This window comes from Pararhizobium sp. LjRoot235 (assembly GCF_964254145.1).
Lineage (GTDB): Bacteria > Pseudomonadota > Alphaproteobacteria > Rhizobiales > Rhizobiaceae > Pararhizobium.
On sequence record NZ_CAXUSP020000001.1, the window covers coordinates 2,612,024 to 2,725,865 of the forward strand.

Sequence of the window (113,842 nt, forward strand, 5' to 3'; positions counted from 1 at the left end):
CGTCTGGACGACGAAAGAGAGGTCGGCTGCCGTGCGGAACGCCCAGTGATCGGCCACCTGTACGAGATTGACACCGCGCTCGGCATAGATGGACTTCAACCGCATCATGATGCGCGGAACATTTGCGCCCCGCGGCAGACGCTGCGCTATGTAGCTCTCCGACACCGGCTGGGCTGACGCAAAGACAAGCGCTTCGGCGATGCGTTCCGCTTCCAGTTCGATCCGCGGATCAAGCAGGATTTCCGTCCTGGTCGCTTCGTCCTGTTCTTCGATCACGCCCGGTAGCTTCTTTTGCGGGTCAATCACGCCCCGCCTCCATTTCGGCCAGTGCCTCGGCCGTCAGCTTGTTCGGCCCCTGGCGCAGATAGATCGGCGAGAACGCGCCGTCTTGGCGAATTTCAAGCCGGCCTTCCCGCACCATTTCGAGCGATGCGGCAAAGGAACTGGCAATGGCCGTCGCCCTTTCCTTCGGGCTCGTCATGTAGCGCAACAGAAAGTGGTCGAGTGCCGTCCAGTCGACCATGTCGCCGATCAGCCGGGCAAGGACCAGGCGGGCAGCGGCGAGCGACCAGACCTGCCGCTTCTCGATCGTCACCTGCATCACCGCCTCGCGCTGGCGCAGTGACGCGTAGGCACTCAGCAGATCGTAGAGCGATGCCTCGAAAGCGGATTTCTTTTCGACCGGAATATGCTCCGGCGCGCCACGTGCGAACACGTCACGGCCAAGCCGGTTGCGGTTGATCAGGCGGGTCGCCGCCTCGCGCATCGCCTCCAGCCGCTTCAGGCGGAACGCCAGAGCGGTGGCCATCTCCTCGCCCGATGGCCCCTCGTCCTTGGCCTGCTGCGGAATGAGCAGGCGCGACTTGAGGAAGGCAAGCCAGGCCGCCATGACGAGATAGTCGGCGGCGAGCTCAAGCCGGATGCTGCGGGCGCGCTCGATGAAAGCGATATATTGCTCGGCAAGCGCCAGCACCGAAATGCGGGAAAGATCGACACGCTGGTTGCGCGCCAGATGCAAGAGAAGATCGAGCGGGCCTTCGAAGCCGGCGATATCGACGACGAGCTCTTCCTCGTGCAAGCCACGATCCGACGCATCGTCCTGCCACAGCGGGTCCATCGGGGCCTTGGCCGCCGGTTTCCTCTGCATGTCGCCGGCGTTGCTCACGATTGTCCTGCCTCTTGTTGCCGTTGTTTCCCTTACGCGATGGCTAGCATGCCGTTGAACTCGTCCCGCAATGCGGTTTCGTCCGATGCGTCCGGCTTTACGAACCCGGCTTCCACCGCCTTCGCGCGCCTGAGCGTCTCACCGGATATCACCGGCACGACACGCGCCACCTGAACCATTTCATCCATAATGCCGTGGCAATGCAACACCAGATCAAGCCCGGCGGCCACAATGCCACGCGCCCGCGTCTCTATATCGCCTGCCAGCGCATTCATCGAAACGTCATCCGACATCAGCAGGCCATCGAAACCGATATGGCCGCGGATGACATCGCGCACCACTTTGGCGGAAGTCGTCGCAGGGTTTTCCGGATCGATCGCCGTGAAAACGATATGCGCCGACATCGCCATCAGTTCGTTCTTCATGGCGGCGAAGGGCAGGAAATCGCTCCTGGCGAGCTCCTCAAAGGCCACATCGACGACTGGCAGTTTGTGATGGGAATCGACGAAGGCTCGGCCATGGCCCGGCATATGCTTCATGACCGGCAACATGCCGCCCGCCTTGAGGCCGGCGGCGGCCGCAGCACCGATCTCGGCCACGGCCTGCGCATCGTAGCCATAGGCGCGGTTGCCGATCACATCGCTGCTGCCTTCGATCGGCACGTCCAGCACCGGCAGGCAATCGACCGTGATACCGAAGCGCATCAGGTCGAAGGCATGCAGCCGCGACATCAGCCACGCGGCACGAAGGCCCTTCTCACGGTCGCGGCGATAGATTGCGCCGATCGCCGCACCGTTCGGATATTGCGGAACGATCGGTGGACGAATGCGCTGGACGCGACCGCCTTCCTGGTCGATCAGCACCGGCGCGTCGGGATTGTCGATGCTGTCGCGCAACGAAGCGGTGAGATCGGAAATCTGCTCGGGCTCACCGATATTGCGTCCGAAAAGGATGAAGCCCCACGGGCGCTCCCCTGCAAAGAAGGCTTTTTCCTCAGGCGTGATCGTCAGGCCCTTGCAGCCTGAAATGAATGCTTTTGATTCGGTCATAGGGCGATAATAGTGGCTGCGGCAGGCAAAGGCGAATGTCGATTTTTCCTTTGAATCCCGTCATTCACAGCAAACAAATCCGCTTGAATATGAGAAAGGCGCGGCCGTTTTGCCGCGCCCTTTTAATGATCTCGCTGTTGGGTCGGAATTATTTCGTCACAAGGCAACTGCCGCCAGCGCTCTTGTAGCGCGCGCACAGGGCATTCGCCTCTTGCTTGGACCCGGCGGGAATGCGCACGCGGAAATAGGTCCCCTTGCCGGCGATCTCGGCCTTCTTGATATCGACGCCCTTGCCGCCGATGACGCTGCCGAACTTGCCGGAAAGCGTCTTGTAGGACCTCTGCGCTTCGGCTTCCGATGGCAGCGACGCGATCTGGATCACATAGGTGCCGGGCGCGACGGAGGCCGTTTCAACCGGTTTGGCTTCGGCTGCCGGCTGCGCTTGCTGGGTTGGCTCTGTCTTGAAGGTGTCGACGACCTTCGTCTTCTCCTCGACCTTCGCCTGCTCTTCGACCGGACGCGTCTGCGGAATAGGATTGGTATCGGCAACCGCTGTCGTCTTGACGGAGCGGACCGGCGCCGTTTCCTCAACGGTGGTGTCGGCGGCTTCAGCAAGCGCGCTCTTCTGCTCCGGTGCGGCCGCTTGGTCGGCGGCAGCCTGGTCGGCAGCTGGCAGGGACTTAGGCGTCGAACCCGTCTCCACCTGTGGGGTTACTGCGGTCGTCTTGACCGTCTTGATCTGAGGGTCGCCCTGGTTTGCAGGCGTCTCGTTTGCAGCAACCTTCGTTTCAGGCTGAACAACCGGATCTTCGCGCGCAACCAGCGTGCCATCCGGCTTGACGATCATCGTGCGAACCTTGCGCGGCGATACGGCCGGCGAGCTGTCCTCTTCGGCGGCTGTGTTCTCGGCCGTTTGGCCGTCCGGCAGCAAGCGTTCGCTGCCGTCGTCGTCGGCCGGCGCTGCGCCCGGGAGTTCTTCGTCGGCCCCCTCGAGCGGCAAGTTCTCCGGCGTCAGCGTCCGCTGAACCACGTCGACCGGCTCTTCAGTCGAGGAAACCAGCGTGCCCTGCTCCGGCGCACCGTCCTGCGCACCGGCAACACGGTCATAGACGGCCTTGTCCTGGTTGGGAACGGTCTTGCCGCCCTTTTCGACCGGCACGATCTTCACCGGCGACTTGTCCGCCAGGATAATTTTTGGCTCTCCGCCGGACAGCACTGAACCGTTGCCGCCCATGAACGCGTAGACACCGACGGCACCGAAGATCGCCAGGCCGGTAACAGCCGCGGCAAGCAGGATCAAACGACGCTTGCCGGCGCCACTGCCCTCTTCGTCAAAATCGCTATTGGCCGCGTAGCCGGAGCCGACCGCCAGGCGATCCGACGATGGATCGGCCTCCTGCCGCTTGCTCAGCGACAGCCGGAAATCCTCTTCCATGGCTTTTTCGAATTCGTCGAAATCATCCTCGGCGGGCGCTCCGGCGGTGACGGACTGCGTCTGCGCAATCGAATGCGGCACGGAACCGAAACCGAGTTCGTCGTCAGCGCCCCTACTCGCACCCGCTCCACTACGGCTCGGCGTCCCGAACAGCTGCGCCATTTCAGCGTCTATATCGAGGTCGTAATCCGGTTGATGAACCACCGGACGCTCCTGCTCGACAGCCGGCAATTGTGGCACGTTCAGATCAGCGATCGCCGTCAGGCTTTCTTCCGTCTCGGCAATCATCGCGGGATCGAAGGGCAGAACGTTTTCGGGCTCCTCGTCTTGTGGGATTTCATCGACGGGTGCGGCTGGGGCTGCAGCAATGCTGACTGGTTCCTCTGCAATCGCAGCAGCCGGCGCGAAAGCAGTCTCCGGAGCCGCAGTCTCGAATTCCGAGGGGTCGATATCGAGGTCGATGCCGGAAAGATCAAGTTCGAACGTGTCGAGATCGAAATCCGGTTCCTGATCGACAGGCGCCTTCAGAGCAGGTGCTGCTTCGGTCACCACCGGCTCGACGGGCGTTTCGGCCGGGTGATACGCCGTTTCGGTGACAGTTGCTGCCGCCGCCACAGTGGCCGCCGGAAGCGGGGTCGCGAAGGCCTTCTGCGACAGAACTCCGCCATTCGAGGCGACCGGAGTAGCCCGGCTGAATGTCGGCGTGAAGGGATAATTGATTTTTCGCGCAGCATCCGCCGACGTCGCCAGTTTTACGGCAGCCTTCGCGGGAACAGGAAATCGTTCGATATCGGTCAGCAAGACGTCAATGTCATGCGCATCAGCCGCGGAAGTCGCTTCGCCCGGTTTCAGTGCCGATGCCGGCTTTGGCTGCCATTCGGGCAGATCGCCCTGCGTCTGAGCCGCGGATTCCACAGCCGCCTCTGCGGACTGGTCGGCACCAAACGGGAAGTCCTCAACCGGCGCAGCAGCAACAGGCTCTTCAAACGCAGGCGAAGGCGCGATGTCCTGCTCGGCTGGCTCCTCTGCCCTGGCATCAACGAGCGTATCCTCTTCGGACGCGACACGCTGCGTCTGCGCGAAAACCATTTCAACCTGCGGCGCTTCAACGGGATACGCGTCGTAGCCGATGGACAATTCGAGTTCGCGCTCAAGATCAGCGCCGTCGAATACCGGCTCGCTATATTGATCGAGGGACCAGACGTTTTCGGCTTCCGGCGAGACGGGCTCGGGGGACCAGTCGACAACCGGTTCTTCGCCCACGCTGGCAACTGCAGCTTCCGGCTCGGCAAGAGCAGGCTCCTCAGCAGCGAGCGGCGCAATTTCTACCGTGGGCGCAGCAACCTCGACCGAAGCTTCCGGAAGAAGCTCTTCCACCTCGTAAGCGACAAACTCGGGCTCAACGACAGCGGCCGGAACGACATCGCTTTCTTCGGGAAGCGGCGCGAAAGCGATATGGTCCTCGGCACTGACCGGCTCTGGCGCATCAATCGCTGCAGCTTGCGGCGCGTCGTAGGCGTCGAACTCGCGTAGCAGTTCGTCCTCCAGATCGAGCACAGGTTCGACGCGGACCGACTCTCGATGTCTTTCGAGTTCCTGCAACTGCTGAACCGCGGGCCGATTGTCATAGCCGACAATACGGGCCAGTTCTGCCAAAGGATCGTCTTCCGACAACACGTCGAATTCCACAGTCCCGCTTCGTGCCAATTGTTTGTCTGCCATGCGCTCCACTCACAACTTACTAGCCAGTTCTTGCCAGTGCTTTGTGGGGAAATGGTGACATTACTATCGCATCTCGTCCGGGGCAGCGGTACCTGTAATGGACAGGCCCGACTTCAAAACGGAGGCAACGGCACGCACCAGTCCTAGTCTGGCAATGGTCAATTCTCTGTTCTTATCGTTAACAAAACGTAATTCTGGAGATTCTTTACCTTTATTCCAGTGTCCGTGGAAGACGCTGGCAAGATCGTAGAGGTAAAACGCGATCCTGTGAGGCTCGTGAGACAGTGCCGCTGCCTCGATGACACGCGGATATTCTGCGAGCTTGGCAACGAGCTGGAGCTCATTCGAATCAGTGATATTGCCTGCAACGGCTCCCGCCAGGTCGAGGGCTTCGAAATCGGTGCCCGGGAACGCTTCGCCCGCCTGCCGGAAGACCGACATGCAGCGCGCATGCGCGTACTGCACGTAAAAGACCGGATTATCCTTCGATTGTTCCGTTACCTTGGCAAAATCGAAGTCGAGCGGTTCGGAACTCTTGCGGTAGATCATCATGAACCGAACGGAATCCCGCCCAACCTCTTCCACGACATCCCGAAGCGTGACGAAGTCGCCCGAACGCTTGGACATCTTGACCGGCTCGCCGTCGCGATAAAGCTTGACGAGTTGGCAGAGAAGCACCGTCAGCTTGGACGTGCCGCCCGAGACTGCGCGTGCCAACGCCTCGAGCCGCTTGATGTATCCGCCGTGATCGGCGCCGAGCACATAGATCATCTCGTTAAAGCCGCGATCGAACTTGTCCTTGAAATAAGCAACGTCGGCGGCAAAGTATGTATAGGAGCCGTCAGACTTGATCAGCGGCCGGTCGATGTCGTCACCGACCTCAGTCGAGCGGAACAAGGTCTGCTCGCGATCTTCCCAGTCTTCCGGCACCTGCCCCTTCGGCGGCGGCAGCGCACCCTTGTAGACATGGCCCTTGAAGGTCAGGTCGTTGATGGCGTTGCGAATCCGTCCGGCGCCGTCGGCGTGCAACGTCCGCTCTGAGAAGAAGACATCGTGATGAACGTTGAGGGCGGCAAGATCCTCGCGGATCATCACCATCATCGCATCGATCGTCCGGTCCTTGACGAGTGGCATCCACTTGTCTTCCGGCATGATCCGGAGACTGGAGCCGAATTCATCCGCCAGCGCCTGGCCGACCGGAACGAGATAATCGCCCGGATAGAGACCCGCCGGGATATCGCCGAGCTTTTCACCCAGCGCCTCGCGGTAACGCAGGAAGGCGGACCGGGCGAGCGTGTCGATCTGAGAGCCGGCGTCGTTGATGTAATATTCCTTGGTCACCTCGTAGCCGGCGAACTCCAAGAGGTTGGCGAGCGTGTCGCCGACGACGGCGCCGCGGCAGTGGCCGACATGCATTGGGCCGGTCGGATTGGCCGAGACGTATTCGACATTGACCTTGCGTCCGGCGCCGACGGCGCTTTTACCGAAACCGGTACCATCGGCGATCATGATCGCCAGAAGTTTTTGCCAATAGGCGACCGAAAGCTTGACGTTGATGAAGCCCGGCCCTGCGACGGAGACATCGGCAACTTCCGGATCCTCTTTCAGCTTGGCAACGATCAGTTCGGCGAGTGCACGCGGATTGGTGCCGAGCGGCTTGGCCAGCACCATCGCGGCGTTGGTCGCCACATCGCCGTGACTGGCATCGCGCGGCGATTCTACACTGACACGGCCGAAATCAACTTCAGATCGCTTTTCACGCACGATATCAATCGTTTCCAGAACGTTTTTAACGCGTGATTCGAAGTCTGTGAAAAGGTTCATGTCATCCATCCGCTCTGCTCGCCTTTGGCTGCGAGACCGCGTTGTTATCGTTCAGTGGCATTGCGGCAGCCCGATCGCCGCCATCAACCGGCGCGGTGACTACCGCAATTCAGGGGTATGGTCAAACAAGCGCTTGTGCACGGCAATCGCATAGGTGTCGGTCATGCCGGCGATATAATCGCCGACGTGCCGGGCCTTGGCCGGCTCGGCCATGCCAGCGATCTGATCGATCCAATAGTGCTTCTGCATCTGTTGCGGATCGGCCATGAAGGCATGGTAGAGATCGGTGACGATCGCAGCGGCATTGGCGCGTACGCGCATGACTTCGGGATGACGATAAATCCTCGTCATCAGCATCTTCTTGATCTGCTGGTCCGTGTCGAACATCGCTTCGGAAAAGGTGGCGATCACCCTGCCCGCATTGCGAATATCAGAAGCGCTTTGCGGCCGCACGTCCTTAAGACCTTGCTGCGCGACGGTGATCACATCCTCCACCATGGCCGTGATCTGCCGGCGCATGATCTCATGAGTGAACCGGCTCGCCTCCAGGCCAGGATAGCGACCGCCGACCTCCTGCATCAGGCCGGCAAGAAAAGGAATTTCCTCCAGCATCTCGAAGGTCAGATAGCCGGACCGCAATCCGTCATCGATGTCGTGGGTATTGTAGGCAATGTCGTCAGCGATCGCCGCCACCTGCGCTTCCAGACTGGCGAAACTCGCCAGTTCCAGATCATGCAGGACGCAATAATCGAGGATCGGCTGGGGAACGGGAGTGCGGGTGCCCTCGCCGTCCTTGCCGATCAGCGGTCCGTTATGCTTGACGAGCCCTTCCAGGCTCTCCCAGGTCAGGTTGAGCCCGTCGAACTCCGCGTAGCGGCGTTCAAGCTTGGTGACGATCCGCAGGGACTGCGCATTGTGGTCGAAGCCGCCATAGGGCTTGAGCATTTCGTGCAGCGCGTCTTCGCCGGTATGGCCAAACGGCGTGTGACCGAAATCGTGGACAAGGGCGACGCCTTCTGCCAGGTCCTCATCCAGTTTCAGCGCGCGCGCCAAGGCACGGGCGATCTGCGCCACCTCGATTGTGTGGGTGAGCCGCGTGCGATAATGGTCGCCATCGGCAGCGATGAAGACCTGGGTCTTGTGCTTCAGCCGGCGAAAGGCCGTCGTGTGGACGATACGGTCGCGGTCACGCTGAAAATCGGAGCGGGTCGGACTGCTTGTCTCGGGGTAAAGCCGCCCCCTGCTCGCCCATGGATCGGAGGCAAAAATCGCGCGTTCACCGGAGCCGAAACCAAGCGCATGTCTGTCCAATGTCATTTCCCACTCTGCATCCCATTGACGCGGTACTAAAGCCTTCATACCTATAGTGCGCGTTACAGGAAAGCACCGAGTGACGGTCGCTCTTGAGCTTGAACGAAAACAAGGCTTTGCTGCACACGTGGACCAGAGTGCCGCCCGGCGATATAATGCCGCAAACGGCGCAAACAGCGAATCTCTCCGGTTCTTGACCCCGGCAGGAGGTAGATATGACAGCAGAAACTGTGACCCTTTCGGACTCGGCGGCAAAGCGCATCGGCGTGATCCTCAAATCCGATGCGGAGAAGAAAGCCATGCGTGTGTCCGTCGAGGGCGGCGGCTGCTCCGGGTTTTCCTACAAGTTCGATCTGGTCAGCGACGCCGATGCCGACGACCTCGTGCTTGAGAAGGGCGACGCGAAGGTGCTCATCGACAGCCTGTCGCTCGTCTATATGAACGGGTCCGAAATCGACTTCGTCGACAACCTGCTCGGCCAATCCTTTCAGGTCAAGAATCCGAATGCGGTCGCAAGCTGCGGATGCGGCACCAGTTTCTCGATCTGAGACGGCGGCCGTCTCAATTCACAGATAGGGTGAGCCCAGCCAGAAGATCTTGTTGATCAGGCGGGTCAAAAAGGGCTTTGCGCTGAGGTCGGCCAGTGTCACCGGCCGGGCACTCTTCAACGCCGCCTGTATCCGCTGCCCGACGGCACCGGCAAAACCCGCGTCGAGTACCTCCAGGTCGATCTCGAAATTCAGCCGCAGCGAACGCGGGTCGAGGTTCGACGAGCCGACATAGGTCCAGCGGCCATCGACCGTCATCAGCTTGGAATGGTTGAAGACGCCCGTGGACCGCCAGATGCGGCATCCGCCCTTCAGGGCCTGGTCGAATTGCGCGGTCATCGCCCGGTCGACCAGTACCAGGTTGTTGACCGCCGGCACGATAATATCTACCTCGACGCCGCGCATCGCTGCCGTGACGAGGGCGCTGATCAATTCCCTGTCCGGCAGGAAATAGGGCGACATGATGCAGATATTGCGTCTGGCAACGGAAAACGCACCCATCATCATCTTGTGGTTGGATTCGTTGGCCCTGTCTGGCCCGGACGGCACGGCGCGCATCAGCACTGAAGGCTGGCTATGATCCTCCGCCGGCAGCAGGATGCCCCACGCCTCGCCCTCCAGGGCTTCGCTGCTGGCAAACTGCCAGTCCTCGGCAGCCACCTGAAAGAGATCGGCAACGACGGGCCCGGTAACGCGGAAATGCGTGTCGCGCGCCTGCGCGTCGCCTGCAAATTCCGACGTGAACCCGGCCCTGATATTCATGCCTCCCGTAAAAGCAACGGTGCCATCCACGATCAGGATTTTCCGATGGGTGCGCAGATTGGCGTAAGGCAGCCGCAGTCCCATGATGATGTTGCCGTTGAAGACCCTGACCGTCACGCCGCCTTCCGCAAGAAGCCCGACGATGCTCGGTACTGAATAGCGTGCGCCGACCGCGTCGATCAGAACCCTGACCTCGACGCCCCGCTTGGCGGCGGCGATCAGGGCATCGGCAAAACGAAGACCGATGCTGTCGCGGTCAAAAATATAGGTCTCGAGCAAAATGGCACGGCCGGCTTTTTCGATCTGCTGCAGCATCGCCGCATAGGACGTGTCCCCGCCCTCAAGGATCGTGATGCCGTTTCCCGTGCAAAGGCGATGGCGGCTGACCCGGTCGCCCAGCATCTTCATAGCGGCGAATCGCTGGCCGAACTGTTCGGAGACTGCCGCACTGGAAACATCGAACGCACCCATGACATCCGATCCGCGTTCGCGTAGCTGCGACCTCTGCTGTTCAATCGACGAACGGCGCATCCGGTTGATGCCGGCGACCGCATAGACCAGGGCACCAAGTATCGGAGACAAAAGGATAATGCCAACCCAGCCAAGCGCAGAGCGCACCTCCTCCTTGGTCATCGTTGCATGGATTGCCGCCGGCACGCCAAGAACGACGGACAGCACCGCCAGAACATGCGGCCAATACGTGGTGAGCATATCGATCATCCGCCGGACTATAGCGGGCAAACGTCAGGAAGCAATTCGTGCTCCGCACCGGATTTGTCAAAAGAATCCAGCGACGCTAAAAGGATGGCGGGCCCATACGCAGTCAACAAAAAGGACGCCAACCATATGAAAATCGTGACGTGGAACATCAACGGCGTCAGGGCCCGCATCGACGTCCTTATGGCCTGGCTGAAGGAATCGCAGCCTGATATCGTCTGCCTCCAGGAAATCAAAACAGTCGATGAGGGTTTTCCGCGCCTCGAGATCGAAGCCATTGGCTATCATGTCGAGACGCACGGCCAGAAGGGCTTCAACGGCGTCGCCATCCTGTCGAAGATACGGCCTGAGGAGATCAATCGCGGGCTGCCCGGCGGCGATTCGGACGAGCAGTCGCGCTTCATCGAGGCGGTGTTTTCCGTCAAAGGCGGCGCCATCCGCGTCTGCTCGATCTACCTGCCGAACGGCAATCCGGTCGGAACCGAAAAATTCGCCTATAAATTGTCCTGGATGGATCGCCTCAGCGCCTTTGCGGAAAATCGTCTCGCGCTGGAGGAGCCACTCATTCTCGCAGGCGATTATAATGTCATCGCCGAGCCGCACGACTGCTGGGACGTCAAGGTCTGGCAGAACGACGCGCTGTTTCAGCCGCAGACCCGACAGGCATTTCGCCGCCTTGAAAATCTCGGCTTTACCGACGCACTACGGGCGACGACGGACGCGGCGCCGCTCTATACGTTCTGGGATTACCAGGCCGGATGCTGGCAAAAGAATTTCGGTATCCGCATCGACCACCTGATGCTTTCGCCGGAAGCGGCCGACAGGCTCATTTCGACGGGAGTCGAAAAGCACGTGCGCGCCTGGGAAAAGCCGTCTGACCATGTGCCGGTCGCGGCGAAATTCAACTTCGCGGCGTAACGTCTACTGCATAATTCCTGAGATCACATTCGATCCAGACTAAAATTGTGCAGCGATTCAAAGGGCAACAGCGACCTTTGCGCGTCTGACAAGACGCGCGGCGCTGTCGTTGCGACGCCGCTTAATCGCTGTCGAGGTGAATATTTTGCGACATGGCGATCGCGGCGCGGCGATCATCTTCACTGGCAAGCGAGAAGGCCAGTTCCTGAAGGGATTGCAGCCAGGGCCGGTCTTTCGGCGAACACTGGTCGAGCGCGGCGGTCATATAGGCCAGTCCACGCGCCGCCTGGCCTTCCTGGAAAATCACATTGCCGAACACGCCCATGGCACCGGCATGGCCGTTCTTGCGGGCACGATTGAGCCATTTCTTGGCCTGCTGGACATTAACGCTGCCGCCATCGCCGGCGAGAAGCATCTTTGCCAGCTGGAACTGCGCCTCGGCGACACCAAAGGTCGAGGCAGCCTGGAAATAGAGCTGGCGGGCCTGACTGAGATCGGTCTTGATCGGACTGTCCGGAATGCCGCGACGATAATAACCGGCAAGCGAAATCAGGGCGTTGACGAAATAACCGGTATTCTCAGACCCCGGTTCGACACCCTCCTGGGCAATTTCGCTGTAAATCTTGAAGGCCTCGAGGTCGTTTTCCGCCACACCGTCGCCGTAGGCATACATGTTGGCCAAGGCCCATCGAGAACCGGTATGGCCCTTTTCGGCGGCATAACGATAGGCTTCGACCGCCTCGTCCTTGCGGCCGTTCTTGTAAGCAGAGAAACCGAATTTGAAGAGTGCGAAGGGACCGGATTCCTTGGTGACGCCGGCATTCGGATCAAAAGCATACGCAACGCGCGCCTGTGCGGTCAGCGAAAGCGCAACAGTCAAAACAAGAAACGTCAACGACCGGTAACCGCGTATCAGCATGATAGTCTATATCTTCCGTTCAATCCCAAGAGCCGGTCACAGCCAGTCCAAACGAGATCCCTGTCGTCAACGCTGCGACAGACGGCGGAAAAGGCATCTCGCCCATTGCCAATCTGTCCATTCATCCCGGCAGTTTCCCAATTGTAGTCAGCGTTTCCGGCAAGAGTACGGCTTGCCCTGGCAGCTTCAATAAGCTCACGCCGCCACGCTCCGTCGAACAGCCTTGAAAGGCTATTTCGAAGCCACGAAACGTCACGGGAAGCCTGGAATTTTTCGAAAACGCGATGACTCATCCTACCTCAAACGCCGCATGCTCAAAACTTCTGTGCAGGTTTGTCAAGCTCATCGGTGCTCCCAGTTTGTGGCGGGAAATAGACACAATCCCCCCTCTCCCGACCGCCACAGACTATAGAAAGAATGTGTTGCTGAATCGTCACAATTCGTGACCCGGGAAATGGGAACAATCCAAGCAGTAACGCTGCAATTCTTGGAAACGGAGTCACAGAGGCGGTAGAACTATCGGCGGGTCGTAGCGCGACAATGCTCGAAGCAGAGCAACGGCCGGCTGCCGCTAGCGGTAGCTGGAGAAGCAGCAAAAAGGCCCGATGCGAACACCGGGCCCTTTCTGTTGCTGGCGCGTCTGTTTGTGGATCAGAATTTGATCTTGAGCGATGTGGAGACGGCACTGACGATATCGGTGCCGAAATCATAGGTGACGTCGTCGCCGACAACTTCGCCTTGGTATGTTTGCGGGCCGGAGCTGCCGCTCGTCAGGATGCCGATGGCCCCGGCCAGCCGAAGCTCGACATTCTCGGTCGGCATGTAGGAAACGCCCGTGCCGACCGTCCAGGTATCCGTCTGGGTTCCGTAGCCGTGGCTGGTGCCGCGATCCCATGTCAGGCTGACAGCCCCGCTCCACTGATCGTTGAACTTGTGGCCGATACCGCCGCTAACCGTCCAGCCATCGCGATAAAGAAGGTCGAGGCTGGTCGGAAGATTGCGCGGATCCGACGTGTCGTTCGCAGTAACCTCAATGACCTGCAGCTGGCTCCAGTCGGTCCACTTAACGGAGCCGAAAGCGAGCCAGCCAGGCGCGATGCCTGTCTGAAGTTTAAGTTCCAGCGAGTCCGGCATAGACGCAAAACTGGACACATCGTATTTCGTTCCGGGAACGGTGGTTATGAGAACGCCGCCGGGGCCAAAAACCGGCAGTCTAACTTTGCTGAGATCGATCGTTCCTTCCAGATTGTCAAGATCAACTGCACTGTTGTAAACGAGGCTTGCGCGAAACGCATATTCTGGAATTTCATACGCCACGCCGGTGCGCCAACCCCAACCGCTGCCGTCCAGATCAAGCCGCCCAATGCCGTCAAATCCCGGGACAATGATAGGGCTCACGAGGCGTTCCTTGAAACCGCCCACCTCTTGGTAAAAGCCACCGCCGATAACACGGAACTGTCCCTGCCCCACATCCCACTTGTAGGAGCAAGTCGCAGCGTAGTTGTCGCTTTCGATTTTGGTTTCGATGTTATCGTTGACACCCGCCCAGTTGGTACCGGGATTAGTATGCGCGCCCCATGGCTGCGAATAATCGGCCATGCAGTCGACGCTGTCGCCGAAGCCAGCCTTCACACCGATACGCGGGACCCAATAGCCTTCGGTTTCCTCGACGCCGCTCGTCGGGCGTGTCAGGTCAAACGCGCCGTTTGCCGGATTGATATCGTCAACGTTATCCAGTTCGCGTTGCGGATTGACATAGGTCGTTGCAGCCTCGGCGGCATAGGTCGACGGATCGAACAGCAGATCGATGTTGTAGCCGCCCCGTTCGAGACCGCCCGCGCTGGCCGCCGCTGAGCTAAGCAAGACGGCCGCAGTCGCCATCATCGCCGCCTTGATTTTGTTGTGAACCATCCGTTCCTCCCCTGAACACATAGTGGTCGTCGTGCACGCCAACCGCTTGAAGACAAGTATCGACTGCGAAGGGCTAATGGCAAATACCTGCATTTCGCGATTCACGGCAGAAGATCACGAAAAATTTACGTAAGAAAATCTGCAATGGCATGAAATTCGTCAAAATCAGGATAACATTTCTCTACATTTCCACTGAAAGATTATTTTTGGAATAATTTTTCATAAATGTAGCCAAGTGTCACCTCGACACAACAATGCCGCTTTTTGACGCCTTGGCGCCTCGGTCACGAAATAGCTGACATCAAAGGCCGATTGCCGCACTCACAAGGCTCCGGGGGCTCTTTACGTCGTGGGAGAAGAATCAGGCGGCATATGAAAAGGCGGCCGAAGCCGCCTTTTCATATGCCAACAAGCCCGGGCTCGCTCAGCCTGTGTGTTTCCGATTTTCGTCAACCGGCGTCCGAGACCCGTCCCAGCGCCACCCCAAGCGACGTCTTTTGACCGTCAAGTTCGGCCAAGCGTTCCCGCTCGGCGTCAACCACGTCAGGCCGGGCATTGGCGACGAACTTTTCGTTCGACAGCTTGCCGAGGATACGCTCGCGCTCCTGATCGACTTTGCCGATTGCCTTTTCAAGCCGCGACCTCTCGGCAACAAGGTCGATGAGGCTGCCGAGCGGCAGGCAAACCGTCGCCTCGCCAATCACGATCTGGGCGCTACCCTTCGGCGCTGTTGCGGCAAGATCGATCGCATCGACGCGCGCGAGCCGGCGGATCGCAGCTGCATGGCTCTGCAGGCGTTCCTTGGTCAGGGTGCTCGCTTCAACGACGACGAGGGGCGCGATCGCAGCCGGCGGGACGTTCATTTCCGAGCGCACCGAACGGATGCCGGAGACCAGGTCGATCAGCCAGTTGATCTCGCCAGCTGCGGCATCATCGCCGTACGGGGCCGCAGGCCATTCGGCGTGGCAAAGTAGCCCGTCACGCGTCTTGCCCTCGCCCGCGGTCTGTGCCCAGAGTTCTTCCGTCATGAACGGCATGAAGGGATGCAGCAGCTTGTAGGTCTCGTCGAGCACATAGGCGACGCAGGCCTGCGATTCCGCCTTTGCAGCCTCGTCCTCGCCGCCGAAGACCGGCTTCAGCAATTCGAGGTACCAGTCGCAGAACTGATTCCAGACGAAGCGGTAAAGGCTGCCTGCGGCCTCGTTGAAGCGGTAGCTTTCGATTGCCTCGGTGACATCGCGGATGGCGCGCGACAGTTCCGTCAGGATCCAGCGGTTGATCGTCAGGGAGCAGGTTTCCGGCACGAATTTCGGATCGTTGGCAACGCCATTCATGCCGGCAAAGCGCGTCGCGTTCCAGAGCTTCGTGCCGAAATTACGGTAACCGGCGATGCGGGCCGGATCGAGCTTCACGTCGCGCCCCTGAGCCGCCATGATCGCCAGCGTGAAGCGCAGCGAGTCGGCGCCGTATTCGTCGATGAGTTCCAGCGGGTCGATGACGTTGCCCTTGGACTTCGACATCTTCTGGCCATTCTTGTCGCGGACCAGCGCGTGCACATAGACCGTGTGGAACGGCTCGATGGGGGTTCCGTCCGCGTCCTTCATGAAGTGCAGGCCCATCATCATCATGCGGGCGACCCAGAAGAAGATAATGTCAAAGCCGGTGACCAGAACGTCCGTCTGATAATACTTGTCGAGTTCTGGCGTCTTGTCGGGCCAGCCGAGCGTCGAGAAAGGCCAGAGCGCCGAGGAGAACCAGGTGTCGAGCACATCCTCGTCCCGGGTGAGAATTTCCCCCGGGCGGAAGTTTTCGAGCAGGTCCTCGACATAGGCCTTCATCGGGCCTTCATGCGACAGGTAGTGCTGGATCGCGGCGTGCAGCGCATCTTCCTCGGTCTTTTCGACGAAGACCTGACCGTCCGGACCGTACCAGGCCGGAATCTGGTGGCCCCACCAGAGCTGGCGCGAAATGCACCAGGGCTGGATATTTTCCATCCACTCGAAATAAGTCTTTTCCCAGTTTTTCGGGACGAAGTTCGTGCGACCTTCGCGCACGGACGCGATCGCTGGCTTGGCGAGCGTCTTGGCATCGACATACCACTGCTCGGTCAAACGTGGCTCGATCGGAACACCGCCGCGGTCGCCATGCGGGATCGTATGCTTGTGCGGTTCGATCTTGTCGAGCAGCCCGTGCTCCTCGAACATCGAAACGATCATCTTGCGGGCGGCAAAACGCTCGACACCGTCGAGCTTGGAAATCAAAGCCTCGAGATCATGGCCCGGCGGCAATTCGTGGAGAAAGTCCTCATTGCCGGCAAGCGTCAAATGACCATCGATAGTCAGGATGTTGACCTGGCGCAGGTGATGCCGCTTGCCGACCTCGAAGTCATTGAAGTCATGCGCCGGCGTCATCTTGACGGCACCGGTGCCGGCTGTCGGATCAGGATACTCGTCAGCAACGATCGGGATACGCCGTCCGATGAGCGGCAGCACGACATGCTTGCCGATGATCGACTTGTAGCGTTCGTCGCTCGGATGGACCGCAACGCCGGTATCGCCGAGCATGGTTTCCGGCCGTGTCGTCGCAACGACCAGATAGTCGCGCGCTTCCCAATCGGTCGGTTTGCCGTCCTCGTCAAAGGCGATCGGATGCTGGTAGCTGACGCCTTCTTCCAGCGGGTAGCGCAAGTGCCAGAGGCTGCCGGTGACTTCGACCTGCTCGACCTCGAGGTCGGAGATAGCCGTCAGGAGCTTCGGGTCCCAGTTGACCAGCCGCTTGTCCTTGTAGATCAGGCCGTCCTTGTAGAGAGAGACGAAGACTTCGAGGACAGCCTTGGACAGGCCTTCATCCATGGTGAAGCGTTCACGCGACCAGTCACACGAGGCGCCAAGCCGCTTCAGCTGATTGAAGATCAGGCCGCCGGATTCGGCCTTCCACTCCCAGACCTTGTCGATGAAGGCTTCACGGCCCATTTCGCGGCGGTGCAGCTGCCGTTCCATCAGTTGACGCTCGACGACCATCTGGGTTGCGATGCCGGCATGATCCATGCCCGGCTGCCAGAGCACGTCCTTGCCGCGCATGCGCTCGAAGCGCACCATGATGTCCTGCAGCGTGTTGTTCAGCGCATGGCCCATGTGGAGCGAGCCGGTGACATTCGGCGGCGGAATGACGATGCAGAACGCCTCCGCACCCGGTTTTGCACCCGCGCCGGCGCGGAACGCATCCTCCTCATCCCATAGCTGGGCGATGCGGGGTTCGACAGCGGCGGAATCATAGGTTTTTTCAAGCATTCTGAAGCCAAACTTGCTGATTGATATGGGTGGTTGTAAATCGGAACGAGGCATTGGTGTCAATAATAACAGCAAAAAAGCCGCCAGTGCGATTGCTGGCGGCTCTGTCTCGGGATTCTCGGTGGTTACCGTCGCGGACCGCGGGCGACGCGCTCGATTTCCTCCCGCACAAGGCGCTCGACAAGCGTCGGCAGGTTGTCGTCCAGCCATTCCTGCAGCATCGGGCGCAGCATATCCTCGGCGATTTCGTCGAAGGACCGGCGGGCACTGCTGTCGATGGCCAGAGCCAAATCCCCGAAGGACCGGGCGACCTGTTCACCAACGGCCGGTGAAACAATCGCCGCGATCTCCTTTTCTGTCACAACGGCAATCGGCTGACTTTGCGCCAACGGTTCGGAGACGACCGGTGACGGCGCATTGGCCTCCTGCACCGCGCGCATTTCATCGCTAACAGACGCGTGGTGCGGGGACGCGACAGTCGACACAGGCGTCACTGAGGGGGCAGCCTCGGCGCGGCGGACAGCATCTACAGGTTGCGGCGCAACGACCGCCGCCATGCGCGACGTGACCAGTGGGCTATCCGGTTTTGCTGCAGGATTGGCGGTAGTTTCCGGCTCCCGAAGCGGCGCAGAATGGCGCTCGGAGGCTGCGCGCACACGCGCCGCGACATCGGCAAGAGACTGCGGCGGTGTCGGGATGGAAACGGCGGGCTTTGCAATGTCCTGCTGCGGCTCCCGCAATTGGTGCTCGGCGGCCGCTACAGACTGCTGGACGTTGGCCTCGAATTCCGCCACCAGCATGTCGTCGTCGATGGTCAGGTGAATGTCGTCGGCGCTGTCGTCGTCATAGGCGAGGTCGGAACGATAGCCGTCGTCAGGCGCGGGGCCAATGTCATTGGCGGGGAAACCGGGTATGCCCGGTTCATTGCTTTCGATGATCTTTCGGATGGAGGCGAGAATCTCATCCATCGAAGGTTCACGCGCTACATTGGCCTGTGCCATAATTATCCCCGTTTTCTGCGGTCGCGTTTGATCGAAACGTTGCCGCGCAGTCGTTGACGCAGACTGTATGCGAGTTCGGCGCCGAACAAAACGACGCGAATCATCAACTTGGATTCTTGCACAGATTTGTTGGCAACGGCACCCGCTGCCATGGACAGAAAAGCCGCACGTCCATTTCGGCGCGCGGCTTTCGAAAATTAGGACAGCAGATTGAGATGCGGATCAGCGGCCATCAACGGTTCGCAATCCGAACCACTTGTCCTTGACGGCCTCGTAGTGCTCCTCAGCACGATATTCGGCAACCTGCAGCCCCTGGCTCTTGATCGTCAGACGCCCCATCGATGCAAGCAACGAATAGCTGGCGACAACGGCATTGCGCTGCGATGTCACGAGGTTTTCTTCGGCGACGAGCACGCTTTGCTGGGCATCGAGCACGTCGAGCGTCGTACGTTGGCCGACCTTGCGCTCCTCGATGACACCGGCCAGAGCCATGTTTGCGGCGTTCACCTGAGACTTGTTTGCGCTGATGTTTGCCAGTGCCGCCTCAAGTTGCGCATGCGCGGTGACGATCGTCTGCTGAACTTCCGCACGGGCGGAATCAACGAGGATACGTTGTTGGCCCAGCCGCTCCTTGGCCTGGCGGATCTGGCCATACTCAGCGCCACCCTGGTAGAGCGGGATTTCGAGCCGGGCGGTGATTGAAGCGGTGTTACCATCCAGACCGCCGCTACCGGGTGAATTGCCGGTATTGCGCGTCAGCGCTCCCTGCACGACGACACCCGGAAGCATGCTTCCCTCGGCAGATTTTACCCCGTATCCCGCCGCATCGACGTTGTACTGGGCAGCAGCGATCGTCGGATGCTCGCGCAGGCCCTTGGCAACCGCCTGATCCAGGCTCTTCGGCAGGGCTTTCGACGCGGGCGATGGCTGTTTGATCCCCTTCGGCGCAAAGCCGACGATCTGCACGTAGACCGCTTCGCTCTGTTTCACCTGCGCCACCGCGGTGACGAGGAGCGCCTGCGCGCTGGCGAGTTCGGCCTGCGCTTGACTGACGTCCGTTCGGGTGCCCTCGCCCACATCCAGCCGCGCATTTGCAGCATTCAGTTGCTCCTTGAGGAAGGCCAGGTTCTTTTTGCGGATGGTGACGATCCGCTGGTCGCGCGCAATATTCGCATAGGACTGTGCAGCCGCCAGCAGAATGGAAATCTCGTTGGCCTTGAGTGATTCACGGCTTGAAAAGACATTCGCTTCGGCAGCCCTGACATTGTTCAATGTCTGGAAACCATCGAAAATCTGCTGCGTGATCGTTATACCGGCAGACCCCGTATGGAAATCCTCGGTCGCAGTCCCGCCACCGGCAAGAGGCCCCTGTTCGCTTTCCAGTCTCGTCAACGTGCCCGTCGCCGTCGCCGATATCCGCGGCCGGTATCCGGCCTTGGCAATCGGCACGCCCTCATCAGTTGCGCGAAGCCCGGCACGAACGGCATTGAGGTCGGGATTGTTCTGATAGGCCTTTTCCATCGCGCCATAGATCGTTTCGGCGGAAACGGCATATGGCAGGAGCGACAAGGCGGTGGAAAGCGCTGCTGCCACAGCTGTTTTACGGAAAATCGACACAATCTCTACTCCGGTACGGAAGCTGGCGCGGCCAGAGCTTCCCGTTTCCGCAACGTACGGCGTCCCAGGCGACCCGGAAAGCCTTTTGTCCGTCACATTCGACCGGCGGAGGCTTCACAAAGCGACCGACCGATCCCGCTCTTATCATTCGCGACCAACTTTTAGAAACCCCTAATTTTCCCAATCGACAACTGCAATTTGAAGAAAATCGGGGATCACGTTGCCAAATCGCAACATTGCATGCGCGGGCTAACAATCAGATGTTGAGCACCCTCAGTATCAAAACACGAACTCGCGAGCAAGCCGGAAGCCCGGCAGCGGCTTTACCGCCGTATTGAAGGCCAACCGCTCCGAGGTGACGCCATTCTCGCGGAGGAAGAGCTTGGCCCGAGAGGCATTGCCGGAACCAACCACTGCAACCAGGCGGCCACCGTCACTCAACTGCGCAAGCAGGGAATGAGGGACTGTCTCGACAGCGCCGTGGACGAAGATCACATTGTAAGGCGCGGCTGCCGCGTGCCCCTTTTCAAGGTCGCCTGTGATGACCGAGACATTTGAGTAACCGAGACGGGCCAGCGTTTCGGAGGCCGCGGAGGCAAGCGCGACATCACTTTCGAGCGCCACGATCGAACCGGCAAGCACCGAGAGAATTGCCGAGGCGTAACCCGTGCCGCAGCCGATCTCGAGCACCTTGTCGCTCTTGGAAATGGTTGCAAGCTGCAAGAGTTTTGCCAGCGGCGACGGCTCCATCAGATAGCGCCGTGCGGATGCCCCGCTGGCCGGCAGCTCGATATCGGTGTCGATATAGGCAAGCGGCTTCATCGCAGCAGGTACGAACTCTTCTCGCGGGACCGATAGAAATGCCGCGAGAACGGCATGCGACGTCACATCCGTGGTGCGGATCTGGTTGTCGACCATCTTGATGCGTGCTGCTTCGAAATTCATCCTGCCTGCCCTCATGATCCGGATCGTTTTCCGGCGTTTGCGGACTCTTCGCCCGCGCAGATAAAACCACCGGCAGCGCTTCGCCGACCGGGCTTGCTCACGCTCATAAATCCGCGCCCCCGCCGTTTCAAGCTATGGAACGCAGTTCTCGCAAAAAAGCAAGCTTCCCGAAAGCGCGCAGTCAGAATCTGACTTCCCGTCGAGAGGGAAAATGGGCAGATTTCTCATATGCGCGCGAATCAGGGGGATGGGGTATGGAAGTGCAGACGAATTTTAGAAAAAGACGCCTGCCCAATGCAAAATTCGGACCCAATGCAAAATTCGGGTTTCTTGCAGCCGTTTTGTTGTCGTCGTTCGCAACGCATCACGATGTATTCGCCGCCGACACAGTTTTCGACGAGCTGCGTTTTGGAACCAGCGCCTCGATCAATGGCAGCGGCACGCACGAATCCGGTATCTTTCCCTCCGCCACAATCTTCTTTGATCCCCTGTCGAGCGGTGCCGCAGTGACGTGGCAGCAATCTGTCCTGGAGCCGAGGATCTATCTCGGTGCTTCGGTCGGAACCGGTGACGGCGTCGATCAGGTCTATGGCGGCCTCGCCTGGACTGCTAATGTTACCGACAAGCTCTTTGTCGAAATCGGCCTCGGCGGCACGGTGCATAACGGCGACTTGGATGACGACGGCACGAAGGGACCGAAACTCGGCTGCCGCTTTCTGTTTCGGGAACAAGTCGCCGTCGGTTACCGGATAACGGGCAACTGGCAGATTTTGGCCACCGCGGACCATTCGTCGAATGCCAATCTCTGCGACGGATCGAATGATGGCTTCAGCCATGCGGGCCTTGCGATCGGTTACAAATTCTAGGGACTTCACTCAGCCGGCAGGTGCAGCTTCCAGCCCGACCAGTCCGATTTTCGTGTAACCCGCCCGTTGAATGAGGTTCATGACCGCCATCAGTTCGCCGTAGTCGACAGCCTTGTCGGCACGCAGCAGGATGCGGGCATGCGTATTGCCCTCGGTGATGCGGTTGAGTTCCGCAACGAAGTTTTCGCGTCGCGTTTCCTCATTGCCGAGCGCCAGGGACAGATCGGCCTTCAGCGTCACGAAAACGGGCTTGTCGTCGCGCTTGGCCGACTGAGCTGCCGATTGCGGCAGGTCGACCTTCATATCGACAGTGGCGAGCGGCGCCGCCACCATGAAAATGATCAGCAGGACAAGCATCACGTCGATAAAGGGCGTGACGTTGATTTCGCTGTTTTCCTCCAGGTCACCGCCACCTTCGCTGATTTTGCTGGCCATGGGCCTTATCCGATCCGCGCGATGCCGGCGTCCGAATGCACATGACTTTCGGCCTTGCGCGGCGTGAGACGGCGTGCCTGGCGGAAGTCGAGATCACGACTGACGAGCCGCTCGACCGCGGCGGACGCATCGGCCAGGATCAGGCGATAGCCGCTGATCGAACGGGCGAAATAGTTGTAGATGACCACGGCGGGGATGGCGGCGACGAGCCCGATGGCCGTCGCAAGCAGCGCTTCGGCAATACCCGGCGCAACGATCGCCAGATTGGTCGTCTGCGCCTGACTAATCCCAATAAACGAGTTCATGATCCCCCACACCGTGCCGAACAGCCCGACAAATGGCGAGATCGATCCGATCGTTGCGAGAATGCCGGTGCCGCCGGCAATGCGTTTTCCGGCTCCAGCCTCGATGCGGGAGAGGTGGGAAGCCACGCGTTCTTTGACGCCCTGCGCCGACACCAGGTCGAGAACGGCCTCCGATTTCGACAGTTCGTCATTCGCGGCAGCAACCATACGGCCCGCGGTGCCTGACCTGCCGGACAGGCTTTCGCCGATATCGCGCAAAACGACCGCATCCGTCAGGACACGAACCGCCCGCTTGACGCTTCGCCTGGCGGCGGCCAGTTCGAACGTCTTGACGAGCAGGATCGCCCATGTGGCGACGGATGCCAGCGCAAGCGCGCTCATCACGCCTTTGACAACGAGGTCTGCTGCTAGAAACATGCCGAGCGGAGAAAGATCGTGCGGCAGCATCAGGTTGGCTGCTGGCGCCGCAGTCTCTTCGCTCTGTCGAATGGCCTGCGCCGAACCTGCCTGATCTGCCGGTACGTCCTGCGCTGCGTCGCCTGCGGGCGCCTGTTCGGCAGGTTTCTGCATTTCGGCTGCAACCGGAACCGGGTCTTCCTGCGCCTGAAGCGCTCCGGCATTCGAGAACGCCAGCAATACGGCCGCCAGCATCATCCATTTCGGCATTACCCGGTTCGGCATGACCTATCCTTACCTTTTCAATCACCCTGCCCCAAAAGAAAGAGGTGAAGGGAATGCGATCCTTCAAACGAAAAGCTGACGGAGACGATGCGCCTGCGTCGATTGCGGCTTCATACGACACACTATGGCGGAAACACAAGTATTTGTGGAGTGTTTTAATCAAGAATTAAGCAGTTGCTTTTCTTCGAAAGGCTTTCAACAGCATCAGGCGCCTTGAGCAGGCGTCATTCGTCGGGACCGGCGACGTCGAATTGACCGGTTCGCCAATCATAGGTCCTATGGCGCGCCCAAGGACGCTGTAACTGATCCAGGGCAGTCACGACGCGCATTGCGGTCTTGCCTTGCTGTCCGGCAGGCCTGTCTGCCGCGAAAATCTCGACGGCACCGGTCCGCCGCAGGCTTAGGCCGCTTAACAACATCGCGCCGGACCGGCAGTTGCGAAACGGTAGCATGACCGGTGTGACGACGATGTCGGCCACATCGCAGGCAATGCCGACAAAGCGCGCGTCTTCCACCGTGACGATCCGCCATCCTGGCCGGACTGTTGCTGCACACCACTGCTTCGGCACGCAGGCAAAACGTCCCGGCGCGGTCTCCGCCAGCAGCTTGCGGATGGCTGATCTGGCCGCATCCTTATCGATCGGCGGCTTGTTTTTCCGTCCATCGCCGGTTCCCCTCTTTTCAGACAGCGGCGCGTCAGCATCCTTGAGGGTAAGGTCGGCTCGCTGCTGCGGCTTTTGATGGCCGTCCAGCCGCAAGGCCCGCTGCCATTGCGAAAACACGAAATCAGGCGGCTTGGTGCGGTTACTCGCCGCCTCGCCTTGTTCGATCATGGCGACGAGACGCCCGTCCTCGGCGATCACAAGATCCGGCTGGGCGGCGAGGCCGGCCCACCCGGCCAGCAGCCCGGCAGCAACAACCACTATTCCCGACAAAGCGAGCCACGTCCGCAACAGGCAAGCGAGAATCCCCCCGGCGGCGATCAGCATGAAGGCACTGTCGGGCACCCGGCCGGTCGTCACTTCACCACCCCAGGACGATACTATATTGGCGATGGAAATCATCCAGTCCAACCCCTGCCCCATGACGAGCAGCGGATAGCGATCCAGGCCGAAAGGCATCAGCAGCATGGCAAGCAGCGCGAACGGCATGACCAGGATGCTGATCACGGGCATGGCGAGGATGTTGCCGACCAGCCCATACGCAGCCAGGCGATGGAAGTGACCCGCTGAATAGATCATTGTCGACACGCCGCCGATGAAGGAACTGAGCAGCAACCCCGCGAAAAATCCGCCGGCAGCTTTGAGAGGTCCGGCCCTGCGGCTGCCGGACACCGTTTCGCGGCCGGGCCGCTCGCGCCAATGACCATATCCGGCCACGAGAGCTAACGTTGCCGCAAAGGACATCTGGAATCCCGGTCCTGTCACCGCCGACGGCGTGATCATCAGAATGATCAGCGCCGACAGCGCCACATTACGCAGGCTGATCGACGGCCGGTCGAAGAAGACGGCGACCAGCATGATCGAAATCATGATCCACGACCGCACCGCCGAAACCGCGCCGCCCGAAATGAGGATATAGAGAAACACCATGATCAGGGCGCCAGCGGCCGCCAGCTTCTTGACCGGAAAGCGGTGTGCAAGCCCTGGGATGAGGCTCAGAAATGTTCGCGCACCGATCAGAAATGTGCCGGCGGCCAGCACCATGTTCAACCCAGAAATGGCGAGCACATGCGCCAGCCCCGCCTCCCGCAACGCCTCGATCGTCGGACGGCTGATCGCACGCTCTTCGGCTGTGACCAAGGCCGCGGCGATCGCCCCCGCATCGCCTCCGATCGTGCCGCGAATGCGAGCGCCGACTGTTTCGCGCATCCTTGCGATCGTCTCCTGCGCGCGAACATTCCAGGTCGCGCTCAGGCCCGCGGTGGTTTCCGGCGCAGCAGCGACCGCTGCCGGTTTGCCGTAGAAATAGCCAACGGCACCAATGCCCTTGAAATAGCTGTTGAAGGCGAAATCGTTCAGACCGGGAAGAGCCGGACCGGATGGTGGAGAAAGCCGCACCTTGCCCTCGATCCCGCCACCGATTTCGATTGGCTCTGCTCGGCTGCGGGACAGGAGCGTGACCGTTGCAGGGGCCCGCTTCAAAGCGGGATCCGAGGTTTGGGCGACATTTACGGTATAGCGCCAGTATCTCCGGTCGGTGGCCTCCCGGGCGATGACCGTACCGCGAAGAACAGTCGTAACCGGCGTATCCAGAAGCACGGTGTCCTTGCGGGCCGTTTCGCCTGCGGCCAGCACCATACCCGCGAGAAACAAGGTGGCGATAAGGGCAAAAATCTGCCAGACGCGCGGCGAATACCGGAGCAGGAACGCGGCCATGCCGAAAATGCACGTCAGCGGTGCAGTTTTGAGAAAGCCCGGTGACTGGGCGAAGGAAAACCACGCAAGCGAGCCCAAGCCGAGAAACACCGGCGCAAACAGCAAGGCGTGACCAAAAGCCTGCTCTTCCTCTACAGCCCGCCGAAAAGCGACACGCCATTTCGTTCGCGGAAACCGTGCGCGTATAGCCAAGGGAAAGGAGGTGTAGCGCTCCGGACCAGCGCTTTTTCGCGATTCCTCAATCGTTGCAGGAACTTGCGGCTTGTGTTCGAGCGCGTCGAACTGAGCGTCGCGAAATCGCATACGCCGTGCCACCGTCGGCCCCTGTTCCTCATCCATGGATGCAATTTCCATCCGCGCCAGCCCACGCGCATGTTGCAACCGCAATCGCAAGAATGCAACCACTGAGTTCTACGCCTAAAAAACAGGCGTCACTTTCCTCGACCTCCGCGACCGTTATCGTCAGGGCCATTATCTCATTGGACATCGCGGCGGAACATGCAATTATTGCGACGCCATATGCCTATTTTTGCATCGCACAATTTGCCTTTGGTTCAACTTGGCAGCCGTGACTAAATCGGATAGCACATGATCGGCGTTAATATCTGCGGCATAATTGTGTGCCAATTTGCTGCAAACGGAGGATCCCCATGACAGGAAAAAGCGCAGTCGTAACAGTCGACAACAAAACGGTGGAGCTACCGGTGCGATCGGGGTCAATTGGTCCGGATGTGGTCGACATCGGCACGCTCTACAAACAGACCGGTCAGTTCACCTACGATCCGGGTTTCACCTCGACGGCTTCGTGTGAATCCAAGATCACCTATATCGACGGAGATCAGGGCGTCCTCCTGCATCGCGGCTATCCGATCGAGCAACTCGCCGAGCACGGCGACTTCCTCGAAGTCTGCTACCTGCTGCTCTACGGCGAACTGCCGACGGCGGCCCAGAAGAAGGACTTCGACTACCGCGTCACGCACCACACCATGGTGCATGAGCAGATGTCGCGCTTCTTCACCGGCTTCCGTCGCGACGCCCATCCGATGGCCGTCATGTGCGGCTGCGTCGGCGCTCTTTCGGCGTTCTATCACGACTCGACCGACATCACCGACCCGCATCAGCGCATGGTCGCGAGCCTGCGCATGATCGCCAAGATGCCGACGCTCGCGGCGATGGCCTACAAGTACCATATCGGCCAGCCCTTCGTTTATCCGAAGAACGACCTCGATTATGCGTCGAACTTCCTGCGCATGTGCTTTGCCGTGCCGTGCGAAGACTATGTCGTCAATCCAGTGCTGTCGCGCGCGATGGACCGCATCTTCATCCTGCATGCCGACCACGAGCAGAACGCCTCGACCTCGACGGTTCGCCTCGCCGGATCGTCAGGCGCCAATCCGTTCGCCTGCATTGCGGCCGGCATTGCCTGCCTCTGGGGTCCGGCTCACGGCGGCGCCAACGAAGCAGCGCTCAACATGCTGTCGGAAATCGGCTCGGTTGACCGCATTCCGGAATATGTTGCGCGCGCCAAGGACAAGAACGATCCGTTCCGCCTGATGGGCTTCGGTCACCGCGTCTACAAGAACTACGACCCGCGCGCCAAGATCATGCAGAAGACGACGCATGAAGTCCTGGCCGAGCTTGGTCACAAGGATGACCCGCTGCTCGAAGTGGCAATGGAACTGGAGCGCATCGCTCTGACGGACAGCTACTTCATCGAGAAGAAGCTCTATCCGAACATCGACTTCTACTCCGGCATTACGCTCAAGGCACTGGGCTTCCCCACGACCATGTTCACCGTGCTGTTCGCGCTTGCCCGCACGGTCGGCTGGATCGCCCAGTGGAACGAGATGATCGAGGATCCGGAACAGCGTATCGGCCGGCCGCGCCAGCTCTATATCGGCGAACCGGAACGCGATTACGTTCCGGTTTCCAAGCGCTAGACACCGGAATAACAAAATGGAAAAGCCCGGTCAGAGATGGCCGGGCTTTTTTTCGTTGAGTATGTCAACAAGGATATGGGCGGCAGCCTCCCCAGGCGGCCTCTCCGTCGCCATGCGCTGCCAAACCGTCCGAAAGCCGGCCAGCATGGCCTCGCGTTCCGGCGTGGCGGCGGTCAGGCGCTCCATCCACCGCGCCAGCGCACCAGGCCGAATGGCTTCGTTGAGATATTCCGGAACGACCGGGTAATCCGCCACGAGATTGGGAATGGCGGCGGTCCATATCTTGATGCGCTTGTGCATCAGGCGAATGATCCAGTCGGCCTTATAGGCTGAAATCACCGGTATGCCGGCCAGCGCCAGTTCAAGAATGACAGTGCCGGACGCCGCGATTGCAGCGTCAGCCTCGCCGAAAGCCTGCCATTTCGCGGCCGGGCCGACGGTGATTTCCGGCTTGATGACCCAGGGCGCCGTGATCTGCCGCACCAAACCTTCCTGTCTCGGAACGGTCGGCAGCAGGAACCGCATGTCCGGGTGACGGCTGCGAAGCTCCTTGACCGTCTCGCCAAAATCGGGCAGCAGGCGGGTGATCTCACTGGCGCGGGATCCCGGCAGCAGGAGACAGGTCGCAGGCGCCATACCCGCCTTTGCATCGTGTTTCTCCACCTGCCGCGCCCGAACTTGCAGCACATTCACGTCGCTTGCCAGTCTGTGCCCCACATAGGTCGTCGGCGGACCTCCGAGGTGCCGCATGACGTTAGGCTCGAAGGGAAGCACGGCCAGCACATGATCGACGTAGGGCCGCATGTTGACGGCGCGCTCGGGTTTCCACGCCCAGACGCTCGGACAGACATAATTGACGATCGGCAGGTCCGGCAATGACTTGCGGACAATCCTTGCCACGCGATGAGTGAAATCCGGACTGTCGATAATCACGAGGACATCGGGTCTGGTCGCGATGATCGCCTGTGCCGTCTGGCGGATGCGCAAAATGAGTTTCGGCAATTTCGCCAGCACCTGCGAAATACCCATGATGGACAGTTCGGAATAGTCGAACAGCGATTTCAGGCCTTCCGCTTCCAACCCCTCGCCGCCAACGCCGACGACGGATAGATCGCCGCCAACGAGGGGGCGCAACGCCTTGACCAGATCGGCCCCAAGCAGGTCGCCGGAAACCTCACCGGCAATGACAGCAAGCTTGAGATCGCCTTTGCTCATCGCAGGTCTCGCAGAAATGCGCGATCGATTCCGATGACGAAGATATCGGCCTCATCCGCCTGCGGAATCATCTGCGACCGCTCCAGCACCAGCGCGCGCCCGGCCTCGACGGCAATGCCGGCAAGTCCCGCAGCCCTGGCTCCCTCGATCGTTGATGCGCCGATCGAGGGCAGATCGGCGCGCAAATCCTGTTGCGGCTTGCAGAGCTTGACCAGAACACCGCGCCGGCGGGTTGAAATCCGGCCCTCGGTCCTCAGCGCAGCGACGCGGTCGAGCATCGCATCCGTTCCCTCCGGCCCCTCCAGAGCGACCACGCGCCCGCCGACAGCGACAGCACCCTGGCCGACATCCAGCTTGCCGAGGGCGACGGCGGCCGCGGCGGCGACTTCGATATCCTTCCAGTCGTCGCGGTCCGGTTCGATTGCGCCGAGCAGCCCGGTTTCCGCCAGCAGCTCGGGAATGATGTCCTGCACGCCGATAACACGTGCACCGCTTGCCTCGATGAGTTCGATGGCCATTTTCAACACCGCATCGTCACCACCTGACAGCAGCGTTTTCAGCACACCCGGCACCTTGGCGAGCGTCTTCAATGTGGGCTTGATATCACGCCATTCCGGACGGCGGCGAACGGCGCCGGACAGCACGACACGGTCGATCCCCTCAGCGCGGAAGACCGCGCTGATCGCCTTGAAGTTGCCAATACCCAGAAACTGATGTTCGAAATCAGACCAGTCCAGTCCGGTTTCGTTGCTGAGTGCAATGATGTAGGGTTTCTCGCCTCTCGCCTGGGCGGCTTCGGCCACGTGATGGGGCAGCATGCCACCACCGGCGATGATGGCCAGCCTTCCGCGGTTTTCCGGCCGGCTGTCGATAGCCATCACGCTCAGCCTTTTTTACCTCGGCTTGGCGATGACAAAGCGCGATCGCTCTCGGCGGCGATAAAATCGAGAATTTCCATGGCCGGTGCGCAATCGGCGTAGTCCGCACGAATGGCGGCAGCATTGGCACGAATGGATTCAGGGCCTTCGAAAATCTGCTTATAGGCGCGGCGGACCTCGTGGATCTTCGCCTTTTCGATGCCGGCCCGCGCCATGCCGACGACATTGAGGCCGCTCAGGATACCCGGGTTCCCGTTCAGCATGCCGTAGGGGATGACATCGTAGCTGACGGCCGAGAGACCGCCGATAAAGGCTTGCCGTCCGATGCGGGTGAACTGGTGGACTGCCGAACCGCCGCCGAGAATGGCGCGGTCTTCGACCGTCACATGTCCCGCCAGCATGACGTTATTGGACAGGATGATGTTGTTGCCCAAGTGGCAGTCATGCGCAACATGCGCATAGGCAAGGAAGAGGTTGTTGTCGCCGATGATCGTCGCACCGCCATGCTCGACGGTGCCGGTATTCATCGTTACGCCTTCACGGATAGTGCAGTTTTCACCGATTGTCAGCGTCGTATCGACGGCACTGTGATGCACGCTCTGCGAATCGCCGCCAATCACAGCGGACGGAAAAATCTTCGATCCCTTGCCGACCGTGGTGCGCCCAAGCACGACCACGTGGCTGATCAGTTCGACATCGTCTGCGAGTACGACCTTCGGGCCGACGTGGCAGAACGGTCCGACAACGACGTTGTCGCCGATCACCGCTCCGTCTTCGATAACCGAGAGCGGGTGGATCTTCGCGGTGGCTGCAATCATGTTCAGGCGTCTTCCTTGCTGATAATCATCGCGCCGATATCAGCTTCCGCGACAAGTTGCCCGTCAACTTTTGCATCACAATGAAATTTCCAGATATTGCCGCGCTGCTTCTGCTTGACGACATGGAACTCGACGCGATCGCCCGGCACCACCGGCTTGCGGAAGCGGGCATTGTCGATCGTCATGAAGTAAACCAGATTGCTGCCGTCACCGGTCTTGCGGGCACAGATCGCACCCGCCGTCTGGGCCATGCCTTCGATAAGCAGGACGCCCGGCATGATCGGCTGTTCGGGAAAATGACCGGTGAAGTGCGGCTCATTGGCCGTGACGTTCTTGATGCCGATCGCCGAGTTGTCGCCGTCAATCTCGATGATGCGATCAACCAGCAGGAACGGATAGCGATGGGGAAGCAGCGTCAAGATTTCCCGGATATCGGCCGTACCGAGAACGGTGGTTCCTGCTTCACTCATCATTGCCTCCCGATTTCTTTTGTCTGCTATGTGCCCGTGCCGTCATTTCGGCGATGTCGCGAAGGAAGTCGCGCATCGGACGCGCTGGTATCCCGCCATAGCGCTCGTTTGGGGGGACATCCGAAGCGACGCCGCTCATGGCAGCAATCTGCGCCCGGTCACCTATCTTGATATGACCATTCACTGCTGCCGCGCCACCGATCATCACACCGTCGCCAACAATCGTACTACCGGCGATGCCGACCTGGCTGACAATGCCGCAATGCCGGCCGATGCGAACATTGTGTCCGATCTGAACCTGATTATCGATCTTTGTGCCTTCGCCGATGACGGTATCGTCCATCGTGCCGCGATCGATCGTCGTGTTGGCGCCGATCTCTACATTGTCCTGGATAATGACGCGCCCGATCTGGACGATCTTGATCATTCCCCCCTTCGGGCCCGGCGCATAACCGAACCCATCCTGGCCGATGCGGGCGCCGGGATGGATGATGACGTTGTTGCCGACGAGCGCGCACAGGATGCTCGCACCGGCGGAAATGGTACAGTCGCGGCCGATGCGAACACCGGGTCCGATCATCGCGCCAGCGCCGATCCGCGTCCCCTCGCCGATTTCGGCGCCTGCGCCGATCACGGCCATCGGCTCGACTTCGACGCCAGCCTCCAGCCGCGCCTGCGGATCGATAATAGCCGCGGAAGAAATTCCAGCCTGCGAAAGGTTCCGCGACGGACGCATTGCCATTTCATGCAAATAGGTCCCCGCCAGGGCGAAAGCCGTGTGCGGATGCGCGGTCAGCAGAACAGGGATATGAGGTGGCACGAGCGACGCAATGGTCTTGTCGCAGACGATCGCGGTCGCCTGGCAGGTTTCCAGTTCATCGCGGCTCCTGCGGGACAACATATAGCATATGTCGCCCTCCTTCGCGCGGTAGACTGGCGCCACCGACCGGGCGAGCCGGTCGGCTGAACTCTTATCTTCAAGCGTCGCGCCGATTTGGTCCGCCAGATCGCTCAGGCGAACCCCCTCATGCGGCGGGAAGAACCAGTTATATTCCATGGCCAACACTCCAGAACAGTTTTGGCAGGCAGTTCTGGACTGCAAGGATTAGAAGGACGACGAGATACCGAACTTGAGGTTCTGAACCCTGTCGAAATCTTCCTTGGCGATCGGGAACGCATAGTCGATGCGCAGCGGTCCGAAGGGTGACGCCCAGAGCAACCCGAGACCGACAGACGCACGCAGCGAGCTTCCGGTACCCCGAACCCCATCAGCCGCGGTCACATCCACATCGTTGCCGTAGAGCGTTCCCGCATCGGCGAACACAGCACCACGGAAGCCCGCGTCTCGCGACACGAACGGCAGCGGGAATGTCGCCTCAGCAGAAGCCGTAAAATAGGTTGTTCCGCCGATTGCATCGCCATTTGCCGCGCGCGGACCGACCCCATTGCGCTCGAAGCCGCGGATATCGTTGCTGCCCAACTGGAACTGGTCGAACACTTCCATCTTGCCGCCGGTATTGAACATATGGCCGGCACCACCAGCCAGCGACGCAATGATATCGGCGTCGTCATTGACCGTGTAGTACCACTTGAACTTACCGGTCAGCTTGTAGAAATCAGACGTTCCGCCGAGGCCTGCATATTCCTGCGTCGCCGAAGCCAGTATACCTTCGTGGGCCTGCTGCGCGTCGTCTAGCGAGTTGTAGGACAGCGTCTGCGAGATCGAAGAACGATCCCACGGCGAGCCATTGACGGCCCGATCGTACGGGCTTGAAAGATCATCCGTATCACCGTGATAATCCATCTGCGTATAGTTGTAGCGAAGCGTCGTCGACAGCCGCTCAGTGATCGGCGCCGTTACGCGCAGACTGAAGCCCTGGTCCTCGTAGCTGTAGTTGTCTTCATCATAGTCGTTTTCATTCTTGAAGACATCGAAGCCGGCGGCCAGACGATAACCGAGGAAATAAGGTTCCGTGAACGAAACTTTGTAGGTCCGGCTGTCTTGGCCGCGACCAGCGGCCAAGCGGATATACTGGCCGCGGCCAAGGAAGTTTTTCTCCTCGATCGAGGCTTCGACAAGGAACCCGCCGCCGCTGCCGGCCGCATAGCCCGCGCCGATGCCGAACGAACCGGTGGACTGGTCCTGCACATCAACGACAATTACGACGCGGTCGCCCGCGCTGCCCGGCTGTGTGCTGATGTTGACGGTGGAGAAATAACCGAGAGCCTCAAGCCGGCGCTTGGCAGTCGCAATCATCTCCTGATTGAACGCATCGCCCTCGCTCATGTCGAATTCGCGACGGATGACATAGTCGCGCGTGCGGGTATTGCCGCGGATTTCGATGCGCTCGACATAGGCGCGCTCACCCTGATCGACGAGATAATCGACCGCAATCGTCCGGTTGCCGAAATCACGGTTCCCGCGCGGTGTTACGCGAGCAAAGGGATAACCCTGGGCCGCTACACGCTTGGAAATTGCGGAAATGCTTTCCTGAACGTCCTTGGCCTTATAGACCGAGCCCTCGGAGGTCTGCACGAGACCCTTCAACTCTTCGGCATCCACGCCTTCGACGGTCGATTCAACATTGACCGGGCCGAAATCGTAGCGCTCACCCTCTTCGACGGTGATCGTCACGGTGTATTCGTTGCTGGATTCATCCAGCACCGCATCCGAGGAAATGATACGGAAATCCGCATAGCCGCGATTATAGTAGAATTGACGAAGCAACTCTTCATCGGCGCGCAGCTTGTCGGCGTTGTAGACATCCTTGCGATTCAGGAATGAGAAGATGCCCGATTCCTTCGTCGAGATGACAGCTTGAAGACGACCGTCGCTGTAAGCATTGTTGCCGACGAAATTGATCTGGGTGATCTTCGTGCGATCACCTTCATTGATGACGAAAGCGAGATTGACGCGACCTTCCGCGATCGGAACAACCTGCGTCGTAACCGTGACGTCGCTACGGCCGATGGCCGCATAGGCATCCTTGATGGCCTGAATATCGGATTCCGCCGTCGCCTCGCTGTAGGGGCCGAGCGAACGCGTGCGAACGACCGCCTGCAGCTTGTCGTCCTTGATCTTGCGGTTGCCGTTGAAAACGACCTGGTTGACGAGCTGGTTTTCGCTCACGGTGACGACAAGCGTGCCACCTGAGATATTGATGCTGACATCGGAGAAATAGCCGGTCGAATAGAGACGCTTTACGGAAGAATCGATATCGGCATTGCTGAAGCTCTTGCCGGGAACGATCGTGATATTGGCGCGGACAGTTTCCGGGCTGACACGGGTAGCGCCACGAACTTCCACGCGGCTGATCGTTGCGGCTTCTGCGACAGATGCACTTGCAAGCGTTACAATGCCAGTCCCCGATGCGACAATCCCAGTAGACAGCGCAACCGCCGACACCGCGTTCAAAAATCTTGAACCAGCTTTCATAAACCTTACCTTCTTCCCAATGCCCCGCAGCGAACCCGTACCGACTCCGGTCACGGTTGCCGTTTTAACCGCTTTTCTCATACAAGCAAGGGAGCTCGTTAATTTCTATTTACTTCAATTGAAACCGTGTCCTAACGGCCACTACGAAGTTGCTTTATCGTAAACAATTCCTTTCGATCAACCCTTTGAATTCACAAAAAGGTCGACCGCCTCTCCCATAACCGTACCGCCGGGCAAGCCCAAAAATCCCTAACCCAGAAGCGAGCTGATGTCGTTCCACGTGGCGAAAACCATCAGCATCAGAACCATCGCAAAACCGATGCGGAAAGCGATGTCCTGCGCCCCTGGTCCCACAGGTTTTCCGCGGACCGCTTCCACCGCATAAAACATCAGATGGCCGCCATCAAGTACGGGAACGGGCATAAGATTGAGAAGTCCAATGGAAACTGAAAGCACAGCAGCCAGCTGCAGAACAGCAGCGACGCCGATTGTCGCCATCTGGCCAGACGCCTGGGCAACCCGGATCGGCCCACCAAGCTGGTCGGCCTTCATCCGGCCCGTAACGAGGTTGCCCAGGTAATTGAATGTACCGGTGACGATGTGCCAGCTTTCGATCACCCCCTGCCCAACGGCCTCTATCGGGCCAAAGTGTTGCAAGCGGAAATTGCCGGTTTCCTGGTTCGTCAGGATACCAATAATGCCGAGTTCCATCTTGTTGCCGAACTGGTCGGTGATCTCGGTGCGCTGTGGCACCATCGGCAGATCCAGCAATTCACCGCTGCGCTTGATCTGAATGGTGATCGGCGTTTCCGGGCGAATACTGACATAGCGGCGCACGTCGTCAAAGGTCGTGACAGGCGTGCCGTCGATGGAAACGAGCAGGTCGCCCGGCAGCACACCAGCCTGGGCAGCGGCGCTGTTTTCCTTGACTTCCGCAACGACCGGATCCGCCACCGGCTTGCCGTAGATGGAAAAAAGCACAGCGAAGATCGCGATGGCCAGAATGAAGTTAGCGACGGGGCCGGCGGCAACTGTGGCAGCGCGCTTCCATAGCTTGGCCCCCAGGAAGGTGCGACCGCGATCCTCGGTGGAATATTGATCAAGGCGGCTGTAGTCGGGAACGCTCGCAGCATCCTCATCGCCGAAGAACTTGACGTAGCCGCCGAGCGGAATGGCACAGACCTTCCAGCGCGTCCCGCGTTTGTCGGTATAGCCGAGCAATTCGGGGCCGAAACCGATGGCGAAGGCGAGGATGCGGATACCGGACCAGCGCCCGACAAGGTAGTGGCCCATCTCGTGCACGAAGACGATCAGCGTCAGAACCAGCAAAAACGGCACGATATAGCCGAGAACAAAGTGAAACATATCGGCCAGGTAAGCCATGTGATCCCTCGATCAGGTATGCGGCGCCAGTTACGGCCCCAGCAGGATTGCCCCCATGGGAGCGTTTTGTCCACCGGCAGCCACGACTTGCACCAAAACAAATAGAAGCGCGGCAAAACAGGCAAAAACAAGTCCGTCGGCGCGATCCATGACGCCGCCATGACCCGGAATGAGCCTGCTCGAATCCTTCACACCGAACCGGCGTTTTATATAGGATTCAAAGAGATCGCCGATCTGGCTGGCGACCGATAGTGCAAGCGCCAGCAAAGGAATGCGCAGGTCGTCCATCGAAAAATGGCTGAGGAACACCGCGACGCCCGCGATCACGCCGCAAACCGTTCCTCCGATCGCACCCGACCAAGTCTTTCCGGGCGAAATGCGCGGCGCCAGTTTCGGGCCGCCAATCGCCCGGCCGGTGAAATAGGCGAAAATATCCGTCGCCCAGACGACGGCGAAAATGAAGATCATCGCGATCAGGCCGATATCGCTGTCCCCCCGGATCGCCGAGAGCGAGATGCCGGTAAGCCCGGAATAGACGATGCCGCCGGGCAGCCACCAGCTGCCGCCGCGCAGATAAACCCAAATGGCGGCAGCAAAGGCAAATGCCGCCAAAGCCAGCAACGTCAATTGAGCATTATCAAACAGAATGAGAGCGGCCACAACTGCCTGCGAAAGCCAGCCGAAAGCATTGCCCTGAAAATCACGCTCGGCAAGGCGGGTGATCGTCGACCATTCGTAATAGACAAGGAGCGCAATGGCGACGGAGAGCAACTGGAAGACGGTTCCACCGACCCAGGTGGCACCAAGGGCAGCGGCAGCCAGAACAATGCCGGAAACAATACGCAGTTGCAGCTCTCTCTGCATCAGGAGCCAACTGCCAGCGTGGGCTGCGACAGCCCGCCAAAGCGGCGTTCCCGTCCGGCATAGGTCTTCAGCGCATCGAGGAAAACCTCGCGGTTGAAATCTGGCCAGAGGTCAGGAACGAATAGAAGTTCGGAATAAGCCGCCTGCCAGAGCAGGAAATTCGACAGCCTCTCTTCGCCGCTGGTGCGCAGGATAAGGTCCGGATCCGGTATGCCGGCCGTATCGAGTTTGCTCGCAATGCGTTCCGGCGTGATCTGGTCGGGCGTCAGCCGCCCTTGCGCGACATCAACCGCCAGCGCCTGCATCGCCCGGGTCATTTCATCGCGAGAACCGTAATTGAACGCAATGACGAGCGTAATGCCAGTATTGTTGCGTGTCGTCTCCTCGGCCTCGATCAGCAAAGGCAGAATATCACCACGCAGATTGGTCTTGTCGCCGATCACACGGATGCGAACGTTCTGACGGTGCAAATCCGCTAGGTCGCGCCGGATGAAGACCTTCAGCAGTCCCATCAGATCGGAGACCTCCGCCTCCGGCCGGCTCCAGTTTTCGGACGAGAAGGCAAACAGCGTCAGGTAACGGATGCCCACCTCGCCGGCGGTCCGCACCGCCTCGCGGACGGCTTCGACGCCCTTGCGATGCCCCATCGTGCGCGGAAGCCCACGCGAATTGGCCCAACGCCCGTTGCCGTCCATGATGATGGCAACGTGCGTGGGAACATTTCTAATCAATGGGTTTGACATCAGCAGCCCGAAAAACAGAGACTCGAAAAAAGGGCAGTCTAGACCTGCATGATTTCCTTTTCCTTGTCGGCGAGCAAGCGGTCGATGTCGGAAATCATCTCGTCGGTCATTTTCTGGACCCTTTCCGACTGACTGCGGCTCACGTCCTGGCTAATGTCGCCATCTTTTTCGGCTTTTTTCAAGCTGTCCATTCCATCGCGACGAACGTTGCGCACTGCGATCTTCGCCTTCTCGCTATAATCATGAGCAACTTTCACCAGCGACTTGCGGCGCTCTTCATTGAGCTCCGGCAGGGGAATACGCAAATTCTGCCCGTCGACGATCGGATTGAGGCCGAGGTTTGATTCCCGGATCGCACGATCAACAGCGCCGACCATGGACTTGTCCCAGATCGAAACGCCGAGCATACGCGCTTCCGGAACTGTAATGTTGGCGACCTGGTTCAGCGGAACGCGCGAACCATAGGCTTCAACCATGACCGGATCGAGAACATTGGCGGATGCACGACCGGTGCGTAGCGATGCGATGTCGTGCTTGAAAGCGGCGATCGCACCTTCCATGCGGCGCTTCAGATCACTCAGGTCAATACCTTCACTCATGGATCAAACTCCCGTTTTATCGCGGCGGCATGTTCACCGCCCTGTATTGCTCAATTGTCTGTTACGATGGTGGCACGACCGCCGCCGGTCAAGATTTCTGCGAAGCCGCCCTTCTCGTGGATCGAGAATACGATGATCGGAATGCTGTTTTCGCGCGCCAGCGCAACGGCTGCAACATCCATGACGGCCAAGCCTCTTTCCAGAACTTCGCTGTGGGTCAAGCGGTCGAAACGCGTCGCGGTCAGGTCCTTCTTCGGGTCTGCGGTATAGATACCGTCAACCTGCGTTCCCTTGAAGATCGCCTCGGCGCCCATTTCAGCAGCGCGCAGGGCAGCCGCAGAATCGGTGGTAAAGAACGGATTTCCGGTGCCGCCGGCGAAGATCACGACGCGGCCGAGGGAAAGGTGATAGAGCGTCGCGCGCTGCGAGAAGCTTTCGCAGATTTCCGGCATCGCGATTGCCGAAAGTACGACGGTATCGATATCGAGCTTGCGCAACGACGTCGCCAGGGCCAACGCGTTGATGACCGTTGCCAGCATGCCCATATGGTCGCCGGTTACCCGGTCGCCGCCCTTGGAAGCCACGGCGACGCCGCGAAAAATGTTGCCGCCGCCGACGACCACGCCTACTTCCACTCCCATGGCACGCGCTTCGGCAATGTCCGAGGCAATCCGGTCGGCAACAGCGACATCGATGCCGAAGCCCTGATTGCCCATGAGCGCCTCGCCCGAAGCCTTTAGCAGCACGCGTTTGAAGAGAGGTTTGGCCGACATCGTCACTCCTGTCCAAGAAGGCGCACACATGCGAGATGGTGCGTAAAACTGATCTTTCATCCCCGCGCGGCCGATATCACCCCGGATGATGATCTCCGAAGGAGCCTGCGCCAATGTGATGATGATGCCGGATACACGAAGGGCACCGCGTTGTCACGCGATGCCCCCCGGTTTTCCCAATCACGATGAAGAAATCAACCCTTGGCGACGGCTGCCACTTCAGCGGCGAAGTCGCTTTCTTCCTTCTCGACGCCCTCGCCGAGGAGGAGGCGGGCCATGCCGGTGACTTCGATCGGCGCGCCGACGGTCTTCTCAGCTTCCTTGACGGCAGCTTCGACGGTGAGGTCGGGGTTCATCACGAAAGCCTGGGACAGCAGCGCAACTTCCTCGAAGAACTTGCGCATACGGCCATCGACCATCTTTTCGATGATGTTGTCCGGCTTGCCGGAAGCGCGCGACTGCTCGATGAAAATCGAGCGCTCGCGCTCGGCAACGGCCGGATCGACCTCGGTCGAACGGATAGCCAGCGGGTTGGTCGCGGCGATGTGCATGGCAACCTGACGGCCGATGGCGTTCAGGGCGTCCTTGTCGCCGGTCGACTTCAGCGCGACGAGAACGCCAAGCTTGCCGAGGCCGTCCGCAACGGAGTTGTGAACGTAGGTGGCGACAACGCCGTCTTCAACCGACAGCATGGCAGAACGACGCAGCGCCATGTTTTCGCCGATCGTGGCGATTGCATCGGTGATGCTTTCAGCAACGGACTTGCCAGTCGCCGGGTAGTTGGCAGCGGAAATCGCCTCGACCGAACCGTCGGTGCCAAGGGCAACGCCGGCGACGCCGCGAACCAGGTCCTGGAAGGCATCGTTGCGGGCAACGAAGTCGGTTTCGGAGTTGAGTTCGATGACGACGGCCTTGGTGCCGCTGCTGGCGATGCCGATCAGGCCTTCGGCGGCTGCACGGCCGGACTTCTTGTCGGCCTTGGCAATGCCCTTGGCGCGCAGCCAGTCGATCGCGGCTTCCATGTCACCATTGGTTTCGCCGAGTGCCTTCTTGCAATCCATCATGCCTGCGCCGGTCTTTTCGCGCAGTTCCTTCACCATTGCTGCTGTAATAGTGCTCATCTTTTTTGCCTCTTCGTTTTGTTCGGCTGGTCCGCAAGCCAGAGAGCCGGCGCGATACCAGGAGGATGTGGCAGGGGATGACCCCTGAATATGACACCGTGATGAAAGGCTTCGTCGCGGTGATGTGCATCGCAAAGACCATCCCTGCTTGAGTTTGATCCGGTGCAAAAGAACAAGGCCGTTCACTTCTTCAGTCGTAAACGGCCTTGTCCTGGTTTTATCTAGAGGAGCGGCGGGGAAACCCCGCCGTCCAGCCCGATCAGGCTTCGGCGGATTCTTCGAGAGCCGGCTCGATCGGCAGCTCGGCAGAGGCGCCGAGGTCGCGACCGGACGAGCTCTGCTGACGGGCGATGCCGTCAAGAGCAGCGCGGGAGATCAGATCGCAATAGAGCGAGATCGCGCGCGAAGCATCGTCGTTGCCGGGGATCGGGAAATCGATCTGGTCCGGGTCGCAGTTCGAATCGATGATCGCGACGACCGGTATGCCAAGACGCTTGGCTTCGTCGATTGCGATCGATTCCTTGTTGGTGTCGATGATGAACATCAGGTCCGGTACGCCGCCCATATCGCGAATACCGCCGAGAGCGCGGTTCAGCTTTTCGCGTTCGCGCTCGAGGTTCAGACGCTCCTTCTTGGTGAAGCCGGAGGCTTCCGAGTTCAAGATCTCGTCGAGCTTGCGCAGGCGCTGGATCGAGTTCGAAATCGTCTTCCAGTTGGTCATCATGCCGCCGAGCCAGCGGGCGTTGACGTAGTACTGGGCCGAACGCTTGGCAGCGTCAGCGATGATTTCGGACGCCTGGCGCTTGGTGCCGACGAACAGAACGCGGCCGCCCTTGGCAACCGTGTCGCTGACGACCTGCAGGGCGCGCGACAGCATCGGCACGGTCTGTGCGAGGTCAATGATGTGGACGTTCGAACGATCGCCGAAGATGTACGGCTTCATTTTCGGGTTCCAGCGATGAGTCTGGTGACCGAAGTGAACGCCAGCTTCCAGAAGCTGGCGCATGCTGAAATCAGGCAATGCCATGCCTTTTTCTCCTTTTCCGGTTGAACCTCCGCAAGGCAAACAGCACCTTCTTCGAAGGCGCCACCGGGTGGAACTGCCGGATTTCTCCCGGACGGTCCCAAACCTTACGTGTGGAATGCGGTGGCCATACCCCCTGTTGCCCTATAAATCAAGGGAGGAGCATAAAATATTGGAAGGCAGCGCGTCGGGCTCTACTTGCAGTCGCCCTGCTTGAAGACTTCGAGGTCAGCAAGCTTGCCGGTCAGCACGAAGTCGCCGTAGTCCATCGTCAGATCGCGGGTGATGCCGTTTCCGTAGAGCTTGAACTCCATGCGGTAGATCGGCAGCGCGTCACCGGTCATGTCGTCGTTGAAGTAAGAGATGGTCACAGGCCAATAGGGCTTGGAAGCCATTGCTCCGGCTTTTCCGGCATCGCCGTCATCGGCGACCGGAGTCCGCTGCTTGCCGACCATCGTCGTGGTGATCAGCGTCTTGTCGCCCGAATCGGAGCCGTCGAAAATGCGGGATTCGAATAGCGTCTCCCCCTTCTGCGCCCGATCGATGACCTCCAGCATGTGCTCGGTCGGAAACAGGCTCCGGGCCAGATCGACCTGGCGTTTGTCCGGCGAGGTCAGATCCACCTTCACGCCTTGCTCGGCCCCATGGGCGGAACCGCGCACCTCCTTGTCCAGCTTCTCGTCAGTGAAGGAACGCGTCAGGAAGCGGAAATTGCCGTTCTTCAGGTCCTCATAGGTCGTTGTCTGCTGGTCTGTTAGCCTGACCTCCTCGCCAGTATCGACCTTGGTGACGAAACGAAAACTGACTGTGTAGCCTTCGCAGGCGGAGCCGTTGAATTCATAGACCATGCGGCCATACATTCCGGAAATGCCGGAGCGCTCGGATGCGTCTTTCAGTTCGAGATCATACACGGCACGGTGAGGCACCAGGATATTGGCGGACGCTGCAGAAGCGCCGCCGACCGTCACGCCGGAGAAACACGCCCATGCCAGAATGGCAGAGGCAAAGTCTGAACGAAACATCCGTTTCCTCCTGTTGGACTCGCCGCCGATGCTATAAGAACACATCCGGCGAAAGCGAGGCATACATGATCGCGAAGCGGTATTTTATCACTTCATGAATCACGCTTTGCATGCAGCATTTGGTGACAAAACACAACGGAGTTATCCATGTCCGCAGAAATCGAAGCACGCATCCAGGAACTGGGAATCACCTTGCCGCAGGCCGCAGCTCCTGCCGCAAATTACGTCCCCTTCGTCATCAGCGGATCGCATCTTTATATCTCCGGCCAACTGCCGATGGAAAACGGCAAGATCGCGATTACCGGGCATCTCGGTGACGGCCTCGATGTCGCGACAGGCCAGCGTGCAGCCGAACTCTGCGCCATCAACATTCTCGCCCAGGCCAAGGCAGCACTTGGCGGCGATCTCTCGCGCATCCGCCGCATCGTCAAGCTCAACGGCTTCATTGCCTCCAAGCCGACGTTTATCGAACAGCATCTGGTCATGAATGGGGCATCCAACCTGATCGCCAGGGTTCTCGGCGACGCTGGAATTCATGCTCGCGCAGCCGTCGGCATGGCCGCGCTGCCCTTCAATGCCGCCGTCGAGATCGACGCAGTCATCGAAATCGCATAACGGAAACAGCCGCCATGAAAGACCTCTCCTGGCTGACGGCGCAACCGATCGCGCATCGTGGCTATCACGACATGAATCATGCCATCTGGGAAAACACGCTGTCTGCCTTTTCCCGGGCGGTGGAAAACGGCTTCGCGATCGAATGTGACCTGCAATATACCGCAGACAGCGTGCCCGTCGTTTTTCACGATGACGACATGCAGCGCCTGTGCGGCATCAAGGGCGATATCCGCGAAAAGACGGCCGGCGAACTCGGCCTCGTCGCGATCGGCGGCACCGCCGACAAGGTGCCGACACTCGGCCAACTTCTCAGGCTGGTGAAAGGCCGCGTACCGCTGATCCTTGAACTCAAGGGCCGCAAGGGCGACGACGAGGGCTTTGCTGACGCTGTGCTGGAAACGCTGGAGGGGTATGAAGGCCATGTTGCACTGATGAGCTTCGACCACTGGCTGCTGAAGGATCTTAAGGCGCTCGACCCGCCCTACCCTTTGGGGCTGACGGCCGAGGGAGCGCGACCGGAGACCTTCTTCATTCACGAGGAAGCCATGCAACTTGGCCTCGATTTCATTTCCTATCACTATGGACATCTGCCAAATTCGTTCATCGACAAGGAACGCACCCTCGGACGGCCGATCATCACCTGGACAGTTCGGGACCAGGCCGCCGTCGATCACACTTACAGCCACGCGGATCAGATGACGTTCGAGGGATTTGATCCAAGGGAAAGGCTTTCCGCTTAGAGAATGACCGGCGAAGTGAAAATCCGCATCGAAACCTCCTTTCAGGATATTTCGAAGGAAAGCTGGGACGGATTGTCCGGAGCCGCCAAAGGACAACCCGGCGGTCTCTACAATCCGTTCATTTCCCACGCCTATCTTTCTTCGCTGGAGGACTCCGGCTCGGCGACGGCGGATACCGGATGGCTTGGCCAGCATCTGTTGATGGAGGGGAGCGACGGCACTCTGGCAGGCGGCCTCATCTGCTATCTGAAAAACCACAGCCAGGGCGAATATGTCTTCGATCATGGCTGGGCCGATGCGCTGGAGCGGGCCGGCGGGCGTTACTATCCGAAATTGCAGTGCTCGGTCCCCTTCACGCCGGCGACCGGTCCGCGGCTTCTGAGCGCGCCCGATGCCAATGAGAGCGCGGTTCGCGAGGCACTTGTGGCCGGGTTGCAGGAACTGGCGCGCCGTCACAAGGTGTCATCGGCGCATGTAACCTTCGTGCCGGAAGAGGAAATGCCGGCATTCGAGCGCGCCGGCTTCCTGCACCGGACCGACCAGCAGTTTCATTTCGTCAATGACGGCTACGCATCCCACAACGACTTCCTCGAAACGCTCGCTTCCAGGAAACGCAAGGCACTGAAGAAGGAGCGCCGGACAGCGCTTGAACATGGCATCAGCATCGACTGGCTGACCGGCAAGGACCTGACCGAAAGCGTCTGGGACCAATTCTTCGCTTTCTACATGGATACCGGCAGCCGCAAATGGGGCCGTCCCTATCTTACCCGCAAATTCTATTCGCTGATCGGCGAGCGGATGGCGGACGACGTCCTGCTGGTCATGGCCAGGCGCAACGGCCGCTATATAGCCGGCGCGATCAATTTCATCGGCAGCGACGCGCTTTACGGCCGCCACTGGGGCGCCATCGAAGACCATCCCTTCCTGCATTTCGAAGTCTGCTACCATCAGGCGATTGATTTCGCGATTGCCAGGAGGCTGAAGCGCGTGGAGGCGGGCGCCCAAGGCGAACACAAGCTGGCACGCGGCTACCTGCCGGTGACGACCCATTCGGCGCATTTCATTGCCCATCCGGGATTGAAGCGGGCTGTGGCCGACTATCTCGAACGCGAGCGGCGGGACGTCGAGCAGATCGGCGATATGCTTGCAGATCACAGCCCTTTCCGCAAAGGCGCCCGTCAAGAGATAGACGACTGACAAGACAAGCACTTGAAAAAACAAAACCCCAGAAGGAAAGACGCAGATGAGCAGCGCCGCCTATGACAGCAACAACATCTTCGCCAAGATCCTGCGCGGCGAAATCCCCGCGCAAAAGGTTTATGAAGACGATGCCACCGTCGTCTTCATGGATGTCATGCCACAGGCGGAAGGCCATGTTCTGGTCCTCCCAAAGGCGGTCTCACGCAACATTCTTGATGCCGATCCGGCAACGCTTGGGCCGTTGATTGTGGTCGTTCAAAAAATCGCCATCGCGGTGCAGGAGGCCTTCGATGCCGACGGCGTGACGGTCATGCAATTCAATGAAGCACCGGCGGGTCAATCGGTGTTTCACTTGCATTTCCACGTCATTCCCCGTCGCGAGGGCGTGCCGTTGCGGCCGCATTCCGGCAAGATGGAAGATAGTGCGGTTCTTGCCGCGAATGCTGAGAAAATCAAGCAAGCCCTCGCAGGTTGAGGCTTTTTAGAATCCCAACATGTACAATCCCACGGCCAGAACCGCGATGGCCGTGGCGATACCGACCCCTGGTCTCTGGCGCCCGATAAAAAAGGCGGCGGCGCCAGCGACAACGGATCCGAGGCGGAGCCAGAGCGGCGATTGTTCAAGCACGCCGGTCGGATAAAGAATGAGCTTGGCGATAACCGCTGCCACCAGCGCCGTCGCAACCGCCCTCACCCAGCTCAAAGCTTCTGAATCCTCCCGCAGCCGGTTACCCGCCAGCACGCCCAGCCAGCGCCAGATATCCGTCGCAAGCCAGCCTGCGATCGCAATGAACACGTAAGCCCACCATCCGTCGAGCACGGTCATGCACGCGCGCCCTTGCGCTGACGCCAACTGCGCTCAGCAAGCCAGGCGGCCGTCCCGCCGCCGACGCCTGCCAGCAGGATGTCGAATTCCGGTGCGAGCCAGTAGAACACCGGGCCGGCGATAAGGCCGACGATCAGGGCGACATAGATCACCGGGTGGCGCGCAGAACTCCAGATCGAAGCGAGGAAATAGACCGGTGTCAGGAAGAACAGGCAGCCGGCGACAAGCGGCGGAAACTCCGCCACGAACCGGTAGACGACGGCCACCAGCACCATATTGGCAAGGACGAGCGTGATGCCGAAACCAGCAAAAAAGGCGATCCGCCGCTCGCGCGGCACCGATTGCACCCGCTCCATCGTGAAAACCCAGGCGGTGATCGCGATGAAATGGGAGAGGAAAAGCAAAAGCCAGGTCGGTGTCTTCTCCGTGCGGATCTCCGGCACGAGGGCCGCCACCATCGGCATCAGCCGGATGGAGGACAGTGTCACCGCGATAAAGGCTGTCAGGACATTGGCGCCGCCGAGGATCGCGGTGACAAGGATGACCTTGGCCGGCAGCGCCCAAACGGCGCCGGTCATGAACACCACCTGCTCGACCGGAATGCCGGCCTGCGCGGTAAAGGCGCAGAAGCCGACAAAGGACAGCATCAGGATGATCGCCGGCAGGCTGAAAATGCCCGTCATCCCGCTCAGGAACCAATGCCGCGCAGAGCCGGCCATTTCACCACGATTCATTAAAACATCCGCTGGTTCATGCCACAGAAAAACAGTGCCGGACCATTCCGCCCGGCACTGTGTCTCTATGTTGGCGCCGCTTACTTCTTGCGCGGCACCTTCGGCACCGTACGTCCCTTGCGGGGCGCTTCAGGAGTGATGGCGCTCGCCGGTTGCTCGGTCTTGACGGCTGCTTTCGCAGCTTTCTTCGGCTTCGCACCGCCTTCCGGTTCAGCTCCGACGGTTTCCATTTCCTTCGGCTTTACCGCCTTGGAGGACTTGCGCACCGGTGCGACGACTTCAGCCTTCGGCTTGATTCGCGCCGTTTCCGGCACGGCGTCGAGGATCAGACCCTTGGTACCATCGGCCTTGACGCCGACAGTCACCTTGACGACACCACCCTTCTTCAGCTTGCCGAAGAGGATTTCGTCGGCCAGCGGCTTCTTGACGCTTTCCTGAATGACGCGTGCCAGCGGCCGCGCGCCCATCTTCTCATCATAGCCCTTGTCGGCCAGCCATGCGATTGCGTCCTGATGCAGGTCGAAGGTGACGTTGCGTTCGGCAAGCTGCGTTTCGAGCTGCATGACGAACTTCTGCACCACCTGATGGATGACCGGCGTCGGCAGCGAGCCGAACGGGATCACCGCATCGAGACGATTGCGGAATTCGGGCGTGAACAGCCGGTTCAGCGCCTCGATGTCCTCGCCTTCGCGCTTCGAGGAACCAAAGCCGATCGCGGCCTTGGCCATGTCGGACGCCCCGGCATTCGTCGTCATGATCAGGATGACGTTACGGAAGTCGATCTTCTTGCCGTTGTGATCCGTGAGCGAGCCATGATCCATGACCTGCAGCAGGATGTTGAACAGATCCGGATGGGCTTTCTCGATTTCGTCGAGCAGCAACACCGAATGCGGGTGCTGGTCGATGCTGTCGGTCAAAAGGCCACCCTGGTCGAAGCCGACATAGCCGGGAGGCGCGCCAAGCAGACGCGAGACCGTATGGCGCTCCATATATTCAGACATGTCGAAGCGGATCAGTTCCACGCCGAGCGAGACTGCGAGTTGCTTTGCGACTTCCGTCTTGCCGACGCCGGTCGGACCGGAGAAGACATAGGAGCCGATCGGCTTGTTCGGTTCGCGAAGACCGGCGCGGGCGAGCTTGATCGCCGACGCCAGAGCTTCGATCGCCAGATCCTGACCATAGACGACAGAACGCAGTTCCTTTTCCAGATTGGCGAGAACGGTCTCGTCGTCCTTCGAAACGGTCTTCGGTGGAATACGGGCCATCGTCGCGATCGTCGCTTCGATCTCCTTCTCGGTGATCAGCTTGCGCCGCTTGTTTTGCGGCAGAAGCATTTGCGCGGCACCGGTCTCGTCGATCACGTCGATCGCCTTGTCCGGCAGCTTGCGGTCGTTGATATAGCGGGCCGAAAGCTCGACGGCAGACTTGATCGCCTCGTTCGAGTATTTCAGCTTGTGGTAGTCCTCGAAATAGGGCTTCAGGCCCTTCATGATTTCGATGGTATCGGGGATCGTCGGTTCGTTGACGTCGATCTTCTGGAAACGGCGGACAAGTGCCCGGTCCTTTTCGAAGAATTGACGATATTCCTTGTAGGTGGTCGAACCGATGCAGCGGATTGACCCGGAGGACAGAGCCGGCTTCAACAGGTTGGACGCATCCATGGCGCCGCCCGAGGTTGCCCCGGCACCGATCACCGTGTGGATCTCGTCGATGAACAGGACAGCGCCCGGATAGTCTTCCAGTTCCTTGACGACCTGCTTCAGACGCTCTTCGAAGTCGCCGCGGTAGCGTGTCCCGGCCAAGAGCGTGCCCATGTCGAGCGAGAAAATCGTCGCGTCCTGCAACGCTTCCGGCACCTTCTTCTCGACGATGCGCTTGGCGAGCCCTTCGGCGATCGCCGTCTTGCCGACACCGGGGTCGCCGACGTAGAGCGGGTTGTTCTTCGAACGGCGGCACAGAATCTGGATAGTGCGATTGACCTCCGAATGGCGGCCGATGAGCGGATCGATCTTGCCGCCCTTGGCCTTCTCATTGAGGTTGATACAGTAGGCGGTCAGCGCATCCTGCTGTTTCTTCGGTCCGGCTTCGTCCTGCTCACGCGAAGGCTTCTGTTCGGATTCCGGCTCATCGGACCCGCGCGGGGTGCGCGTCTCGGAGGAACCCGGCCGCTTGCCGATGCCGTGCGAAATGAAATTGACCGCGTCATAGCGGGTCATCTCCTGCTCCTGCAGGAAATAGGCGGCATGGCTCTCGCGTTCGGCGAAGATGGCAACGAGAACATTGGCGCCCGTCACTTCCTCGCGGCCCGACGATTGAACGTGAATGACCGCCCGCTGGATGACGCGCTGAAAACCCGCCGTCGGCTTGGAATCCTCATCATAACCCGTGACCAGGTTGCCGAGCTCATTGTCGACATAGTCGGACACCGTCTTGCGGAGGCTGTCGAGATTGACGTTGCACGCGCCCATGACCGCCGACGCATCGGCATCGTCGATCAGTGCCAGCAGCAGGTGTTCCAGCGTGGCGTATTCGTGATGGCGCTCATTGGCTAGCGTCAGAGCCTGGTGCAGCGCCTTTTCAAGGCTGGTTGAAAATGTTGGCACGTCAGTTCCTCATTTCTTTTCCATGACGCATTGCAGCGGGTGCTGATGCTGGCGGGCGAAATCCATCACTTGCGTCACTTTGGTTTCGGCAACTTCGTACGTGAAGACACCGCACTCACCCACGCCGTGATTGTGGACGTGCAGCATGATCAGGGTAGCCGCCTCGCGGTCCTTCTGAAAAAAACGCTCCAGGATGTGGATCACGAATTCCATCGGCGTGTAGTCGTCATTCAAAAGCAGTACGCGGTACAGGCTTGGCTTCTTGGTCTTCGGCTTTGTCCGAGTGATGACAGACGTGCCGCGATTGGCATTGCCCCCATCCCCGTCGCTGTCTTTTTGCATCCGGACCGGCATGGCGATCATTCTACTTCATTCCCTTGTCCGGCCGCAAATGCTTGGGAGGATTCACGGCCTGTTCGTGACAGATAATCTAGTGGTTCTTTTCCGGATTTTAAGGCTGTTCTCCTGCACTGCAATCATATTTGCGTCATGGGGCACAAGATTGACCAACTTTCTTGGGCTGCCAATCGTTCGGATCCACGCAGACAACAAAAAACCGGCCGCGGGATGCGCGGCCGGTTTTTCACAACTAGGTTTGCGATCCGAAAGCTTTACGCCGCTGCGGCGGTCGCGGACTTGACGGCTGCCGCTGCCTTGGCGATCGGTGCTTCGTAGGGCTTGTATGCGTCCTTGGCGAGATCGGCGTACATTTCGCCGATCTTCGTGGCTTCAGCGATATAGCCTTCGTAAGCCGACTTCATATATTTGGTCTGCAGCTCAAAGGCAGCTTCGACGCTCTTGACGGTGGTGATCTTTTCGACGTGAGCAATGCTGTCTTCGAACGCCTTCTTCGAATAATCCGCGGCCTCAGTGGCGATCGCCTGAAAAGCCTTCGTCAACGTTCCATAGCTCTTCAACATCGTATCCATCGTTTCTTTGCTTTTCTTGTTTGCATCTTCCAAATTGAACATCGGGCTGCTCCTCTTTTTTTGACGCCTCACGACGACACCAACTTATGTGCACCGCACAATAAAGTCAATGTATACGTGCAACGCAATAAAACACTGTTATTGCAACAGCTTGATGAAATAGAGCGGAATTGGAGCATATTCCGCGAAAAAATAAATAAAAGTATGACTTTACGAAAAAACCCGGTCTGAATATCAGAACCGGGTTAAAAAGGAAAAGATCAACTATAACGAGCGATCAGAGGTCGATATCGAGAATGGCCATCGAGAAATTGTAGGACAGTTCGCCGTCTTCCTCATCGCGGAAGACTACGCCCAGAAACTCGTCGCCGAGGTAGACTTCGGCGGACTCGTCCTTCTTCGGACGCGCCTTGATGACCATCGACTGGTTGAAAGTGCGCTTGAAATAGGCTTCGAGCTTTCTGATTTCTTCGGGCTTCAAGTCTTTTCTCCATGACGGGTTTGATTTGCGCCGCTTCTTGCACGGAGCCTCAAGCGGTGTAAACCCCTTGGCGCCACCACCAGCCGACAAATCGCAGCAAATCAGATCTCGAAGGAAACGAGCAACTGGTCCATCGAACGCGACGGCTCGGAGCAGCCGGCTTCACCCACGACGCGCGCCGGAACGCCGGCCACCGTAGTTTTCGCCGGAACCTCCTTGAGCACGACGGAGCCTGCAGCAACACGCGAGCAATTGCCGATGTGGATGTTGCCGAGAATCTTCGCCCCCGCGCCGATCAGCACGCCGTTGCCGATCTTCGGATGACGATCGCTGCCTTCCTTGCCGGTGCCGCCGAGCGTCACGCCATGCAGGATGGATACATTATCGCCGATCACCGCCGTCTCGCCGACGACAAGTCCCGTTGCGTGATCAAGGAATATGCCCTTGCCGACGCGCGCCGCCGGATTGATGTCTGTCTGGAAGACGGAGGACGAACGACTTTGCAGGTAGAGGGCGAAATCGCGGCGGCCGCGATTGAGCAGCCAATGCGCCAGCCGATGGGTCTGGATCGCATGGAAGCCCTTGAAATAGAGGATCGCCTCCAGGAACCGCGTGCAGGCCGGATCACGGTCGTAGACGGCCTGGATATCGACGCGCAGGATGGCGCCCCATTCCGGCCAGTCTTCCAGCATTTCGGTAAAGGTCTGGCGCAGAAGGTTTGCCTGCAGGTCGGGGTGATCGAGCCGTTCGCAGATGCGGTAGATGACGCTGTCTTCCAGCGAACGCTGGTTGATGATGGTCGAATAGAGAAACGCCGCAAGCAAGGGATCCTGCTGGGCAGCGGCGCGCGCTTCCTCCTGCAGGCTATCCCAGATCGGGTCCATGATCTTCACGGTCTCGGTCGCGCGTAAGTCAGTTCTGGCGACCATCGCCGCTCTCCTTCGTAGTCCGTCGTCCGATCAGATATAGGCCAAATCGAACCGGATATAAATGGCTGGCCATAAAAAGGAGCGCTAAAACGCTCCGGATGCTTCACGCCTGCCCCACCCTCGCCAAAAACTCCAGCGCCGCCTTCTTGAAGACCCGGTCGCCGACGGCAAGCATATGATCCCGGCCGGGAATATCCAGAGCCAGCGCGTGGGGTATGAGCGTGGCAAGCTCCTGGGGCGAGCCGGCGATATCGTCCTTCGTTCCCACCGCAATGAGCACCGGCACGTCGATCCGGCCCACTTCCTCGACGGAAAGAAGGTCGCGTGAGGTGGAGATGCAGGCCGCGAGCGCCTTGCGGTCGCTCTTGGTCTGGTCGGCAAAAGCGCGGAACATACGGCCGCGGGCGTGGGTCACCACATCAAGAGAAGGTGCGGTGAGCGCGTCGGCGATCGGGTCCCATTCGCCGACGCCGGTCACCATGCCGATGCCGAGCCCGCCGAGAATGAGAGAGCGGACACGATGAGGATTGGCGAGTGTCAGAAAGGTGGATATGCGGGCGCCCATGGAGTAGCCCATCACATGCGCCTCGGCGATGCCGAGATGGTCGAGAAGCGCTATCGCATCGCCTGCCATTGCCGATGGATGGTAAAGGGTCGGATCATGAGGCTTGTCGCTGGCGCCATGGCCGCGATTGTCGAGAGCAATCACCCGATATCCGGCATCGCCGAGCGTCTTCAGCCATCCCGGAAAGACCCAGTTCACATTGGCGGTGGAGGCAAATCCATGAATAAGAAGTATCGGATCGCCCGACGGGTTGCCCTCGTCGAAATAAGCAATCTTCAGCCCATCATGGGAAAATGTCGAAAAAGGCGGTGGATTCAAATCCATGGGAATGTCCTGTTTTTCGTCGAACCTATGATACCGGCCCGATGGGGAAAACCCCGGCGCGGCAAAAAACGCGTGGCCGCGGCATCTTTGCCGCTACACTTTTTCCGCAAAGCTTTCTATGGTGCCGCCGAATTCGACTATTCTTCCAGACGACGCAAGTGGAGCACGACATGGCCGGGCACGGTATCCCTCACTTTCAGAACGACGGCGGCCACGCTGTGATCGAGATCGGCGTGAAGGAATTCATGTGCACAGGTGCCTCGGCGCCCTTTGACCATCCTCACATCTATATTGACATGGGCGATGACAACGAGAAGGTCTGCTCTTACTGCTCGACGCTCTATCGCTACAATGCAGGGCTTCATGCGGACCAGACGGTACCGGACGGCTGCACTTTCAATGCGAAAGCGGCCTGAGCCCCGCCCCGCGAAAGTTTCTTCGATGACGCAGCGCGGGCCTGTCGCGATCGTGGGAGCCGGCATCGCAGGTCTCACAACAGCCCTGTGTTTTGCTCGCAAGGGCATCGCCAGCGATATCCTCGAGCAGGCTTCGGTCCTGAGCGAGACCGGCGCCGGATTGCAACTCTCCCCCAACGCCACCCGTATCTTGGCGAAACTCGGCCTCGCGCGGCCGTTGGAACAAGTCTGGAGCGAACCAGCGGCAATCTGCCTTGTCGACGGAACCTCGCTTCGAACGATTGCTTCTGTCCCGTCGGGACGCTTCGCGCGGGATCGCTGGACATCGCCCTACGGCGTCCTGCATCGCGCCGACCTTCAGAAGGTTCTGCTTGGTGCTGTTGAAGCCGAGCCATCGTGCCGCCTGCATCTCGGCGTGCGGATCGTTGATGCATCGCGCGATTCCCTGACCCGGACCACGGGGAAAGAACCAGGTCTCGTTATCGGCGCCGACGGCGTATGGTCCACGATCAGGAATCATGTCCAAGGTTCCGGAAAAGCGCAGTTTTCCGGAAATATCGCGTGGCGGTTGACGCTGGATGCGGCAAATGCCCCAGCCATTTTCGATGCAAGGAACGTATCGGCGTTCCTCGGCGGCGGTTCGCACCTCGTGGTGTATCCGCTACCGCAAGTGCGCAGCTTCAATGTGGTTGCGATCGCCGGCGGCGACGATCCGGACGAAATGCCGGATCGCGCCCTGCCCCAGGGTGAGTGGCGAAAACAGCTGCTGGCCGCTTTTGCCGACTGGCATCCCGAAATTGTCGATATGCTGCGGAATGCACCGGAGCCGACGATCTGGCCCCTTTACGGCGTGAGCGAGGGCAATTGGCACCAAGGCGAACAAACCGTGCTGATCGGTGACGCGGCTCATGCGATGATGCCGTTTGCCGCCCAAGGCGCTGCGATGGCTATCGAAGATGCCTTTGAACTTGCGTCCTTCGCCGTCGCCGGGCAGTCCCTCGCCGCTTTTGCCGAGCACAGGAAACGCCGAATCGCCCGAGTGCGTTCGCGTGGAGCGTTCAACCGTTTCGTCTATCATGCCCGCGGTCCGGTCAAGCTGGCGCGTGATCTGGTTCTGTCGATACGGCGGCCGGAAAGCCTGGCCGCCGATTTCGACTGGCTCTATGGATACGAGCCGCTTGACTAGAACGCCGCGCGTCATATTTGACACGGGGCGCTTTAGAACTTTGAAAGTGCTGCATAATTTTATCCTTAAGTCGATTCCGCCTTAAGGAATTATGCGGGAGGATCAGACGGCTGTCGCCGCCGCGAGACCAGCCTCGATATCCTTGCGGATATCCGCCACGTCCTCCAGTCCGATCTGCAGGCGAAGAACCGGGCCTTCGCTCGGCGCCGTGCAGATCTTGCGGTCGGAAAGGCCGACGTGGAGAGCAAGGCTTTCGAAGCCGCCCCAGGAATAGCCAAGCCCAAACAGTGACAGCGCGTCGAGGAAAGCATGCGCCTTCGGCTTGAACCGAGGCTGGCTCTTGGCCTTCAGGACGAAGGAGAAGATACCGCTGGAGCCCGCAAAATCCCTCTTCCAGAGCTCATGGCCCGGAAAACTCGGCAACGCAGGATGCAGAACGCGCGCAACGTCCTCGCGCTCTTCCAACCACCGGGCGATATACAGCGCGCTTTCCTGGTGCCTCTCGAGACGCACGCCCATGGTGCGCAGACCGCGCAGGATCTGATAGCTGTCATCCGGCGATCCGCAGATGCCGAGCGTGATATTGGCTTCCTTGAGCTGCTCCCAATGCGCGGCATTGGCCGAGACGGTACCGAGCAGGACATCGGAATGACCGGAGGGATATTTGGTCGACGCATGGATCGAGATATCGACGCCGTGGTCGAGCGGCTTGAAATAAAGCGGCGTCGCCCAGGTATTATCCATGGTCACCACGCAGCCATGCCTGTGCGCGACCGTCGAAATCGCCCTGATATCCTGCATTTCGAATGTGTTGGAGCCCGGCGCTTCCGTATGCACGAGTTTCGTGTTCGGCCTGATCAGGCTTTCGATGCCGGCCCCGATCATCGGATCGTAGTATTCGACACTTACCCCAAGCCTTTTCAGCATCGTGTCACAGAAATGCCTCGTCGGGAAATAGACGGAATCAACGATCAGCGCATGATCGCCAGCCGACAGGAAGGCCAGGAACGGTACTGTTACAGCGGCAAGGCCTGACGGAACGACGATGGTACCGGCCGAGCCCTCCAATGCGTCGATCGCCTCACACAGCGCATCGGTGGTCGGCGTTCCGCGCGTGCCATAGGTATATTTCTGCGAACGGCTTTCCATGGTCGCAGCATTGGGAAACAGCACTGTCGATGCGTGCACGACGGGCGGATTGACAAAGCCGTGGTAGTCCATGGGATCGTTGCCGATGTGAGCCAGCAGGGTGTTTGGCCCCGCGCTTGCGAGAAAACTCTTCTTTTCATTCATGGGAGAATCCGTCTGAGGTCAATCGTGTTGCCGCACTTGTCGGCCCGCTCCCCGGATGGGTCAAGAGACTCCGATACCAACGGCTATGCAATTGACGAAAATTTCGATTTTGACGGTTTTTTATACAAAAAACTGCTTTCCATAGCTAAAAATTGCCCAAACATGCGGCTTCGGCAACGATTCTACCCGCGCGGCCCAGAAAAACGGCAACATGTCTTGACCCTGCGAGGTTTTGGGAATGAGATAGACAGCACTCGCGCCAGGAGGGTGGCGGGCGCCGCACCCTGCGCTCGACAGCGAGCAGCAGGTATCGGACGGGAACAAAGACAACAGAAAAAGGTTCTAAAAATGGCAAAAAGAATTTTGACAGCGCTCATCGGCGCTGCCGTCATGGGGATTGGCAGCCAGGCCGCGTCGGCAACGACGCTTGGCGACGTCAAGGCAAAGGGCTTCCTGCAGTGCGGCGTCAACTCGGGCCTGACCGGCTTTGCGTCCCCTGACGCATCCGGCAACTGGAGCGGTTTCGACATCGATTACTGCAAGGCCATTGCCGCCGCCATTTTCGGCGATGCGACCAAGGTGAAATACACCCCGACCTCCGCCAAGGATCGTTTCCCGGCGCTTCAGTCGGGCGAAGTGGACGTGCTTGCGCGTAACACGACCTGGACAATCAACCGCGATACCGCGCTCGGCTTCAACTTCCGCCCGGTCAACTACTACGACGGCCAGGGCTTCATGGTCCGCAAGTCTCTGAACGTGAAGTCGGCGCTCGAACTCTCCGGCGCCGCCGTTTGCGTCCAGACCGGCACCACCACTGAGTTGAACCTTGCCGACTACTTCAAGGCCAACAACCTTCAGTACAACCCGGTCGTCTTCGAAAAGCTCGATGAAGTAAACGCCGCCTATGATGCCGGCCGTTGCGACGTCTACACGACCGACCAGTCGGGCCTCTATTCGCTGCGCCTGACGCTTGCTGCCCCCGACGATCACATTATCCTGCCGGAAATCATCTCCAAGGAGCCGCTCGGCCCCGTCGTTCGCCAGGGCGACGACCAGTGGTTCGACATCGTCAGCTGGGTGCACTATGCCCTGATCAACGCTGAAGATTTCGGCATCACCCAGGCCAACGTTGAAGAGATGAAGAAGTCCCCGAACCCGGACATCCAGCGCTTCCTGGGCGTTGAAGCCGACACCAAGATCGGTACCGATCTCGGCCTCGAAAACGACTGGGCCGTAAATATCATCAAGGGCGTTGGCAACTACGGCGAAATCTTCGACCGCAACATCGGCACTGGCAGCCCGCTCAAGATCGAGCGTGGCCTGAACGCCCTGTGGAGCAAGGGCGGCATCCAGTACGCACCGCCGGTCCGCTAAGACCGTTTGACCACTTGAGAAAGCGGCTCCGGTCGCTTTCTCTTCCCAAAAATAAGAATCGCTCGAACCAGGGCGAATAGGGGATAAAGAGGCTCTGAATGACAATTGACGCCACAAATCCGCCTGGCAAAGGCCGGCCGCCAAGCTCATTTCTGAACGACCCGAAAGTCCGCGGTTACTTCTACCAGATCATAACGGTGCTGGTGCTGGTCATCGCGGTTGTCTGGATCACGCAGAATACGATCGAGAATCTGAAACGTGCCAACATTGCCTCAGGCTACGGTTTTCTCGTAGGACGCGCCGGCTTCGACCTTGGCCAATCCCTGATCGCCTATACGAGCGATTCGACCTATGGCCGCGCGCTTGTCGTGGGCTTCGCCAACACCCTGTTGGTTGCCGTAACCGGCATCATCACGGCAACGATCATCGGTTTTCTGGTCGGCATCGGCCGCCTGTCGCACAACTGGCTGATCGCCAAGCTGTCGACGGTCTATGTCGAGGTTTTCCGCAACATTCCGCCGCTGCTCGTCATCTTCTTCTGGTATTCGGGCGTTCTGGCCGTCCTGCCCCAACCCAGAGACTCGCTGCAACTGCCGCTCAACATGTATGTCAACAATCGCGGCCTTGCCTTTCCCCGGCCAGTCTTTGAAAGCGGCGCACAGTTCACGTTCTACTCCCTTGTCCTTGCAGTGATCGCCAGCATCTTCTTTGCGCGATATGCGCGCAAACAGCAGATGGAGACAGGCAAGCGCCTGCCGGTCCTTTGGGTTGTGCTCGGCATGGTGATCGGCGTGCCGCTTCTGACCTTCCTCGTCACCGGCATGCCGATCTCGTTCGACGTTCCGATCGCCGGAAAATTCAACCTGACGGGCGGATCGGTCGTCGGGCCGGAATTTCTGTCGCTGTATCTGGCCCTCTCGTTCTATACCGCTGCCTTCATCGCGGAAATCGTTCGGGCCGGTATCCGCGGCGTCAGTCATGGCCAGTCTGAGGCGGCGCATGCGCTCGGCATTCGGCCGGGCCTGACCACCCGTCTGGTCGTCGTGCCGCAGGCGATGCGGATCATCATTCCACCGCTGACCAGCCAATATCTCAACCTGACGAAAAACTCGTCGCTGGCAATTGCGGTCGGTTACGCCGATCTCGTCGCCGTCGGCGGCACGATCCTCAACCAGACGGGCCAGTCAGTCGAGGTGGTCAGCATCTGGCTCGTCGTCTATCTCACGCTCAGCCTTTTGACATCGCTGTTCATGAATTGGTTTAACGCCAAGATGGCACTGGTGGAGAGATAAGCCGATGAGCGTACAACAAGCCAACTTCGTCCGGAGCGAGATGATCGCACCCACGACTCCACCGTTGCTTGAAAAAGGCTGGATTGCCTGGTTCCGCAAAAACCTGTTCGCCACGCCGAAGGACACGGTGCTGACGATTATTGCCATCCTGCTTCTGGCCTGGTTCCTGCCGCCGGTAATCCGCTGGCTGTTCATCGACGCCGCCTGGACGGGCGGGGGGCGCGGCGTCTGCGCCACGGTCGCCCAGGGCGGTGCACAGCCGGAAGGCTGGAGCGGCGCCTGCTGGGCGTTCGTCGGCGCCAAGTTCGACCAGTTCGTTTTCGGCCGATACCCGATCGAGGAGCGCTGGCGGCCCGTGCTGGTCGGCATTTTCTTCATTCTGCTGCTCGTGCCGATGCTGATCCCGAAGATCCCCTTCAAGGGGATCAATGCGATCCTGCTTTTTGCAGTCTTGCCGGTCGTGTCCTTCTTCCTGCTGCTTGGCGGATGGTTCGGACTGGAACCCGTCGAGACGGCGCTCTGGGGTGGCCTGTTGGTCACACTGACCCTGTCCTTCGTCGGCATCGTCGTATCCTTGCCGCTAGGCATTCTCCTTGCGCTCGGACGGCGATCGAAAATGCCCGTCATCAGCATGATCTGCACAGTTTTCATCGAAATTGTCCGCGGCATTCCCTTGATTACGGTGCTGTTCATGGCGAGCGTCATGCTGCCGCTGTTCATGCCACCGGGGATGACCGTCGACAAGTTCCTGCGCGCTTTGATCGGGGTCTCGCTCTTTGCATCCGCCTACATGGCCGAGGTAGTGCGCGGCGGCCTCCAGGCCATTCCTAAGGGACAGTCCGAAGGCGCCGATTCGCTAGGTCTCGGCTATTGGCAGAAAATGCGCCTGATCGTTCTGCCGCAAGCGTTGAAGCTGGTGATCCCCGGCATCGTTAACACCTTCATCGGCATGTTCAAGGATACGTCGCTGGTTTCGATCATCTCGATGTTCGACCTGCTCGGCATCGTTCGCCAGAACTTCTCGGACGGCAACTGGGCCTCGCCGGTAACACCGTTGACCGGGCTGGTCTTTGCCGGCTTCACTTTCTGGCTCTTCTGCTTCGGCATGTCGCGCTATTCAGGTTTCATGGAACGGCTGCTCGACAAGGGCCACAAACGATAACAATTAAGGGGAAAACGTCATGGCAAATGAAGCTCTGGCATCGAAACTTACCGTCTCGTCCACGGACGTCGCCATCGAAATCATCGGCATGAACAAGTGGTACGGCGATTTCCACGTTCTGCGCGACATCAATCTGAAGGTCATGCGCGGCGAACGCATCGTTGTCGCCGGTCCGTCAGGCTCCGGCAAATCGACGATGATCCGCTGCATCAACCGACTGGAAGAGCACCAGAAGGGCAAGATCATAGTCGACGGTATCGAACTCACCAACGATCTGAAGAAGATCGATGAAGTGCGCCGCGAAGTCGGCATGGTGTTCCAGCACTTCAACCTCTTTCCGCATCTGACGATCTTGGAGAACTGCACGCTGGCGCCGATCTGGGTGCGCAAGATGCCGAAGAAGCAGGCGGAAGAGGTCGCGATGCACTTCCTCAAGCGCGTCAAGATTCCGGAACAGGCCAACAAATATCCGGGCCAGCTCTCCGGTGGTCAGCAGCAGCGCGTCGCGATCGCCCGCTCGCTCTGCATGAACCCGCGCGTCATGCTGTTCGACGAGCCGACCTCGGCGCTCGATCCGGAAATGATCAAGGAAGTGCTCGACACCATGGTCGGTCTTGCCGAAGAAGGCATGACGATGATCTGCGTGACCCACGAAATGGGCTTTGCCCGCCAAGTCGCCAACCGCGTCATCTTCATGGACCAGGGCCAGATCGTCGAGCAGAATTCGCCGGCCGAATTCTTCGACCATCCGCAGCATGAGCGTACCAAGCTGTTCCTCAGCCAGATCCTCCACTAGATCTGTCGCGGCCCACAACACCCACAGCAGAAAGCCCGCGGCGACGGTCGCGGGCTTTCTGGCTCGAAGGCTCGCAATCCTTATTCTATCGTGTATTTCAGCGTTCCAAGCGACCATCGCAGGCCGCGGTTTTCGGTATCGCCCGTCCATGCCTTTTGGAGTTTGGCGACGATCTCGCTTAGTTTCCTTCGCGCGTCGAGTTCAGCGTTCAGCCCTTGCGCTGCCGGCGCTACGTCCCTCAGATCAAGGTCGTCGCTGACGACGATGGCCACCAGCATGTTTTCGCCGCTGCCATCCGCCTCGAAATCGAAGCCGTAATAGTCGTCCGGGATGGTCAGCGTCGAGCCGGCCGAAAGCGGCGTTATCTTCTGCGCCATCTCGTTCGGGAAAATCTGCGTCGCGACACCCTCGCGGTTCACATCGAGCAGCACCAGGTGGCCGTCATATTTGCTGGTGACGGAAATCTTGAAGGGTTGACCTTTTTTCAGCGTGGGACCGGTATCGAGCGAGACCGTCACATCGCCCGTATCGGCCTTGCCAATAATGTCGCCGATGGCTGCCACCGGATTTGCGTCGACATAGACCGGCGCTGCCCCAGCATCAATCTTCGCCTCCTGGTAAACCGATTCCGGCTTGCTTTGTTGCTGGCCCGCGACCGTTGCGGTCTGGTCCGGTTTGTATGGTTCCGGCTTGGCAACACTCGCACCGAGCGCATTGGGGACACTCTCCAGTTGTGGGTCGAGATTGTCGCAATTTTCCTGATTCCTGCAGTATTCCTTGGACTTTGTCGTCACATACTGGAAGAGCTCTGCATTACTCACCAGGCCGTTGGAATTTCCATCCGATTCCGAAGGCTTGTAGCCGGCTACATAGGCCGATGTAAAAACGCCGTGACGGTCTTCGATCGGCAACCGGACATCGTCCCAGGCGACCTGATAGGGGGCGGCTGCGCTCCACGCCGTGATGCCACCGGCTGTCAGTTGTGCCGGCTTGTCGACAACACCCAGATCAATCCGCAGGCCGCGCGTCATCTTGTCCTTCGATGCTTTGGCGAAGGGACGCGGCAGATAGCGCGCGCCGCTCATGCCCGAAAGCTTTTCGGCCGAAAGAGCGCGGGAGATCGTGCCGGAATGGCAGGCGTCGATGACCAGTGTCACCGCCCTGCCCTTCATCTTCTCCAGCAACACTTCCAGATCGTCATCGAGAACGACGTTCGTCCAATCCGCTTCGCCCGCCTTGATGTCGTAGGTGGACAATGCCTCGTCCATCCCGTCCTCTTCATCCTTGCTGACGTCCTTCACCTGAAGGCCATGTCCGGAAAAGTAAAAGTAAATCCGGTCGCCGGGCGCGGTTCCAGTGATCAGCCAATCGTTGATCGAGGACAGGATCGCCTCGCGACTGGCCTTATCGTCGGTCAAAATGCGAATAGCTTCCGGCTTGAAGGACAGCGTGGTGATCAGCAGCGCCTCGATCGCCTTGACGTCGTTCTTCGGCCCATGGAGATACATGTCCTCCGGCAGGTTTTCATAAGTGCCGATGCCGACCAGCAGCGCCCGGTCTTCCGCCTTTGCCGCCGGCGACTGCGCCAACAGCAAGGCCAACGCACCAAGCAGCAATCCCAAGACAGTTCGCAACAGGGCCATCAGAGTCTTTCCCGGGTATAGAGCGGCTGGATCGCGACGCTTGTATCGGTACCGTCTATCCGCGTCATCAGCAGTTGCAGCAGCGTCGAGGCATCGACGTTCTTGCTCGCCAGCGCAGCGCCAATGGCGTCGATCGGCTCATTGGTTGAAATGGCGATAAGGTGATCGGCACCGAAAGGTTCGACCACCTGCAAGTCGGTCAGCTTGAACTCGTGACTTTCAGTCCCTTCCGCCTGCACGTCCAGCAATTGCACTTCACCGGTATTGGCGAGGTTAAAGACGATCATGTTCTTGTATCCAGAGGCTGGTGCGTCGAAGGCCAATCGGTCACCGGCCGCATAGATATCCTTTTGCGGCGTCAACGATACGGTGCCGGGATTCTGGCTCGCCATTGCCTTCAGAAAATCGAGCAGAATGAATTTGTTGACGACGGCCTGGACATTGCCTTCGCTGATGTTCTCGCCGGCCACGTCCCCGTTCGGCGTATAGAAGACGCCGCCCGCCGCATCCCAGCGGTAGGGCACACCGCTGCCGCCAGTATTTTCCGGGACCATCTGCGAGCCGCTGACCGTCAGCGCCAGCTTACCGTCCCAGCCAGTTTCGCTCACCGGCTTGTGTGTTTTCTGCACGCTTTGATCGGCGGCCGTCACTACGCTGCGGGTCAGCGGCATGACCACCTCATCCTGGGAGCGCGGCACTTGTGGCGTGAAATTCGGGACCTGCAGGGCCTCGGACTGATGCTTCACATTGGCAAAGACATAGTCTTCCAGCTCGACCCGGGAGATCCGGCCATCCTGATTCCGATCCGCTGCCCCCTCGACCGCGCGGGCAAAACTCCAGCTCAGAGCTCCGCGCGCTTCGCCGCCGATGATCACTTCCGGCGAAGGCTGGCTTTCCAGCGAGGCGGCAAGCACCGTCACCTGGCGGAATTGCACCTCCTTGACCTGAGCTCCCGAGACCGCCTCCTCAGAGGGCGGCGGCAGCTTGACGGTGACCGCAGGGGCAAGCCGTGTCTTGCCGGAAAAGGCGCGGCTCATACCCCCTGAATGGCAGCTATCAGACACAAACAGCACATGCACACCCTTGGTTTCGGCTTCTGAAAACCAGGCGTTCAGCTCATTGTCGACGATGATCTCGCGATCGGTCTCCTCAGCCCGGCTGCGGTCAAAGCCGGGCAACTGCAGGAATTCATCCAGCCCATCCGCCTCATCGCCGGCAACGAGCTCCGGCATCTGCGCCCCGTGGCCGGCATAGGTGAGAATGATCGTGTCGCCCTCGCCAGCTGCATCGATAAAGCCCGTCCAGGCGGCGCGGATATCATCCTTGCGCGCGGCCGCATCGAAGAAGGTTGATATCTGGTCAACGCCCGCGCGGCGCAACGCGCCTTCGACGTCGGTCGCATCCTTCACCGCGCCATCAAGGCTCACTTCATAGGGATAAGCATCAACGCCGACCACCAGGGCATAGGTTTTCGCCGACGTGGCACTGAGCGGTGCGGCGAAGACCAGAAGGGAAAGGAGCAGGCCGCGCAGCATCATTCAGTTCTCCACATCGACTTCCACGCGCCGGTGCATCTGGTTGAGTGTTTCTGCGTCATAGGCGCTGGCATCGTCCGCCTCGAAGGGTTCGTCCTCGCCCCTGCCGACGGTTTTCCACTCTCCGGCATATCCTTCGGCGGCAAGGTATTGCCCCAACGCCTCGGCGCGCTCCAGCGACAGCGCGCGGTTGGCCTCAGCACCTCCAATCGGGTCCGTGTGACCGATCAGCGTGATGGCCTTCGGCTTCACCGACTTAAGACACTCGGAAAGGTCCTTGGCCGATTCCAGCCCCTCCGGCGTGAATTCGGCGGTGCCGAAAACGTATCGCACCGGCGTCGATTTCTTCTTCAGGGAAACGCCGCGATAGCTGACCTTGCAGGCGCCGCGCATGGCGAGTTTCACGGGCCGCGGTGCCGCCAGCCGCATTTCGGTCGCCATGCGATCGAGCCGGACAATGTATTTTGCATCCGGGGCCATCCAGCCCGGCGTCATCACTTCGTTCGACGCATCCTCCAACGCCAACTGGTAGTAGCGCGCTGCCGCCTCATAGTCCCGACGGTCGCGGTTGATATCGCCCAGCGCGTCGAAGACCTGCCAAGGTGCCGCATTGCTTGTGCGGATCGTTTCGAGTTCCGGCTCGAAATCCGTAAGGTCAGCGCCCTGCCCAACGGCGCCGACGATCCGGTTGAACGACGCGAGCGCCGCGACACGATTGATCATCGCCTTGTCATCCGCCGTACAGCCCGGCGCCCGGCCGCCGGCAATCTGCTTGGCCAGGGCCTCATTTCCGGCGTTGGTTGCCTCGGCAACCTGCGTAAGCGCGTCGCAAGCCGCAAAGGCCGGGCCAGCGGCGAACAATGCCAGTAGCGATGTCACAACCACGATCTTCATGGCGCCGTCTTCTCCATGCCGTTCCACAGTGTTTCGAACATCGCCCGGCCGCCGATAGCGACCGGGCGCTCCGTCATTGCTTGATTTCGAACGTTACGACCTGGAGGCCGCTTGCGCCCTTGTCGTCTTCGGCCTTCTTCGCCAGGTTGATGGCGAGCCCGCGCGTCGGGGGCAGATGCGATTCTGCCACCAGCTGGCGTGCCCGTTCCACTGTGAGCTTTCGATCGCCAAGACCGCCTTCACGGCAATAAGCGATCATCGTCTCGGCTGGCGCCGGCGTATCGAAGGTGAGGTTGCCGGTGCCTGGTTGCGGAATCTGGCGCTTCTCGCCGGCCTGCAATGTCGTATTGCCGATCATTGCATCCGGTATGACCTCGACATTGCCGGTCTCCTCGACATAGAGCACCTGCAGTTCGCAGGCCTTATTGGAGCTCAGCTCGAAAGAGAGCTGATCGCCAACCTTGGCCGTCGTCGAAGCGACCTGGAGCGCGAGCTCCAGTTTGCCTTCGACCGGCTTTTCCTGCCGGTAGGCCGGTGTTGCCGCCGCGATCGTCTCGGCCTTGACCGGCGTTTGCTGGGCCGTCTGGCCGGCCACCTCCTGGGTTTGCGCGGCAGCCGCAACACGAACTGTCGTCGTATCGAGCGCTTTCAATTGCATCAGCGGTGACAGAAGCAGCGGGAATTGCTGCTCGACCTCGGCGCGCGGGATGGTGCCGCCCGCTTCCAGCGTCGTCACCCAATCGAGCCCCAGCCGCAGGACATCGACATCCTCGACCCGCTTGATCGTCGCGGAAAACGCGTCCGGCTTCATGTCGAATTCCGCCGCCAACGCTTCGAAATCGAGTTCGTCCTCATATTTGTCGCCGAAATAGGTGACGAGTTCCGCGTTGCCGGGCGCCAGCATGCTTTGCGCGCTGCCATCCGGCGTCGGCTCGGTCACGCCCAGCTTCACAAGAGCCTCCACGAAGCGCTGGCGATCCTTGTCATAGGCGGCGTCGAGTTCTTCCTGCGGCACGTACATATCGAGCAGGATCGCCTGCTGATCCTTGCTGAACAGTGTCGAAGTCTGGATGTGCTCGCGCAACTGGTCGCGTTTCGACAGGATGCCATTGGCGTGGCAATCGAAGCAGGACCGGGCGTTGGTGATTTCGACCCCCTTGCCGATCGGCCGCTCGCGGAACGAGACGATGCTGGTCGGGCCAACATCGAGCTGCTTTCCTTCCGCGTTGGACAGGTAGTATCCCTGCAACCCGTTCGGCAACGAGAAAATCATTTCGCCGCCGTCATGCTGGAAGGCGGTCAGGCCGGCGTCGAGCGGTTCGATCTCCTTCGGGCCGTGCGGGAAGCGCTTTAACACCTGTTTGCCGACATCGCCGCCGAAATCATAGGATTTCCAGTAGTAGCCGCCGAACGGCATGTCATGGCGTTCGAGCATGCGGTTATGATCCGATACCCCGGATGAGCCGTCGGCAAAGCCGGCCCTGAGCACCTGACGGCGGCGGATGTTCTCATCCACATTGATCTGAAAGCGCTTCTCGAGCTCGCGGATCTGGGTCGGCAGTTTCATCAGTTGATTGTAGATCTTCGGTTTGGCGGCATTGGCCATGAACCAGTCGATGCGCATGATCGGCAGGACGGTGTCCGTCTCCTTGGTCAAGGCCAGAAGCGAGGCGTCGCTCGCCGGATCGACGCCATAGAAATATTGCGAGATCAAGAAGTTATAGTCCTCGGCCGACCATTGCAGGTCGCGAAGGTCGACGCGCACCATCAGACCATTCGTCCCTTCGACCTCCTGCGGCAGCACCAGCTTCGGGCCATAGGACAGCGAGTTCAAGAGCTTCTTGAAGCCACCGGCCAGCACGTCCATGCGCTTCATGAAGGTCTTGTCCGCCTCGCAGCCCATCATGCCGTTATACTGATTGCGATAGGAGAAATAGCGCATGAATTGCCGGTCGAGCTCGCCGACCTTGGAAATGTCCTTCAGCCCGGCCTCGATGAAATCGCGATAGGAGAGCATCGGCCGGGTGCGGTCCGGCTTGGTCGCCGCCGTCTGCGGCAGGTTCGACTGATTGAGCGAATTGATCCAGTCCTCGAGGCTCTTGACCTCCTCTGTGGTCGGGCGCTTGCCAAGCGGCATGCGGCCACTCGTGACCGACGTGAACAGCCGGGATTTCGAAGCATCGCCGGGAACGACGAAGGCCGCGTCGGCAGCGATCGATTTCAGGTCGCCGGCTGGATAGCTGCCCTGCGAGCTTTCGCCTGGCCCATGGCAATTGCGGCAATATTTGCCGATGAAGGCATCAGCCTGCGTCGCAAGGGTCGCGTTATCCCCTGACAGGGCGGATTCCGGCGTGCTTTCCTTGCAGACGGCGGTCGCCGATTGTGCGACGGGCTCCGGCGGCTTGACCTCGCGGTCGGACAGGAAGGCATAGATGGCCGTCCTGTCCTTCTCAGTCAGCTTCGAAAGCCCGCGCGCGATCTCGCGCATCACCGGATCGGTCAGCGGCGCGCCGGACAGTTTCTTGCCTTCGTCGATCAGCCCGACGGTGAAGACTTCGGGAGAGGCAAGGCTTGCCATGCGCGCCTTGGTGATATCGGGCGCAACCGCACCGGTCAGGCCCTTTTCGCCCGCATAGGCGTTTTCGGTATCAAGGCCGTAGGTGGTGGTTCGGGGCGTATGGCAATCACCACAGCCACCGACGTTTTCGACGAGATAACGACCGCGCTCCATCTGCGTCTCTTCGCGCGACTGATACACCGGTACATTGAAATGACTGCGCTTCCACAACGTGATCGTCGTCTGGCGGCTATAGGGGAAGGCGATCTCGTGTTCCTGCGATACTGCGTCGGATTGCACCAGCTTATCGATATAGGCCTTGATGTCGAGAACGTCCTCCGGCTTCATGCCACCATAGGACGTATAGGGCATGACCGGATAGAGATGGTTGCCGTCACGGTCGATTCCCTGCATCACCGCGTTGAGAAACTGCGCATTGCTCCAGCCGCCGATACCATTGGTATGGGGCGAAATGTTCGGCGCGTAGAACTTGCCGATCGCCGTATCCATCTCCATGCCGCCGGAAAGCAGTTCCGTATTGCTGCCGGACCCATGGCAGGCGCCGCAGCCCGCAGCGTTAAACAGATATTTGCCATTGTCGACATTTGCCTTGTAGGTCGCATAGGCATCATCGGCAAACGCGTCGCGCGCGGAGGCTGTCCCCGGACAGTGGGCAATCGCCAGGACGGCCGCGGCCATCGCAAACACATGTCGCGGCATGCTGCGGATCATTTTCCCAGGCAGTTGATCGAACATGCGCATGGCTTGTCCCCCTTGCTTTCTCAAACGATAAAATATGCAATGCGGTATTACCGGAACTCGAACAATTCGAACTCGACCCGTCTGGGCTTTTTCCCGAGCTCTTCCAGTCCTTTTTCAATGGCTTTTCGTAGAGGCGGCGGCCCGCAGAACCAGAGGTCTGCCCCCGCCGGATCGACGGCGCTCGCTGCTGCGAGTTTCGCCGCATCGAGCCGTCCGTCGGTTTTGGAATCATGCAGCGTAAAACTGAAATTCGGAAGTTTTTCTGCCTGTGCCTCGAGCGTCTCGAGACCGATCGCCTCGCTTCGATCACGCACGCAATATACCATATGAATGTCCTGGCCCTCATCACCCTTGAGGCGCCCGGCCATCGCAAGGAAAGGCGTTACGCCGATACCGCCGGCAAGCCAGATCTGCTTCTTGCCGCCGCGGCGATGGTTGAAACGGCCGTAGCCACCCTCGAGCTTCAGTCGATCGCCGACGGCAATGTTTTCACGCAGCGCCCTGGTGTAGTCCCCCAACGGCTTGATCGCGAAACGGACGATACCGCCCTCTTCCATACCGGCGATCGTGAATGGATGCGGCTCGCGCAGACCCGGCTTGTTGACCCTGAAAAAGCCGAACTGACCCGGTTTCGCCCTGAGCGGCCGGCCGGCCGGACGCGCCGAAATGATCGTCGCACCATCATGGCGCGTTACGTCGAAGACCTCGTAGGTCCGCGTGCGCAGCCACGGGAAAAGCTGGGTATAGATATAGCTCGCGGTGCCGATCAACGCGACGATGTTGAGATAGGTCGCCAGCATCGCGGTACCGTCATAGGGCCTCTTGATGAAAGTCTGGTGGAAGGCCACCATGATGAACAGCAGACCGATGAACCGATGCGTCAGCCGCCAGTAGTGATAGGGGATCTCGATTTTCGTCTTCGGGATGAACTTGAAGATGCTCAAGAGCAGCAGCACCACCAGGCCATAGAACGCATACTCCCCCATGGATGCAGCCAGCTTGTTCAACCCGCTCGTCAGCGACAGGCCCTTGAAATCCGGCGTGATGAAATAGTGGACGAGGATCAGGATGAAAACCGTGATGCCCACCCGCCGATGGGTCCGGTAGATTCGGTCAAGGCCGCCGAAAAGGCGCTCTACCAGCGGTGGGCGCGTCGCCATGAACTGAGCGATCGCCATGCCGGTAAAAGCCATCGACGAGGCCATCAGCGAGAAGGTTGTGCCTGCATTGGTGTGACTGACCGCGGGAACGGCCAGAAGCCCCGCAATGCCCATCAACGACCAGACAAGACCAGCACCGACACTCACAGAATATCCCTCACATTCCCGCAGTTGCCGGAATCCCCGAGGCAAGACTGGCAAGCCCCTCAAGCTTCGTCAACAGCTATTGTAGACCATACGATTTTCGGTCTGGCTTTATTCGGCATGCTCAAGTTTTTGTCTTTGCGGGCAAATTCCGCTTTGAGCAAAAGCATGGAGACGAGACATTCGCAGGTTACTTCAGGCCGCCCTTTGCAAGCGCCTCGCGCGCCTTTTCGACCAGCGGATGATCCGGATGACGGCGAATGAAGCGCTCATAGGCTTCGCGCGTCCCCTTCTTGACGGCACCGTTATATTCGGACTGGACGGCGGCCTCTATGTCTGGCGGGGGGAGCATGTCTTGTCCTTGTGTCGATATCTGCGCATGGGCATGAGGCACCGCTGCCAGGATCGCGACGGCAATGGCTGCGGCCGTAAAAAGAAATTGTTTCGGCGATGTCCTGAATTTTATCACGGGTCACTTCGTCTTTTAACAATACGCTTACAATTTTTGATATCCATGGCCCTTAGATTCGCCTCGCATGTTTGGCATAAGGCCAAGCGGCATAATACACGCAAGAGGCAAAAAGCGTTAGCAGGAGATACGTTTGACTGGCACGAGCAAGACGACAAGAACCATTTCCGCTACCGGCAATGCGCTGATCGACGGCGTTCTGACCGAGACGGCCTGGGGCGATTCCACCATAACCTATGCTTTTCCAACCAGCGCCAGCAGCTATAGCTATGGCCCGGAAAAAAATAATGGGTTCGCCGCCATCTCGACCGCGCAGACAAACGCCGCGCTTTTCGTTCTGGAGCAATCCTACGGCTCTGCCGCCAATGACGGCTTTTCCGTCGAGGGGTTCACCAATGTGAACTTTGCCAGCGGCGACGGCAGCAGCGCCACCATCCGCGTCGCCCAGTCCGATTACTCCGGCATCGGCACAGCCTATGCCAATATGCCATGGGAAGAATATGCACCGGCCGGCGATGTCTGGTTCGGAACAGAATATGACGAATACAGGAGCCCCGTCGCCGGCAACTACGCCTGGCACACGATGATCCACGAGCTCGGACATACGTTGGGGCTGAAACACGGCAACGAAACCGACGTTTACGGCTCTTTGCCAACGGCCTATGATTCGCTCGAATATTCGGTGATGACCTATAGGGGCTACGTCGGTGATACCGGCGAAGCTTACTCCTACGAAAAATATGGTGCGCCCCAGACGTTCATGATGGCTGATATTGCAGCGCTTCAGGAAATGTATGGCGCCGATTATTCCACAAACAGCGGCAATACGGTCTACAAATGGACGCCGGCCAGCGGCCAGACGATGGTCGACGGCGAGGTGGCGATCGCGCCGGGTGACAGTCGCATCTTCGCCACCCTCTGGGATGGCGATGGCAACGACACGTTCGACCTCACCGCCTATAGCGACAACCTCAAGATCGATCTTCGTCCCGGCAAGGCGTCGCTTTTCAGCGAGGACCAACTGGCCTATCTGGGCGGCGGTCCCAATGATGGTTATGCCAGAGGCAATATCTTCAATGCGCTGCTCCACGATGGCGACACCCGATCCCTGATCGAAAATGCCAAGGGCGGTTCGGGCAACGACCAGATCACCGGCAATCAGGCGGCGAACTCTTTGCTAGGCAATAGCGGCAACGATACGCTGAAAGGCGAAGATGGAAGCGACGTGCTCATCGGCGCATCCGGTGCCGATGAGCTCTACGGCGGGGCCGCCGCCGACCGGCTCTACGGTGGTGCGGGCGCCGACGATCTCACCGGCGGTAGCGGCGCCGACTTTTTCCTGTTCAAGGTGCGCACAGAATCGACGGTGGCTACATCCGGCCGCGACACAATTTTCGATTTTGCCGCTTCAGAGGGCGACAGAATCGACCTCTCCGGCATCGACGCCAATGTTAAAGCCACAGGCAACCAGGCGTTCAGTTTCCGCGGCACGGCCGCCTTCACCGGTGCGGCTGGCGAACTCAGATACGTGAAAGGGTCGTCGGACACCTATATCTATGGTGACGTGAACGGCGACAAGAAGGCGGATTTTGCCATCCACCTTGATGACGCGATCTCGATGCAGAAAGGCTATTTCGTTCTCTAGAAAGCGCCCGCCATTTGATAAAAAGAGGCTGGATCATCACGATCCGGCCCCCCTTTTTTCTTGATCCGACCCGGAAGTCAGAGCGTGGGAAGTTCCGGGCGCACGGCAAGCGCCTTTTCGATGATCGCAGCCACGCGCTGGCGCTCGGCACCGGACAGCGGCAGGCGCGGCGCGCGGACGCGGTCGTTGCTGTCGATGGCAAAGACTTCGGCAAGCTTGATGTTCTGGACGAGATTGGTCGAGACATCGAGATCGAGCAGCGGCCGGAACCAGCGATAGATGGCGCGGGCCTCGTCCAGACGGCCGGCCTGGACCAGCTTCCAGATTGCCACGGTCTCCTTCGGAAAGGCCACGACAAGGCCGGCGACCCAGCCGTCAGCACCCATCAGCAGGCTTTCGAGTGCCAGATTGTCGACGCCGGTGAAACAATCGAAACGGTTGCCGAAGCGCGTCAGGACGTCGGTGACGCGACGGATGTCGTCGGTCGATTCCTTCATGGCAACGACGAGATCGTTCTTTGCCAATTCATCGAACATCGAGAGAGTGACATCGACGCCATAGGCGACGGGATTGTTATAGACCATGATCGGCAGGCCGCCGGCAGCGGCAATCGCCTGGAGATGACCGAGGGTTTCGGCCGGCGCCGACTTGTAGGGAACGCCCGGCAGAACCATGAAGCCATCGGCACCGGCCTTGGCAGCCGCCTTTGCCGCAGCCTCGCCGCGGCGTGTGGAACTTTCGCAGACGGTCATCAGCACCGGCTTCTTGCCGGCGACCGATTTGGCGATTTTCAGAATTTCCAGTTTCTCTTCCGGATCAAGCGTCATCGCCTCGCCGAGCGAGCCGCAGACGATCATGCCGTCGACGCCGGCGTCGAACTGAAGCGCAAAGCAACGCTCCATCTCCGCCTTGTCGAGATCGCCTTCACCTGTGAATTTCGTTGTTACTGCCGGGAATACGCCGCGCCACATGGGAACCTCCATTGCTGTGATATATCAGCATTCTTGCCATCCATTTTCCGTTGTGTCAATGTCTGATATATCAGAGTTCAGGGAAAAACATGCCAGGATCATCACCGTCATCATCATCGCAGGCGCATCTTGCCTATCTGACGCTTGAAAGCCTCATCGTCACCCTGAAGCTCCGGCCCGGCTCGCTGGTGACGGAAAAGCAGATGATCGATCTGGCCGGCCATGGCCGCACACCGGTGCGGGAAGCAATCCAGAAGCTGTCATGGCAGGGTCTGATCGAGGTTCGCGCCCGCGTCGGGCTGCAGATCGCCGTGATCAAACCCGACGATCACCGCCATGTCATGCAGGTGCGCCGCACGCTGGAGCCGCTCGCCGCGGCCCTCGTCGCCGAACATGCAAGTGCGCAAGCGCGCGCGGCCATGATCGAATGTGCCCAAACGATGACGGCCTGCTCGATCAATGCCGACATGGAGGGCTTTCTTGCTGCCGACAAGGCTTTCGATGAAATCATGGAAGCCACCTGCCCCAACACCTACCTGACATCGGCCCTGGCGCCCCTGCAGACGCACGCGCGAAGGCTGTGGTTCAGTGCCGCTTCAACGCAACGCATGGACCGCTCGGTGGATCTGCATGTCAAAGTCATTCGCGCCATCAACCAGGCGGACCCGAAGGCGGCATCAGCGGCGATGGAAAAGCTGATGGATTATCTCGGCGAACGGTAGCGCGTTGCCACCTTGCATCGCAAAAACAGAAAAGGCGGCCCGCAAGCCGCCCTCAACGTCCAAACAGCAGTGGCGTCAGCCGACAAAGGCCCGTTCGATGACGAATTCACCCGGTTTGTTGTTGGCGCCTTCGGTCAGGCCGGCGGCTACGAGTATTTCCTTGGTTTCCTTCAGCATCTCGGTCGAGCCGCAGATCATGCCGCGATCGACAGCCGGATCGAAGGCCGGAAGGTTCAGGTCGGAAAACATCTTGCCGTCGCGCATCAGGTTGGTGATGCGGCCCTTGAAAGGATAATCCTCACGCGTCACCGTCGCGTAGTGCCGCAGCTTGTCGCCGACCAGTTCCGCCAGGAATTCGTGGTTACGGATTTCCTCGATCAGGTCGAAGCCGTATTTCAGTTCGGCGACGTCGCGGGTCGTATGCGTCAGGATGACCTCTTCGAACTTCTCGAAGGTTTCCGGATCGCGGATCAGGCTCGCGAACGGCGCAATGCCTGTGCCGGTCGAGAACATATAGAGGCGCTTGCCGGGCGTCAGGGCATCGAGAACGAGCGTGCCGGTCGGCTTCTTGCGCATGAGAACCTGATCGCCGGGCGTGATGCCCTGCAGACGCGACGTGAGCGGACCATCCGGCACCTTGATCGAGAAGAATTCGAGTTCGTCGTCCCATGCCGGGCTTGCTATCGAATAGGCGCGATAGATCGGCTTGCCGTCGACCATCAGGCCGATCATCGCAAATTCGCCCGAACGGAAGCGGAATTCAGCCGGACGCGTCATCCGGAAGCTGAACAGCCGGTCCGTATAGTGCTTCACGGCAGTCACCGTTTCGGCGAACACGCCAGCGGGCACGGTTGGTGCAAATTCTTCGATCTTGGCAGGAGCATTCATCTCGGCGTCAGGTCCTGTAATGATGACTGTTTATTTCAGGTATCAGCGGATATTCCAAACGGCACGGCTTTGGAAGCAAATCCGTTCCAATTATAGCGCTTTTTGCGAATTGATGCGCGCTTTAGACTGTCGCAGCTCTCAGGAGACCCGGCGCCAGCTGTAGGATTTCGCATCCGCCGACGGGCGGGCCGTCGGCTGATAGTGGTTGTCTATGCCCGGCAGCCGGCCTTCGGAGAGGCGCTTGAGAGCCGTTGCGTTGGTGACGGCAAAGCTGTCGATGCCACAGCGCAGCATCAGCGGCACCTGGTCGATCAGAACATCGCCGACGGCGCGGATTTCCTTGTCATAACCGAGGCGTGCCCTGAGCAGCGAGGCATGGCTGAAAGCCCGGCCATCGTTGAAAGCCGGGAAAGCCACCGCGATCAACGAGATCTGCTCGATAAACGGAAGAAGTCGCGTCACATCTTCGGCTGGACTGATCAGCACACCGAGCCCGCTGTCCCCGGACGATGCCTTTTCGATGAAGGCATCAAGGCCAAGGATGGCCTTCTCGTTCGAGCCAGCCTTGGTTTCCTCGGTCTCGACGACCCAGGGATCGTCCGTCACGAAGCCGGTTTCTTTCCAGATTTTCGTCATGTCTCTGTCCTTGCGCCTCATTTCCCCGGGCATTAGGCGGCTTCCTGGGCGCTGCCGCCGTACAATGCATCCTTGAAGGGCTGCGGGCCAACACGGCGATAGGCATCAAGGAAAATCTCAGATGAATCCTGGCGCAGGCCAAGATAGGTGTTGACGATCGTCTCGATCGCATCCGTCACCTTTTCCGGCTCGAATCCGCGCCCGATGATTTCGCCGATCGAGGTGTTCTCGTCGCCCGAACCGCCGAGCGTGATCTGGTAGAGCTCGGCCCCCTTCTTCTCGACACCCAGAAGGCCGATATGGCCGACATGGTGGTGGCCGCAGGCGTTGATGCAGCCGGAAATCTTGATCTTCAGCTCGCCAATCTCCGCCTGCCGATCCGGGTTGCCGAAGCGGGTCGAGATTTCCTGCGCCAACGGGATCGAGCGCGCATTGGCAAGCGCGCAGTAGTCCAAACCGGGACAGGCAATGATATCCGTGATCAGTCCGGCATTGGCCGTCGCAAGGCCTTGGGCAACCAGTCCGCGGTAAAGCGACTCGAGATCGGCCAGCGCCACATGCGGGAAGATCACGTTCTGCTCATGGCTGATGCGGATTTCATCGAAGGCGTATTCTTCAGCGAGATCGGCGATGGCATCCATCTGGCTGTCACTGGCGTCGCCCGGAATGCCGCCGATCGGCTTCAGCGAGATCGTCACCATGCCGTAGTCGGGATGCTTGTGCGGCTGAACGTTCTGCTGCACCCAGCGGGCGAAATCCGGATCGGCCTTCTTCCAGCCGGCCAGATTGGCCCAGCCTTCCGGCCGCTGGTTAAGCGGCGGCAGGGCGAAATAGGTAGTGATCGCCTGGATGTCGGCTTCCGGCAGCTTCAGTTCGGTGTTCTTCAGTTCAGCAAACTCCGCGTCGACCTGCCGCGCCAATTCCTCGGCACCGGTTTCGTGAACGAGGATCTTGATGCGGGCCTTGTACTTGTTGTCGCGGCGGCCATGGAGATTGTACACGCGCATGATCGCGGTCGTGTAGGACAAGAGGTCCTCTTCCGGCAGGAAGTCGCGGATTTTCTTGGCGATCATCGGGGTACGCCCCTGCCCGCCGCCGACATAGACGGCAAAGCCGATCTCGCCTTTTTCGTTCTTCTTCAGGTGCAGGCCGATGTCGTGCACCTGGATCGCTGCGCGGTCGCGCTCGGCGCCCGTGACGGCGATCTTGAACTTGCGCGGCAGGAAGGAGAATTCCGGGTGAACCGACGACCATTGACGCAGGATTTCGGCGTAGGGGCGCGGATCGGCGACCTCATCGGCGGCGGCACCGGCGAAATGGTCGGCGGTGACATTGCGGATGCAGTTGCCCGACGTCTGCAGCGCGTGCATCTCGACCGATGCGAGTTCGGCCAGGATATCCGGCGTATCCGAAAGCTTCGGCCAGTTGTACTGGATGTTCTGGCGCGTGGTGAAATGCCCGTAGCCGCGGTCATACTTGCGGGCGATATGGGCGAGCATGCGCATCTGCCGGCTGTTCAGCGTGCCATAGGGAATGGCGACGCGCAGCATGTAGGCATGAAGCTGCAGGTAGACGCCGTTCATCAGCCGCAGCGGCTTGAACGCATCTTCGGCAAGCTCGCCGGAAAGACGGCGCGCCACCTGATCGCGGAACTGCTCAACACGGCCGGAGACAAAGGAATGGTCGAATTCGTCGTAACGGTACATCGTCTTCTTTTCCTCAAGCCGCCTGCACGGGGCCGGTCAGGCCCTTGTATCCCGGCGCATAATCGATCGTCGGCCCTTCGGCGCGAACACGCTCGCGCAGGCGCAACGGCCGCAGGACGCCCGCTACTTCTTCAATATCAATGACATTGACGTCAACCACCTTGTTGTCGGCAAAGGCCGATTTTCCGGCTGCCTCGAGAGCGGCGACGGCTTCGGCATGCCGGGCGACGAAGGCGTCCTGCAGCGATTCCACCCAATGGCCGGAGGCGTCGAGCCAGACGGAGATTCCGTCGGACAGGCGGTTCGCGGTCAGCACTTTGTCGGCCATGTCAGTTCCTCACTTCGTCTTCATGTTTGCGCGACAAGTCCGCGCTACGCGCAGGAGCGGTCTCGCCACCGGCCTTCGCCCTCACAAGCGGCTTCGAGCGTTCGAAATTCGCTCCGGCGACGGCATCGCCGATAATCACCATGACCGGCCCGTCGAGTTCATCGCGGTATTGCAGATCCGGCAGATCCTTCAGCGTACCGTGCAGCAGCTTGCGTTCCGCGCGGCTGGCGTTTTCGACGACGGCCACCGTGGTTTCGGAGGGAAGCCCCGCCTGCATCAGCCGGGCAGCGACAGATGCCGCGACCGTGCGGCCCATATAGACGGCAATTGTCGCGCCGGAAATGGCAAGACGCGCCCAATCAGGCAGAACATCGCCGGTCAGGTCGTGGCCCGTCGTGAAGATCAGCGAGGAAGCCACACCGCGCAGCGTCAGGGGCAGCTCAAAATCGGCGGCGGCGGCGAAGGCGGAGGTGATGCCGGGCACGATCTCATAGGTAATCCCGGCGTCGCGCAGCGCAGCCATTTCTTCACCGGCACGGCCGTAGACCAGCGGATCGCCGGACTTGAGCCGCACGACACGCTTGCCGTCCTGACCGAGGCGAACCAGCAATTGGTTGATTTCTTCCTGCGACTTCGAGTGGCAGCCCTTGCGCTTGCCGACCGGCAGGCGTTCGGCATCGCGGCGGCCCATGTCGACGATCGCCTGCGGCACCAGAGCATCGTAAACAATGACGTCGGCTTCCATCATCACGCGCTGCGCCCGCAGAGTCAGAAGGTCCTCAGCGCCCGGACCGGCACCGACCAGCCAGACATGGCCGGGAACGCGATCCACCGACCGCAGCAGCCTGGATGCCTCGCGGCGGGCTTCCGCCACATTGCCGAGCGCGACCTGATCTGCAACGGCACCGGAGAAAAAGCGGCGCCAGAAGACGCGCCGCGACACGCCGCGCGGCAAGAGGCGGTCGGCAGCGTCCCGATAGGCCTGCGCCAGCGAAGCAAGCGCGCCGAGCGAGGGCGACAGCAGTTGATCGATCTGGGCGCGGATCATCTGCGCCAGCACGGGACCAGCGCCTTCGGTTCCGATCGCCACCGCCACGGGCGCACGATTGACCAGCGCCGGCGTCAGGAAATCGCAGAATTCCGGTTGGTCGACCGCGTTGGCGGGAATTTTGTTTTCACGCGCAGCCGTCACGATGATACGATCCTGCACCGCATCGCCGGTGGCGGCAAAGACCAGCGTCGCGCCTTCGAGCTGGACGGCACTAAACGGCTCTTGCACTGTCTCAATGGCATTCGCAGCCAGAAAAGCCGCGAAATCCGCTTCCGGTTCATCCGCGTAGGCGACGATCCGGGCCTGGGTGTTCATCAGCAGCCGCACTTTGGCGAAAGCCTCGTCGCCATTGCCGAACACCGCCACGCTTTTTTGCGCAACGCGAAAGAAGGCCGGGAATACGGTCAGCTGCTCGGTCATGAGGCTAGGAATGATCCTGTTGCAGGTTCTGGGGAATATCCCTTTTATCGAAGGAAAATTGAAGAAACAGAAATTCGCAGGCTTTTGGAGCAGCGTATTCTTTTGCTCGACATCAGCATAAATTGAGCAAATATCTCCGGCTAGGCGCGGCTGCAACAGCGGCTTGACGCGGCCATGCGGCATTGCGTATTGCCATCCATAGCCTTTTAAATGCTGCCATGCCCTTTCCGGAGTCACAATACGATGACGAATTCCGATCTCGCCGAACGCCTTCTGACCGTCATCGAGGCCGACATTCTTCCGCTGACGGAAAAGGGCGTCAGCGCCGGCAACAAGGTCTTCGGCGCCGCCATCCTGCGCAAATCGGACCTCTCTCTGGTGATCGCCGAAACGAACAACGAAACCGAAAATCCGCTCTGGCACGGCGAAGTGCATACGCTGAAACGCTTTTACGAACGAGCAGAGAAGCCGGACACCAAGGATTTGATTTTCCTGTCCACCCACGAGCCCTGCTCGATGTGCCTTTCGGCCATTACCTGGGCCGGCTTCGACAATTTCTACTATTTCTTCAGCCACGAGGATTCCCGCGACGCCTTTTCCATCCCGCACGACCTGAAAATCCTCAAGGAGGTTTTCCGGCTTGATCCCGGCGGCTACGCGAAGACCAATGCCTTCTGGCGATCCTCGTCGATCGCCGATCTGATCGCGACATCCGACGAGACCGCGAAATCGGCGCTGCGATCCCAGGACAAGCGCATCCGCGAAAAATACCAGTCCCTGTCCGATGCCTACCAGTCCGGCAAGGACGACAACGCGATCCCGCTGAATTGAGCCCCATGCACCCCTCCAAGGACATCACGCGCCTCCTCGACATCATGGCAGCCCTGCGCCAGCCGGAAACCGGCTGCCCATGGGATGTCGTCCAGACCTTCGAGACGATCAAGCCCTACACGCTGGAAGAAGCCTATGAGGTTGCCGACGCCATCGAGCGCGGCGACATGGATGATCTTTGCGACGAGCTCGGAGACCTTCTGCTGCAGGTGGTCTTTCACGCCCGCATGGCTGAGGAAGCGGGAGACTTCGCCTTCGGCGACGTGGTCGAGGCAATCACGCGCAAGATGATCCGCCGTCATCCGCATGTCTTTGCCCGTTCGGATGCTGACACGCCGGAAGCGGTCAAACTGCAGTGGATCGAGATCAAGCAGGCGGAAAAAGACGAACGACGAGAGCGGCGCGCGCGGCACGGTTTGCCCGAAGATGGAAACAAAGGTCATCTCGGCTCGGTCCAGCGCAGTTTTCCAGCCCTCGTCGAAGCGCTGAAGCTGCAGGAGCGAGCGGCAAAAGTCGGCTTCGACTGGTCATCGCCGGAACCGATCCTCGACAAGATCGAGGAAGAGATCGCCGAACTGCGCGAAGCGCTCGCTGCCGACGACAAGGCCAAGGTGGCGGACGAGCTCGGCGACCTGATCTTCGCCGTCGTCAATATCGGCCGCCATGTCGGCGCCGATCCGGAAATGGCTCTGCGCGGAACAAACACCAAGTTCCGGCGTCGCTTCAGCCACATCGAGACGGAATTGGATGCGGCCGGCGAAAGCCTGGAAGCGGCAACGCTGGAGCAAATGGAAGAACTCTGGCAGGCGGCAAAGGCGATCGAGCGGCAGCTAACGTAACGGCATTCCGCAACGCTAGGCCATTCCGAAACCTACCAATCCCGAGCGGCTTTCGGACCATTGCCCAGCCGGCGCTCGAGCTCTTCCGCCTCAGTGGCCGTCAAGCGTAGATCCAGGCTGACCGATCCGTCTTCCAGGTCTTCGCGGCCGTCGACGATTGCGTGCCCGTAAACCCATGGCAGCAATTGCAGCTTCGCGACCGGCAGCACGACCGTGCATTCGGTCATGACGCCGGAAAGCCGGCTGCCGATTTCCTCGAGCAGGTGATCGATACCATCGCCGGTGATCGCCGAGACAGCGGTGGTATTGCCCGTGTTTTCAGCCTTCTGCACGAGGCCAGCCCGGGTTTCGGCGTCAAGCAGGTCGATCTTGTTCCAGACCTCAATGATTCGCTCTGTCCTTGCCTTCTCGTCGATGCCGAGATCGGTCAGGATACGCAGCACGTCTTGCGCCTGCACCTGATTGTCGGGGTCTGCGAGATCGCGGACATGCAGGATCAAGTCGGCTTCCAGAACCTCTTCCAGCGTCGCCCGGAAGGCGGCGACCAGATGCGTCGGCAGGTCCGAGATGAAGCCGACCGTGTCGGACAGGATCACCATCCGCCCGTGCGGCAGCTTCATGCGGCGCAGCGTCGGATCAAGCGTGGCAAACAGCATATCTTCAGCAAGAACGCCAGCGCCGGTAATGCGATTGAACAGGGTCGATTTGCCGGCATTGGTATAGCCGACAAGGGCGACGATCGGATGCGGTACCTTCTTGCGCTTGGCGCGGTGAAGCTGGCGCGTGCGGCGGACCTGCTCCAGTTCCTTCTCCAGCTTGACGATCTTTTCCTGCAGCAGCCGGCGGTCGGCTTCGATCTGCGTTTCACCGGGACCGCCCATGAAACCGGCACCGCCGCGCTGGCGCTCGAGGTGGGTCCAGCTGCGGACCAGCCGGCCCTTCTGGTAGTTCAGATGCGCAAGATCTACCTGCAGCGTGCCTTCCCGGGTGGAGGCGCGGCGACCGAAGATTTCAAGGATGAGACCCGTCCGGTCGATGACCTTGCAGTTCCATTCTTTTTCGAGGTTTCGCTGCTGAACCGGCGTCAGCGGATGATCGACGATCACCAGGCCGGCATTGTTCTCGATGAGCAGATGACCGATTTCCTCGATCTTGCCGCTTCCAAGCAGCGTTCCGGGTTTCGGTTGGGCGATGGGTACGATCGTGCCGTGCACGACCTCCAGATCGATCGCAAGTGCCAGCCCGATGGTTTCCTCAAGCCGGCTTTCGTCGCTGCGCGTCGATGTCGCGACAATCACGTCCGCGCTCTGTCTGCCGGCCTTTTTCAGGACCGGGACAATGACCACCGCGCGCATGTCATCACGAAGCTTTTCGAGCTCCGGGATGATCGACGCCGATTTTGTATCACGTTTGGTAATGTGCCTTGTATCCCGTCAGGACGCAGATTCTTCACTCTCGAACATCTGCATCGGCTGGCCCGGCATGATCGTCGAGATCGCGTGCTTGTATACGAGCTGGGAATGCCCGTCACGCCGCAAGAGGACACAAAAGTTGTCGAAAGACGTGACAACGCCCGTCAGTTTCACACCATTGATAAGAAATATCGTCAGAGATATCTTCTGCTTGCGGACGGTGTTGAGAAAAAGATCCTGCAAGTTCTGAGAACGTTCCGCCATAGCGCCGCTTCTTTCTTATTTGCCGGTTCAATGTAACCGGTTGATTATTCGTGCTGTTTATCTCGAACGCCGTCAGAAGTCCTCTTCATGGCGTCCCCCAGGATTTTGGTATCAAATCGCAGTCTTTTCCGCAATGTCGAAAAAGGCTTCACGAATTTTCTGTGACACGCTGCCAGGGTGACCGTTGGCGATGGTTTTACCGTTAACTGCGACCACCGGAAAACAGATGCTTGTCGCCGCAGTGATGAAAACTTCGCGCGCGCCAAGCATTTCCTCGACCGAAAATGCGCGCTCCTCTATGTCGATGCCGGTCGCGGCAGCCACGTCCATCAGGGTCGTGCGGGTGATGCCGCGAAGAATGCCGTGATCGGCATGGCGCGTCCGGAGCGTCCCGTCCTTGTCGACGATCCAGACATTGGTCGCAGCGCCTTCCTTCACCGTGCCATCCGGCTCGACGAAGATCGCCTCCTGGGCGCCCTCCTCCTTCGCCGCCTGCCGGGCGAGAACGTTCGGCAGGAGCCCGACGGTCTTTACGTCGACACGATCCCAGCGGTTTTCCGGCACGGTAATCGCGCGGATTCCAACTGCGTTCTTCCTTGCGATGAGGGAAGCGTCGGTTCTCCTTGCCGTGACGACGAGTGTCGACGGCGTTCCTTCTGCCGGAAAGACATGATCGCGGCGCGCTGCTCCGCGCGTCACCTGCAGGTAAAAAAGGCCGTTGCATATCCGGTTGCGCCGCAACACTTCGCGAATGACGACAACGAGTGCCGCCCGCGTCATCGGCCAGGCAATCCGGATTTCGTTGAGCGATCGATCGAGTCGGTCGAGATGCCGCGTCAAATCGACGATGTAGCCGTGGCGAACCTCGCAGACTTCATAGACGCCGTCGGCGAATTGAAACCCCCGGTCCTCGATATGGACGGCGGCATTGGCATGGCGCTGGTAGGCGCCGTTGACATAGGCAATTCTTGACATGGGTGGCTCGTCTCAAGAGATGGAATCCGGCGTCAGACGCCGAGCGATTTTAGCTTCCGATGCAGGGCCGAACGCTCCATGCCGACGAACTCTGCCGTGCGCGAAATATTGCCGCCGAAACGATTGATCTGGGCGATCAGATAGTCCCGCTCGAACATTTCGCGCGCCTCACGCAACGGCAGCGTCATGATGTGCTGATCCCCCTGCGCCGAGATCTTCGGCAGGCTGTCGCCCACCTCCGTCGGCAGCATGTCGGCCGAGATCGCCGTGTCCGGGCCGTCGCTGCGGGCGAGGATCATCAGCCGCTCGATGTTGTTGCGCAGCTGACGGATATTGCCTGGCCAGTCATGCGCCTGCAGAACTGCCAGCGCATCGTCGCCGATCTTGCGAGCGCGGATGCCTGCCTGCTCGCTGACCTGCCGCATGAACATGTCGACCAGGAACGGAATATCCTCGCGGCGCTCGGCGAGCGCCGGTACCCGCACCGGAATGACTGCCAGGCGATGGTAGAGATCCTCGCGGAAAGCCCCCTCGGCGATCTGGCTTTCGAGGTTGTAGGCCGTCGAGGAGATGATGCGGACATCGACCCTGACGCGCTTGGAGCCGCCGACGCGCTCGAACTGCTGATCGACCAGCACGCGCAGGATCTTGTTCTGCGTTTCGCGCGGCATTTCGCCGACTTCGTCGAGATAAAGAATGCCGCCATGAGCCTCTTCCAGCGCACCGGTCTTGCGCGGTTGGCCGGGCGTTCCCTCCGTGCCGAAGAGGGCAATTTCCATGCGGTCCGGCGTGATCGCCGCCGCATTCAGCGCCACGAAGGGGCCCGCCATTCGTGAAGACTTGCGGTGGATCATCCGCGCCACGAGTTCCTTGCCCGACCCGGACGGTCCCTGGATCATGATGCGGCTGTTTGTGGGCGCGACCTTCTCGATCGTCTGGCGAAGCTGCGAGACGGCAACGGAGGTGCCGATCAGTTCAACGGGATCGCCTGAGCGTTTCTTCAGCTCGGAGACTTCCTTCTTGAGCTTGGAGTTTTCCAGCGCTCGCTCGGCGATCAGGATGAGCCGATCAGCCTTGAAGGGCTTTTCGATGAAATCATAGGCACCACGGCGGATCGCCGAAACGGCCGTTTCGATATTGCCATGCCCGGAAATCATCACCACCGGCAGGTCCGGATAGCGGCCCTTGATCTCGTCGAGGAGCGCCAGACCGTCAAGACGGCTGCCCTGCATCCAGATATCGAGAAAGACGAGGCGCGGCACGCGGTCGCTGATTGCCTGCAACGCGCTGTCGCTGTCGAACGCGGTGCGGGTTTCGTGACCCTCGTCGGACAGAATGCCGGAGACAATCTCGCGAATGTCCTCCTCGTCGTCCACAACCAGAATGTCAGCCGCCATGGGAAGTATCCTTGTCCTGTCTGTCTTCACTGCCGCCGCTCTGTCCGGCTGGCGGCAAAATAATGCGAATCATCGCGCCCTGTCCGTGATCGAAATCAGCAGGCGCGTCATGCAATTCCAATTGTCCGCCATGGTCCTCGATGATCTTCTTGACGATCGCAAGGCCAAGGCCAGTGCCCTTCTCCCGCATCGTCATGTAGGGTTCGAGAATCCGGTGGCGGTTTTCGGTCGGTAGCCCCCTACCATTGTCGATGATGTCGACAACGAACTGGCCGCTCGTTTCATTCCGGCGCGAACGGACCATCACGCGGCGGTCGCCGCGAACGGCATCGGCCGGCAAGGCCTCGATCGCCTCGACCGCGTTCTTGATGATGTTGCCGAAAGCCTGGCCGAGCATGCGGCCGTCGAAGGTGCCGTCGAGCGGTTCGTCGCCGAGATCGCGGATGAAGGTCACATGGGTATTGCCCATCTCGCGCAGGAAGATCGCATCCTTGAGGATGTTGCGCAGGTCCGCCTGTTCCTTTGTCGGCTTCGGCATCCGCGCAAAGCCGGAGAATTCATCGACCATGCGGCCGATATCTTCGACCTGGCGAACGATCGTGTCGGTGCATTGATCGAACACCGTCCGATCATCCTGATTGATCTGCTTGCCGTAGCGACGCTTCAGGCGCTCGGCCGAAAGCTGGATCGGCGTCAGCGGGTTCTTGATCTCATGGGCGATGCGGCGGGCGACATCGGCCCAGGCGGTCGAGCGCTGGGCGATGACCAGATCGGTGATGTCATCGACGGTGATGACGTAGGATTCCTTGGCGTCGTGCGATTCCTCGCGCGTCACCTGAACATTCAGCGTGCGCTCCGTGCCGCCGCGTATGATATTGATCTGCTTTCGATAGTCGTTGCGATGGCGGCCCGCGGCTTCGCTCAGCACCTGTTCGATTTCGGGCGCCACGTCGGCAAGTCTCTCCCCGACAAGCTCCAGGATCGGGCGCGAGAGGAAATGTTCGGACGACGGATTGGCGATTGTAATGCGCCGGTCATCCTCGACACCGATCACCGCGGCCGTCACGCCGGAAAGAACCGCCTCGATGAACCTGCGCCGGTCGTCCATCTCGTCCTTGGCTTCGAGGATCTGATCGCGCTGTGTGCGGATTTCAGCGATCATCTTGTTGAAGGTGCGCGACAGGCTGCCGACGTCGCCATCGACGGCGTGAACGGGCACCACGACATTCAGGTTTCCGCTCGCCACGCTGTCGGCCGCCCCGATCAAAAGCCGGATCGGCCGCACGATCCGGTCGGCGACGGCAATCGCGGTCCAGATGGCAGCCAGAAGGACAATCAGCGCAAAACCGAGATAGAGCACGCCGAAGGCCACCTGCAGCGATGTGCGTCCAGCTTCGAGATTCTTGTATTCCGCGGTGTTCTCTTCCATCAGTCGCATCGAGCGCATGACCTTGGGGTCAACGCTGCGCACGGTGTAGAGATAGGCACCGTTGATATTGTCGATCGGGATGACTGCGCCGACGAGATTGGTCACGCCGGGCGGGATGAGGGTCGGTTGCCCGGATGCGGTGCTGAGCAACGCGTCCTTCGGAATGGCCGGCAACGGCCGCTCGGTCGGGATATTCGCCTGCAGGATGGGCGAGCCGTCCGCTCGCACCAGGAAAGCGCCGAGCATGCCGCGCCCGCGGGCCTGGCGTGTCATTAGGTCGATAAAACCGGTCCGGTCGAGACTGTAGAGCTGGCGGTTGCGTTCCAGGTCATTAGCCATGGAGACCGTCTGGCCCTGGAGGTAGCTAGCATTTTCAAGCACATAGGCCTGGGCAACGTCGAGCGACGAATTGACGATCGACTGCGTGCGCAGCGAAAACCAGCGGTCGAGACCGACATCGAGCGTGATGCTGGCGAAGAGCGCAACCAGAATTGCCGGCGTGATCGCAACGATCGAAAATAGCGCAACGATGCGGACATGCAGTCGCGCCGCTGCCCGGCCGCGGTTGCGGGCTTTCAGAAGGCGCAGAATTTCACGGCCGATCAGCAACATCAGGCCAATGACAAACAGCGCATTGATCGCGGCTGAGCCGATGATGATGTTGGTTTCGGGCCTGATCGGCGTCAGGCCGAGAAGAATAAGCAGTGATGCAATCGCGCAGGCGAGCGCGCCAGTCGCCAAAACAAGACCGGGAAACGCGAAGGACGCGCGCCGATCATGGCCGATCATCGTAGCCTCGTCTTTCGCTACTGGCACAACAAGCCCTTCGGCCATCAAATATGCATCCCCCGACCTGCCTCGTTCCCGATGAACGGCGACAGGCACTTCACGCACTGCGGTCAAGAAAATGACCTTACCGGCTCCTGCTTGTTTCATCCGCCGAAACGAATTCAGCGGATGACGCACCACAGGAATCAACGCCACCCGTGTGCTTTCTAAGCAACATATTGTGGCGAAAATGCAACGGTTATCGCGGGGAAGTCAAGCACTGCGTGAGCTACGGTAAACCGAAACGCCAAGCTCTCGAATTTTCTTGCGCAATGTGTTCCGATTCAGGCCAAGCAGATCGGCGGCCTTGATCTGGTTGCCGCGTGTTGCCGTCAAGGCTGCGAGAATCAAGGGATATTCCATCTCGGCCAGCACCCGGTCATACAATCCGGCGGGCGGAAGGCTGTCGCCGAAGCCAGCGAAATATTGCCGCATATTCTCTTCCACCGCCTGGGAAATCGACATCGATCCCGGGCGGCTCGACGCCTTTTCGATCGGGCTGTCGGGAATGTCGGAGCGCAATTCGCTTTCGATGATCTCCCTGGTAATCACGTCCTGCGGATAGAGCGCCGTCAGCCGGCGAACGACGTTTTCGAGTTCGCGGACGTTGCCTGGCCATGGATGTGCTTTCATCAGTTCAAGCGCTTCCTGGTCGAAACGCTTGACGTCGAGGCCTTCCTTCTCCGCCTGCTGGACGAAATGACGGACAAGATCGGGGATGTCCTCGGCGCGATCCCGCAGCGGCGGCAGGCGCAGTGGTACGACGTTGAGACGATAATAGAGGTCCTCTCGGAAAAGGCCCTGGTTGATCGACTGTTTCAGGTCCTTGTTGGTTGCAGCCACAATACGAACATCGGAGCGGATCGGCGTGCGGCCACCGACCGTGGTATATTCGCCCTGCTGCAGCACGCGCAGCAGCCGTGTCTGCGCGTCCATCGGCATATCGCCGATTTCGTCGAGAAAAAGCGTGCCGCCCTCGGCCTGCTCGAACCGACCCGTCGATCGGTTTTGCGCACCCGTGAAGGCGCCCTTCTCATGGCCGAAGAGTTCCGATTCGATCAGGTCGCGCGGGATGGCGGCCATATTGATCGCGACAAACGGGCCATTGCGGCGCTTGCCGTAATCGTGCAGCGCACGCGCCACCAATTCCTTGCCGGTCCCGGATTCGCCGGTGATCATTAGCGTCAGGTCTGTCTGCATCAGCCGCGCCAGAACGCGGTAGATTTCCTGCATCGCGGCGGAGCGGCCGACCAGCGGCATGCCGTCCTGCGTGTCGTCGTCCAACTTCGCCGGCTTGCGCTTCGGCTCGGCGAGCGCACGGCCGATGATGGCGATCAGTTCCGTCAGGTCGAAGGGCTTGGGCAGGTAGTCATAGGCCCCCTTCTCGGACGCCTTGATTGCCGTCATGAAGGTGTTCTGGGCACTCATCACCAGCACCGGCAGGTCCGGCCGCGCCTTCTTGATGCGCGGCAAAAGGTCAAAGGCGTTTTCGTCCGGCATGACCACGTCGGTGACGACGAGATCACCGTCGCCTGCCGATATCCACCGCCATAGCGTCGCGGCATTCGAGGTGATGCGCACATCGTAGCCGGCACGGCTGAGCGCCTGGTTGAGCACGGTGCGGATGGCAGCGTCGTCGTCAGCGACGAGTATAGTGGCGCCTGTCATCAGGATTGTCCTTTTACTGTCAGTGGTTCGCTGTCTTCTGCCGTTGGTCCTTTCGACGCGGGCATCAGAACGCGAAATGTCGTACGGCTCGACTGGCTGTCGCACTCAACGATGCCGCCATGGCCGCCAATGATCTTGGCAACCAGCGCCAGCCCGAGACCGGAGCCGTTGGTTTTCGTGGTGATGAATGGGTCGAACAGATGTGGCACCAGATCGGATGGAACGCCCGGCCCATTGTCGTGTACGCAGAATTCGAGCGGCAGAGAGATCTTCTCGCGCGTTCCGGCGACGGACAGGCGGATGCCTGGCCGATAGGCCGTCGTCAGCATGATCTCGCCGTCCGGCTTGTCGGCGACCGCCTCGGCGGCGTTCTTGATCAGATTGAGAAAGACCTGAATCAGCTGGTCGCGATTGGCATAGACCGGTGGCAGCGACGGGTCGTAATTTTCGGTGATGCGAATCTTGCGGGCAAAGCCAGCTTTGGCAACGGCCTTCACGTGGTCCAACACCGAATGGATGTTGACCGGATGGCGGTCGACAGGCCGCTCGTCGGAGAATACCTCCATCCGGTCGACCAGCGAGACGATGCGATCAGTCTCGTCGCAGATCAGCCGCGTCAGCGCCCGGTCGTCGTCATTGACGGAGGTCTCCAGAAGCTGGGCTGCCCCCCTGATGCCCGACAGCGGGTTCTTGATTTCGTGAGCCAGCATCGAGGCAAGCCCCGTGACCGAGCGGGCGGCCGCACGATGGGTAAGCTGGCGATCGATCTTGTCGGCCATCGAGCGCTCCTGAAAGACGATGACGACGGAGCCTGGTTCGGACAGCACAGGTGCCACATAGAGATCGACGAGCTTGTCGGCGCCGAGCCGCGGCGAGCTCAGATCGACGCGGTATTCGTTGACGGCGGCGCGGCGCTCGCGCACCTGCTCGATCAGCGTCAGCAGCGGGCTGCCGAAGGGAATGAAGGCGCTGATGTCATGGCGGGCGAGATAGTTTGCACTGGCACCGAAAAAGGCCTCCGCCTCCCAGTTCGCAAAGACTACGAGACCCTTTTCGTCGACAAGGATGACCGGGTTCTGGATGGCGTTCAGCACCGCCATGGGCAGGGAATCCGCGATTTTCTGCTCGTCGTCCCGGGTTTTCTCGGTCATGCCGCGTCCTTTTCTTCTTCGTACCCCGCTCCGGCGGCGATCGCTGCGACAGTGCGGGTGAGGACGGCTTTCGGGTCGGTAGAGGTCATGATCGCCGCCTTCTCCGGCGACGCCAGATGCGGCGCAAAGCGGTCGAGATACCAGCCGACATGTTTGCGGGCATGCCTCAAACCGATATCGGCGCCGTAAAATTCGAGCATCATGCCGTAATGTTCGGCGACGATCTCCTGGACCTGGGCTGTTTCCGGATTCTCGAACGCGCCCGCAAGTACGCCGGCATGCCAGGGCCGGCCCTGGCTGGAGCGGCCGACCATCACCGCGTCGGCACCGGAGCGCCGCAGAATCTCCTCAGCATCGGTCGTGGTGGCGACATCGCCATTGGCAACGAGCGGCAGCGAAATCACGTCGCGAACGGCACGGATGGCATCCCAATCGGCGCTGCCATTGTAGAACTGCATGCGCGTACGGCCGTGGATGGTGATCATCGTCACACCGGCCTCTTCCGCTCGCCTGGCGATCTCAGGCGCATTGATGGAGTTCTCGTCCCAACCAAGACGCATCTTCAGCGTCACGGGCACATCGACGGCGTTTACCGTCGCCTCGATCAGCGACAGCGCACGATCGGGCTCGCGCATCAAGGCAGAACCGGAGTAACCGCCGGTCACTTTCTTGGCAGGGCAGCCCATGTTGATATCGATGACATCGGCGCCGTTATCCGCGGCGATCCTTGCCGCTTCCGCCATCCAATGCGCCTCGCGTCCGGCGAGCTGGACAACATGCGGCTTGATGCCGGAGTTCTTGAGGCGTGCCCAGCTTTCCGAAGCGTTACCGACGAGTTCTCGGCTTGCCACCATCTCGGTGACAACGAGACCGGCGCCGTAGCGCCAGGCCAACTGCCGGAAGGGCAAGTCCGTCACACCCGACATCGGCGCGAGCACGATGCGGTTCCGAAAGGAAAGGCGCCCAACCCGAAATGGTGATGACAAATCCGGTATCTGCAATTGATTATCTTTCAGGCACATCATTATTCTGCACTATTTTTAGACATAGTTGATAAGATTGCCAAGCGATTTCAGAGCCGCACGACAAAATTCCCTGGACAACTGGTAATGGCCCGACCTTCGCGGTAAATCACCACGGCGTTTGAAGTGACGCGCGCCGAAACGGCCCTTATTGAGAGGGGTTGACCGGATATGACCGGCGCATAAGCATTCGCGGGAAGCCATATAGAACATGCAGGCAAAAGAACAGCTTTCCTGTGGTATCGTCATCGTCGCTGCGGGGCGCGGTGAGCGCGTCGGTTCGCCACAGGACGGCCCCAAGCAGTATCGCTTGATCGGCGGACGGCCGGTTATCTCCCATACCCTTGATGTTTTTACGACATGGCCGCGGGAAAAAACGATCGTCGTTGTCATTCACCCCGATGACGAGACCTTGTTCGAGCAGGCTGTTGGCCACATGGCAGGCGACAAAGCGCCCATCCGGGTCGTCCATGGCGGACCGACGCGCCAACTGTCCGTGCTCGCCGGACTGAAGGCGCTGGAAAAATCGGGCATCACGCATGTCATGATCCAGGATGCGGTTCGCCCGTTCATCGATCATGCCCTGCTGGATCGGTGCTTCGGGGCACTCGCCGGCGGCGCCGATGCCGTACTTCCCGCCATTGCCGTTGCCGACACGCTGAAGCGAGGTTCACCCGACGGCAAGGTCATCGAAACCGTGCCGAGAACCGGCCTGTTCGCTGCCCAGACGCCCCAGTGCTTCCGCTTCGGGCCAATCCTTTCGGCGCATATTCAAGCGGCGGCTTCCGGCCGCTCTGATTTCACCGACGATGCTTCGATCGCCGAGTGGGCCGGCATGCCTGTGGCCTTGGTCGAGGGCTCCGTCGACAATATCAAACTGACGCTCAAACGGGATATCGCCATGGCGGACGAAAAACTGAGCCGGAATCCCCTTCCCGACGTGCGCACCGGCAATGGCTATGACGTGCATCAGCTTGTCGATGGCGACGGCGTGACGCTTTGCGGCGTTTTCATCCCGCATAACCAGAAACTGCTCGGCCATTCCGATGCCGATGTGGCGCTACACGCCCTGACCGACGCGCTTTTGGCGACCTGCGGCGCCGGTGATATCGGCGATCATTTTCCCCCGTCCGATCCACAGTGGAAAGGTGCTGCCTCGCGCATTTTCCTCGAACACGCAGCAACGATCGTTCGCGACAGCGGCGGCACGATCATGAACGCCGACATTTCGCTGATCGCCGAAGCGCCAAAGGTCGGGCCGCATCGTCTGGCGATGCGCGAAAATCTCGCTTCCATGCTCGATATCTCCCTTGACCGGTGCTCGGTGAAGGCGACGACCAACGAAAAGATCGGCTTCGTCGGCAGACGTGAGGGCATCGCGGCCATTGCGACAGCAACGGTGGTTTATGCGGGAGGCGGAAAATGAGCGGTTGGCCCGAGGATATCGAACGGAAGGCACACACGTTGATCGCTGCATTTTCCGAACAAGGCCTGATGGTCGCAACGGCGGAATCCTGCACCGGTGGACTGATCGTCGGCGCGCTGACCGAAGTCTCGGGCTCCTCCTCGGTGGTCGATCGCGGTTTCGTTACCTATTCCAACGATGCCAAGATACAGATGCTGGGAGTCGATCCAGCAACGCTTGCCGCGCACGGGGCGGTGTCGCGCCAGACCGCGGTTGAAATGGCACGCGGCGCCCTTTCCCATTCGCAGGCCGATATCGCTGTCGCCGTGACCGGCATTGCCGGCCCCAGCGGAGGGACAGACGAAAAACCCGTCGGGCTCGTGCATCTGGCAGCGGCAAGCCGCTACGGCAGCGTGCTTCATCGCGAAATGCGCTATGGCGACATCGGCCGCGATGCCGTCCGGCTCGCCACGGTGCGCACGGCGCTCGACATGCTGGAGGATGCGGCGGAACGGTGAACGTCCATCAGGGACTGCCCTGAAGGAATAGGCGGCAGCACTCTTTACACGGTGGCGTAGATTGCATCGGCGCGCTCCTCGAATGCTTCGGAAAACATCCGGAAGGCCCGGTCGAACATCGACCCCATCAGGGCACCGAGAATGCGGCTCTTGAATTCGTAGTCGATGAAGAAATTGACCGAACAGCCGCCCACACCGGTGTCTTCGAAACGCCAGAGATTATCGAGATATTTGAAGGGACCATCGATATACTTGACGTCGATGATGCGCTCCGCCTTGTTCAACAGCACCTGTGTCGTAAAGGTCTCGCGGATCGCCTTGTAGCCGACCGTCATATCGGCCAGCAGCAACACCTTGCCGTCACGCTCCTTGCGCGAACGAACCGTCAAGGCCTCGCAAAGTGGCAGGAATTCCGGATATTTTTCAACATCGGCGATCAGATCAAACATCTGGTCTGGTGAGTGCTTGACTGGCCGGTGGGTCTCGAACTGTGGCATGGATGTCAGATATTCAATGATTTCTAGAAAAACAAGGTGGTGGGATGGCGCAGGCGTCAGGTGCAGGCGGTCGGAACAAGTTGCTTCAGACGATGAAGTAGCCTTTGTGTCTGAGCGCGTGATCTGACGACGAGCACCGGCACGTCGGCGCCGTAGTCTGCCAGCTTCTGCTCGATTTCCGGGCTTTCGGTCTTCTCGAAATTCCAGATATAGCGCAGAAATTCTAGGTTGAAGCGTTCCGGGCAGCCGTCGGCCATTTCAGGGCGTACTTTGCTCCAAAACCGCAATACACGCGATACAGCACCGCAAAGCGAGACACGGCGCGGCGGCCGCATCCATAGAACCAGGTCGGTTCGCGGCAGCCGCAGAGGTAACGTGCCCGGGCTCGTTCCGTCCATGATCCACTGCGATTGCGCAACGGCCTTCTCAACGATGTCGAGCGCCTCCGCCCTCGGCCGCTGCTGCCAGCCCGGCAGCCAGAAAACGTCACGGTCCATGGATATGTAGGGAATGCGAAGCAGGGCTGCGAGCGTCTGCGCCAGCGTGCTCTTGCCGCTGCCGGAGCAGCCGATGATCAACACGCGCTCTGCCTGGCGAAGGATGGCCGCCGCCGCGCCGATGTCTGCCAGATATCGTGCCATTCCCACACTCCCAAACGAAAACGGCCGCGGTGTTTTCGACCGCGGCCGTTCAAAGAGTTTGACTTGCTACTCAGCCGCAGCCAGCAGCTTCTTTTCCCGCGCCACGCGCAGCCGTGCGAAGTCGTCGCCGGCGTGATGCGACGAGCGGGTCAGCGGGCTGGAGGCGACCATCAGGAAGCCCTTGGTGTAAGCGACGGTCTCGTAGGACTTGAACTCGTCCGGCGTCACAAAGCTCATCACCGCATGATGCTTGCGGGTCGGCTGCAGATACTGGCCGATCGTCAGGAAGTCGACATCGGCGGTCCTGAGGTCGTCCATCAGCTGCAGCACTTCGTTACGCTCTTCGCCGAGGCCGACCATGATGCCGGACTTGGTGAACATCGTCGGGTCGAGTTCCTTCACCCGCTGCAGCAGGCGAATGGAATGGAAATAACGTGCGCCGGGGCGCACCGTCAGGTAGTTGCCCGCCACGGTCTCCATGTTGTGATTGAAGACATCGGGCTTGGCAGCGACCACGCGCTCCAGTGCACCGGGCTTCTTGAGGAAGTCGGGCGTCAGGATTTCGATGGTCGTTGCCGGCGAAGCGGCGCGGATAGCCCAGATCACCTTTTCGAAATGCTCGGCGCCGCCGTCGGCCAGATCATCGCGGTCAACCGAGGTGATGACCACATGCGATAGGCCCATCTGCTTCACGGCCTTGCCGACGTTTTCCGGCTCGGCCATGTCGAGCGCATTCGGCTTGCCGGTCGAGACGTTGCAGAAGGCGCAGGCGCGGGTACAGATCTCGCCCATGATCATGAAGGTGGCGTGCTTCTTGTCCCAGCACTCGCCGATGTTCGGGCAGCCGGCCTCCTCGCAGACCGTGACGAGCTTGTGCTCCTTCACGATCGAGCGGGTTTCCTGATATCCTTTCGACATCGGCGCCTTGACGCGGATCCATTCCGGCTTGCGCAGCATTTCGGTGTCCGGCTTGTGGGCCTTTTCCGGATGGCGGATGCGCTTGGCGTCGCTCTCGATATGGGTGCGGTCGAGAATGGTGACCATCTTGGCTTTCACTTTCTTCGAGCAGTACGGGCTTCGAGCGGTACGGGCTTCGAGCAGTACGGGCCTTCAGGCCGGAAATGCGGCCCGCCTTTTTGAGATGGAGGCGAGCCCTAACACAATCAAGCGTTCAGTGCACGCCCATAGGCGTCGAGCACGCTTTCCTTCAGCGTTTCCGAGATCGTCGGATGCGGGAAGATGGTGTGCATCAGTTCTTCCTCGGTCGTCTCGAGGTTCATCGCGACGACGAAGCCCTGGATCAGTTCGGTGACTTCGGCGCCGACCAGATGGGCGCCGATCAACTCGCCGGTCTTCTTGTCGAAGATGGTCTTGACCATGCCCTGGTCTTCGCCAAGCGCGATCGCCTTGCCGTTGGCGACGAAGGGGAAGCGTCCGACGCGGATGTCGCGGCCCTCTGCCTTGGCCTTGGCTTCCGTCAGGCCGACCGAGGCGACCTGCGGGTTGCAATAGGTGCAGCCAGGGATCTTCAGCGCGTCCATCGGATGCACATGCGGCAGGCCGGCGATCTTCTCGACGCAGATCACGGCTTCGTGCTCGGCCTTGTGGGCAAGCATCGGCGGGCCGGCAACGTCGCCGATCGCATAGACGCCCGGCACGTTGGTCCTGCCATAGCCGTCGATGACGATGCAGCCGCGATCGGTCTTCACGCCGAGCGCCTCAAGGCCGAGATTCTCGATATTGCCCTGGACGCCGACCGCCGAGATCAGCCGGTCGGTGGTGATCTTCTCGACCGAGCCGTCCTTCTTCTCGACATGGGCGGTTACCGAATCGGCAGCCTTCTCGACCTTGGTCACCTTGGCGTCGAGAAAGATCTTCATGCCCTGCTTGTCGAACTGCTTCTTGGCGAAGGCGGAGATTTCAGCGTCCTCGACCGGCATGACCTGCGGCAAGAGTTCGACGACGGTCACGTCGACACCGAGCGTGCGGTAGAAGGAGGCAAACTCGATGCCAATGGCGCCCGAGCCCATGACCAGCAGCGACTTCGGCATGCGGTCCGGATTCATAGCCTCGAAATAGGTCCAGATCAGCTTGCCGTCCGCCTCGATGCCGGGCAGCGCGCGCGGACGGGCGCCGGTCGCTATGATGATGTGCTTGGCGGTATAGGTGCCCTCGCCCAGCGTATTCTTCGGCAGCGGCGCCTGCGGCTGGACGATCGCCTTGGTGGTCTTCGCCACGACGATCTCGTTCGGCTTGGTGAGCTTGGCCTCGCCCCAGATGACATCGACCTTGTTCTTCTTCATCAGGAAGCCGACGCCGCCGTTCATGCGCTCGGCAATGCCGCGCGAGCGGGCGACGATCGCCTTCAGATCCGGCGTTACCTTGCCTTCGAGCGTCAAGCCGTAGTTCTTGGCATGTTCGGCGAGATGCAGCACTTCGGCGGACCGCAACAGTGCCTTCGTCGGGATGCAGCCCCAGTTGGAGCAGATGCCGGCAAGGTGCTCGCGCTCGACCACCGCGGTCTTCAAGCCCAATTGTGCGGCGCGGATCGCAGCAATATAGCCGCCGGGGCCGGACCCGATAACGATGACGTCGTAGGAATTTGCCATTCTTGTTTCCTGCCTCTTCCTTAGGTCATGTCCCGGGCAAACAAGACCCAGTCATGCTTTTTGCTGTCTTCGAAGAGCGGCACGGCCGGAAGCCTCGCCTTCTCCACAAATCCGCTGGCGTGATAAAGCGCCTGCGCCGTTTCATTGTGGCTTTCGGTGATCAGGCTGACCTGTCTGCCCTTGGCCTTCTCGACTTCATTGGTGAGCAGCGCCCGCCCGATACCCTTGCCGCGATGGTGCCGGTAGACACCGAGACTGTCGATGAACCGGCTGCCAACCACAGTCACCTGGAGATCCAAGAGTGGCTGGATCACCGGATGCGGCGCGACGATATCGCGAACGCTTTCCTCAAGATTGTAGCCGATTGACACGCCGGCAATCTCGCCATCCCACTCCGCAACCGTCGCGTCCCTCCAACCGCCGGGTTCATGGCCATCGCGCATTCTCGACCGCCCCTGCTCCATGGCGGTGTCCTTGTTCCCCCGCATCACCGCTCTGTACCAGAGCCAGGTCGCAAAACCGTGCGACGCGATTTCGACCAGCACCGCGAGTTCCGCTGCATCCCGCCGCTCCGCCGCGCGTAGGACAAGAGCCGCCGTCATTTAGAGCCCGGCCATCATCCGGACCATCGGCTCAAGGCCGCGTCCGATGGCGCGCGTATTCTCGGCATCGAGATGCACTCCGTCGAGCGGCGTGGTCGAAGCAACCGACCCGGCATCGAAGAAACCGCATCCCATTTCGTCGGCAAGATCGGCGTAGAGCGAGGCAAGCATTGACGATTGTTCGACAGCGCCGGCATACATTGCCGCAAAGTTTGCATTCGCCGTCCGGCAGATCGCCGGCGGTGCAACGATCAGAATCTCCGGCGCCTCGGCCTGCACACCCGGCCAGCTGTGATGCCATACGAGTTCCACCAGCCTCTCGACGCCCTTCACCGCACCGAAAGCGGTTCCGTGCACCACAGGCTTCATATCGTTGGTGCCGAGCAGGATGATGACGAGATCGATCGGTGCATGGCTTTGCAGGATGGTAGGCAAGATACGCACGCCATTGCGGTCACAGTCTGCCAGATGATCGTCGTAAGCGGTGGTACGGCCGTTCAAGCCTTCAGCGACCACATGGACGCCATCGCCCAATACCTTTTGCAGAACCGATGGCCAGCGATCTTCGAGCGCATGCCGACCGCCGGTCTCCGCGTCATATCCCCAGGTCAGACTGTCACCGTAGCAGAGGACTGTTTTCATAGCGTCAATCCAGTCCCAGCAACCGGTCTACATCATCCAAACCGTCGACATCCTGCGGCAGTGCCACCTTCATGCGCGTCACGCCGGCAAGCCCATAGGGGTCCCCATCGCGGGCGTCGCGAATGCCGGCCTCGACAACATCAAAGCCATCACACATCCTGAGGTTCTGGGCCATACCGATATCAGCGCCTTTGAACAGCAAGCAGAGAGAGCCCTTGCCGTCATCGCCGTTGCTCGCAGTCCAGGCTACCGGCACCACCTTATCGCCCAATGCCGCCGACCAGACGACACCGGTGCCGTCGGGGCGAAGATATTCCAGCTGGGGAATCTGATCGCTGTCGTTGCGAAACAAAAGCGTCCTGCCCGTCATCTGCTCGGTACGCTGGGCAAGCTGCTCGTTGAGATCTTCACCCTGCGCCGAAGCGGCGAGTAACATGGGAAAAAGGGTAACGACGGTTGCGGCGCAGAAGCGCCGCAACGTCAGTCCCTTTTCAGTTGCGTTTTCCACCTTGGAAGACATTGTCGCGACCCTTTTCCCGTCAGACCAGCATGCCCATCGGGTTTTCGATGTAGCGCCTGAAGGCGCCGAGCAGTTCGGCGCCGAGCGCTCCATCGACGGCGCGATGGTCGGTCGAGAGCGTCACGGTCATGACGTTGGCGATGACCATCTGGCCCTTCTTGACGACGACACGCTCCTCGCCTGCGCCGACCGCAAGGATCGTCGCATGCGGCGGGTTGACCACGGCTGAGAAGTTCTTGACGCCCATCATGCCCATGTTGGACACGGCGGTCGTGCCGCCCTGATACTCTTCCGGCTTCAGCTTGCGGCTCTTGGCGCGGGCGCCGAGATCCTTCATCTCGTTGGAGATCGCCGACAGGCTCTTGGTCTCGGCACTGCGGATGATCGGGGTGATCAGGCCGCCCGGGATCGACACGGCAACGCCGACATCGGCGTGCTTGTGCTTGACCATGTTGGCTTCGGTCCAGGAGACGTTGGCTTCCGGCACATCGCGCAGGGCAAGCGCTATGGCCTTGATGACCATGTCGTTGACCGAGAGCTTGTAGACAGGCTTGCCGTCCTTTTCCGGCGCCGAGGCGTTGAGCTGGGCGCGCAAAGCCAGCAGCGCGTCGAGCTCGCAATCGACCGAGACGTAGAAATGCGGGATCGTCTGCTTGGATTCCTGCAGGCGCTTGGCGATCGTCTTGCGCATGCCGTCATGCGGCACGAGTTCGTAGGAACCTTCGGCGAAGTTCTTGAGGACGGCTTCGTCGGACGGACCCTTGGCGAGCGGTGCGGCTCCCGGCGCTGCCGCCGGTGCAGCAGCCGCAGCGGCTGGCTTCAGACCACCGCCGGCGACAGCCGTTTCGACGTCCTTCTTGACGACGCGGCCGCGCGGACCGGTGCCAGAGATGGCGGAGACATCAATGCCGGCTTCCTTCGCGAGCCGCCGGGCGAGCGGCGACGCAAAGGTGCGGTTGTCGGAGGACGCAGCTGCGGGCAGCTGGGCAGCAACCGGAGCCGGAGCGGCGGCGGGTGCAGCCTTCGCTGCCGGAGGGGCTTCAGCCTTCGGAGCTTCTGCCTTGGCAGCGGGCGCAGCAGCGCCATTGCCCGAGGCAGCGACCGAGACATCCTCACCTTCGGCGGCAAGAACGGCGATCACGGCGTTGACCTTGACGCCTTCGGTGCCGGCGGGAACGACGAGCTTGGCAACGGTGCCCTCGTCGACCGCTTCGACTTCCATCGTCGCCTTGTCGGTCTCGATCTCGGCGATCACGTCGCCGGAGGAAACCTTGTCGCCTTCCTTGACCAACCACTTGGCGAGGTTGCCCTCTTCCATGGTCGGCGAAAGGGCTGGCATGGTGATGTTGATAGGCATCTCTTCACCCTCCCTTACTTGTAGCAGACGGTTTTCACCGCCTGAACGACTTCGCCGACATTCGGCAGGGCCAGCTTTTCAAGGTTGGCAGCGTAGGGCATCGGCACGTCCTTGCCGGCGATCGTCAGGACCGGCGCATCGAGATAATCGAAGGCCTGCTGCATGACGCGGGTGGCGATTTCGGTGCCTACGGAAGACTGCGGGAAGCCTTCCTCGACGGTCACCAGACGGCCGGTCTTCTTCACCGATTCGATCACGGTCGGCATGTCCATCGGACGGATGGTTCTGAGGTCGATGATTTCGACGTCGATGCCTTCCTTTTCCAGTTCGGCCGCCGCCTTGATCGCATAGGTCATGCCGATACCGAAGGAGACGATCGTCGCGTCCTTGCCGACCTTGTGGATCCGTGCCTTGCCGATCGGCAGCACGAAATCATCCAGCTTCGGTACGTCGAAGGAGTGACCGTAGAGGATTTCGTTCTCAAGGAAGATCACCGGGTTCGGATCGCGAATTGCGGCCTTCAACAGGCCCTTCGCGTCGGCTGCCGTATACGGCATGATGACCTTGAGGCCCGGAACGTGGCTGTACCAGGCGGCGTAGCACTGGGAGTGCTGGGCGCCGACGCGGGCGGCAGCGCCGCTCGGACCGCGGAACACCATCGGCGCACCCATCTGGCCGCCGGACATGTAGAGCGTCTTGGCAGCCGAGTTGATGATGTGGTCGATCGCCTGCATGGCGAAGTTGAAAGTCATGAATTCGACGATCGGCTTGAGGCCGGTCATGGCAGCACCGACGCCGACGCCGGCAAAACCGTGCTCGGTAATCGGTGTATCGACGACGCGGCGGGGACCGAATTCCTGCAGCAACCCTTGCGTGATCTTGTAGGCGCCCTGGTATTCGGCGACTTCCTCGCCCATGACGAAGACATCGTCGCTGCGGCGCATTTCTTCCGCCATCGCGTCGCGAAGCGCTTCGCGCACGGTGGTCGAGACCATTTCGGTGCCGGCCGGAATATCCGGATCGGAAGCGACTTCGACCTTCGGCTGCGCGGCAACGGGTGCTGCAGCCGGAGCGGGCGCTTCAGCCTTCGCAGGCTCGGCGGCCGGTGCGGCAGCCTTGGGGGCGGCCATATCGCCGGCGCTTTCTCCATCCTGCAGCAGGACCGCGATCGCCGTGTTGACCTTGACGCCTTCGGTACCGGCGGCAATCAGGATCTTGCCGATGGTGCCTTCATCGACCGCTTCCACTTCCATGGTCGCCTTGTCGGTTTCGATCTCGGCGATCACGTCGCCGGAGGTAACCTTGTCACCTTCGTTTTTCAGCCATTTGCTGAGCGTGCCTTCTTCCATCGTCGGGGATAGGGCGGGCATGAGAATTTCGATTGGCATGGAGTGTCCTCCCCCGGATTAAAGCAGGATATCGGTGTAGAGCTCGGATACATCCGGCTCCGGATCGGCCTGAGCAAAATCGGCGCTGTCGGCGACGATGTCGCGGATATCCTTGTCGATCTGCTTCAGCTCTTCCTCGCTCGCCCATCCCTTTTCAAGGATACGCGCCTTCACCTGTTCGATCGGGTCATACTCGGAGCGCATCTTCTGCACTTCGTCCTTCGAACGATATTTCGCCGGGTCGGACATGGAGTGGCCACGATAACGATAGGTCTGCATTTCAAGGATGATCGGTCCCTTGCCGGCGCGGCAATGCTCGACAGCCTCGTCGCCTGCGGCCTTGACCGCGCGAACATCCATGCCGTCGACCTGGAAACCGGGAATACCAAGCGCCACACCGCGCTGGGAGAAATCATGGCCCGCCGAGGCGCGTGCCACAGAGGTGCCCATGGCGTAGCGGTTATTCTCGACGATATAGATCACCGGCAGCTTCCAGAGAGCGGCCATGTTGAAGCTCTCGTAGACCTGGCCCTGGTTGGCGGCGCCGTCGCCGAAATAGGCGAGCGAGACGTTGTCATTGCCGCGATAGCGGTTGGCGAAGGCAAGGCCGGTGCCGAGTGACACCTGCGCGCCGACGATGCCGTGGCCGCCGTAAAAATTCTTTTCCTTGGAGAACATGTGCATCGAGCCGCCCTTGCCGCGGGAAAGACCGCTGCGACGACCGGTGAGTTCAGCCATGACCCCGCGCGCGCTCATGCCGCAGGCCAGCATATGACCGTGGTCACGATAGGCCGTGATGACCTGATCGCCTTCCTTCAGCGCCATCTGCATGCCGACGACGACAGCTTCCTGGCCGATGTAGAGGTGACAGAAACCACCGATGAAACCCATGCCATAGAGCTGGCCGGCTTTTTCCTCGAAACGGCGGATGAGGAGCATTTCCCGGTAGGCCTTCAGCTCGGCATCGCGATCGAATTCGGCGACAGTACCGTTGACGAAATCTTTCCTGACGGGCTTGGCTGTGGCGGGCTTGGCGGCTGCTTTGCGGCTGGAAACGGACGCGGTTTTTCGCGGGGCCATTCATTCCTCCCTGATGGTTGCCTTTTGCCGGTACCATAGGCAAAGAATGCCGTCACAGCAATGCCATATTTGCATGGCTTATATTCTTTATAAATATATGATTTTATTTAACAAAATTCGATTAACCTGATTTCGGTTAATAAGAATATTCAGTGAAATATCACGATTTCGTCGGCGCGCGACATGTTCAGCCCGAAACGAGCCTTCTCGTCCAGCATGTCGCGTTCGAGCGAACCATCGCTCAACAGCGCCACTTCCTTTTCCAGCGTCTTGCGCTGCGCGGTCAAGGCGTCCAGACGCGCCTGACGCTCGATGCGCTGCCGGTCGAACTTTTCCGTCGCCTTCAGGCCGAACTCGCCGTGGATGGAATGATAGCCGAAATAGGAAAGAAAAGCGACGGCGATAAGCGGCATGACGAACCGCCCGAGTTTCCGTTTCTTATGGTGTTTTGTCCACATGATCATGCCCTGATACGCAATACAAAGGCATCCTACGGGTCATTGATTAACCGACCGTTGACCATAACCGGCGGCAACAAAAAACCCGCGACCGTTTCAAGACGCGGGTTTCACTGTGTCAGATAAGTGAAGGATCAGCCGCGCAGGATCGACCGGCCGGCATATTTTGCCTGCGGGCCAAGCTGTTCTTCGATGCGGATAAGCTGGTTGTATTTCGCGGTGCGGTCGGAGCGCGCCAGCGAACCGGTCTTGATTTGCCCGCAATTGGTGGCGACGGCGAGATCGGCGATGGTCGAATCCTCGGTTTCACCCGAGCGATGCGACATGACGGCCGAGTAGCGCGCCTTGTGCGCGGTCTCGACGGCATCGAGCGTTTCCGACAGCGAGCCGATCTGGTTGACCTTGACGAGGATCGAGTTGGCAACGCCCATCTTGATGCCGTCGCGAAGGCGGGCAGAGTTCGTTACGAACAGATCGTCGCCGACGAGCTGGCAGGTGTTGCCGATCTTGTCGGTCAGTGCTTTCCAGCCATCCCAGTCGTCCTCTGCCATGCCGTCCTCGATCGAGAAGATCGGGTATTTGCCAGCCAACTCGGCAAGGTATTCCGCCATCGCGCCCGGCTCGAGCGTGCGGCCTTCGCCTTCGAGAACATACTTGCCGTCCTTGAAGAATTCCGTCGATGCGCAGTCGAGCGCGATGAAGACGTCTTCACCGGGACGATAGCCGGCTTTTTCGACCGACTTCATGATGAAGTCGAGTGCGGCCGGTGCCGATGCGAGACCCGGCGCAAAACCGCCCTCGTCACCGACATTGGTGTTGTGGCCGTCGGCAGCAAGCTGCTTCTTCAGCGTGTGGAACACTTCCGAGCCCATGCGGACGGCGTCGCGCACGGTGTCGGCACCGACGGGAACGATCATGAATTCCTGGAAGTCGATCGGATTGTCGGCATGGGCGCCGCCGTTGATGATGTTCATCATCGGCACCGGCAGCAGCCGAGCGTTCGGACCGCCGACATAGCGATAGAGCGGCAGGCCGGCAGCGGCGGCAGCAGCCTTGGATACCGCAAGGGAGACGCCGAGGATCGCATTGGCGCCGAGGCGCGCCTTGTTCGGCGTGCCGTCCAGCTCGATCATCGTGTTGTCGATCAGGATCTGGTCCTCGGCATCGAAACCGCCGACGGCTTCGAATATCTCGCCGTTGACGGCTTCGACAGCCTTCTCGACACCCTTGCCGAGATAGCGTGTGCCGCCATCGCGCAGTTCGACGGCTTCATGAGCGCCGGTGGAAGCGCCCGAGGGAACAGCGGCCCGGCCGAAGCTGCCGTCTTCGAGATGGACGTCGACTTCGACAGTCGGATTGCCCCGGCTGTCGAGAATTTCGCGGCCGATGATGTCGATGATTGCAGTCATGATGATCTCTTCCCTGCTTCAAACGTGGTGGTGGACGGATGGCCTGTCATAATTCATGGCCCGGAAAATACAATGGCGGGCGCCGGCAATTGCTGCCCTCAGCCCGACCGTCAAGAAAATTTCACAAAGCTCCGCATTCAGCGCTTGGCGATCGCGTCGAAGGCAAGCAGCGTATCGAGAAGCCGCGGCATGTCCTTGAGATGCACCATATTCGGTCCATCGGACGGCGCGTTATCCGGATCCTCGTGTGTCTCGATGAAGACACCGGCGACGCCGACGGCAACAGCCGCACGGGCAAGCGTCTCGACGAACTCGCGCTGGCCGCCCGAGGACGAGCCCTGCCCCCCCGGCTGCTGAACGGAATGGGTCGCATCGAACACGACCGGCGCACCAAGGCCGGCCATGATCGGCAGCGAGCGCATGTCCGAGACGAGGGTGTTGTAGCCGAAGGAGGCGCCGCGCTCGCACAAAAGCACGTTCGGATTGCCGCTCTCGGTGAACTTGGCGAGCACGTTCTTCATGTCCCAAGGCGCGAGGAACTGGCCCTTCTTGACGTTGATGACACGGCCGGTCTTGGCGGCGGCAATCAGCAGATCCGTCTGGCGGCAGAGGAAGGCCGGGATCTGCAGGATGTCGACCGTCGGAGCGACGAGGGCGCACTGTTCCTCGGTGTGAATGTCGGTCAGGACGGGAAAGCCGTATTCCTTCTTCAGGTCGGCAAAAATTTCCATCGCCTTTTCAAGCCCGATGCCGCGCTTGCCGGAAATCGACGTGCGGTTAGCCTTGTCGAAGGAGGATTTGTAGACGAGGCCGATGCCGAGCGACTTGCACAGCTCGGCCATCTTGCCGGCGATCATGAAGGCATGATCGCGGCTTTCCATCTGGCAGGGACCGGCGATCAGCGACAGTTTCTGGGTGTTGGAAAACACCACCTGGCTGGCACCTGTGCCGGCGACCACATTTGCATTTGCCTGCATGATTATTCTCCGAATGCGAAAATGACACCCTGCCCCGGCGCTTCCGGAACGATCAGGCGATTGCCTTTTCTGGTGAAGGACACCGCGTTGGCGGTGAGAAGATGCTCGGTGGCCGACACGTCGGCAACCTTGAAGACGACGGCGCGGCCGCGCAGGCCGCGGGAATGGCCCGGCGTCTTGCGATCGAAGAAGCCGGACATGCCGGCCTGATTGAGGACGGAAATCTTGACGCCATTGCGCGTCTCGATGTCCATGCCGAAGGAATGCGCGGAGACCTCGCGCTCATCGACCGCTTCCTGCAGGACGTATTGGAAATCGGTGGGGTTCGGCTCGGAAAGCACCACCTCGCTGATGCCGGTGACGCTATTGGCATGGGTTTCCAAAGCCGAGCGGTCGGACGGGAGCGGCGTGACGCGCTGACAGGTGAAAAAGAAGAAATCCGGTGAACGCAGATCGGCGGCGAAGGCAAGGCGGAAACTGCCTGTTGCCTGCGAGCCATCAGGCAGCGTCATCGGGCGGGAAAATTCGAGCATCTCGCCGGCCGAAAGACCCGCTTTGCGCAAGCGAGCATGAACGGCCGCCGCGTCATCGGAGCTGAGCACGACTGCCGAGAACCCGTCCTGACCCCGGCGAAAGCGGTAGGCCTGATCGCGGGCGACGAAGACGTTGCCGGCCAGCGCTGCGGCCTCGCATTCCTCGCGATTGGCGATCCCGAGCGGTTCGAGATAGGTCTTGTCAGCCAGGAAGATGCAGGCGTTTTCTGTCCCGAACGGGTGAAGCGCATCGGCGGCGACCGTGAAGCCCAGCGTTTCCAGCCGCTGCCTCGCTACCGCGAGGTCTCCAACCGGTAATACCAGGTGGTCGAGCATACGGGCTGTGCGAGTGGCTGCGGTCATGACATTTCCTGAGACTGGCCTTCTCCTGAGACTGGCCTTCGGCAGGTGCTTTGCCCGTTTTGACCGGCAATTTCAAGGAAATGTTCAATCGCGATTGTTGCGGGTGACGGGCTAAACGTGAAAGATCCGGTGTCCGGCGCGCCGGGCGTCAGTCGCAGGAGCGCAACTGTTCGCCGTAGGTGCGGGCAATTTTTGCCGAGCGTTGCGCGGCGCGCTGCAATTGCGCGTTGCCGCGCCAGGCCCCCTTTGCATAGCCGCCATCTCCCAGATAATAGGCGAGATAGAGACTGTAAGCGTCGTCGCGGGCGATGCCGTTCTTCCTGCTGCTCTGGTTGTGGTACCAGGCAACGAAGTGGATGGCGTCGGAGAATGTCGTCCGGCGCGCCAACCAGTGGCCCGTCTCCCGCTTGTACTGCGACCACGTGCCGTTCAGCGCCTGCGAGAAGCCATAGGCCGTCGATTGGCGCTTCCAGGGGATGAAACCAAAAAGTTTCGTGCGTGGTGGGCGGGCGTTCGGGCGGAAGCCGGATTCGGTATAAATGGTTGCCATCAGGACCGGTACGGGAATGCCGTATTGCCGCTCCGCATGCTTGGCGGCGCGCTCCCAATTGTTGAACCAGCCGTCGCGCTCCTCGAAAATCGCGCAGGCGTTTCTTGTCTCTCTCGGCGCGGTCGCACAGCCCGCCAAAAGCAGCAGGGCGACGATAAACGCAATACGCATCGCTCAGATCTCTCACACTCGGAGAGATTACTAACCGGTAAACGTTAAAGAGACGTTTTTAGATAAATTTTGAAGCGGTGTTTCGACGTGCCTCTAGCCACCACGGTTCAGTTTCAGGGCATGGATGCGGGCCGACCGGATGGCGCCGGTGCCCGAGGCGATACGGACGGACTGCACCGGTTCGAAGCCCTCGATGCGCTTCGTTCCGGCCCAGCGGCCGCCATCGGCGAAGACTTCGATCGAACCGACATCGAGAAAAATGCGCAGGTTCTGCGGCCTCGCACCGGCCGCGATGTAATGCGGTCCGGTTTCCTGCCCGGGCGCGGCGTAGGCGATCGACAGCCCCTCTTCGTTGACGCCGACGCCAAGCGTGACCAACGGATGATCAAACGCCAGTTCAACTGCCGCGCCCGGCTCGGTCAGGTCGATAACAATCTCGACCGCGCCGTTGTCTAATGCCACCACCTCCCCGGCCATTAGCCGGCTTTCATCGACGATGGCCGCCCGCAACGTCTCGACCGCCGGAACGGGCGGCGTCAGAACGTCGTTGCCCCGCAGCAGCAGATTACGCGGCAGGGTCATGGCCGTCGGAAAATCGATCGTATGGGAAACATCGGCCCAGTTCGCCAGCCAGCCGATGCCGACCGCCGTACCCTGATCGACAAAGGCCTGGAAGGCATAGTTGTCGGTCCCGAAATCGAGTTCCTGTTCGAACGCGCGATGGAATCGGACGCCATCGAACCGGCCGACGGCAATGAGGGTCAAATTCTTGCGTCCCGTTTTCGTCTCCAGGCTGTTCATCAGGCCGTAGATCAGTCCCCAACGGGTTTCACTTCCGTCCGCCGGTCCGTCCAGGGGGATCAGACAGGGACATTCGATGACGGCGGTGCCAAACCGTTCCTCAAGCAGAAGCGTGCCGACGAACCGCCAGCCATCTGCCGCCGTCGGATCGTCCGTCTCATAAAGCAGGATGACGCCACCTTGATGGCTGAGACTGCCGAGAACCATTTTCCAGAGACCATCGGGCCCCTTGACCACGTAGGGGTCGCGGAAATCAAGCGTCAGTCCTAAACCGGACGGCCGGTTTGACAAGATCATTTCGGCCTGGCTGGCAGTGATGATGTTGTGCGAGGTCGCCGTCAACTGGATCTGTGTTTCCGGAATCCGTTCGCTGACCTGTTCGGTGAAAAAGACGCGGATGCCCGCATCATTCTCCAGCGGAATGGCGGAGCCGGAAAAGGCACCGCCCCGCCGGTCCGGCCGAGCCGTCAGGTCCTCGGAGGGAAAGAGAAAGATCGGCATATGATGCCAATGGATATAATCGGTGGAGATCGCGTGTCCCCAGTGCATCGTGTTCCAGCGAAGCCCGTGCGAATAGTGCTGATAGAACAGATGCGGACGCCCGCCGAACCGGCCAAAGCCGTTCGGATCGTTCATCCAGCCGAAGGGCGGGCGGAAATGATAACCGTGTGGCACGGGCGCCGGCGCGTTGGCGACACTGGTGTGCATGACCGTAATGCCCTTGTCGACAACCTCCGCCGCATTGAAGAAATAGGCGACGGAAACTGCCGTGGTCTCCGTATCGTAGACGCAGGCGAGATCGCCGCCGCTCACCGCGATGAAGGTGCGGAAGACATATTCCTCGCAATTGCTGACCGAAACGTCACCGATCTTCTCGCCGTCGAGCATGAAGGCCATGGTGCCGGGCTCATCGCTACCTATCGCCTTCAGCCACACATGCAGCGTCGCGCTCACCGGCACCTCGGCCTGCAGCGTCCGTAGTGTCCCGACCGTTGTCGCCTGCACTGTATCGCCCGTCATGTCCGCTTCACTCCTTCGTCCAAACTCTGCAACAGCGACCTAGTGCCGAAGAGCGGGATGTAAAGACGGCAATCCCAATTGAAGGGCAGCAGGAAACCTCCCCGCGCGTTGCCGCCGTGGTCTTCGAAAAATGCATTCACTCGGACGGGGCACTGGAAACCGTCTCTAATGAATGAATATATGTGACGCCTTCCAGCGCCCCGTTTGGCGTTCTCTCGGGAGCTTTCCTCCCTACAGACCCCGACTTCAGACCCTCTGCCTCGGAACGACTTCGTAGCGTAGGCTTCCGAACCGGCATTAAGCATCACGGTTCCGGTACGCCACGTCCTGTCCCGACATGTGTGCCCCACAGGCACGCCCGCCCCATAAGGACGGAGGGGATCCATTTTCCGGGGGCTCTCCTTCCGGTCCGCCTGACGTTCGCAGCCTTTTTGTCGAAGGCCACGAGGTTTCCCGTGGAGCGCCAGCCCTGCCTCGCCGCAAACGTCTTGCGGTGTATCCGCGACAGGACGCCATGATCATGGCACAGGTTTTCCAGGCGGGGATGAGCGGGGATAATTTTTTCAGAAGGAAGACATCGCCTGGTCGCAAACCGGAGTGGTCGCAAGGGGCAGTCTCAGCGGTATTTGCGACCGATATCCGTGACGGAAATCCCCATGGTTTTCAGAGCCCGTATTTCTGTTTAGGATTTATGCGACGTGTTCTTCCGCTTTGCGCCGAAGCTGACGCTCAACGTCACCGTCGCAATCTCGAGCCAATCGTCTTCAAGAGACAGGCTATGGAGGACAACAATGTCTGCTACTATTACCGCCTTTGAACGATCGCCCGATGGCGGTAAGGGGCTGGCGCGTGATATGCCCGTCCGCTGGGCACTCGAAGAAGTGGGCCAGCCTTACAACGTTCGTCTTCTTTCGTTCAAAGCGCTGAAGGAACCCGCGCATCTCGCGCTTCATCCATTCGGGCAGATTCCGACCTACGAAGAAGGCGAACTCGCCATGTTCGAGTCAGGGGCGATCGTGTTCCATATCGCAGAGCGCCATGCGGGCCTTCTGCCGGACGATGCGAATGCCCGGGCGCACGCGATCATGTGGATGTTCGCCGCGCTCAACACGGTGGAGCCGCCGATCTTCAACCTTGCCCTCACCAAAGTCCTCGAGCGCGACGAGCCTTGGTACGAGCAGCGCCTGCGTTTCCTCGAAAACAACATCCATAATCGGCTGGGCGCACTTTCCGGTCGCCTTGGCGATGCCAACTGGCTCGACGGCGAGTTCAGTGCCGGTGACCTGCTGATGGTAACAGTGCTGCGCAGGTTGAAAGGATCGGGTATGCTGGACGAATATCCGAACCTCTCTGCCTATGTTGCCCGCGGCGAAGCACGGCCCGCATACAAGCGTGCTTTTGACGCTCAGTTGGCGGTTTTCACCGCCACATCGACAGGCTAGGATGGTCAGCTCCGGGCCCAAAAGCAGACCAATTATCTGCCAAAAAAAAATCCTGATCGCGATCGATTTTGCGCCATCACCAATCGGTCTTCTGCAGCGACAGTCTCCCAAGATACCTCATGGGAATATCAGAACACACCCGCTCGCGACGCCTTGTCGTGAGCGGGTCTGGGATCCTGAACCGGCTGATCAGCGGCTGGCGCTGGCAATCCTCAAACCAGCCGGCTCTGCTCGACCGCGGCCTCGATGAAGCTCGCAAACAGCGGGTGCGGATCGAGCGGGCGGCTTTTCAGTTCGGGATGATACTGAACACCGATGAACCACGGGTGATCCGAGTATTCGACGGTTTCCGGCAGAACGCCGTCCGGCGACATGCCAGAGAAATCGAGGCCGCAGGCCTCCAGCCGTTCCTTGTAGTCGACATTCACTTCGTAGCGGTGACGATGACGCTCGGAAATCTCCGTCGAACCGTAGATTTCCGCGATCTTGGTGCCCTTCTTGAGGCTCGCCTTGTAGGCGCCAAGGCGCATGGTGCCGCCGAGATCGCCGGAAGCGGCGCGCTTCTCCAGGGCGTTGCCCTTCACCCATTCCGTCATCAGGCCGACCACAGGTTCATTCGTCTTGCCGAATTCCGTCGAGGACGCCTTTTCGATGCCGGCGAGATTGCGGGCCGCTTCGACGACCGCCATCTGCATGCCGAAGCAGATGCCGAAATACGGTACCTTGCGCTCGCGGGCGAAGCGGGCAGCCAAAATCTTGCCCTCGGAACCGCGTTCGCCAAAACCGCCGGGAACGAGAATGCCGTGAACCTTTTCGAGATAGGGCGCCGGGTCTTCCTGTTCGAAGACTTCCGATTCGATCCACTCGAGCTTGACCTTGATGCGGTTGGCAATGCCGCCGTGATAGAGCGCCTCGATCAGGGACTTGTAGGCGTCCTTCAGGCCTGTGTACTTGCCGACGATGGCAATGGTCACCTCGCCTTCCGGCGTGCGGATGCGGTTTGCGACGTCGAGCCAGTTTTCGATGCGCGGCGCCGGCGCCGGCTCGATGCCGAAGGCGGCCAGAACCTCATTGTCGAGGCCTTCCTTGTGATAGGCGATCGGCACGTCGTAGATGCTCGCAACATCGAGCGCCTGGATCACGGCAGACGGACGGACGTTGCAGAACAGCGACAGCTTGCGGCGTTCGGCTTCCGGGATTTCGCGATCGGCGCGCACCAGGAGGATGTCGGGGTGGATGCCGAGCGCCTGCAGTTCCTTCACCGAATGCTGGGTCGGCTTGGTCTTCAGCTCGCCTGCCGCGGCGATATAGGGCATCAGCGTCAGGTGAAGATAGATCGCGGTGCCGCGCGGCAGATCGTTCTTGAGCTGGCGGATCGCCTCCATGAAGGGCATCGCCTCGATGTCGCCGACCGTGCCGCCGATTTCGCAGATGACGAAGTCATAGTCGTCATTGCCTTCGGTGACGAAGTTCTTGATCTCGTTGGTGACATGCGGAATGACCTGGACGGTCGCGCCGAGGTAATCGCCGCGGCGTTCCTTGTCGATGATGTTCTTGTAGATGCGGCCGGTGGTGATGTTATCGGTCCTGGTTGCCGATCGGCCGGTAAAGCGCTCGTAGTGACCAAGATCGAGGTCCGTCTCCGCGCCGTCATCAGTCACGAACACTTCGCCGTGCTGTGTCGGGCTCATGGTGCCCGGATCGACGTTGAGATAGGGGTCGAGTTTGCGAAGCCTGACCCGGTAGCCCCGGGCCTGCAGCAACGCTCCGAGAGCGGCTGCGGCAATCCCTTTTCCAAGGGAAGAAACCACGCCGCCAGTGATGAATACATATCGCGCCATGGGCTTCACCGGATACCGTTTCAAAAATGATTCCGCTACCGAAAAATTCATCTTCCAGAATTTTTCCGTTCAATAGGTTCATGCTGCGGAATTCAAACAAAAGAAAACCGGCGGAAGACTGGCTTCCGCCGGCGGTTCAATCTTCTATCGGCCTTACTGGCCGGTCGGAACATCCGAGCTGGATGTTGCAGGCTTCGTCTCGGTCGTTGCCGGGGTCTGCGTCGAAGGGGTCTCGGTCGCCGGAGTCTGCGTAGTTGAAGGCGTCTGGGTGGTCGCAGGCGTCTGCGTATTGGCGCCAGACTGCGCAGGGATCTCGCCTGCCGGCGGGGTCGTGCCGCCGCCGAGCGAATCGAGAACGCCCTTGCCGTTGTTGGTCGTGCCGGGGATCCGTTCAAGAACGTCGGTCGCATCCGGCTGGTAACGGGCGAGAATGCCCATGCCAATTGCCAGGACGAAGAAGAGCGCAGCGAGGATCGCCGTAGTGCGGGTCAGCGCATTGGCCGTGCCGCGGGCGGACATGAAGCCGGAACCGCCGCCAATGCCAAGGCCGCCGCCTTCGGAACGCTGAATGAGCACGACGCCGATCAGCGCCAGCACAACCATGAGATAGATGACAAGCAATACGGTCTGCATTTTGTCCAGTCCTGCCTTGGATCGTGCCTCCTCCGGCTTGGGGAAGCAGGGAACGAAGCGCGATCGAATGATGCCAGCATGGGGGACGCACGGAATTTTGCCAAGGCAAGCTTCAGCGCCCGCATCACGCGGGAAAACGAGTGTTGGCGGCTGCATATACCAAGCCACCGCGCATTAAAAGCCCCTACAGCGCCACGCGTCAAACATGACGCGCAAAGAGCGCTGTAGAACTTTGGAGATGCTGCATAATCTTGCCCTTAAATCGATTGCGATTTAAGGCATTATGCAGCGGCCCCTCGATCAGCAGGCTCAGTCCATCAATTCTTCATACGCCCGGTAGATGGCGAGGAAATCGTCGGCTTTCAAGCTGGCGCCACCGATCAACGCACCATCGACATTGGCGATGCCCATCAATTCCCTGGCATTGCCCGGCTTGACCGACCCGCCATAGAGAATACGCATCTTCGCTCCGGCCGCGCCAAACCGCGCGACAAGCTCCGAGCGTTGGAAGGCGTGGGCTTCCTCGACATCCTTGGCGGTCGGCGTCAGGCCCGTGCCGATTGCCCAGACCGGTTCATAGGCGATGACGGTATTTTCGGCGGTGGCGCTATCAGGAACGGAACCGGCGAGCTGGCGTTTGAGGACGTCCAGGGTCTGGCCCGCCTTGCGCTCGTCCCCGGTCTCGCCGATGCAGATGATGGCGACCAGGCTGGCCGCAAAGGCAGCGTCGGCCTTTGCCCGCACCAGGGCGTCCGTCTCGGCATGGTCGGTGCGGCGCTCGGAATGGCCGACGATCACGTGGGTGCCGAAGCAATCGGCGATCATTTCCGCCGAAATATCCCCGGTATGGGCGCCGGAGGCCTTTTCGTGGCAGTCCTGGGCGCCGATCAGAAGCGGGCTGTCGTCGCAAAGGGCGGTTGCCACATAAAGCAGTGTTGCCGGCGGGCAGATCAGGGCCTCGACCTTTTCGGACAGCTCGCCCTTGACGCCTTCCGCCATCGCCTTGATCTGGTCGAGCGAAGCCCGCAGACCGTTCATCTTCCAGTTTCCGGCAACAAGCGGTCGTATTTCGGGCGTCATGCGATCTCCTCACGGCAATAGTCGTTTCCCGGCAACGGCCTAGCAAATATGCCAGGCAAAGGAAAGCTGTCGCTGGGCAACAATGGCTTGCTGAAGGTTCGGTCTCAAAACTGTGATGACGCCGGCGCTTGCCCGGCGATCGTCAAAGAACGATGGTGGGTTTTCTATTGTATGACTGGAGATCGGCGATGCTACGCAACCGGCAGGATACTTTCGGATGGGGCACGATCGTCCTCCATTGGATGATCGCCCTCCTCATCGTGGGCTTGATCGTCCTGGGTTATGTGATGACCCGGCCGGATGTCGATCCGGAGCTGCAGTTCTCGCTCTATCAATGGCATAAGTCCTTCGGCATGACGGCGCTTGCGCTGGCGTTCATCCGGCTCGTCTGGTGGCTTGCCAATGTCCATCCGGACCCCGTTGCCAGCCTCTCAGGCTTCGAAAGGCGGGCCTCCTCGGTAACCCACGCATTTCTGCTGGCATTGACCATCGCCGTGCCGCTGGCCGGCTGGGCGATCGCCTCGACCTCGACGCTCAATATTCCGACCCTGTTTTTCAACCGGGTGCTGATTCCGCACCTGCCAATGGAAAAGTCGGAGTCTGCCGAAATATTCTGGAGCGACGCGCATGCCTGGCTCGCCTACGGCTTGGCCGGGCTCGTGCTCCTGCATGCGGGTGCTGCTCTCCTTCATCACTTCTGGCACAGGGACGAGGTTTTGCGGCGAATGCTTGGAATATTCCGGCGGGGTGCGGCGTCCAACGCCCATCAACAGCCGGAAGGAACCGATCGATGAGACAATTTTACGGACCATGCCTCGCCGCCTGTGCGCTGGTCCTCGTTGCGACGAGCGCGCTGGCACGTGCGCCCTCGCTCGATGACGCGGCCGGGCGGTACGATATCGATGGATCGTCGCAGATCAACTTCTCGGTCGCGCAAACCGGCGGTGGCGGCATCTCGGGAAAATTCGGCAAGTTTTCCGGCACATTCCAGCTGGATGGCAAGGACATCCGCAAATCGGTGGTCGAATTCTCGCTCTTCCCCGACACCGTGCAGACCGGCGAGCCACGCATCGAGAAGTTCCTGCGCTCGTCAGCGATTTTTGATACGGCCAATTATCCAAAAATCGTGTTCCGCTCGACGAAGATCACCCAGACCGGCGAAGATACGGCCGAGATCGAGGGCAAGCTCACGGCAAAGGGCACGACCAAAACCGAGCATTTCAGCGCGAAATTGACGAAATGGAATCGCCGCGTCATCAGCTTTCATATCGAAGGAGGCATCTATCGCGACCGCTATCATATGTCGGCCGGTTTGCCGATCTATTCCAACATCGTGCAGTTCGACATGACGGTGCATGGTCAGAAGCATTAGTACCAGCTGTTCGCCATCCGCTGCCTTGTTACCCCGGTAACAAGGCAGCGGACATGTCAAACCCCATAATGCGCCGAAACTCCAGTATCCCACTTGGGAATTGACGGTGTATAGATGGGCTCTTATCCTTCAAGAAACTTGACAATTACGCATTTATTTCATGGCCCGGCAAACACGGGGCGGATCGATGCATTGTAAACTCTTCACATCCTTGATGTTGACTTTCGGCATTCTTCCGGCGGCAGCAGGCGCCCAGGAGGTTCTGACCACGGCAACGCCGGATGTTCTTGTCCGCTCGCTCGATCCCCTCCTGGCGCAGAAGCAGAGGACGCGCGGTTTGAAGATCGTCGGCGCCAAGGAGCTGGAGACGATCAACAGCTACGGCGACAAGCTCGCGGCAACGGTCAACCTCGCCGTCAACTTTCACCTCGGTTCCGCCGCGTTGACGCCGCAGGCACAGCGGCTTCTCGACAATGTCGGCAAGGCGCTGCAATCGAGCGATCTGGCTTCCTACCGGTTCGTGATCGGCGGCCATACGGATGCGACCGGTGCGGACGGCGACAATCTCCAGCTCAGCCGGGCACGAGCTGCTTCAGCGACGCAGTATCTGGTCTCACACTATAAGATCGCCCCGCAACGGCTGGTCGTGCGCGCTTTCGGCGAAACCGCCCTGCTCTTTCCGGAGAACCCCGAAGACGGCCGCAACCGCCGGGTCGAGATTTCGACGCTGAAATAGGAAGAATCCCGGCGTCGCGAACGCCGGGATGCTTTGGGGATGCAATGGAACTCAGTTGAACTGGCTGCCGATGAAATCCTTGACGATGCGGATTATGCCGCGGCCAAGCAGATCATTGAGCGCATCGACGAACTGGTCGACATGCCGGCGTTCGCAGATCAGCGGCGGCTCGAGCCGGATGACGTTGCGATTGTATTCGGTGAAGGCGACGAGCGTGTCGTAGTCCTTCAAGAGGAGGGCGCCGATGAAGCCCGAGAGCGAGCCCTTCAGCTTATCGTCAAGCACGCCGACAACCGGGCG

Annotated in this window: 103 protein-coding genes (2 of these 103 cut by a window edge); 24 read left to right on the top strand and 79 right to left on the bottom strand. The window is 60.0% G+C overall.

From position 1 onward, the window contains the following. The 6 genes from scpB to ACSQ2Z_RS12565 form a co-directional block, all read right to left on the bottom strand. A protein-coding gene (scpB, locus tag ACSQ2Z_RS12540) for an SMC-Scp complex subunit ScpB (protein ID WP_436081508.1) crosses the window boundary here: on the bottom strand, positions 1–306 show its 5' end (the start). 429 nt of this gene lie to the left of the window's left edge; only the first 306 of its 735 coding nucleotides appear in the window; it begins with the start codon at positions 304–306; its stop codon lies off the left edge, out of view. Beyond that, entirely contained in the window at positions 299–1,147 is an 849-nt protein-coding gene (locus ACSQ2Z_RS12545) for a segregation and condensation protein A (protein ID WP_436083064.1), read from the bottom strand. Before ACSQ2Z_RS12545 ends, scpB begins: the two co-directional genes overlap by 8 nt. Positions 1,148–1,197: 50 nt before the next feature. Further along, positions 1,198–2,214: a beta-N-acetylhexosaminidase gene (gene nagZ / locus ACSQ2Z_RS12550; RefSeq protein ID WP_436081509.1), complete on the bottom strand. Its 1,017-nt coding sequence runs from the start codon at positions 2,212–2,214 to the stop codon at positions 1,198–1,200. Positions 2,215–2,362: 148 nt separating this feature from the next. Then, positions 2,363–5,371 carry an SPOR domain-containing protein gene (locus ACSQ2Z_RS12555; RefSeq protein ID WP_436081510.1) on the bottom strand — a complete coding sequence of 1,003 codons (3,009 nt, stop codon included), beginning with the start codon at positions 5,369–5,371 and terminating at the stop codon, positions 2,363–2,365. 63 nt (positions 5,372–5,434) lie between these two features. After that, entirely contained in the window at positions 5,435–7,195 is a 1,761-nt protein-coding gene (gene argS / locus ACSQ2Z_RS12560) for an arginine--tRNA ligase (protein WP_436081511.1), read from the bottom strand. A 99-nt stretch (positions 7,196–7,294) separates the two neighbouring features. After that, positions 7,295–8,512 (bottom strand): deoxyguanosinetriphosphate triphosphohydrolase, encoded by a 1,218-nt coding sequence (locus ACSQ2Z_RS12565; RefSeq protein ID WP_436081512.1) that lies wholly within the window; start codon positions 8,510–8,512, stop codon positions 7,295–7,297. Positions 8,513–8,721: 209 nt separating this feature from the next. Between ACSQ2Z_RS12565 and ACSQ2Z_RS12570 the strand changes: the two genes are divergently transcribed. Next, positions 8,722–9,054 carry a HesB/IscA family protein gene (locus tag ACSQ2Z_RS12570; RefSeq protein ID WP_436081513.1) on the top strand — a complete coding sequence of 111 codons (333 nt, stop codon included), beginning with the start codon at positions 8,722–8,724 and terminating at the stop codon, positions 9,052–9,054. A gap of 18 nt (positions 9,055–9,072) precedes the next feature. Here ACSQ2Z_RS12570 and ACSQ2Z_RS12575 read toward each other — a convergent pair whose 3' ends face one another. Then, complete coding sequence (locus ACSQ2Z_RS12575) at positions 9,073–10,536, bottom strand: phospholipase D-like domain-containing protein (RefSeq protein WP_436081514.1); 1,464 nt, start codon at positions 10,534–10,536, stop codon at positions 9,073–9,075. Between the two features lie 126 nt (positions 10,537–10,662). On the opposite strand from ACSQ2Z_RS12575, the gene xth reads away from it, so the two are divergent. Then, on the top strand, positions 10,663–11,451 hold the full coding sequence (gene xth / locus ACSQ2Z_RS12580) for an exodeoxyribonuclease III (RefSeq protein WP_436081515.1): 789 nt from the start codon (positions 10,663–10,665) through the stop codon (positions 11,449–11,451). Positions 11,452–11,572: 121 nt separating this feature from the next. On the opposite strand, the gene exoR is transcribed toward xth, so the two are convergent. From exoR to ACSQ2Z_RS12610, 6 genes are all read right to left on the bottom strand, one after another. Next, positions 11,573–12,370 carry an exopolysaccharide production regulator ExoR gene (gene exoR, locus ACSQ2Z_RS12585; protein WP_436081516.1) on the bottom strand — a complete coding sequence of 266 codons (798 nt, stop codon included), beginning with the start codon at positions 12,368–12,370 and terminating at the stop codon, positions 11,573–11,575. A gap of 651 nt (positions 12,371–13,021) precedes the next feature. Beyond that, on the bottom strand, positions 13,022–14,281 hold the full coding sequence (locus ACSQ2Z_RS12590) for an OmpP1/FadL family transporter (RefSeq protein ID WP_436083065.1): 1,260 nt from the start codon (positions 14,279–14,281) through the stop codon (positions 13,022–13,024). Between the two features lie 449 nt (positions 14,282–14,730). Continuing rightward, positions 14,731–17,571, bottom strand: coding sequence for a valine--tRNA ligase (locus ACSQ2Z_RS12595; protein ID WP_436081517.1), 2,841 nt, complete (start codon positions 17,569–17,571; stop codon positions 14,731–14,733). Between the two features lie 125 nt (positions 17,572–17,696). After that, positions 17,697–18,572, bottom strand: coding sequence for a DUF2497 domain-containing protein (locus tag ACSQ2Z_RS12600; protein ID WP_436081518.1), 876 nt, complete (start codon positions 18,570–18,572; stop codon positions 17,697–17,699). A gap of 222 nt (positions 18,573–18,794) precedes the next feature. Continuing rightward, a complete protein-coding gene (locus ACSQ2Z_RS12605; RefSeq protein ID WP_436083066.1) occupies positions 18,795–20,192 on the bottom strand; it encodes a TolC family outer membrane protein in 1,398 nt (465 codons plus the stop codon). Positions 20,193–20,468: 276 nt separating this feature from the next. Further along, the gene (locus ACSQ2Z_RS12610) at positions 20,469–21,134 is read right to left on the bottom strand and encodes a protein-L-isoaspartate O-methyltransferase family protein (RefSeq protein ID WP_436081519.1); all 666 of its coding nucleotides are present in this window, start codon (positions 21,132–21,134) and stop codon (positions 20,469–20,471) included. Positions 21,135–21,478: 344 nt separating this feature from the next. On the opposite strand from ACSQ2Z_RS12610, the gene ACSQ2Z_RS12615 reads away from it, so the two are divergent. Next, positions 21,479–22,000, top strand: coding sequence for an acyloxyacyl hydrolase (locus tag ACSQ2Z_RS12615; protein ID WP_436081520.1), 522 nt, complete (start codon positions 21,479–21,481; stop codon positions 21,998–22,000). Positions 22,001–22,009: 9 nt separating this feature from the next. On the opposite strand, the gene exbD is transcribed toward ACSQ2Z_RS12615, so the two are convergent. The 3 genes from exbD to ACSQ2Z_RS12630 all read right to left on the bottom strand — a co-directional run bounded on the left by exbD (position 22,010) and on the right by ACSQ2Z_RS12630 (position 26,138). After that, complete coding sequence (exbD, locus tag ACSQ2Z_RS12620) at positions 22,010–22,435, bottom strand: TonB system transport protein ExbD (RefSeq protein ID WP_436081521.1); 426 nt, start codon at positions 22,433–22,435, stop codon at positions 22,010–22,012. A 5-nt stretch (positions 22,436–22,440) separates the two neighbouring features. Continuing rightward, entirely contained in the window at positions 22,441–23,421 is a 981-nt protein-coding gene (gene exbB, locus ACSQ2Z_RS12625; RefSeq protein ID WP_436081522.1) for a tonB-system energizer ExbB, read from the bottom strand. A 224-nt stretch (positions 23,422–23,645) separates the two neighbouring features. Next, positions 23,646–26,138, bottom strand: a complete 2,493-nt coding sequence (locus ACSQ2Z_RS12630) for a ComEC/Rec2 family competence protein (protein ID WP_436081523.1) — start codon at positions 26,136–26,138, stop codon at positions 23,646–23,648. A 311-nt stretch (positions 26,139–26,449) separates the two neighbouring features. Between ACSQ2Z_RS12630 and gltA the strand changes: the two genes are divergently transcribed. After that, positions 26,450–27,739 carry a citrate synthase gene (gene gltA / locus ACSQ2Z_RS12635; protein ID WP_113003615.1) on the top strand — a complete coding sequence of 430 codons (1,290 nt, stop codon included), beginning with the start codon at positions 26,450–26,452 and terminating at the stop codon, positions 27,737–27,739. Between the two features lie 30 nt (positions 27,740–27,769). On the opposite strand, the gene lpxB is transcribed toward gltA, so the two are convergent. From lpxB to ACSQ2Z_RS12705, 14 genes are all read right to left on the bottom strand, one after another. Next, positions 27,770–28,954, bottom strand: a complete 1,185-nt coding sequence (gene lpxB, locus ACSQ2Z_RS12640; RefSeq protein ID WP_436081524.1) for a lipid-A-disaccharide synthase — start codon at positions 28,952–28,954, stop codon at positions 27,770–27,772. Then, a complete protein-coding gene (locus tag ACSQ2Z_RS12645; RefSeq protein ID WP_436081525.1) occupies positions 28,951–29,832 on the bottom strand; it encodes an LpxI family protein in 882 nt (293 codons plus the stop codon). Before ACSQ2Z_RS12645 ends, lpxB begins: the two co-directional genes overlap by 4 nt. A 5-nt stretch (positions 29,833–29,837) precedes the next feature. Further along, the gene (lpxA, locus tag ACSQ2Z_RS12650) at positions 29,838–30,650 is read right to left on the bottom strand and encodes an acyl-ACP--UDP-N-acetylglucosamine O-acyltransferase (RefSeq protein WP_436081526.1); all 813 of its coding nucleotides are present in this window, start codon (positions 30,648–30,650) and stop codon (positions 29,838–29,840) included. A 2-nt stretch (positions 30,651–30,652) separates the two neighbouring features. After that, complete coding sequence (gene fabZ, locus ACSQ2Z_RS12655; RefSeq protein WP_436081527.1) at positions 30,653–31,120, bottom strand: 3-hydroxyacyl-ACP dehydratase FabZ; 468 nt, start codon at positions 31,118–31,120, stop codon at positions 30,653–30,655. After that, positions 31,113–32,177: a UDP-3-O-(3-hydroxymyristoyl)glucosamine N-acyltransferase gene (gene lpxD / locus ACSQ2Z_RS12660; RefSeq protein WP_436081528.1), complete on the bottom strand. Its 1,065-nt coding sequence runs from the start codon at positions 32,175–32,177 to the stop codon at positions 31,113–31,115. The genes fabZ and lpxD overlap by 8 nt, the downstream gene beginning before the upstream one ends. A gap of 48 nt (positions 32,178–32,225) precedes the next feature. Next, the gene (gene bamA, locus ACSQ2Z_RS12665) at positions 32,226–34,556 is read right to left on the bottom strand and encodes an outer membrane protein assembly factor BamA (RefSeq protein ID WP_436081529.1); all 2,331 of its coding nucleotides are present in this window, start codon (positions 34,554–34,556) and stop codon (positions 32,226–32,228) included. Positions 34,557–34,805: 249 nt separating this feature from the next. Continuing rightward, positions 34,806–35,939 carry an RIP metalloprotease RseP gene (gene rseP / locus ACSQ2Z_RS12670; protein ID WP_436081530.1) on the bottom strand — a complete coding sequence of 378 codons (1,134 nt, stop codon included), beginning with the start codon at positions 35,937–35,939 and terminating at the stop codon, positions 34,806–34,808. Between the two features lie 30 nt (positions 35,940–35,969). Next, positions 35,970–36,803: a phosphatidate cytidylyltransferase gene (locus tag ACSQ2Z_RS12675; RefSeq protein WP_436081531.1), complete on the bottom strand. Its 834-nt coding sequence runs from the start codon at positions 36,801–36,803 to the stop codon at positions 35,970–35,972. After that, the gene (locus ACSQ2Z_RS12680) at positions 36,803–37,546 is read right to left on the bottom strand and encodes an isoprenyl transferase (protein ID WP_436081532.1); all 744 of its coding nucleotides are present in this window, start codon (positions 37,544–37,546) and stop codon (positions 36,803–36,805) included. Before ACSQ2Z_RS12680 ends, ACSQ2Z_RS12675 begins: the two co-directional genes overlap by 1 nt. Positions 37,547–37,584: 38 nt before the next feature. Beyond that, positions 37,585–38,145, bottom strand: a complete 561-nt coding sequence (gene frr / locus ACSQ2Z_RS12685; protein WP_436081533.1) for a ribosome recycling factor — start codon at positions 38,143–38,145, stop codon at positions 37,585–37,587. A gap of 50 nt (positions 38,146–38,195) precedes the next feature. After that, positions 38,196–38,918, bottom strand: coding sequence for a UMP kinase (pyrH, locus tag ACSQ2Z_RS12690; protein ID WP_436081534.1), 723 nt, complete (start codon positions 38,916–38,918; stop codon positions 38,196–38,198). Positions 38,919–39,112: 194 nt separating this feature from the next. Continuing rightward, positions 39,113–40,039, bottom strand: coding sequence for a translation elongation factor Ts (tsf, locus tag ACSQ2Z_RS12695; RefSeq protein WP_436081535.1), 927 nt, complete (start codon positions 40,037–40,039; stop codon positions 39,113–39,115). A gap of 259 nt (positions 40,040–40,298) precedes the next feature. Next, a complete protein-coding gene (gene rpsB, locus ACSQ2Z_RS12700) occupies positions 40,299–41,066 on the bottom strand; it encodes a 30S ribosomal protein S2 (protein ID WP_436081536.1) in 768 nt (255 codons plus the stop codon). A gap of 191 nt (positions 41,067–41,257) precedes the next feature. Next, complete coding sequence (locus ACSQ2Z_RS12705; protein ID WP_436081537.1) at positions 41,258–42,085, bottom strand: cell envelope integrity EipB family protein; 828 nt, start codon at positions 42,083–42,085, stop codon at positions 41,258–41,260. A gap of 147 nt (positions 42,086–42,232) precedes the next feature. On the opposite strand from ACSQ2Z_RS12705, the gene ACSQ2Z_RS12710 reads away from it, so the two are divergent. The 4 genes from ACSQ2Z_RS12710 to ACSQ2Z_RS12725 are packed head-to-tail and all read left to right on the top strand — an operon-like array spanning position 42,233 to position 45,115. Further along, complete coding sequence (locus ACSQ2Z_RS12710; protein WP_436081538.1) at positions 42,233–42,700, top strand: RidA family protein; 468 nt, start codon at positions 42,233–42,235, stop codon at positions 42,698–42,700. Between the two features lie 14 nt (positions 42,701–42,714). Then, positions 42,715–43,440, top strand: a complete 726-nt coding sequence (locus tag ACSQ2Z_RS12715) for a glycerophosphodiester phosphodiesterase (RefSeq protein WP_436081539.1) — start codon at positions 42,715–42,717, stop codon at positions 43,438–43,440. Between the two features lie 3 nt (positions 43,441–43,443). Next, complete coding sequence (locus ACSQ2Z_RS12720; protein ID WP_436081540.1) at positions 43,444–44,637, top strand: GNAT family N-acetyltransferase; 1,194 nt, start codon at positions 43,444–43,446, stop codon at positions 44,635–44,637. 46 nt (positions 44,638–44,683) lie between these two features. Then, positions 44,684–45,115: an HIT family protein gene (locus tag ACSQ2Z_RS12725; protein ID WP_436081541.1), complete on the top strand. Its 432-nt coding sequence runs from the start codon at positions 44,684–44,686 to the stop codon at positions 45,113–45,115. A 6-nt stretch (positions 45,116–45,121) separates the two neighbouring features. Here the strand turns inward: ACSQ2Z_RS12725 and ACSQ2Z_RS12730 are convergent, their stop codons facing one another. The 8 genes from ACSQ2Z_RS12730 to ACSQ2Z_RS12765 form a co-directional block, all read right to left on the bottom strand. Beyond that, complete coding sequence (locus ACSQ2Z_RS12730; protein ID WP_436081542.1) at positions 45,122–45,466, bottom strand: AzlD domain-containing protein; 345 nt, start codon at positions 45,464–45,466, stop codon at positions 45,122–45,124. Next, positions 45,463–46,200: an AzlC family ABC transporter permease gene (locus ACSQ2Z_RS12735; RefSeq protein WP_436081543.1), complete on the bottom strand. Its 738-nt coding sequence runs from the start codon at positions 46,198–46,200 to the stop codon at positions 45,463–45,465. The genes ACSQ2Z_RS12730 and ACSQ2Z_RS12735 overlap by 4 nt, the downstream gene beginning before the upstream one ends. Positions 46,201–46,280: 80 nt before the next feature. Next, entirely contained in the window at positions 46,281–48,803 is a 2,523-nt protein-coding gene (gene clpA, locus ACSQ2Z_RS12740; protein ID WP_436081544.1) for an ATP-dependent Clp protease ATP-binding subunit ClpA, read from the bottom strand. Positions 48,804–48,812: 9 nt separating this feature from the next. Next, a complete protein-coding gene (clpS, locus tag ACSQ2Z_RS12745; RefSeq protein WP_037123938.1) occupies positions 48,813–49,166 on the bottom strand; it encodes an ATP-dependent Clp protease adapter ClpS in 354 nt (117 codons plus the stop codon). 248 nt (positions 49,167–49,414) lie between these two features. Beyond that, positions 49,415–49,774 carry a phasin family protein gene (locus ACSQ2Z_RS12750; RefSeq protein WP_436081545.1) on the bottom strand — a complete coding sequence of 120 codons (360 nt, stop codon included), beginning with the start codon at positions 49,772–49,774 and terminating at the stop codon, positions 49,415–49,417. A gap of 235 nt (positions 49,775–50,009) precedes the next feature. Further along, positions 50,010–50,213, bottom strand: a complete 204-nt coding sequence (locus ACSQ2Z_RS12755) for a DUF3126 family protein (protein ID WP_018325192.1) — start codon at positions 50,211–50,213, stop codon at positions 50,010–50,012. Positions 50,214–50,314: 101 nt separating this feature from the next. Next, positions 50,315–51,142, bottom strand: a complete 828-nt coding sequence (gene cysE, locus ACSQ2Z_RS12760) for a serine O-acetyltransferase (RefSeq protein WP_436081546.1) — start codon at positions 51,140–51,142, stop codon at positions 50,315–50,317. Between the two features lie 103 nt (positions 51,143–51,245). Further along, entirely contained in the window at positions 51,246–52,031 is a 786-nt protein-coding gene (locus ACSQ2Z_RS12765) for an alpha/beta fold hydrolase (RefSeq protein WP_436081547.1), read from the bottom strand. A 170-nt stretch (positions 52,032–52,201) separates the two neighbouring features. Between ACSQ2Z_RS12765 and ACSQ2Z_RS12770 the strand changes: the two genes are divergently transcribed. Together ACSQ2Z_RS12770 and ACSQ2Z_RS12775 are read left to right on the top strand one after the other, a co-directional pair. Further along, positions 52,202–52,447 carry a zinc-finger domain-containing protein gene (locus ACSQ2Z_RS12770; RefSeq protein ID WP_436083067.1) on the top strand — a complete coding sequence of 82 codons (246 nt, stop codon included), beginning with the start codon at positions 52,202–52,204 and terminating at the stop codon, positions 52,445–52,447. Positions 52,448–52,472: 25 nt separating this feature from the next. After that, positions 52,473–53,633 carry an FAD-dependent monooxygenase gene (locus ACSQ2Z_RS12775; RefSeq protein WP_436081548.1) on the top strand — a complete coding sequence of 387 codons (1,161 nt, stop codon included), beginning with the start codon at positions 52,473–52,475 and terminating at the stop codon, positions 53,631–53,633. Between the two features lie 102 nt (positions 53,634–53,735). On the opposite strand, the gene ACSQ2Z_RS12780 is transcribed toward ACSQ2Z_RS12775, so the two are convergent. Continuing rightward, positions 53,736–54,926, bottom strand: a complete 1,191-nt coding sequence (locus ACSQ2Z_RS12780; protein ID WP_436081549.1) for a cystathionine beta-lyase — start codon at positions 54,924–54,926, stop codon at positions 53,736–53,738. Between the two features lie 348 nt (positions 54,927–55,274). Here ACSQ2Z_RS12780 and ACSQ2Z_RS12785 point away from each other — a divergent pair, with 348 nt between their 5' ends. The 4 genes from ACSQ2Z_RS12785 (at position 55,275) to ACSQ2Z_RS12800 (ending at position 59,550) form a co-directional block, all read left to right on the top strand. Beyond that, positions 55,275–56,300 (top strand): amino acid ABC transporter substrate-binding protein, encoded by a 1,026-nt coding sequence (locus ACSQ2Z_RS12785; protein ID WP_436081550.1) that lies wholly within the window; start codon positions 55,275–55,277, stop codon positions 56,298–56,300. Positions 56,301–56,398: 98 nt separating this feature from the next. Further along, positions 56,399–57,592 (top strand): amino acid ABC transporter permease, encoded by a 1,194-nt coding sequence (locus ACSQ2Z_RS12790; protein ID WP_436081551.1) that lies wholly within the window; start codon positions 56,399–56,401, stop codon positions 57,590–57,592. A gap of 4 nt (positions 57,593–57,596) precedes the next feature. Continuing rightward, on the top strand, positions 57,597–58,754 hold the full coding sequence (locus tag ACSQ2Z_RS12795) for an amino acid ABC transporter permease (RefSeq protein ID WP_436081552.1): 1,158 nt from the start codon (positions 57,597–57,599) through the stop codon (positions 58,752–58,754). A gap of 19 nt (positions 58,755–58,773) precedes the next feature. Continuing rightward, a complete protein-coding gene (locus tag ACSQ2Z_RS12800; RefSeq protein ID WP_436081553.1) occupies positions 58,774–59,550 on the top strand; it encodes an amino acid ABC transporter ATP-binding protein in 777 nt (258 codons plus the stop codon). 80 nt (positions 59,551–59,630) lie between these two features. Here ACSQ2Z_RS12800 and ACSQ2Z_RS12805 read toward each other — a convergent pair whose 3' ends face one another. From ACSQ2Z_RS12805 to ACSQ2Z_RS12830, 6 genes are all read right to left on the bottom strand, one after another. After that, positions 59,631–61,193, bottom strand: a complete 1,563-nt coding sequence (locus tag ACSQ2Z_RS12805; RefSeq protein WP_436081554.1) for a caspase family protein — start codon at positions 61,191–61,193, stop codon at positions 59,631–59,633. Next, positions 61,193–62,731, bottom strand: a complete 1,539-nt coding sequence (locus tag ACSQ2Z_RS12810) for a caspase family protein (RefSeq protein ID WP_436081555.1) — start codon at positions 62,729–62,731, stop codon at positions 61,193–61,195. Before ACSQ2Z_RS12810 ends, ACSQ2Z_RS12805 begins: the two co-directional genes overlap by 1 nt. After that, positions 62,732–63,622, bottom strand: coding sequence for an OmpA family protein (locus tag ACSQ2Z_RS12815; protein ID WP_436081556.1), 891 nt, complete (start codon positions 63,620–63,622; stop codon positions 62,732–62,734). 73 nt (positions 63,623–63,695) lie between these two features. Next, positions 63,696–66,941: a c-type cytochrome gene (locus ACSQ2Z_RS12820; protein WP_436081557.1), complete on the bottom strand. Its 3,246-nt coding sequence runs from the start codon at positions 66,939–66,941 to the stop codon at positions 63,696–63,698. Positions 66,942–66,988: 47 nt separating this feature from the next. Next, on the bottom strand, positions 66,989–68,248 hold the full coding sequence (locus ACSQ2Z_RS12825; protein ID WP_436081558.1) for a ferredoxin reductase family protein: 1,260 nt from the start codon (positions 68,246–68,248) through the stop codon (positions 66,989–66,991). 187 nt (positions 68,249–68,435) lie between these two features. Continuing rightward, positions 68,436–68,597, bottom strand: a complete 162-nt coding sequence (locus ACSQ2Z_RS12830) for a hypothetical protein (protein ID WP_436081559.1) — start codon at positions 68,595–68,597, stop codon at positions 68,436–68,438. A 250-nt stretch (positions 68,598–68,847) separates the two neighbouring features. Here ACSQ2Z_RS12830 and ACSQ2Z_RS12835 point away from each other — a divergent pair, with 250 nt between their 5' ends. After that, entirely contained in the window at positions 68,848–70,359 is a 1,512-nt protein-coding gene (locus ACSQ2Z_RS12835) for a M10 family metallopeptidase (RefSeq protein WP_436081560.1), read from the top strand. Between the two features lie 77 nt (positions 70,360–70,436). Here the strand turns inward: ACSQ2Z_RS12835 and ACSQ2Z_RS12840 are convergent, their stop codons facing one another. Beyond that, a complete protein-coding gene (locus ACSQ2Z_RS12840; protein ID WP_436081561.1) occupies positions 70,437–71,330 on the bottom strand; it encodes a dihydrodipicolinate synthase family protein in 894 nt (297 codons plus the stop codon). A gap of 89 nt (positions 71,331–71,419) precedes the next feature. Between ACSQ2Z_RS12840 and ACSQ2Z_RS12845 the strand changes: the two genes are divergently transcribed. Next, positions 71,420–72,052, top strand: coding sequence for a GntR family transcriptional regulator (locus ACSQ2Z_RS12845; RefSeq protein WP_436081562.1), 633 nt, complete (start codon positions 71,420–71,422; stop codon positions 72,050–72,052). 75 nt (positions 72,053–72,127) lie between these two features. Here the strand turns inward: ACSQ2Z_RS12845 and ACSQ2Z_RS12850 are convergent, their stop codons facing one another. From ACSQ2Z_RS12850 to cysG, 5 genes are all read right to left on the bottom strand, one after another. Next, positions 72,128–72,940, bottom strand: coding sequence for a ferredoxin--NADP reductase (locus ACSQ2Z_RS12850; RefSeq protein ID WP_436081563.1), 813 nt, complete (start codon positions 72,938–72,940; stop codon positions 72,128–72,130). 138 nt (positions 72,941–73,078) lie between these two features. Continuing rightward, entirely contained in the window at positions 73,079–73,576 is a 498-nt protein-coding gene (locus tag ACSQ2Z_RS12855; RefSeq protein ID WP_436081564.1) for a DUF934 domain-containing protein, read from the bottom strand. Between the two features lie 32 nt (positions 73,577–73,608). Continuing rightward, positions 73,609–75,282, bottom strand: coding sequence for a nitrite/sulfite reductase (locus ACSQ2Z_RS12860; RefSeq protein WP_436081565.1), 1,674 nt, complete (start codon positions 75,280–75,282; stop codon positions 73,609–73,611). A gap of 13 nt (positions 75,283–75,295) precedes the next feature. Beyond that, positions 75,296–75,610, bottom strand: coding sequence for a DUF2849 domain-containing protein (locus ACSQ2Z_RS12865; protein WP_436081566.1), 315 nt, complete (start codon positions 75,608–75,610; stop codon positions 75,296–75,298). Position 75,611: 1 nt separating this feature from the next. Continuing rightward, the gene (gene cysG, locus ACSQ2Z_RS12870; RefSeq protein ID WP_436081567.1) at positions 75,612–77,081 is read right to left on the bottom strand and encodes a siroheme synthase CysG; all 1,470 of its coding nucleotides are present in this window, start codon (positions 77,079–77,081) and stop codon (positions 75,612–75,614) included. A gap of 243 nt (positions 77,082–77,324) precedes the next feature. Here cysG and ACSQ2Z_RS12875 point away from each other — a divergent pair, with 243 nt between their 5' ends. Next, positions 77,325–77,912, top strand: coding sequence for a nucleoside deaminase (locus ACSQ2Z_RS12875; RefSeq protein WP_436081568.1), 588 nt, complete (start codon positions 77,325–77,327; stop codon positions 77,910–77,912). Between the two features lie 5 nt (positions 77,913–77,917). Beyond that, on the top strand, positions 77,918–78,751 hold the full coding sequence (mazG, locus tag ACSQ2Z_RS12880; RefSeq protein WP_436081569.1) for a nucleoside triphosphate pyrophosphohydrolase: 834 nt from the start codon (positions 77,918–77,920) through the stop codon (positions 78,749–78,751). A gap of 32 nt (positions 78,752–78,783) precedes the next feature. Here the strand turns inward: mazG and hflX are convergent, their stop codons facing one another. The 8 genes from hflX to dusB all read right to left on the bottom strand — a co-directional run bounded on the left by hflX (position 78,784) and on the right by dusB (position 88,897). Continuing rightward, positions 78,784–80,106, bottom strand: a complete 1,323-nt coding sequence (hflX, locus tag ACSQ2Z_RS12885; protein ID WP_436081570.1) for a GTPase HflX — start codon at positions 80,104–80,106, stop codon at positions 78,784–78,786. Between the two features lie 78 nt (positions 80,107–80,184). Then, a complete protein-coding gene (gene hfq / locus ACSQ2Z_RS12890) occupies positions 80,185–80,427 on the bottom strand; it encodes an RNA chaperone Hfq (RefSeq protein WP_018325164.1) in 243 nt (80 codons plus the stop codon). Between the two features lie 111 nt (positions 80,428–80,538). Continuing rightward, a complete protein-coding gene (locus tag ACSQ2Z_RS12895; protein WP_436081571.1) occupies positions 80,539–81,402 on the bottom strand; it encodes a D-amino-acid transaminase in 864 nt (287 codons plus the stop codon). Positions 81,403–81,434: 32 nt separating this feature from the next. After that, entirely contained in the window at positions 81,435–82,799 is a 1,365-nt protein-coding gene (gene ntrX, locus ACSQ2Z_RS12900) for a nitrogen assimilation response regulator NtrX (RefSeq protein WP_436081572.1), read from the bottom strand. After that, a complete protein-coding gene (locus ACSQ2Z_RS12905) occupies positions 82,789–85,062 on the bottom strand; it encodes an ATP-binding protein (protein WP_436081573.1) in 2,274 nt (757 codons plus the stop codon). Before ACSQ2Z_RS12905 ends, ntrX begins: the two co-directional genes overlap by 11 nt. A 207-nt stretch (positions 85,063–85,269) precedes the next feature. Then, positions 85,270–86,724, bottom strand: coding sequence for a nitrogen regulation protein NR(I) (gene ntrC / locus ACSQ2Z_RS12910; protein ID WP_436081574.1), 1,455 nt, complete (start codon positions 86,722–86,724; stop codon positions 85,270–85,272). Further along, positions 86,724–87,875 carry a two-component system sensor histidine kinase NtrB gene (locus ACSQ2Z_RS12915; RefSeq protein WP_436081575.1) on the bottom strand — a complete coding sequence of 384 codons (1,152 nt, stop codon included), beginning with the start codon at positions 87,873–87,875 and terminating at the stop codon, positions 86,724–86,726. The genes ntrC and ACSQ2Z_RS12915 overlap by 1 nt, the downstream gene beginning before the upstream one ends. Then, on the bottom strand, positions 87,872–88,897 hold the full coding sequence (gene dusB / locus ACSQ2Z_RS12920) for a tRNA dihydrouridine synthase DusB (RefSeq protein ID WP_436081576.1): 1,026 nt from the start codon (positions 88,895–88,897) through the stop codon (positions 87,872–87,874). Before dusB ends, ACSQ2Z_RS12915 begins: the two co-directional genes overlap by 4 nt. A 211-nt stretch (positions 88,898–89,108) precedes the next feature. On the opposite strand from dusB, the gene ACSQ2Z_RS12925 reads away from it, so the two are divergent. Together ACSQ2Z_RS12925 and ACSQ2Z_RS12930 are read left to right on the top strand one after the other, a co-directional pair. Next, complete coding sequence (locus ACSQ2Z_RS12925) at positions 89,109–90,323, top strand: bifunctional 2-C-methyl-D-erythritol 4-phosphate cytidylyltransferase/2-C-methyl-D-erythritol 2,4-cyclodiphosphate synthase (RefSeq protein WP_436081577.1); 1,215 nt, start codon at positions 89,109–89,111, stop codon at positions 90,321–90,323. After that, entirely contained in the window at positions 90,320–90,820 is a 501-nt protein-coding gene (locus ACSQ2Z_RS12930) for a CinA family protein (RefSeq protein ID WP_436081578.1), read from the top strand. Before ACSQ2Z_RS12925 ends, ACSQ2Z_RS12930 begins: the two co-directional genes overlap by 4 nt. A gap of 44 nt (positions 90,821–90,864) precedes the next feature. Here the strand turns inward: ACSQ2Z_RS12930 and ACSQ2Z_RS12935 are convergent, their stop codons facing one another. The 16 genes from ACSQ2Z_RS12935 to ACSQ2Z_RS13010 form a co-directional block, all read right to left on the bottom strand. Beyond that, positions 90,865–91,317 carry a type II toxin-antitoxin system RatA family toxin gene (locus tag ACSQ2Z_RS12935; RefSeq protein WP_436081579.1) on the bottom strand — a complete coding sequence of 151 codons (453 nt, stop codon included), beginning with the start codon at positions 91,315–91,317 and terminating at the stop codon, positions 90,865–90,867. 56 nt (positions 91,318–91,373) lie between these two features. Further along, on the bottom strand, positions 91,374–91,958 hold the full coding sequence (locus ACSQ2Z_RS12940; protein ID WP_436081580.1) for an AAA family ATPase: 585 nt from the start codon (positions 91,956–91,958) through the stop codon (positions 91,374–91,376). Positions 91,959–92,024: 66 nt separating this feature from the next. Then, positions 92,025–93,002, bottom strand: a complete 978-nt coding sequence (lipA, locus tag ACSQ2Z_RS12945) for a lipoyl synthase (protein WP_436081581.1) — start codon at positions 93,000–93,002, stop codon at positions 92,025–92,027. A gap of 119 nt (positions 93,003–93,121) precedes the next feature. Then, the gene (gene lpdA / locus ACSQ2Z_RS12950; RefSeq protein ID WP_436081582.1) at positions 93,122–94,567 is read right to left on the bottom strand and encodes a dihydrolipoyl dehydrogenase; all 1,446 of its coding nucleotides are present in this window, start codon (positions 94,565–94,567) and stop codon (positions 93,122–93,124) included. A 20-nt stretch (positions 94,568–94,587) separates the two neighbouring features. Continuing rightward, positions 94,588–95,169 (bottom strand): N-acetyltransferase family protein, encoded by a 582-nt coding sequence (locus tag ACSQ2Z_RS12955; protein ID WP_436081583.1) that lies wholly within the window; start codon positions 95,167–95,169, stop codon positions 94,588–94,590. Continuing rightward, positions 95,170–95,811, bottom strand: coding sequence for an SGNH/GDSL hydrolase family protein (locus tag ACSQ2Z_RS12960; RefSeq protein ID WP_436081584.1), 642 nt, complete (start codon positions 95,809–95,811; stop codon positions 95,170–95,172). It abuts the gene before it with no gap. Positions 95,812–95,815: 4 nt separating this feature from the next. Beyond that, complete coding sequence (locus ACSQ2Z_RS12965; RefSeq protein ID WP_436081585.1) at positions 95,816–96,331, bottom strand: hypothetical protein; 516 nt, start codon at positions 96,329–96,331, stop codon at positions 95,816–95,818. 19 nt (positions 96,332–96,350) lie between these two features. Continuing rightward, positions 96,351–97,688, bottom strand: coding sequence for a pyruvate dehydrogenase complex dihydrolipoamide acetyltransferase (locus ACSQ2Z_RS12970; RefSeq protein WP_436081586.1), 1,338 nt, complete (start codon positions 97,686–97,688; stop codon positions 96,351–96,353). Between the two features lie 14 nt (positions 97,689–97,702). Beyond that, complete coding sequence (locus tag ACSQ2Z_RS12975; RefSeq protein ID WP_436081587.1) at positions 97,703–99,076, bottom strand: pyruvate dehydrogenase complex E1 component subunit beta; 1,374 nt, start codon at positions 99,074–99,076, stop codon at positions 97,703–97,705. Positions 99,077–99,094: 18 nt separating this feature from the next. Continuing rightward, complete coding sequence (gene pdhA, locus ACSQ2Z_RS12980; protein WP_436081588.1) at positions 99,095–100,156, bottom strand: pyruvate dehydrogenase (acetyl-transferring) E1 component subunit alpha; 1,062 nt, start codon at positions 100,154–100,156, stop codon at positions 99,095–99,097. Between the two features lie 149 nt (positions 100,157–100,305). Continuing rightward, the gene (locus ACSQ2Z_RS12985; RefSeq protein WP_436081589.1) at positions 100,306–100,614 is read right to left on the bottom strand and encodes an FtsB family cell division protein; all 309 of its coding nucleotides are present in this window, start codon (positions 100,612–100,614) and stop codon (positions 100,306–100,308) included. Between the two features lie 134 nt (positions 100,615–100,748). Next, positions 100,749–102,023, bottom strand: coding sequence for a phosphopyruvate hydratase (gene eno, locus ACSQ2Z_RS12990; protein WP_436081590.1), 1,275 nt, complete (start codon positions 102,021–102,023; stop codon positions 100,749–100,751). Positions 102,024–102,160: 137 nt separating this feature from the next. Further along, the gene (gene kdsA, locus ACSQ2Z_RS12995; RefSeq protein WP_436081591.1) at positions 102,161–103,000 is read right to left on the bottom strand and encodes a 3-deoxy-8-phosphooctulonate synthase; all 840 of its coding nucleotides are present in this window, start codon (positions 102,998–103,000) and stop codon (positions 102,161–102,163) included. 2 nt (positions 103,001–103,002) lie between these two features. Beyond that, the gene (locus tag ACSQ2Z_RS13000) at positions 103,003–103,896 is read right to left on the bottom strand and encodes a VOC family protein (protein WP_436081592.1); all 894 of its coding nucleotides are present in this window, start codon (positions 103,894–103,896) and stop codon (positions 103,003–103,005) included. A gap of 148 nt (positions 103,897–104,044) precedes the next feature. Continuing rightward, on the bottom strand, positions 104,045–104,617 hold the full coding sequence (locus ACSQ2Z_RS13005) for a transglycosylase SLT domain-containing protein (RefSeq protein ID WP_436081593.1): 573 nt from the start codon (positions 104,615–104,617) through the stop codon (positions 104,045–104,047). Positions 104,618–104,710: 93 nt separating this feature from the next. Then, complete coding sequence (locus ACSQ2Z_RS13010; RefSeq protein ID WP_436081594.1) at positions 104,711–106,438, bottom strand: GH32 C-terminal domain-containing protein; 1,728 nt, start codon at positions 106,436–106,438, stop codon at positions 104,711–104,713. Positions 106,439–107,229: 791 nt separating this feature from the next. Between ACSQ2Z_RS13010 and ACSQ2Z_RS13015 the strand changes: the two genes are divergently transcribed. Then, positions 107,230–107,880 carry a glutathione S-transferase family protein gene (locus ACSQ2Z_RS13015; RefSeq protein ID WP_436083068.1) on the top strand — a complete coding sequence of 217 codons (651 nt, stop codon included), beginning with the start codon at positions 107,230–107,232 and terminating at the stop codon, positions 107,878–107,880. A 212-nt stretch (positions 107,881–108,092) separates the two neighbouring features. Here the strand turns inward: ACSQ2Z_RS13015 and ACSQ2Z_RS13020 are convergent, their stop codons facing one another. From ACSQ2Z_RS13020 to tpiA, 3 genes are all read right to left on the bottom strand, one after another. Beyond that, complete coding sequence (locus ACSQ2Z_RS13020; RefSeq protein WP_436083069.1) at positions 108,093–109,730, bottom strand: CTP synthase; 1,638 nt, start codon at positions 109,728–109,730, stop codon at positions 108,093–108,095. A 144-nt stretch (positions 109,731–109,874) separates the two neighbouring features. Then, positions 109,875–110,354 (bottom strand): preprotein translocase subunit SecG, encoded by a 480-nt coding sequence (gene secG, locus ACSQ2Z_RS13025; protein WP_436081595.1) that lies wholly within the window; start codon positions 110,352–110,354, stop codon positions 109,875–109,877. Between the two features lie 309 nt (positions 110,355–110,663). Continuing rightward, on the bottom strand, positions 110,664–111,434 hold the full coding sequence (tpiA, locus tag ACSQ2Z_RS13030) for a triose-phosphate isomerase (protein WP_436081596.1): 771 nt from the start codon (positions 111,432–111,434) through the stop codon (positions 110,664–110,666). 188 nt (positions 111,435–111,622) lie between these two features. Between tpiA and ACSQ2Z_RS13035 the strand changes: the two genes are divergently transcribed. The 3 genes from ACSQ2Z_RS13035 (at position 111,623) to ACSQ2Z_RS13045 (ending at position 113,542) form a co-directional block, all read left to right on the top strand. Continuing rightward, a complete protein-coding gene (locus ACSQ2Z_RS13035; RefSeq protein WP_436081597.1) occupies positions 111,623–112,228 on the top strand; it encodes a cytochrome b in 606 nt (201 codons plus the stop codon). Beyond that, the gene (locus ACSQ2Z_RS13040) at positions 112,225–112,806 is read left to right on the top strand and encodes a YceI family protein (RefSeq protein ID WP_436081598.1); all 582 of its coding nucleotides are present in this window, start codon (positions 112,225–112,227) and stop codon (positions 112,804–112,806) included. Before ACSQ2Z_RS13035 ends, ACSQ2Z_RS13040 begins: the two co-directional genes overlap by 4 nt. A 187-nt stretch (positions 112,807–112,993) precedes the next feature. Further along, a complete protein-coding gene (locus tag ACSQ2Z_RS13045) occupies positions 112,994–113,542 on the top strand; it encodes an OmpA family protein (RefSeq protein ID WP_436081599.1) in 549 nt (182 codons plus the stop codon). A 51-nt stretch (positions 113,543–113,593) separates the two neighbouring features. Here the strand turns inward: ACSQ2Z_RS13045 and ACSQ2Z_RS13050 are convergent, their stop codons facing one another. Beyond that, on the bottom strand, positions 113,594–113,842 hold the end of the coding sequence (locus tag ACSQ2Z_RS13050) for an aspartate aminotransferase family protein (protein WP_436081600.1). Its footprint extends 1,218 nt past the window's final position; 249 of the gene's 1,467 nt are visible here — the last part of the coding sequence; its start codon lies beyond the right edge, outside the window; the stop codon is at positions 113,594–113,596.

What these genes read in the sequence shown, in the direction of transcription:
- ACSQ2Z_RS12965 (WP_436081585.1), bottom strand. Translation starts at nt 96,331, where the DNA reads ATGTCTTCCAAGGTGGAAAACGCAACTGAAAAGGGACTGACGTTGCGG.
- ACSQ2Z_RS13000 (WP_436081592.1), bottom strand. Translation starts at nt 103,896, where the DNA reads ATGACCGCAGCCACTCGCACAGCCCGTATGCTCGACCACCTGGTATTA.
- ACSQ2Z_RS12955 (WP_436081583.1), bottom strand. Translation starts at nt 95,169, where the DNA reads ATGACGGCGGCTCTTGTCCTACGCGCGGCGGAGCGGCGGGATGCAGCG.
- ACSQ2Z_RS12865 (WP_436081566.1), bottom strand. Translation starts at nt 75,610, where the DNA reads ATGGCCGACAAAGTGCTGACCGCGAACCGCCTGTCCGACGGAATCTCC.
- pyrH (WP_436081534.1), bottom strand. Translation starts at nt 38,918, where the DNA reads ATGTCGGCCAAACCTCTCTTCAAACGCGTGCTGCTAAAGGCTTCGGGC.
- hfq (WP_018325164.1), bottom strand. Translation starts at nt 80,427, where the DNA reads ATGGCGGAACGTTCTCAGAACTTGCAGGATCTTTTTCTCAACACCGTC.
- ACSQ2Z_RS12860 (WP_436081565.1), bottom strand. Translation starts at nt 75,282, where the DNA reads ATGTACCGTTACGACGAATTCGACCATTCCTTTGTCTCCGGCCGTGTT.
- dusB (WP_436081576.1), bottom strand. Translation starts at nt 88,897, where the DNA reads ATGTGCCTGAAAGATAATCAATTGCAGATACCGGATTTGTCATCACCA.
- tsf (WP_436081535.1), bottom strand. Translation starts at nt 40,039, where the DNA reads ATGAGCACTATTACAGCAGCAATGGTGAAGGAACTGCGCGAAAAGACC.
- ACSQ2Z_RS12845 (WP_436081562.1), top strand. Translation starts at nt 71,420, where the DNA reads ATGCCAGGATCATCACCGTCATCATCATCGCAGGCGCATCTTGCCTAT.
- ACSQ2Z_RS12735 (WP_436081543.1), bottom strand. Translation starts at nt 46,200, where the DNA reads ATGAATCGTGGTGAAATGGCCGGCTCTGCGCGGCATTGGTTCCTGAGC.
- ACSQ2Z_RS13035 (WP_436081597.1), top strand. Translation starts at nt 111,623, where the DNA reads ATGCTACGCAACCGGCAGGATACTTTCGGATGGGGCACGATCGTCCTC.
- ACSQ2Z_RS12970 (WP_436081586.1), bottom strand. Translation starts at nt 97,688, where the DNA reads ATGCCTATCAACATCACCATGCCAGCCCTTTCGCCGACCATGGAAGAG.
- nagZ (WP_436081509.1), bottom strand. Translation starts at nt 2,214, where the DNA reads ATGACCGAATCAAAAGCATTCATTTCAGGCTGCAAGGGCCTGACGATC.
- ACSQ2Z_RS12925 (WP_436081577.1), top strand. Translation starts at nt 89,109, where the DNA reads ATGCAGGCAAAAGAACAGCTTTCCTGTGGTATCGTCATCGTCGCTGCG.
- ACSQ2Z_RS12705 (WP_436081537.1), bottom strand. Translation starts at nt 42,085, where the DNA reads ATGTTTCGTTCAGACTTTGCCTCTGCCATTCTGGCATGGGCGTGTTTC.
- ACSQ2Z_RS12545 (WP_436083064.1), bottom strand. Translation starts at nt 1,147, where the DNA reads ATGCAGAGGAAACCGGCGGCCAAGGCCCCGATGGACCCGCTGTGGCAG.
- ACSQ2Z_RS13040 (WP_436081598.1), top strand. Translation starts at nt 112,225, where the DNA reads ATGAGACAATTTTACGGACCATGCCTCGCCGCCTGTGCGCTGGTCCTC.
- lpxA (WP_436081526.1), bottom strand. Translation starts at nt 30,650, where the DNA reads ATGATTGCAGCCACCGCGAAGATCCACCCGCTCTCGGTTATCGAAGAC.
- ACSQ2Z_RS12770 (WP_436083067.1), top strand. Translation starts at nt 52,202, where the DNA reads ATGGCCGGGCACGGTATCCCTCACTTTCAGAACGACGGCGGCCACGCT.
- exbB (WP_436081522.1), bottom strand. Translation starts at nt 23,421, where the DNA reads ATGCCGAACCGGGTAATGCCGAAATGGATGATGCTGGCGGCCGTATTG.
- xth (WP_436081515.1), top strand. Translation starts at nt 10,663, where the DNA reads ATGAAAATCGTGACGTGGAACATCAACGGCGTCAGGGCCCGCATCGAC.
- ACSQ2Z_RS12675 (WP_436081531.1), bottom strand. Translation starts at nt 36,803, where the DNA reads ATGCAGAGAGAGCTGCAACTGCGTATTGTTTCCGGCATTGTTCTGGCT.
- gltA (WP_113003615.1), top strand. Translation starts at nt 26,450, where the DNA reads ATGACAGGAAAAAGCGCAGTCGTAACAGTCGACAACAAAACGGTGGAG.
- ACSQ2Z_RS12905 (WP_436081573.1), bottom strand. Translation starts at nt 85,062, where the DNA reads ATGGCCGAAGGGCTTGTTGTGCCAGTAGCGAAAGACGAGGCTACGATG.
- ACSQ2Z_RS12855 (WP_436081564.1), bottom strand. Translation starts at nt 73,576, where the DNA reads ATGACGAAAATCTGGAAAGAAACCGGCTTCGTGACGGACGATCCCTGG.
- lipA (WP_436081581.1), bottom strand. Translation starts at nt 93,002, where the DNA reads ATGGTCACCATTCTCGACCGCACCCATATCGAGAGCGACGCCAAGCGC.
- exbD (WP_436081521.1), bottom strand. Translation starts at nt 22,435, where the DNA reads ATGGCCAGCAAAATCAGCGAAGGTGGCGGTGACCTGGAGGAAAACAGC.
- ACSQ2Z_RS12720 (WP_436081540.1), top strand. Translation starts at nt 43,444, where the DNA reads ATGACCGGCGAAGTGAAAATCCGCATCGAAACCTCCTTTCAGGATATT.
- ACSQ2Z_RS12750 (WP_436081545.1), bottom strand. Translation starts at nt 49,774, where the DNA reads ATGTTCAATTTGGAAGATGCAAACAAGAAAAGCAAAGAAACGATGGAT.
- ACSQ2Z_RS12815 (WP_436081556.1), bottom strand. Translation starts at nt 63,622, where the DNA reads ATGAAGATCGTGGTTGTGACATCGCTACTGGCATTGTTCGCCGCTGGC.
- frr (WP_436081533.1), bottom strand. Translation starts at nt 38,145, where the DNA reads ATGAGTGAAGGTATTGACCTGAGTGATCTGAAGCGCCGCATGGAAGGT.
- ntrX (WP_436081572.1), bottom strand. Translation starts at nt 82,799, where the DNA reads ATGGCGGCTGACATTCTGGTTGTGGACGACGAGGAGGACATTCGCGAG.
- ACSQ2Z_RS12930 (WP_436081578.1), top strand. Translation starts at nt 90,320, where the DNA reads ATGAGCGGTTGGCCCGAGGATATCGAACGGAAGGCACACACGTTGATC.
- ACSQ2Z_RS12895 (WP_436081571.1), bottom strand. Translation starts at nt 81,402, where the DNA reads ATGTCAAGAATTGCCTATGTCAACGGCGCCTACCAGCGCCATGCCAAT.
- ntrC (WP_436081574.1), bottom strand. Translation starts at nt 86,724, where the DNA reads ATGACAGGCGCCACTATACTCGTCGCTGACGACGACGCTGCCATCCGC.
- ACSQ2Z_RS12830 (WP_436081559.1), bottom strand. Translation starts at nt 68,597, where the DNA reads ATGCTCCCCCCGCCAGACATAGAGGCCGCCGTCCAGTCCGAATATAAC.
- ACSQ2Z_RS12710 (WP_436081538.1), top strand. Translation starts at nt 42,233, where the DNA reads ATGTCCGCAGAAATCGAAGCACGCATCCAGGAACTGGGAATCACCTTG.
- pdhA (WP_436081588.1), bottom strand. Translation starts at nt 100,156, where the DNA reads ATGGCCCCGCGAAAAACCGCGTCCGTTTCCAGCCGCAAAGCAGCCGCC.
- ACSQ2Z_RS13045 (WP_436081599.1), top strand. Translation starts at nt 112,994, where the DNA reads ATGCATTGTAAACTCTTCACATCCTTGATGTTGACTTTCGGCATTCTT.
- bamA (WP_436081529.1), bottom strand. Translation starts at nt 34,556, where the DNA reads ATGAAAGCTGGTTCAAGATTTTTGAACGCGGTGTCGGCGGTTGCGCTG.
- ACSQ2Z_RS12610 (WP_436081519.1), bottom strand. Translation starts at nt 21,134, where the DNA reads ATGAATTTCGAAGCAGCACGCATCAAGATGGTCGACAACCAGATCCGC.
- ACSQ2Z_RS12590 (WP_436083065.1), bottom strand. Translation starts at nt 14,281, where the DNA reads ATGGTTCACAACAAAATCAAGGCGGCGATGATGGCGACTGCGGCCGTC.
- rseP (WP_436081530.1), bottom strand. Translation starts at nt 35,939, where the DNA reads ATGGCTTACCTGGCCGATATGTTTCACTTTGTTCTCGGCTATATCGTG.
- ACSQ2Z_RS12725 (WP_436081541.1), top strand. Translation starts at nt 44,684, where the DNA reads ATGAGCAGCGCCGCCTATGACAGCAACAACATCTTCGCCAAGATCCTG.
- ACSQ2Z_RS13010 (WP_436081594.1), bottom strand. Translation starts at nt 106,438, where the DNA reads ATGACGGGCGATACAGTGCAGGCGACAACGGTCGGGACACTACGGACG.
- cysE (WP_436081546.1), bottom strand. Translation starts at nt 51,142, where the DNA reads ATGGTCGCCAGAACTGACTTACGCGCGACCGAGACCGTGAAGATCATG.
- hflX (WP_436081570.1), bottom strand. Translation starts at nt 80,106, where the DNA reads ATGCGCGCGGTGGTCATTGTCCCGGTCCTGAAAAAGGCCGGCAGACAG.
- lpxD (WP_436081528.1), bottom strand. Translation starts at nt 32,177, where the DNA reads ATGGAATATAACTGGTTCTTCCCGCCGCATGAGGGGGTTCGCCTGAGC.
- ACSQ2Z_RS12840 (WP_436081561.1), bottom strand. Translation starts at nt 71,330, where the DNA reads ATGTGGCGCGGCGTATTCCCGGCAGTAACAACGAAATTCACAGGTGAA.
- secG (WP_436081595.1), bottom strand. Translation starts at nt 110,354, where the DNA reads ATGCAGACCGTATTGCTTGTCATCTATCTCATGGTTGTGCTGGCGCTG.
- ACSQ2Z_RS12785 (WP_436081550.1), top strand. Translation starts at nt 55,275, where the DNA reads ATGGCAAAAAGAATTTTGACAGCGCTCATCGGCGCTGCCGTCATGGGG.
- ACSQ2Z_RS12915 (WP_436081575.1), bottom strand. Translation starts at nt 87,875, where the DNA reads ATGACCGAGAAAACCCGGGACGACGAGCAGAAAATCGCGGATTCCCTG.
- ACSQ2Z_RS12960 (WP_436081584.1), bottom strand. Translation starts at nt 95,811, where the DNA reads ATGAAAACAGTCCTCTGCTACGGTGACAGTCTGACCTGGGGATATGAC.
- lpxB (WP_436081524.1), bottom strand. Translation starts at nt 28,954, where the DNA reads ATGAGCAAAGGCGATCTCAAGCTTGCTGTCATTGCCGGTGAGGTTTCC.
- rpsB (WP_436081536.1), bottom strand. Translation starts at nt 41,066, where the DNA reads ATGGCATTGCCTGATTTCAGCATGCGCCAGCTTCTGGAAGCTGGCGTT.
- ACSQ2Z_RS12730 (WP_436081542.1), bottom strand. Translation starts at nt 45,466, where the DNA reads ATGACCGTGCTCGACGGATGGTGGGCTTACGTGTTCATTGCGATCGCA.
- ACSQ2Z_RS12765 (WP_436081547.1), bottom strand. Translation starts at nt 52,031, where the DNA reads ATGGATTTGAATCCACCGCCTTTTTCGACATTTTCCCATGATGGGCTG.
- ACSQ2Z_RS12810 (WP_436081555.1), bottom strand. Translation starts at nt 62,731, where the DNA reads ATGATGCTGCGCGGCCTGCTCCTTTCCCTTCTGGTCTTCGCCGCACCG.
- mazG (WP_436081569.1), top strand. Translation starts at nt 77,918, where the DNA reads ATGCACCCCTCCAAGGACATCACGCGCCTCCTCGACATCATGGCAGCC.
- ACSQ2Z_RS12680 (WP_436081532.1), bottom strand. Translation starts at nt 37,546, where the DNA reads ATGTCAAACCCATTGATTAGAAATGTTCCCACGCACGTTGCCATCATC.
- ACSQ2Z_RS12795 (WP_436081552.1), top strand. Translation starts at nt 57,597, where the DNA reads ATGAGCGTACAACAAGCCAACTTCGTCCGGAGCGAGATGATCGCACCC.
- ACSQ2Z_RS12715 (WP_436081539.1), top strand. Translation starts at nt 42,715, where the DNA reads ATGAAAGACCTCTCCTGGCTGACGGCGCAACCGATCGCGCATCGTGGC.
- ACSQ2Z_RS12600 (WP_436081518.1), bottom strand. Translation starts at nt 18,572, where the DNA reads ATGGCACAGGCCAATGTAGCGCGTGAACCTTCGATGGATGAGATTCTC.
- ACSQ2Z_RS12575 (WP_436081514.1), bottom strand. Translation starts at nt 10,536, where the DNA reads ATGATCGATATGCTCACCACGTATTGGCCGCATGTTCTGGCGGTGCTG.
- tpiA (WP_436081596.1), bottom strand. Translation starts at nt 111,434, where the DNA reads ATGACGCCCGAAATACGACCGCTTGTTGCCGGAAACTGGAAGATGAAC.
- ACSQ2Z_RS12935 (WP_436081579.1), bottom strand. Translation starts at nt 91,317, where the DNA reads ATGCCACAGTTCGAGACCCACCGGCCAGTCAAGCACTCACCAGACCAG.
- fabZ (WP_436081527.1), bottom strand. Translation starts at nt 31,120, where the DNA reads ATGAGTGAAGCAGGAACCACCGTTCTCGGTACGGCCGATATCCGGGAA.
- ACSQ2Z_RS12775 (WP_436081548.1), top strand. Translation starts at nt 52,473, where the DNA reads ATGACGCAGCGCGGGCCTGTCGCGATCGTGGGAGCCGGCATCGCAGGT.
- ACSQ2Z_RS12875 (WP_436081568.1), top strand. Translation starts at nt 77,325, where the DNA reads ATGACGAATTCCGATCTCGCCGAACGCCTTCTGACCGTCATCGAGGCC.
- cysG (WP_436081567.1), bottom strand. Translation starts at nt 77,081, where the DNA reads ATGACCGAGCAGCTGACCGTATTCCCGGCCTTCTTTCGCGTTGCGCAA.
- ACSQ2Z_RS12630 (WP_436081523.1), bottom strand. Translation starts at nt 26,138, where the DNA reads ATGGATGAGGAACAGGGGCCGACGGTGGCACGGCGTATGCGATTTCGC.
- clpS (WP_037123938.1), bottom strand. Translation starts at nt 49,166, where the DNA reads ATGATCGCCATGCCGGTCCGGATGCAAAAAGACAGCGACGGGGATGGG.
- ACSQ2Z_RS12565 (WP_436081512.1), bottom strand. Translation starts at nt 8,512, where the DNA reads ATGACATTGGACAGACATGCGCTTGGTTTCGGCTCCGGTGAACGCGCG.
- ACSQ2Z_RS12780 (WP_436081549.1), bottom strand. Translation starts at nt 54,926, where the DNA reads ATGAATGAAAAGAAGAGTTTTCTCGCAAGCGCGGGGCCAAACACCCTG.
- ACSQ2Z_RS12975 (WP_436081587.1), bottom strand. Translation starts at nt 99,076, where the DNA reads ATGCCAATCGAAATTCTCATGCCCGCCCTATCCCCGACGATGGAAGAA.
- ACSQ2Z_RS12555 (WP_436081510.1), bottom strand. Translation starts at nt 5,371, where the DNA reads ATGGCAGACAAACAATTGGCACGAAGCGGGACTGTGGAATTCGACGTG.
- kdsA (WP_436081591.1), bottom strand. Translation starts at nt 103,000, where the DNA reads ATGCAGGCAAATGCAAATGTGGTCGCCGGCACAGGTGCCAGCCAGGTG.
- ACSQ2Z_RS12570 (WP_436081513.1), top strand. Translation starts at nt 8,722, where the DNA reads ATGACAGCAGAAACTGTGACCCTTTCGGACTCGGCGGCAAAGCGCATC.
- argS (WP_436081511.1), bottom strand. Translation starts at nt 7,195, where the DNA reads ATGAACCTTTTCACAGACTTCGAATCACGCGTTAAAAACGTTCTGGAA.
- ACSQ2Z_RS12940 (WP_436081580.1), bottom strand. Translation starts at nt 91,958, where the DNA reads ATGGCACGATATCTGGCAGACATCGGCGCGGCGGCGGCCATCCTTCGC.
- ACSQ2Z_RS12645 (WP_436081525.1), bottom strand. Translation starts at nt 29,832, where the DNA reads ATGGCTATCGACAGCCGGCCGGAAAACCGCGGAAGGCTGGCCATCATC.
- lpdA (WP_436081582.1), bottom strand. Translation starts at nt 94,567, where the DNA reads ATGGCAAATTCCTACGACGTCATCGTTATCGGGTCCGGCCCCGGCGGC.
- ACSQ2Z_RS12790 (WP_436081551.1), top strand. Translation starts at nt 56,399, where the DNA reads ATGACAATTGACGCCACAAATCCGCCTGGCAAAGGCCGGCCGCCAAGC.
- ACSQ2Z_RS12985 (WP_436081589.1), bottom strand. Translation starts at nt 100,614, where the DNA reads ATGTGGACAAAACACCATAAGAAACGGAAACTCGGGCGGTTCGTCATG.
- exoR (WP_436081516.1), bottom strand. Translation starts at nt 12,370, where the DNA reads ATGCTGATACGCGGTTACCGGTCGTTGACGTTTCTTGTTTTGACTGTT.
- ACSQ2Z_RS13005 (WP_436081593.1), bottom strand. Translation starts at nt 104,617, where the DNA reads ATGCGTATTGCGTTTATCGTCGCCCTGCTGCTTTTGGCGGGCTGTGCG.
- ACSQ2Z_RS13015 (WP_436083068.1), top strand. Translation starts at nt 107,230, where the DNA reads ATGTCTGCTACTATTACCGCCTTTGAACGATCGCCCGATGGCGGTAAG.
- ACSQ2Z_RS12820 (WP_436081557.1), bottom strand. Translation starts at nt 66,941, where the DNA reads ATGCGCATGTTCGATCAACTGCCTGGGAAAATGATCCGCAGCATGCCG.
- ACSQ2Z_RS12595 (WP_436081517.1), bottom strand. Translation starts at nt 17,571, where the DNA reads ATGCTTGAAAAAACCTATGATTCCGCCGCTGTCGAACCCCGCATCGCC.
- ACSQ2Z_RS12800 (WP_436081553.1), top strand. Translation starts at nt 58,774, where the DNA reads ATGGCAAATGAAGCTCTGGCATCGAAACTTACCGTCTCGTCCACGGAC.
- ACSQ2Z_RS12805 (WP_436081554.1), bottom strand. Translation starts at nt 61,193, where the DNA reads ATGGCCCTGTTGCGAACTGTCTTGGGATTGCTGCTTGGTGCGTTGGCC.
- ACSQ2Z_RS12850 (WP_436081563.1), bottom strand. Translation starts at nt 72,940, where the DNA reads ATGAATGCTCCTGCCAAGATCGAAGAATTTGCACCAACCGTGCCCGCT.
- eno (WP_436081590.1), bottom strand. Translation starts at nt 102,023, where the DNA reads ATGACTGCAATCATCGACATCATCGGCCGCGAAATTCTCGACAGCCGG.